This is a genomic window from Micromonospora sp. NPDC007208, assembly GCF_042869175.1.
GTDB classification, from domain to species: domain Bacteria; phylum Actinomycetota; class Actinomycetes; order Mycobacteriales; family Micromonosporaceae; genus Micromonospora; species Micromonospora foliorum.
Map to the genome: position 1 here is coordinate 260,911 of NZ_JBIAFG010000005.1, position 112,407 is coordinate 373,317.

Genomic DNA, 112,407 nt, shown 5'->3' on the forward strand with positions numbered 1-112,407 from the left:
CACCCAGCCGAGACGGCGTGTTGCCCGCTCGAGAGTCGGCGAGTGGCGTGTTGAAGGGCGGCGCGGCGCCGAGGTCGGCGGCATCAGCAGCGCAGGTGGTAGAGGTTGCGACGTGGGGTGCGCAGCGGGTCGAGCCAGCTGGGTGGGAGGAAGTCGGGTTTGCCGTCCGCTGCGATACGGACTGTCCAGTCGCCGCGGTGGACGAACCGGTGGTGGTAGCCGCAGAGCAGCACGCATTACTCAGCGCCGTCGTCCCACCGTCGTCCCGCCGTCGGCCCAGTGTCGGACGTGGTGACCGTCGCACCACCTCGGTGGCCGATCACAACCAGGAAAAGCGCAACCGCCGTCCCGTAGGACCAGCGCCCGCCGCAACGGGCCGGTGAAGAGCCGACGCTGACGACCGACGTCCAAGACCTGACTGTTGCCGCCCAGCACAGCCGGCAGCAGGCCTGCGTCGCAGGCCAGGCGGCGGAGCGCCCCTGGGGTGAGGCGTGTACCGGTCTCCAGTGCTCCGGCGCGTACGCCGTTGACAAGGTCGTCCAGCGACACGGTCACCACCACCTGGGGACGGTCGCCGCCGTTGTCGGGCAGCTGACCGGTGCGTAGCGCCAGTCGGCAGATCTCGCCCAACGCGTCGGCGCGGCGCTGACCAGGACTGCGGTCATCGTGCTCACCGGCTGGGGCGCAGAGCGGATCAATCGCCTCGCGTAGCAGGCTCGCGGTCTCGGTGTCGAGGTTGCCGCTGAGGCGTACCTGCCCATTTTGCTGCTCGGAGAACGTGACGTGCCGGCGGGCCTCGGCCCGCTCGGTGGCCCGCTCCAGAGCCTTCAGCTCAGCCTGGTCAGCCAGATCCGGGGCGACGTGCGTGAGGACGCGCTCGCCAAGCCGGCTCAGGCTTGTCGGGTCGAAACGGTCAGCCCAGGTGACCAGCAGTTGGGTGGCCTTGTCCGCCACTTCGGGACCGGCTTCCACCGGGAGGGCGGCGATCGTCTCGGCCACCACCCGACCCTGCTCGACCGTGATGGCACCGCTGAGCAGCGCGTCGCGCACCGCTGGCGGCGCGGCGTCGATGGTGGCGGCGAGCTGCACCAGTTGGCGCGCACTGCGACCGGAGAGCCGGAGCCGCTCCCGCAGCCAGACTGCCGTGGACGAGGCGCCCTGGGCGACCGCCAGCCCGCGACCATCCAACTCGCGCACCAGACTGAGCTGGACGGTGGCCAACCGCTGCGCCAGCACCTGAGTCGCGTCGAGAGAAGCGAGCAACTCGTCATCGGAGAGCCCCCAGAGCGCGGTCTCGGCGCAGTCGTCAACCGCACCGCCCACCTGCTCCAACGCCTCCAACATGAAAACAAAATAGAACTGGCGTACGACAATTTCGGGTTCATGTTGATCAATGAGTGGAACTAATTCTCCGATCATCGGGAGCCGCCCGCGCCGCCAAGTCGGTCGCAGTGCAAACATGTGCCCGCCGTCAACTCCGCAAGCTTGCTGGCGCGGGTTGCGAGCGTGGCCGACGGGAGGTGGTCCGAGCGGGACGCGGGGGTGATGGCAGGTTGGGGTGCCTGCCGGGATCATGGGCGTATGACCGAGGCCCGCCCCGATTCGCGCCGGATGACGATCAGCGACCCGCAGGTGATGCGGGCGATGGCCCATCCGGCCCGAATTGCGATCATGGAGTACCTGAGCAGTCGTGAGAGCGGTGGGACCGCCACCGAGTGTGCCGAGATCGTTGGGCTGTCGCCGAGCGCAACCAGTTATCACCTGCGTGCGCTGGCGAAGTTCGGGCTGGTCGAGCAGGCGCCGAGCCGGGGGGACGCGCGCGAGCGGCTGTGGCGCGTACCGAGTGTGAGCGTGATGGTCGAGGCGGGTCGTGATGCCGGGCCCGAGGCGCGTGCGGCCGAGCAGGCGCTGGTGGAGGCGCATGCGGTCCGGGCCATGGAACGGACCCGGGACTGGTTGCGGCGCGCCGGGGACGAGCCGGCCGAGTGGTACGACAAGGCCCTGTTCAGCGACACGCTGTTGCTGCTCACCGCCGAGGAGTTGGCCGAGGTGAACGAGGCGGTGCTGGCGGTGCTCCGGCCGTACCACCCGCGGCGGCGGCAAGGTGATCCACCACCGGGGGCGCGCACGGTCGCTGTGCAGTATCGGACGGTGCCGCTGGCATAGCCAGGCTTGCATGAATCGGTTGTGAAGGATTATTTTCGAAGTATGTCCTTCACAACTGTCGAGTCGCGCTGGTCGGACGTCTGGCTCGCCGCCGCCGCTCGGGGCACCACGATCTGCGGCGACTTCCTTGCCGCGACCGCGTTGGCGCTGGCCCTGCAGGGTGCTGGTGCCGGCGGGCTGGCCGTGTCGGGGTTGCTGCTGGCCGCCACCCTGCCCCTGGTGGTGCTCGCCCCACTCGCGGGTCGACTCGCCGACCGGACGGACAGCCGTACCCTGCTGGTGACCATCGGGTTCGCGCAGGCCGTGATCTGCGCGCTCCTCGCCGTCGTCGAGCAACCGGTCCTGGTAGTTGGGCTCGTCGCCCTGCTGGCCTGCGGGCTCGCGGTGACGCAACCCTGCCTCGCGGCGTTGCTGCCGGCGATGGTCCGTCCGGCCGACCTGCCACGGGCCAGCGCGATCAGTCAGACCGCTGTCTCGCTCGGCGCGCTCGGCGGCCCGGTGCTGGCCGGCCTGCTGGTGGGGCAGTTCGGCACCCGCGTACCGCTGCTTCTCGACGCCGCGACCTACCTGGCGCTCGTGGTCGCGGGCCTGCTGCTGCGGACCCGACGCGGCGGCCGGCGGCCCGCCGCCAACCCGGCCGCCGCGGGCAGCGAGGCCGCCGCGGGCAGCCGGGCCGTCTTTGGCGGCGGGGCAAACCCCGGGGGTACGGAGAGCGAGTGGCGGCTGCGCCGCGACCCGCTGATGCTCGTCATGGTGGTGAGCACCGCCGTGGTAATCGCGGCGATCGGCGGTATCAACGTGATCGAGGTCTTCTTCATCAGGGAGACGCTTGGGGATTCGGCGACCACGTACGGACTGGTCAGTGCCGCCTGGATGGCCGGCATGCTGCCGGGCGGCTGGCTTGCCGTACGGCTCGCCAGGCGGCTCGACGACGACGGCGCGTTGGTACGTGGAGTGCTGGCCACGCTGGCCGTGTGCAGCCTGATGGTGTTGCTCGCGGCGACGGTGCCGACGGCGGGTGTGTTGGTGCCGCTCTGGTTGGTGGGTGGCGCGGCCAACGGCGGCGAGAACGTCTTCGCCAACCTGCTCACCGCTCGGCGGGTGCCGGAGGCGATGCGCGCCCGGGCGTACGCCAGTTACGGCGCGGCGGTGCAGGGTGGCTCGATGGCGGGCTTCCTGATCGGCGGGGCGTTGCTGGCGGCCGTTCCGCCGCGGCCGCTGATCGCCGGTGCCGGTGTGGTCGGGCTGCTGGTGGTGCTGGTCTTCGTTCCGGTCGTGACCCGGGCGGTACGACGGTCGTCAAATGCGGGCTTGGCCACTCCGGGCCGGCCCGCCGAGCCGGAGCCAGCCGCCGGGGATACGGTCGGGCCATGGCTGAGCGCATCGCACGCCCGCGGGTCGGGCACATCCAGTTCCTGAACTGCCTGCCGATCTACTGGGGTCTGATGCGCTCCGGTGCCCTGCTCGACGTCGACCTGCACAAGGACTCACCGGACCGGTTGAGCGCGGCGCTGGTCGCCGGCGACCTCGACATCGGCCCGATCACGCTGCTGGAGTACCTGAAGCACGCCGACGAACTGCTGCTCCTACCGGACCTCGCGGTCGGCAGCGACGGGCCGGTGCTCTCGGTCAACATGGTCTCCACCCGACCCCTCACCGAACTGGACGGTGCCCGGGTGGCGCTCGGCTCGACCTCGCGGACCGGGGTCATGCTGGCTCAGCTGCTGCTCGCCGAGCAGTACAACGTGCGGCCCGAGTACTTCCGCTGCCCGCCGGATCTGACCCAGATGCTGCTGGAGGCCGACGCCGCCGTGCTGATCGGGGACGTGGCGCTGCGGGCGTACTACGAGGCACCGCGGAAGGGCCTCACGGTCACCGACCTCGGGCAGGCGTGGCGGGAGTGGACCGGCCTGCCGATGGTCTTCGCCGTCTGGGCGGTCCGCCGTGACTTCGCCGCCGCCCACCCGGGTCTGGTCAAGGAGGTGCACGAGGCTTTCCTGCGCTCGCGGGACCTCTGCCTGGCGGAGCTGGACCAGGTCGCCGAGGCGGCGGCCCGTTGGGAGACGTTCGACGCGGAGACGCTTGCCACGTACTTCCGGACCCTCGACTTTTCCCTTGGCGACCGGCAGGTCGCCGGGCTGCGCGAGTGGGCCCGGCGGGCCGCCGCCATCGGCGAGGCCCCGGCGCTGCCGGACGGCGGCCCGGAGTTCTTCGCCGGCTGACCGCCACCCGCCGGGCCCGTCAGAACGCCGGGCCCGGCGCAAATCAGGCCCGCAGGCCAGAGCGGCCGGCGTCAGCTGAGCGACTCAGGTGCCGGGGCGGAGCAGTGCCTCGGTGATCTTCTCGCAGTTCTTCATGCCGTAGTCGTAGCCCATGTTGATCGGGTACTTGACCATCACGCCCATCGTCCAGGTGTCACCGATGGCCAGGCAGTTGATGTGCATCTCCTGCTCCCTGGTCCGGTCGATCCACCCGTTCTTGATGGCGATCGTCTTCTGCTCGGCGGCCGGGAAGGCCTTGCGGATACCGAAGTCGCCAGCGCCGCGAACCAGTTTCATCTCGTTGAGCAGCCACTTGGTCCACTTCGGCCCGGCGGCGGTGCCGGTGGCGATGCAGTTGCCCAGTCGGGCGGTGTCCCGGGGGGAGAGCGCCGTCCGGCTCCAGCCGCCGTCGGGGGCAACGCTGCTGTCGGTCAGCTTGCACATGGAGATCAGCCGCTTGATCGAGTCGTCCCGGCCGACCAGGTTGTAGAACTGCTCGGCCCGGGTGTTGTCGCTGTCCCGGATGATCCGCGTCGCGTCGGCCAGCTTCGCGTCGCTCGGGGTCTGGCCGGCGTCGGCCGCGCGACGCAGGTAGTCGGCGACGATCCAGGACTTGATCATCGAGGCGGTCGTGCTGGTCTCGCCCATGTTCTTCGAACCGATGATCTTTCCGGTCCGGCGGTCGAGGACGCTCCAGGAGTACCAGCCCTCGATGTCGAGATCGAGGTCCTTGGCCACGAAGGGCAGCGGCTCCAGCGACGGGCTGGGGCTCGGCGACGGCGAGGACGGCTGGCGGGCGCTGCGGTCGGTGCCGGCGCCGGTGGGGCGGTCGCTCGTGCCGGAGCCGGCGTCGCCCCACTTGGCGGCGGCGGACGACTCGAACGGCGACCCGGGCAGCAGCCGCAGCGACACCAGCACCAGCCCGATCAGGATGACCGCGACGGCGATCAGCCGAATCGGGGAGGCCTCGCCGCCGTCGCGCCGGTCGACCCGCCGGTTGCCGGCCATCAGAGCTTCCCGACCGGCTGCTGCGGCACCTTGAGCGCGGCGCCCGGCTGCGGAGTGACCAGTTGGGTGGCCACACTGGCGCAGACCTTCGCGCCGTAGTCCAGACCGGTCTTGATCGGGTAGCGCAGCATCACTGCGAGGCTCCACTTGCTGGTGACGGCGAGGCAGTTGACGTGCCAGTCGCCGTCGCCGTAGATGGGGGTCCAGCCGTTCTTGATGCTGACCGGGCCTTGAGCGGTGATCGACTTCGGCAGACCGTCGATGATCCCCCAGCGACCACCACCGGACGAGGGTCGCTGGTCCTTGGCCGCGGTGGTGCCCCTGACCTTGCTCATCTGGTCCAACACCCACTTGGTCCACTTCGGGCCGGCGGCCTTACCGTCGGCGATGCAGTCGCCGACCCGGGCCGCGTCGCGGGGAGACATCCGGGTGAAGCTCCAGTAGCCGGTGTACGGCTTGACGTTGCCGCGCTTGGTGTCGGTCAGCCCGCAGAGCTTGATCGCCCGCTGGATCACCGGATCGGGGATGCTGCTGGACGAGGCCTTGTAGGAGCCACCAGCAGCGGCGTAGACCTTGTTGGCCGCCCCGTCGTTGCTGTCGATGATGGCGAGTCGAGCCGCCTCCTTCATCGCTGCGGGCGGCTCCTTGTCACCGAGCTGCCGCAGGTAGTCGGAGACGATCCACGCCTTGATCATCGATTCGGTGGAGCTGGTCGCGGTCATGTTCGGCGACCCGGAGATCTTGCCCGTCTTCCGGTCCAGCAGAGCCCACGAGAAGAACTCACCCTTGAAGCTCACCGACACCGGACCGGCCGCCAGGGTGGGCGGCGGCGGTGGGCTGGGCGGGGGCGCGGCGACGCTGGACGTGCCGCCTCCGCCGCCACCGCCGCTGTCGTCGCTGGCGAGTCGGGCGTACGCGGTGGGGACCAGCAGGACGCCGCCGAGCACGACTGCCGTGATGGCGAGCACCAGGGTCACGCGAGATCGCATGAGTGGGTGAACTCCAGGTGTCAGGGCCGGGGGACCGGCTTGTCGTCGGGACGAATCGGGTGCGATCGCCGAGGCCGGGGGACGAGGCCTCTGTGGAGATGTCGATGCGCGGCAGCCGATCGGTTGTCCGGCAGAAGTCTACGTCCGGACCGGCCGACCGCCAGGGTTCGACACTAGGCAACCTGGGATAAAGGCGGGATATGGGGTCGGTATGAGGTTTTTGCAGTGCTTCACGTTCGTTTCGTGGCCTACGTCACGGCGGCGCGGCGGCGTCGAGGTAGCGCAAAGCACTCATCTGCTTACAGATGGGATGCTCGGATTCCTGTTACACCCCCTGGTGCAACGGGGCGCAAGCTGTAACACTTAGCCTCATGTATGGCAACGACTTCTCCGCCCCGAACGGCGCACCGGACGAGGCGCCCGGCGGCCTGCTGGGCGAGGTCGAGGCCGCCGAGGCCGAGCTGCGGGCAGCGGCGGCGCGTGGGCGGCGTGGCGGGCCGGCGCCGGACGAGGACCTGGCGGCCTACTTCGCCGAGGTGGTCGACGCCGAGCAGAAGATCGAGCCGCGCGACTGGATGCCCGACGCCTACCGGCGGACGCTGATCCGGCAGATCGCCCAGCACGCCCACTCCGAGATCATCGGCATGCAGCCGGAGGGCAACTGGATCAGTCGGGCGCCGTCGCTCAAGCGCAAGGCGATCCTGCTGGCCAAGGTGCAGGACGAGGCGGGTCACGGCCTCTACCTCTACGCCGCCGCCGAGACCCTCGGCATCAGCCGCGACGAGCTGGTCCAGCTGCTGCTCGACGGCCGCCAGAAGTACAGCTCGATCTTCAACTACCCCACCCTCAGCTGGGCCGACGTGGGCGCCATCGGGTGGCTGGTGGACGGCGCGGCGATCGTCAACCAGGTGCCGCTCTGCCGCTGCTCCTACGGCCCGTACGCCCGCGCCATGATCCGGGTCTGCAAGGAGGAGTCGTTCCACCAGCGGCAGGGCTACGAGATCCTGCACACCCTGGCGCACGGCACCCCCGAGCAGCAGGCGATGGCCCAGGAGGCGGTGGACCGTTGGTGGTACCCGTCGCTGGCCATGTTCGGCCCGCCGGACGGCGACTCCACGCACTCCGCCCAGTCGATGGCCTGGAAGATCAAGCGCTTCTCCAACGACGATCTGCGGCAACGCTTCGTCGACATGTGCGTCCAGCAGGCCGAGATCCTCGGGCTGCGCATCCCCGACGCGGACCTGCGCTGGAACGACGAGCGGCAGGCGTACGACTACACCCAGCCGGACTACGACGAGCTGATGCAGGTGATCTCCGGCAACGGGCCGTGCAACCGCGAGCGGATGGCCCACCGCCGGGCCGCGCACGCCGACGGCAGTTGGGTACGCGAGGCCGCCGCGGCGTACGCCGCGAAGCGGGCGGGACAGAAGGAGACGGTCGCAGCATGACGCAGAACACCCCGCTCTGGGAGGTCTTCGTGCGGGCCCGGCGCGGGCTGTCGCACACGCACGTCGGCAGCCTGCACGCGCCCGACGCCGAGCTCGCCCTGCGTAACGCCCGCGACCTCTACACCCGCCGCCAGGAGGGCGTGTCGATCTGGGTGGTGCCGGCCGGCGCGATCACCGCGTCCAGCCCGGACGAGAAGGACTCCTTCTTCGACCCGGCCGCCGACAAGGTCTACCGCCACCCCACCTTCTACGAGGTGCCAGACGGGGTGGCCCACCTGTGAACGGGCCCTTCGACTTCACCCTCGCTCTCGCCGACGACGCGTTGATCGCGGCCCAGCGGTTGGCCGAGTGGACCACCCGCGCACCGGAGATGGAAGAGGACATCGCGCTGGCCAACATCGCCCTCGACCAGCTCGGCGCGGCGCGCCTGCTGCTGTCGTACGCGGGCGAGTTGGAGGGCGCCGGGCGCGACGAGGACGCGCTGGCGTACCTGCGCGACGACCGCGAGTTCCGCAACGCGCTCCTGGTCGAGCTGCCCAACGGCGACTTCGCGGTGACGATGGCGAAGCTGTTCTTCCTGGCGGCGTACCAACTGCCGCTGTACACGGCGCTGGCCTCCTGTGCCGACGAGCGGTTGGCCGCGATCGGCGCGAAGGCGCGCAAGGAGTCGGCGTACCACCTGGACCACGGCGCGCTGTGGGTGAAGCGGCTCGGTGACGGCACCGAGGAGTCGCACCGTCGGATGCAGGCGGCCGTCGACCACGTGTTGCCGTACATCCATGAGCTGTTCGCCGCTGACCCGGCGGCGCCGGTCGACCCGGCCACCCTGCGGCCGGCGTTCGACGAGGTGGTCGGCCCGGTGCTGGCCGAGGCGACGCTCATCCAGCCGGACAGCGCCTGGGCCCCGGCCGGCGGGCGGGCCGGCGTGCACACCGAGCACCTGGCCTACCTGCTCGCCGAGATGCAGGTGCTGCACCGCGCCCACCCCGGAGCGCGGTGGTGAGCGCGAGGAGTGCAGCGCAGCGGAGCCCCGCAGTCGCGAACGAAGAGGGCACGGTGAGCGCGAGGAGTGCAGCGCAGCGGAGCCCCGCAGTCGCGAACGAAGACGGCACGGTGAGCGCGAGGAGCGCTGTCGCGTCGGTGGTGGACCCGGAGATCCGGGTCATCACCATCGACGAGCTGGGCATCCTGCGCGCGGTCGAGGAGGATCCGGCCAGCGGCCGGGTCACCGTCACCATCACCCCGACCTACACCGGCTGCCCGGCCATGGACGTGATCCGGGCCGACATCCGCCGCGCGCTCGCGGCCGCCGGCCACCCGGACTCCGAGGTCCGGACCGTCTACAGCCCACCGTGGAGCACCGACTGGATCTCCGAGGGTGGGCGGGCCAAGCTCGCCGCCGCCGGGATCGCCCCGCCGGCCCCGGTGCGCCCCGCCGGCGTCGTGTCGCTGACGCTCGCGGTGCGCTGCCCGCAGTGCGGCTCGCCGGAGACCGAGCAGGTCAGCCGGTTCGGCTCCACCGCGTGCAAGGCGTTGTGGCGGTGCCGTTCCTGCTCCGAACCCTTCGACCACCTGAAGGCGCTGTGACTGTCACCATCACCCGCCCGGTTCGCCGCCGGCCGGTCTTCCACAGGTTGTCCGTCGCCGCCGTCGACCGGCTCACCGACGACTCCGTGGCGGTGACCTTCGCCGTACCCGAGGAACTGCGCGATACCTTCGCGTTCCGTGCGGGCCAGCACCTCACCGTGCGGCGGGCCGCGGAGGACGGCGCGGACGTGCGCCGGTCGTACTCGATCTGCTCCACCCCCGACGACCTGGCCCGGCACGGCCGGTTGCGGATCGGGGTGCGGGAGATCCCCGGCGGCGCCTTCTCGGCGTTCGCCTGCGGGGCGCTGCGCGGTGGCGACACCGTCGAGGTGCTGCCGCCGCTGGGCACCTTCACCACGGCGTTCGCGCCGGACCGCGCGCGGCACTACGGCGCGGTCGTCGCCGGCTCCGGCATCACCCCGGTGCTCGCGCTGGTCGCGACCGCCCTGGCCGTCGAGCCGGCCAGCACCTTCACCCTGGTGTACGGCAACCGCACGGCGAACACGGTGATGTTCGCCGAGGAGTTGGCCGACCTGAAGGACCGTTACCCCACCCGGCTGCACCTGGTGCACGTCCTCTCCCGGGAACAGGGCGAGTCGCCGCTGCTCTCCGGTCGGATCGACGCCGAGCGGCTGAGCCGGCTGCTGGGCACCATCGTGCCGGGCGACCTGATCGAGGAGTGGTTCCTCTGCGGCCCGTACGGCATGGTGGTCGACGTCCGGGACGTGCTGACCGCACGCGGGCTGCCCGAGTCGGCGGTGCACACCGAGCTGTTCCACGTCGACACGCCACCGGAGCCGGTCCGCCGTCCCGTCGACCAGGTGGGCGCCGGGGCCGAGGTGACAATCGTGCTGGACGGCCGGTCGTCGAGCTTCACCATGGGCCGCGAGGAACGGGTGCTGGACGCTGCGCTGAAGGTGCGGGGCGAGCTGCCGTACGCCTGCAAGGGTGGCGTCTGCTCGACCTGCAAGGCGAAGGTCGTCGACGGGGCGGTCACGATGGCCCGCAACTACGCGCTGGAGCCCGACGAGCTTGCCGCCGGCTACGTGCTGACGTGCCAGTCCAGCCCCACCACCGACAAGCTCACCATCGACTACGACGCGTGACGACGCCGAACGACAGGGAGTTCGTCGAGCGGTTCGCCGAGGTCACCGGGGGACGACGGCCGTGCCGGCGCGGGTGGGGCCGGAACTCGCGGCCGAGCTGCGGAACACCTACGGCATCCACGTCGAGGTACGCGAGAGCTGAGTAGACCCGGCAGGTGCCCGGACGGTGCGCGGCCCTAATTTCGTTGAGGCCGTGCCTGGTAGGGGCGCCGATCTTGCAGTTTCGGTCGCCGAGATGCGCGCAATGCCCCCTATGTCGCGACAGTAAGTGCAAGATCGCGGAAGGGTCCAGCTCGACCTCGTCGAGATCCTGGTTCCAGCCGGATCAAGGGTGTGCGGAGCGAATCACAGCCATGAACACCCCGCCCGGAAGGGGCGCGTCGTCGGCGTAGGCTCGGGGCGTGACGGTGAGCCGGGAGATCGACGACATCCTGCAGCGCGGCGCGGACGGCGGGCGGATCACGCCCGAGGAGGCGCTGCTGCTCTACACCGAGGCGCCCTTCCACGCGTTGGGCGAGGCGGCGGACGCGGTGCGTCGGCGACGCTACCCGGACAACATCGTCACGTACCTGATCGACCGCAACATCAACTACACGAACGTCTGCGTGACGGCGTGCAAGTTCTGCGCGTTCTACCGCGCGCCCAAGCACAAGGAAGGGTGGACCCACCCGACCGAGGAGATCCTGCGCCGCTGCGGCGAGGCGGTCGAGCTGGGCGCCACCCAGGTGATGCTCCAGGGCGGGCACCACCCGGACTACGGCGTGGAGTACTACGAGGAGCTGTTCTCCTCGGTCAAGCAGGCGTACCCGCAGCTGGTCATCCACTCGATCGGCCCCAGCGAGATCCTGCACATGGCCAAGGTCTCCGGGGTGAGCCTGGACGAGGCCATCGCCCGGATCAAGACCGCCGGCCTGGACTCGATCGCCGGCGCCGGCGCGGAGATGCTGCCCGAGCGGCCCCGCAAGGCCATCGCGCCCCTCAAGGAGTCGGGCGAGCGCTGGCTGGAGGTCATGGAGCTGGCCCACCGGCAGGGCATCGAGTCGACCGCCACCATGATGATGGGCACCGGCGAGACGCACGCCGAGCGGATCGAGCACCTGCGCATGATCCGGGACGTGCAGGACCGCACCCGCGGGTTCCGGTCCTTCATCCCGTGGACGTACCAGCCGGAGAACAACCACCTGAAGGGCCGCACTCAGGCGACCACCCTGGAGTACCTGCGGCTGGTCGCGGTGGCCCGGCTCTTCTTCGAGACCGTGCCGCACCTGCAGGCGTCCTGGCTGACCACCGGCAAGGACGTCGGGCAGCTCGCCCTGCACATGGGCGTGGACGACCTGGGCTCGATCATGCTGGAGGAGAACGTCATCTCCTCCGCCGGTGCGCGGCACCGCTCCAACCTGCACGAGCTGATCGGCATGATCCGCTCGGCGGACCGGATCCCCGCGCAGCGCGACACCCTCTACAACCGGCTCGCCGTGCACCACACGCCGGCCGACGACCCGACCGACGAGCGGGTGGTCTCGCACTTCTCCTCGATCGCGCTGCCCGGCGGTGGTGCGGGGAAGTCTTTGCCACTGGTGGACGTCAGCTGACCCGGCCGTTCGGCTGATCGACGCTCATGCTCCCGCCGGATCACCCCGGCGGTACGGGTGGTCCCCGCCGCCGCAGCGTCAGGCTGTCCGGTGCGGGGCTGGTGGAGATGATCGTCGGCGGCTAGCGTCCCGGCTCATATCCGTCACCGTCGACAGACGGGGCTGTCCTCCATCGGCCCGCTGCGGGTCGTTCATATAACGCACGGCAGTACGGGCGGGATGGGTGACCATCCCGCCCGTACTGTCTGCCCAGCTCGGACCGGACGGCTGAAAACGGGCCCGCCTGCTGGCGTGGAAGATCGGCCTCCGATAGCGTCCGCTCGTTCCGCAACCATTCTTTCTTCCCTACCCCCGGGGGACTGATGACAGCGTTCCACCGCTCGACGCTGGTGCGCGCCAGTGTCGTGGCGCTGCTCGCGGCCGGCGGCATCGCCGCCGTGGCCGCCCCAGTGCTGGCGGCCGAGCAGGCCGACCTGGCCCTGGTGCCGCTCAGCTACAACCTGGCCAAGGGTGTCACGGAGGCCAAGAGCAAGCCGTTCAAGTTCACGGTCGACAACACCCGGAGCGAGGAGGACGCCGAGGGTGTCAGCTACACCGTGGACACCAGCAGGCTGAAGACGAACAAGGTCCGGGTCGTGGTGCCCGACGGCTGCCGGGTGAACGGCAAGAAGTTCACCTGTCCCCTCGGCGACCTGGCCGCCGGAACCAGCGAGGACTTCGGCATTCCGATCTTCTCCACCGGTGGTAGGGGCGCCGCCGGCACGCTGGTGGTCACCATCCGCTCGGCCACCGAGGACCCCAACAAGGAAGACAACAAGGTCGAGCACGACATCACCGTCACCGAGCCCGGGTACGACCTGACCAGCTGGGTGCAGGACGTCAACGCGAACGTCGTGGTGAACGGCGTCAACGGCGACGACCCCGACCTCCGTCCGGTGCGGCCGGGCGAGACGGTGCCGGTCGACTGGGCGGTCTACAACGACGGCAGCCGCAAGGCCACCGGTCTCGCCTACGTGCTCACCCTCCCGGCGGGCGTCACCTTCGACACCCTGCCGGACACCTGCACCTTGCAGACCTTCGGTGTCGCCCAGGCGCTCTGTCAGGACGACGGCGCGGTGATCCGGCCCGGTGACTACTACACGGCGGACATCAAGGTGACCGTCGGCAAGGACGTCACCGAGCCGGTGCTGCGGGTCGGCGAGCTGGTGGCGCACGGTCTGGACGCGGCAGCCGGCAAGCCCGAGGAGCAGCCGCAGCGGGCCAGCACCGCTCAGCGGAAGACCTTCACCGAGGTCGACGAGGGTGACAACCAGGCGATCTTCGACGTCTTCGTCGACCAGGCCGTGGACCCGACCCCGACCCCGACGCCGACGGTTACTCCGACGCAGACCCCGACTCCGACGCCGACGGCCACTCCGACCGAGTCGCCCACTCCGACGCCGACGGTCACCCCGACCGGAACGCCGACCCCGACGCCGACGGCCACTCCGACGGAGACGCCGACGCCGACGCCGACGGTCACCCCGACCGAGTCGCCGACGCCGACGCCGACGGTCACCCCGACCGTGACGCCGACGCCGACGGCTACTCCGACGGAGACGCCGACGCCGACTCCGACGGTCACCCCGACGGAGAGGCCGACCCCGACGCCGACCCCGACGGCTACTCCGACGAAGACGCCGACGGTCACGCCGACGCCGACCGCGACGGCCACTCCCACCGAGACGCCGACCGCGACGGCCACCCCCACTGCGACGGCCACTCCGACGGCGGTCCCGAGCGGTACGACGACGCCGGGCACGACCGTCTCGCCGGGTGGCGGCTCCGGCGGTGGCGGCTCGGGCGGCGGTGGCCTGCCGGTGACCGGTGTGCAGGTCGGCCTGATCGGCGGCATCGGTGTGATCATCCTGCTCGTGGGCGGAGCGCTGCTGGTGCTCACCCGTCGCCGCAAGGTGGTCCTGGTCTCGCCGGCCGACGAGAAGTCGACCGACTGACACCGACGCCCTGACCAACGGCGCGCTGGAGAGGCGCGACCGCGACGGGCGTGAAGGCGACGCGCGTTCTGACCGAGGCGTCACGGACGTGGGCACGACGGAAGGGCGGGGTGGGCGACCACCCCGCCCTTTCGCGTACGAAGGCGTGCCGCGCCACCCAGCGAGCGTCGGTTGGCGGGCGGCTGGCAGAGTGGAGGGGTGAGCCGTACCCCGCAGGGCCAGCGCGCCAGTCTGGACAAGCAGCCGCACGAGGTCGCCGCGATGTTCGACGGCGTGGCAGAGCGTTACGACCTGACCAACACGGTGATCTCGTTGGGCCAGGACCGTTCCTGGCGCCGGGCCACCCGTGCGGCGCTCGGGCTGCGGCCGGGCGAGCGGGTGCTGGACGTGGGCGCGGGCACCGGCGTCTCGACGCGTGAGCTGGCCCAGTCCGGGGCGTACGCGGTCGGGGCCGACCTGTCGCTGGGCATGCTGTACACCGGCAAGCGGGCCCGGCCCGAGGTGCCGTTGCTGGCCGGAGACGCGTTGCGGCTGCCGTTCGCCGACGCCAGCTTCGACGCGGTGACCATCTCCTTCGCGCTGCGCAACGTCAACGACACCGACGCGGCGCTGCGTGAGCTGGCCCGGGTGACCCGGCCGGGCGGCCGGCTGGTGGTATGCGAGTTCAGCACCCCGGTCAACCCGGTCTTCCGGACGGTCTACCTGTCGTACCTGATGCGGTCGTTGCCGGCGGTGGCCCGCACGGTGTCGAGCAACCCCGAGGCGTACGTCTATCTCGCCGAGTCGGTCCGGGCCTGGCCGGCGCAGTCCGCGCTGGCCGGCCGGGTGGCCGCGGCCGGGTGGGGGCGCGTGGCGTGGCGCAACCTGACCGGTGGCGTGGTGGCCCTGCACCGGGGGATCCGCAAGTAGCGGGCGGACCCGCACCAACCGGCACGGATATTATTCAGGTTTCGTTAATATCGGTCTTTAGTCCACTTTGCCCCGTACGCTCGATCGCATGACCGGAGCAGAGCCGGCGGACCCGGTGGCCGCCACCGACGACGACGCCGCCGAACTCATCGCCCAGTTGCGCGAGTTGGCCGGGGCCGACCCGGTGGAGGTCCGGCAGGTGGTCGCCGAGGTGTTGGCGGCACTGGACCGGGCGGCGGGCGGGGCGCTCCGCGAGCATCTACCGGAGGCGATCCGGGTCGACGCGGGCCTGGACGCCTCCCGCCCGGCCTGACACCTGAGCGCTGTGGACGGTGGTGGGCTGTCACATCGGCGAGTTAGGTACCCCTGATCCTGCGCTGGTATGACGCCGGTCATACACTCGTCCCGTCTGGCTTGTGAAGCATTTCACGAGCGTGCGGGAGGAGGCGCGAATGACCGCGGTGGAACACGACGCCGACGTCATTGTCGTGGGCGCCGGTCCCGGTGGATCAGCGACTGCGTACCACCTGGCCCGGCACGGCGTACGGGTGCTGTTGTTGGAGAAGACCGAGTTCCCCCGGGAGAAGGTCTGCGGCGACGGGTTGACCCCGCGCGCGGTGCGCCAGCTCATCCGGATGGGTGTGGACACCTCGCCCGAGGCGGGCTGGCTGCACAACCGCGGCCTGCGGGTCATCGGCGGCGGGGTACGCCTCGAACTGGACTGGCCGGAGCTGGCCAGCTTCCCCAACTACGGTCTGGTGCGCACGCGCCTGGACTTCGACGACCTGCTCGCCCAGCGGGCGGTGGCCGCCGGCGCGAAGCTGCGGACCAGCGTCAACGTGCTGGGCCCGGTGCTCGACGACGATGGCCGCGTCACCGGCGTCGAGGCGGAGGTCGGGCCGGGCAAGGAGCCCACCACCTTCCGCGCACCGCTGGTCGTCGCGGCGGACGGCGTCTCCGGCCGGTTCCCGCTCGCGCTCGGGCTGGCCAAGCGGGAGGACCGGCCGATCGGTGTGGCCGTCCGCCGCTACTACCGCTCGCCGGCCAAGCACGAGGACAACTACCTGGAGTCCTGGCTCGAGCTGCGCAGCAAGGACAGCGGCGACAACCTGCTGCCCGGGTACGGCTGGATCTTCGGCCTCGGTGACGGGCGGGTCAACGTCGGCCTCGGCGTGCTCAACTCGTCCTCGGCATTCGGCAAGACCAACTACCGCCGGCTGCTCACCGACTGGCTCGCGAACACCCCGGAAGACTGGGGGATGACCGACGAGACCAACGCCGACGGCCCGATCCTCGGTGCCGCGCTGCCGATGGGCTTCAACCGGGTGCCCCACTACACCCGGGGCGTGCTGCTGGTCGGCGACTCGGGCGGCATGGTCAACCCGTTCAACGGTGAGGGCATCGCGTACGCGATGGAGTCCGGCGAACTGGCCGCGGAGGCCATGGTCCAGGCCCTCGCCCGGCCGGCCGGCCCGGAACGGGAGCGCGCGCTGATGGCGTACCCGAACGAGCTGAAGGCCCGGCTCGGGGGCTACTACCGGTTGGGCGGCATCTTCGTGAAACTGATCGGCCGCCCCGAGATCATGCGGATCGCCACCAAACACGGCATGCCACACCCGACGCTGATGCGTTTCGTACTCAAGCTGTTGGCCAACCTGACCGACCGGCGTGGCGGGGACGCGATGGATCGGGTCATCAACGCGATGACGAAGGCCGCCCCAGCCGTATAGGTAGGACGGCATCGGCGCTGGTCACGGCCCCGATGCTGACAAAGATCGACCCCCGCCGACTGCCACTGCGAGGGACGTGAATAGTGTGATTTTCGTCAAGCACCGAGGGCAGGGAAGGACGAGCAGGAGAAAACGATGTCGCTCTCGCCTTACGCACCGATCATCGGGCTGTTCGCCCTCGCCGCGGCGTTCTCGCTGTTTTCCGTTGGCGCCGCCCGCTTCGCCGGTCCCCGTCGCTACAACAAGGCCAAACTCGAGGCTTACGAGTGCGGCATCGAGCCCAGCCCGCAGCCGGTCGGCGGCGGGCGGTTCCCGATCAAGTTCTACCTGACGGCGATGCTCTTCATCGTCTTCGACATCGAGATCATCTTCCTCTACCCCTGGGCGGTCTCGTTCGACGCTCTGCCGATCTTCGGCTTCGTGGAGATGGTCCTGTTCATCGTCGCGGTCTTCGTTGCGTACGCCTACGTGTGGCGGCGCGGCGGCCTGGACTGGGACTGAGGAAGGAACGTCAGATGGGCATCGAGGAGAAGCTTCCCGCCGGCGTCCTGCTCACCTCGGTGGAGAAGCTGGTCAACTGGTCTCGGAAGTCGTCCGTGTGGGGCGCCACCTTCGGCCTGGCCTGCTGCGCCATCGAGATGATGGCCGCCGGTGGTCCGCACTACGACATGGGCCGCTGGGGCATGGAGGTCTTCCGGGCGTCGCCCCGGCAGGCCGACCTGATGATCGTGGCCGGCCGGGTGAGTCAGAAGATGGCCCCGGTGCTGCGCCAGATCTACGACCAGATGGCCGAGCCGCGCTGGGTGCTCTCGATGGGCGTCTGCGCCAGCAGCGGCGGCATGTTCAACAACTACGCGATCGTGCAGGGCGTCGACCACGTGGTGCCGGTCGACATGTACCTCCCCGGCTGCCCGCCCCGGCCGGAGATGCTCATCGACGCGATCCTCAAGCTCCGCGAGAAGATCATGTACGAGCCGCTGGGCCCCAACGGTCGCAAGATGCTCGCGGCCCGCCAGGAGCGCGGCGACGTTCCGGTCGTGCCCTACGGCTCGATGCCCTCCTCGTACCGCAGCGACAAGGCCCGGCGCGCCGAGTGGACCCGGGCGGTCCGCGAGGGCCGCGAGGAGCAGCTGCGCATCGAGAACTGGATGAACGCTCAGAACCACCTCCACCCGCAGGTAGGCCCGAAATGACGTCACCCACGGACAAGCCAAACGACGGCGGGGTGCCGGTGCCGGTCACGCCGGTCGGCGCCAGCAGCACCGCCCCCGCCGAGTACCCGCCGGCCAGCCCGGCCGGTCGCGGGATGTTCGGCAACCAGGGCACCGGCGACGTGTCCGGCTACGGCGGCCTGGTCCGCCAGCGCCAGCCCATCGAGGAGGCGTCCCGGCCGTACGGGGGCTACTTCGACGAGGTCCGCGACGCGCTGGAGGAGGCGTACCCGGCCTTCAACGACGCGATCGAGAAGGTCGTGGTCGACAGGGGTGAGCTGACCCTGCACGTACGCCCGGAGCGGATCGCCGAGGTCTGCCAGGTGATGCGGGACGACCTGGCGCTGCGGTTCGAGCTGTGCTCCTCGGTGTCCGGTGCGGACTACCTGGGCGCCGACGAGCGCCGGCTGCACGTGGTCTACCTGCTCACCTCGATGACGTACCGGCGGCGGGTCCGGCTGGAGGCCGCGGTCTCCGTCGAGGCCCCGCACCTGCCCAGCGTGACCGCCGTCTACCCGACGGCGGACTGGCAGGAACGCGAGGCGTACGACATGTTCGGCATCGTCTTCGACGGCCATCCCAACCTGACCCGGATCCTCATGCCGGACGACTGGGAGGGCCACCCGCAGCGCAAGGACTACCCGCTCGGCGGCGTCCCCGTCGAGTACAAGGGTGCGGAGATCCAGCCGCCGAACGAGCGGAGGTCGTACCAGTGACGACGTCGAACTACGCCAGCGAGCGCGAGACCGACGAGGGTCGGGTCTTCACCGTCACCGGTGGGGACTGGGACACGATCGTCGCGGGCACCGACCCGATCAACGACGAGCGGATCGTGGTCAACATGGGTCCGCAGCACCCGTCCACGCACGGGGTGCTGCGGCTGATCCTGGAGCTGGAGGGCGAGACGGTCCGCGAGGCCCGCTCGGTCGTCGGCTACCTGCACACCGGCATCGAGAAGAACCTCGAATACCGCAACTGGGTCCAGGGTTCGACGTTCGTGACCCGGATGGACTACCTCGCCCCGATCTTCAACGAGACGGCGTACGCCCTCGCGGTCGAGAAGCTGCTCGGCATCACCGACGACATCACCGAGCGGGCCACCACGATCCGCGTGCTGATGATGGAGCTCAACCGGATCTCGTCGCACCTGGTCTGGCTGGCCACCACCGGCATGGAGCTGGGCGCGATCTCGATCATGCTGTACGGCTTCCGCGAGCGGGAGTACATCCTCGACATCTTCGAGACCATCACCGGCCTGCGGATGAACCACGCGTACGTGCGGCCGGGCGGTGTGGCGCAGGACGTGCCGGACGACGCGATCGTCAAGATCCGCGAGTTCCTCAAGATGATGCCGAAGAAGCTCAAGGAGTACGAGGACCTCCTCTCCGGCCAGCCGATCTGGACCGAGCGGACGAAGAACGTCGCGGTGCTGGACGTCACCGGCTGCGTGGCGCTCGGCATCACCGGCCCGGTGCTGCGGTCCGCCGGCCTCGCCTGGGACCTGCGCAAGACCATGCCGTACTGCGGCTACGAGAACTACGAGTTCGACGTGCCGACCCACCCCGACGGTGACGTGTGGGGCCGCTACCAGGTCCGGCTCGCCGAGATCCGGGAGTCGATGAAGCTGGTCGAGCAGGCACTGGACCGGCTCCGCCCGGGCCCGGTGATGGTCGCCGACCGCAAGATCGCCTGGCCGGCGCAGCTGGCCATCGGCGTGGACGGCATGGGCAACTCGCTCGAACACGTCGCGAAGATCATGGGTCAGTCGATGGAGTCGCTGATCCACCACTTCAAGCTGGTGACCGAGGGCTTCCGGGTCCCGCCCGGCCAGGTGTACGTCGCCATCGAGGCGCCCCGCGGCGAGCTGGGCGTCCACGCGGTCTCCGACGGTGGCACCCGGCCCTACCGGGTGCACTACCGGGAGCCGAGCTTCGTCAACCTGCAGGCCCTCCCGGCGATGGCCGAGGGCGGTCTGATCGCCGACGTGATCGCCGGCGGCGCCTCGTTGGACCCGGTCATGGGGGGTTGTGACCGGTGAGCGCGAGGAGTGAGCCTGCGAGCCCCGCAGTCGCGAACGGAAGGCGGCTCTGATGACGACGACGACTTTCACTGACGAGACCCGGGAGCGGGCGCGCGAGATCATCGCCCGTTACCCGGCGGACCGGTCCCGCTCGGCGTTGCTGCCGCTGCTGCACCTGGTGCAGGCCGAAGAGGGCTACGTCTCCCCGGCCGGGGTCGCGTTCTGCGCCGAGGTGCTGGGGCTGAACAAGGCCCAGGTCGGCGCGGTGGCCACCTTCTACACGATGTACAAGCGCAAGCCGACCGGTGACTTCCTGGTCAGCGTCTGCACCAACACGATGTGCAACGTGCTCGGTGGCCAGGAGGTCTACGACACCCTCGCCGAGCACCTGGGCGTCGGGCACGACGAGACCACCGCCGACGGCACGATCACGCTGGAGCACGCCGAGTGCCTGGCGGCGTGCGACTACGGCCCGGTGATGACCGTCAACTACGACTTCTTCGACGGCGTGGACCCCTCCACCGCGGTCGGTGTGGTCGACGAGCTGCGGGCCGGCGGCCGGCCGATGCCTACCCGGGGCGCCCGGCTCTGCACCCTCAAGGAAATGGCGGTGCAGCTCGCCGGTTTCGCCGACGAGCGCGACGGTGCGGTCGCCGACGGCGGGCCGGGCGAGCCCACCCTGCGCGGGTTGCGGCTGGCCCAGCAGCACGGTGTCTCGGTGCCGGGCTTCGACCCGAACACCCCGATCCGCAGCAAGGCCGAGGCCGACAAGGCCGCCGCCGAGGCGAAGGCGAAGGCGGAGGCCGCCAAGCCGGCGCCCGTCGAGGCCAGCGCGGCGCCGGTCAAGGGTGGCGACGGGGCTTCCGCCCCGACGGGGGCGGTCGCGGTCGCCGAGCCGGCGAAGCCGGCGGACGCCACCGAGCCGGCGAAGCCGGCGGAGGCATCCGGCAGCACCACCCGGGACGTCAAGGCACCGGACGACAAGTCGCCGCAGGTGCGTACCGCCGAGACCCGGCAGCCGGACGCGGACACCGCAGTGCCGGACGCCCCTGGCACGAAGGTCCCCACCGACGGCACCGGCACCGCGCCCGAGGCTGGCGACGCGCGGTCGGCCGAGGCCGCAGGCGTGGCGGCGAACGCGCCGGCCGGCGACGGCAAGCCCGCCGGCGACGAGGCCGCGGCGCAGGAGCGCAACCTCACCGAAGCGAAGGCTGGGACGGACGCCGACGGCGCCGGACCGTCGGACGCGAACGAAACGGGGGCCCAGAAGTGACCACTCCCCGCCCGGAGACGCTGGCCAAGCTGACGCCGGTGCTGACCAAGCGCTGGCTGTCGCCGGACGCCTGGCGCATCGGCACGTACGAGCAGCTGGACGGCTACGCCGCGCTGCGCAAGGCGCTCAAGGCCCACCCGGACGACCTGATCCAGCTGATCAAGGACTCCGGGTTGCGCGGCCGAGGCGGCGCCGGCTTCCCCACCGGTCTCAAGTGGGGCTTCATTCCGCAGGGTGACGGTAAGCCGCACTACCTGGTGGTCAACGCCGATGAGGGCGAGCCGGGCACCTGCAAGGACCTGCCGCTGATGACCCACGACCCGCACGCGCTGGTCGAGGGCGTCATCATCGCGTCGTACGCGATCCGGGCCGCCCGCGCCTACATCTACATCCGGGGCGAGGCGGTGCACGCCGCGCGTCGGCTGCGCAACGCCGTCCAGGAGGCGTACGACAAGGGTTACCTGGGCCGGAACATCCTGCGCAGCGGCTACGACCTGGAGCTGGTGGTGCACTCCGGCGCCGGGGCGTACATCTGCGGCGAGGAGACGGCGCTGCTGGACTCGCTGGAGGGGTTCCGGGGTCAGCCCCGGCTGCGCCCGCCGTTCCCGGCCACCCACGGCCTCTACGCGAGCCCGACGGTGGTGAACAACGTCGGCACCATCGCCAGCGTGCCGCCGATCGTGCTCGGTGGGGCCGACTGGTGGAAGAGCATGGGCACCGAGAAGTCCTCCGGGCCGATGATCTACTCGCTCTCCGGTCGGATCGCCAACCCGGGCCAGTACGAGTGCTCGATGGGCGTCACGCTGCGCGAGCTGCTGGAGCTGGCCGGTGGCATGCAGCCTGGCCACAACCTGCGGTTCTGGACCCCGGGCGGCTCGTCCACCCCGCTGCTCGCCGCCGAGCACCTGGACGTGCCACTGGACTTCGAGGGGGTGGCGGCGGCCGGCTCGATCCTGGGCACCACGGCCACGCAGATCTTCTCCGACCAGGACTGCCCGGTCTACGCGACGTACCGGTGGCTGGAGTTCTACCACCACGAGTCGTGCGGCAAGTGCACCCCGTGCCGCGAGGGCAACTACTGGATGGTTCGGGTCTACCGGCGCATCCTCGCCGGTCAGGGCACCCACGAAGACCTGGACACCCTGCTGGACACCTGCGACAACATCCTCGGCCGCTCGTTCTGCGGCCTGGGTGACGGTGCGACCAGCTCGGTGACCTCCTCGCTGCAGTACTTCAAGCAGGACTACCTCGACTACATCGAGGGTCGGACCGCACCCAAGCTGTCGGAGAAGACCCTGGTAGGGGCGCACTGATGACCGACGTAGCCAAGCAGACCGAGACCGTCACCCTCACCATCGACGGCGTCGAGGTCACCGCCCCCAAGGGGACGCTGCTGATCCGGGTCGCCGAGCAGATGGGCACCGAGATCCCCCGGTTCTGCGACCACCCGCTGCTGGCCCCGGCCGGCGCGTGCCGGCAGTGCCTGGTCGAGGTGGAGGGGCAGCGCAAGCCGGTCGCCTCCTGCACCCAGACCGTCGCCGACGGCATGGTCGTGCGTACCCAGATCACCTCCCCGGTGGCCAAGAAGGCGCAGGAGGGGGTGATGGAGCTGCTGCTGCTCAACCACCCACTGGACTGCCCGATGTGTGACAAGGGCGGCGAGTGCCCGCTCCAGAACCAGGCCATGTCCACCGGCCGCACCGACTCGCGCTTCCACGAGCACAAGCGGGAGTACGAGAAGCCGATGGCGATCAGCAGCCAGGTGCTGCTGGACCGCGAACGGTGCGTGCTCTGCCAGCGCTGCACCCGGTTCTCCGAGGAGATCGCCGGCGACAAGTTCATCGACCTGATGGGCCGGTCGTCCGCCGAGGAGATCAACATCTACCGGGACGACGCGTACGGCGAGGAGGGCGACGCCGGAGACGTTCCGTTCAACTCCTACTTCTCCGGCAACACCGTGCAGATCTGCCCGGTGGGTGCGCTGACCGGTGCCCAGTACCGGTTCCGCGCCCGCCCCTTCGACCTGGTCTCCAGCCCGAGCGTCTGCGAGCACTGCTCGGCCGGCTGCGGGCAGCGCACCGACTGGCGGCGCGGCAAGGTGCTGCGCCGGCTGGCCGGCGACGAGCCGCAGGTAAACGAGGAGTGGAACTGCGACAAGGGCCGGTGGGGCTTCCAGTACACCCGGGCCGCCGACCGGCTGACCACTCCGCTGGTCCGCGACGAGCACACCGGTGAGCTGCGCGAGGCCTCCTGGAGTGAGGCGCTCACCGTCGCCGCCGAGGGGCTGCACACGGCTCGGGAGAGCGGGCAGGGCACGGCGGTGCTCACCGGCGGTCGGCTGACCGTCGAGGACGCGTACGCGTACGCCAAGTTCGCCCGGGTCGCGTTGAACACCAACGACATCGACTTCCGGGCCCGGCCGGTCTCCCGCGAGGAGGCCGACTTCCTGGCCAGCTCGGTCGCCGGGGTCACCGACGTCACCTACACCGACGTGGAGAACGCGCCGGCGGTGGTGCTGGTCGGCCTGGAGCCCGAGGAGGAGTGCCCGATCCTCTTCCTGCGGCTGCGCAAGGCGTACCTGAAGAAGACCCTGACGGTGTACGCGCTGGCGCCCTTCGCCACCCGCGGCCTGGAGAAGCTCGGTGCCAAGCTGGCCCGGGTGGTGCCGGGCGAGGAGGCCAGCGTGCTCGCCGAGCACGCCACGGTCAGCGAGGCGCTGAGCGCACCGGGCGCGATCCTGATCGTCGGTGAGCGGTTGGCCTCCGTGCCGGGTGGGCTCTCCGCCGCGGCCGACGTGGCCCGGCGTACCGGCGCGAAGCTGGCCTGGGTGCCGCGGCGCGCGGGTGACCGCGGCGCGGTCGACGCGGGCTGCCTGCCCAACCTGCTCCCCGGTGGACGCCTGGTCACCGAGCCGGCCGCCCGGGCCGAGCTGGGTGAGGCGTGGGACATCCCGGCCGGGGTGATCCCGAGCCAGGCCGGCCGGGACACCGACGGCATCCTGAGCGCGGCCGCCAACGGTCAGCTCGGCGCGCTTGTCGTCGGCGGTGTCGACCCGGCCGACCTGGCCGACCCGCGACTGGCCGAGTCCGCCCTGGACGCGGTGCCGTTCCTGGTCAGCCTCGAACTGCGCGCCAGCGCGGTGACCCGGCGGGCGAACGTGGTGCTGCCGGTCGCCCCGGTGGCCGAGAAGGCCGGCAGCTTCCTGGACTGGGAGGGTCGGCTGCGCCCGTTCGAGGCGGTGCTGAACACCGCCGCGATGACCGACGGCCGGGTGCTCGACGCGCTGGCCGCGCTGCTCGACGTGCGCCTCGGCACGGCCGACGTGCTGAGCGTGCGTCGCGAGCTGGCCACCCTGCCGGCGACGCGTCTGTCCCGACCGGCGGCGCCGTCGGTCGCGCCGGGCCCGGTGCCGGAGCCGAAGGCCGGGGAGGCCGTGCTGGCCACCTGGCACCAGCTGGTGGACCTCGGCACCCTGACCGAGGGCGACGAGAACCTCGCCGGAACCGCCCGTCCGCCGGTCGTCCGGCTGGGTAAGGGCACCGCCGAGGCGCTCGGTGTGGTCGACGGTGACGCGGTCACGGTCGGCACCGACCGGGGGGCGCTGACCCTGCCGGCGGAACTCACCGAGATGCCGGACGGCGTGGTCTGGCTGCCGACCAACTCACCCGGCTCGACCGTGCGGCGCAGCCTCGGGGCGACGTCCGGCGCGGTCGTCCGGATCTCCGTCCCCGCCTCGGGTACGGCCATCCCGGCCGGACGCGTGGCGGCCGACGAGACCGGTCTCCCGGGTCCGCTCCTCAACTCCGGGGGTAACCAGTGAGTGCGAGGAGTGAACGAGCGCAGCGAGTGAGCCCCGCAGTCGCGAACGAAAGGTGGGCACAGTGAGTCCCTCCTACCTCGCCCAGGATCCGACGTTGGCCGACTTCGGCCGGGATCCGTGGTGGCTGGTTCTCGGCAAGATTGTCTTCGCGTTCGCCTTCGGTCTGCTGGCCACCCTGCTCGGCGTCTGGTTCGAACGGCGCGTGGTCGGTTACATGCAGGTGCGGCCCGGCCCCAACCAGGTCGGCCCGTTCGGCCTGCTGCAGACCCTCGCCGACGGCCTGAAGATGGCCTTCAAGGAGGACATCCTGCCGAAGGCGGCCGACAAGGTCGTCTACTTCTTCGCCCCGACCATCTCGGTGATCTGCGCGGTCACCGCCCTGTCGGTGGTGCCGTTCGGCCCGATGGTGAGCATCTTCGGTCACCACACGCCGTTGCAGGTCACCGATGTGCCGGTGGCGGTGCTGCTGCTGCTCGCCTGCTCCTCGATGGGCGTCTACGGCATCGTGCTGGGTGGCTGGGCCTCCGGCTCCACGTACCCGCTGCTCGGCGGTCTGCGGTCGAGTGCCCAGATGATCTCCTACGAGGTCGCCATGGGGCTCAGCATCGTGGCGGTCTTCATGACCGCCGGCACGATGAGCACCAGCGGGATCGTCGCCAAGCAGGCGCACGGGACGCAGCTGAGCATCGGCGGTTTCGACCTACCCGCCCCCGGTTGGTACGCGATCCTGCTGCTGCCGAGCTTCATCATCTTCTTCATCGCCACGGTGGGTGAGACCAACCGGGCACCGTTCGACCTGCCCGAGGCCGAGTCCGAGCTGGTCGCCGGCTTCATGACCGAGTACAGCTCGCTGAAGTTCGCGCTCTTCATGCTCAGCGAGTACGTCGCGATGGTGACCATGTCCGCGGTCACCACCACGCTGTTCCTGGGCGGTTGGCGGGCGCCCTGGCCGATCACCATCTGGGACGGCGCCAACTCCGGTTGGTGGCCGATGCTCTGGTTCTTCGGCAAGGTGATCGCGCTGGTCTTCGTCTTCGTGTGGCTGCGTGGCACGCTGCCCCGGCTGCGCTACGACCAGTTCATGCGGCTCGGCTGGAAGGTGCTGCTGCCGATCAACCTGGTCTGGATCCTGGTCCTGTCGGGCCTGCGCTCCATCGAGGACTGGGACACCCGCGGCAAGGTGATCGCCGTTGGGATTCCGGCCGGCATCCTGCTGATCGCCACGATCTTCTGGCCCAGCCGGAAGCCGAAGCCGCAGCCGACGACGCAGGAACAGGTCGACAACCGGCCGCACGGGAGTTTCCCGCTGCCGCCGATGGATCTTCAGGTACCACCGAGCCCGCGTATCACGCGCGTGGTCGCCGAGCGGGAGCCGGCCAACATCGTTGCCGGCTCGGACTCCAGGGAGGTGTGACGTGGGCGCGATCACCGGAACGTTCAAGGGATTCGGTGTCACCTTCTCGCACATGTTCAGGAAGGTCGTCACCACCGACTACCCGTTCAAGCCGCCGGTGTCGGCGCCGCGCTACCACGGGCGGCACATCCTCAACCGGCACCCGGACGGCCTGGAGAAGTGCATCGGCTGCGAGCTGTGCGCCTGGGCCTGCCCGGCGGACGCGATCTACGTCGAGGGTGGCGACAACACCGACGAGCAGCGCTTCTCGCCGGGTGAGCGGTACGCCAGCATCTACCAGATCAACTACGCCCGGTGCATCTTCTGCGGGCTGTGCATCGAGGCCTGCCCGACCCGGTCGCTCACCATGAGCAACGAGTACGAGCTGGCCCGGGACAACCGGCAGGACCTGATCTTCACCAAGGAGCAGCTGCTCGCGCCGTTGCTCGAGGGCATGGAGCAGCCGCCGCACCCGATGCGACTGGGTGAGAGCGAGAAGGACTACTACGTCGGGGCGCTGGACAACCCGGGCACCTCCGCCGGTGCGGAGACGTCCCCGATGGGCCCCGGCCGCTACCAGGTCGAGGAGCACCCCGGCGTGACGTTCCCGGGCGCCGAGCAGGCCGCCCAGCGCGTCGCGGCCGGCAAGGGAGAGAAAGCATGAACGCGTCTACGGTGCTGGCCGCGGCGGGTGGGGTGTCCGGCGGCGAGGAGGTCACCTTCTGGATCCTCGGGCCGCTCGCGCTCATCGGCGCGATCGGGATGGTGGCCGCGCGCAACGCGGTGCACTCCGCGCTCTGGCTGGTGCTCACCATGCTCTGTCTGGGCGTGTTCTACGTGCTCCAGGCCGGGCCGTTCATCGGCATGGTGCAGATCATCGTCTACACCGGCGCGATCATGATGCTCTTCCTCTTCGTGCTGATGCTCGTCGGTCGGGACTCCACCGACTCGCTGATCGAGACGTTGCGCGGCCAGCGGGTCGCCGCGATCGTCCTGGGGCTGGGCTTCGCCGGTCTGGTCGGCGGCGCGCTCTACCGGGCGCTGCAGGGGACCACCGCGGTCGGCTTGGAGCAGGCCAACGCGGAGGGCAACGTGCAGGGCATCGCCCGACTGCTCTTCACCAAGTACGTGTTCGCGTTCGAGCTGACCTCGGCACTGCTGATCACCGCGGCGGTCGGTGCCATGGTGCTCGCGCACATCGAGCGCCGCAAGCAGGACAAGGTCGACCAGGTGTCGACGATGCGGGCCCGTTTCGCGCCAGGCAACTACCCCGGCCCCAAGCCGGGCCCCGGCGTCTTCGCGACCTCGTCCTCGGTGGCCACCCCGGCCCGACTGCCGGACGGCCGCCTCTCCGACCGGAGCACGCCGGACATCCTGCCGGTGCGGGAGCTGACCGCGCAGGAGACCACGCTGAAGGGGACGGACCAACGGTGAGCGCGAGGAGTGCAGCGAAGCGGAGCCCCGCAGTCGCGAACGAAAGCGAGTCCAGCCATGACGCCTGACTACTACCTGGTGCTCGCGGCGGTGCTGTTCACCATCGGCGCCGCCGGGGTGCTCGTCCGGCGCAACGCGATCGTGCTGTTCATGTGCGTGGAGCTGATGCTCAACGCGGCCAACCTGACGCTGGTCACCTTCAGCCGGATCAACGGTGACCTCAACGGTCAGATCATGGCGTTCTTCGTGATGGTGGTGGCGGCGGCCGAGGTCGTGGTCGGGCTCGCGATCATCATGTCCATCTTCCGGACGCGACGCTCGGCGAGTGTCGACGACGCCAACCTGCTCAAGTACTAGAGGGGTCCACCGGTGGAAGAGACTGTGGAATACGCCCAGGCCACGGGGCTGCTCGGGGGCGTCTGGCTGCTGGTGGCGATCCCGCTGGTCAGCGCGGCCATCCTGCTGCTGCTCGGCCGCCGGGCCGACCGCTGGGGGCACTGGTTGGGCGTCGCCGCCATCGGCGCCGCGTTCGTGCTCGGCCTGAGCTTCTTCTTCCAGCTGCGTGGCCTGGAGAACAAGTCGGTCGAGCTGAGCCTCTGGGACTTCATCGCGGTCGGTGATCTGCGCGTCGACTTCGGCCTGCTCTTCGACCCGCTGGCCGCGGTCTTCGTACTGCTGATCACCGGGGTGGGTTTCCTGATCCACCTGTACGCGGTCGAGTACATGTCGCACGACGCGGGCCGTCGTCGGTTCTTCGCGTACTTCAACCTGTTCGTCGCGGCGATGCTGCTGCTGGTGCTCGGCAACAACTACGTGATGCTCTACTTCGGCTGGGAGGGCGTCGGTCTTGCGTCGTACCTGCTGATCTCCTTCTGGACCGAGCGGCCGAGCGCGGCCACCGCCGGCAAGAAGGCGTTCCTGATGAACCGGGTCGGCGACGCCGGCCTGGCGATCGGCATCTTCATCATGTTCGCCACCCTGGGCACCACCCAGTACGACGAGGTGTTCAACGGTGTCGGTGCGCTGACCGGGACCACCGTGCTGGTCCTCGGCCTGTTGCTGCTGCTCGGCGCGGCCGGTAAGTCCGGTCAGTTCCCGCTCCAGGCGTGGTTGCCGGACGCGATGGAGGGCCCGACCCCGGTGTCGGCGCTCATCCACGCCGCCACCATGGTCACCGCGGGCGTCTACCTGATCGCCCGGTCCAACCCGATCTTCTCCGCCAACTCGACGCTGCAACTCGTGGTGGTCAGCGTCGGCGCGCTCACCCTGCTGATCGGCTGCATCATCGGTGTCGCCAAGGACGACATCAAGCGGGTGCTCGCCTGGTCGACCGTGAGCCAGATCGGCTACATGTTCCTCGGTGTCGGCCTCGGCGGCGCGGCGTACGCGCTGGCCATCGTGCACCTGCTGGCGCACGGCTTCTTCAAGGCCAACATGTTCCTGGGCGCCGGCTCGGTCATGCACGGAATGAAGGACCAGGTGGACATCCGCCGCTTCGGTGGGCTGTCCAAGTACATGAAGATCACCTGGCTGACCTTCATGATGGGCTGGCTGGCCATCATCGGCATGTTCCCCTTCTCTGGCTTCTTCTCCAAGGAGCCGATCATCGTGGCCGCCTTCGAGCGGGACGACTGGACCGCCTGGCTCTTCGGCGGGGCCGCGCTGCTCGGCGCCGGGTTGACCGCGTTCTACATGACGCGGCTGTTCGTGCTCACCTTCCACGGTCCGCAGCGGTGGACCGAGGACATCGAGCACCCGCACGAGTCGCCGAAGCTGATGACCATCCCGCTGATCCTCCTGGCGGTCGGGTCGGTCGGCGCCGGCTTCCTGCTCGCCACGTCCGTTCCGGACTGGCTGACGGAGACCGCCGGGCTGGGCGGCGAGCACGCCGAGCACGAGGCGGTCCTCTCGCACGCCGTGATCACCACGCTGTCGCTGCTGGTCACCGTGCTCGGCGCCGGGCTCGCCTGGTTCCTGTTCCGGGCCGGTACGGCCACCGCACCGCAGCCGGCCGGGGTGCTGGTCACCGCCGCCCGGCGCAACCTCTACACCGACACGGTCAACGAGGCGGTCTTCGAGAAGCCGGGCATCTTCCTCACCCGGGCGCTGGTGTACCTCGACAACCGGGGCATCGACGGGCTCGTCAACGGGCTCGCCGCCGCGGTCGGCGGAGGCTCGGGCCGCCTCCGCCGGATGCAGACCGGCTTTGTCCGCTCGTACGCCACCTCGATCCTGGCCGGTGCGCTGCTGGTGATGGCGGCGTTCCTGGCGGTGCAGGCGGGGTGGTTGGCGTGATCGACCTCAATACGCCCGCCCCCGCCGGCGGACCACGCAGTGACGACGGAGGTAAGGCCGCATAATGTCCAACTTCCCGTTCCTCTCGGTGCTCACCGTGGCGCCGCTGGTGGGCGCCCTGGTGGTGGCCTTCCTGCCGCGCCACCGCCCGGAGCTGGCCAAGCAGGTGGCGTTCGCCTGGTCGCTGCTCGTGCTGGTGCTCTCGGTGGTGATGTGGGTCAGCTTCAACGCCGGCGGTGACCGGTTCCAGTTCCGCGAGTCGTACTCGTGGATCCCGAACTGGGGGGTCAGCTTCACCTTCGCGGCCGACGGCATCGCGTTGGTGATGCTGATGCTGATCGCGGTGCTGGTGCCGCTGGTGATCCTGGCGTCCTGGCACGACGCCGAGTCGTCGAAGCGGTCGGTCCCCGTCTACTTCGCGCTGCTGCTGGTCCTCGAGTGCACGATGATCGGCGTCTTCGCGGCCGCCGACGTCTTCCTGTTCTACGTGTTCTTCGAGGTCATGCTGGTGCCGATGTACTTCCTCATCGGCAGCTACGGCGGGCACCAGCGGCAGTACGCGGCGGTGAAGTTCTTCCTCTACTCGCTCGTCGGCGGTCTGTTCATGCTGGCCGCGGTGATCGGCCTGTGGGTGGTCGGCGGCAAGACCTTCGACTGGCAGGCGCTGTCGCAGGTCGACATCAGCACCGGCACCGAGCGTTGGCTGTTCCTCGGCTTCTTCCTCGCGTTCGCCATCAAGGCGCCGTTCTTCCCGTTCCACACCTGGCTGCCCGACGCCGGTGGCGCCGCCCCGGCGGGCGCGGCGGCGCTGCTCGTCGGCGTGCTGGACAAGGTCGGCACCTTCGGCATCCTGCGCTACTGCCTGCCGCTGTTCCCCGAGGCGTCGAAGTGGTTCGCGCCGTGGGCGCTGGCCCTGGGCGTGATCGGCATCGTCTACGCCGCGCTGCTGGCGGTCGGCCAGAACGACCTCAAGCGGCTGGTGTCGTACACCTCGATCGCGCACTTCGGCTTCATCGGGGTGGGCATCTTCGCCTTCACCACCCAGGCCGGCACCGGCGCGGTGCTCTACATGCTCAACCACGGGCTGGCCACCGGCCTGCTCTTCCTGGTGGTGGGCATGCTGATCTCCCGGCGCGGCTCGTCGCTGATCAGCGACTTCGGTGGTGCCGGCAAGCTGGTCCCGGTGCTCGCCGGGGTGCTCTTCTTCGCCGGTCTCGCCTCGCTCGCGCTGCCCGGCACGGCGCCGTTCATCTCCGAGTTCCTGGTGCTGATCGGCACCTTCACGGTGAACAAGCCGGTCGCGGTCATCGCCACGCTCGGCATCATCCTGGCCGCCGCGTACGTGCTGTGGATGGTGCAGCGCACCACCCAGGGCACCCTCAACCCGGCGCTGACCGAGGTCGACGGCATGCGCCGGGACCTCAACCTGCGCGAGAAGGTCGTGGTCGCCCCCCTGATCGCGCTGATCGTGCTGCTCGGCTTCTTCCCGAAGCCGGTCACTGACGTGATCAACCCCGCCGTCCAGGCGACCATGGACGACATCGGCAGAACCGACCCGGCCCCGTCGGTGGGCACCGTCCAGGAGGCAGGCCGGTGAGCGCGAGGAGTGAGCTTGCGAGCCCCGCAGTCGCGAACGAAAGGTCGGCACTGTGACCGAGCTGAACCTGCCGTCGATCAACTACTCGGCGATCTCTCCGATCCTGATCATGCTGGGCACCGCGCTGCTCGGTGTGCTGGTCGAGGCCCTGGTGCCCCGACGCTGGCGGCACGTGGTGCAGTTGACGCTGGCGCTGCTCGCGGTGCTCGCGGCACTGACCATGGTGGTCCTCAACTCCAACGAGCGGATCATCACCGCCGGTCAGGCTCTCGCGATCGACGGGCCGACGCTCTTCCTCCAGGGCGCGATCCTGGTGCTGGCCGCGATGGCGCTGCTGCTGATCGGTGACCGCTCGGTCGAGCGGGGCGGGGCGTTCGTCGCCCAGGCCGCGGTGACCGCCGAGTCGGCCGACGACCGGCGGCAGGCCGAGGGGCGCAACGGTCTCACCGAGGTCTACCCGCTGACCACGTTCGCGATCGGCGGCATGCTGATCTTCGTGGCGGCGAACGACCTGCTGACCATGTTCATCGCGCTGGAGGTCTTCTCCCTGCCGCTCTACCTGCTCTGCGCGCTGGCCCGTCGCCGGCGGCTGCTGAGCCAGGAGGCGGCGATGAAGTACTTCCTGCTCGGCGCGTACGCCTCGGCGTTCTTCCTGTTCGGTGTGGCCCTGATCTACGGTTTCACCTCCGGCATCCCGGGCCGGACGGCCGGCGTCGACTTCGCCACCATCCACGCGGCGGTGGGCGAGTCGCCGGCCAGCCCGGTGCTGCTCTTCGCCGGGATGGCGCTGCTCGCCATCGGTCTGCTCTTCAAGGCCGCGGCGGCCCCGTTCCACGTCTGGACCCCGGACGTCTACCAGGGCGCTCCGACCCCGGTCACCGGCTTCATGGCGGCCTGCACCAAGGTCGCCGCGTTCGGTGCCCTGCTGCGCGTCTTCCAGGTGGCGTTCGCGAACGCCAGTTGGGACTTCACGCCGGTCCTGGGCGCGGTGGCGGTGCTGACCATGCTGATCGGTGCGGTGCTCGCGGTCACCCAGACCGACATCAAGCGGCTGCTCGCGTACTCCTCGATCGCCAACGCCGGCTACCTGCTGGTCGGTGTGTTGGCACCGAGCCGCGACGGGCTCGCCGGCACGATGTTCTACCTGGTCGCGTACGGCTTCTCGGTGCTGGCCGCGTTCGCCGTGGTGACGCTGGTACGCGACGACGACGGCGAGGCCACCCACCTGTCCCGCTGGGCCGGGCTGGGCCGGCGGTCGCCGTTCTTCGCCGCGCTGTTCACGTTCATCCTGCTCGCCTTCGCCGGTATCCCGCTGACCAGTGGGTTCACCAGCAAGTTCGCCATCTTCGGCCCGGCGCTGGAGGGTGGCCAGGCCTGGCTGGTGATCGCCGGTGTGCTGACCAGTATGGTGCTCGCGTTCCCGTACCTGCGGGTCGTGGTGATGATGTGGCTCTCCGAGCCGGGCGAGTCCACCCCGACCGTCACCGTGCCCGGTGGGCTCACCTCCGCCGCGCTGATGATCGGTGTGCTGGCGACTCTGGTGTTGGGCGTCGCCCCGGCGCCGCTGCTCGATCTGGCCGCCGGAGCCGCCGAATTCGTCAGGTGACCGAAGGATCGATCACCGGGGGTCGGCACGTGTTCACGTGCCGGCCCCCGGTGCGTATCCCCGGGCCGTAGCAGGTCGAACGCGTGTGGCATGGTTGATAGCGTGGTGAATCCGGCGGGCGAGCGTTCAGGTGCCTCCGGCTCCGGCGGTCGGCGGGGTCGGGCGAGCACGAGTCAGTTCGGCGCGCTTGGCCTCAACCTCGCCGATAGCCGTGTCGAGGCGTCCGTGCTGGGTCTGCTGGACACGGTCGAGGTCGAGTTGCGGGCCAGCGTGTCCAGCGCCGACCCGTTCGTTACCGAGGCTGCCCGGCACCTCGTCGAGGCCGGCGGGAAGCGTTTCCGGCCGTTGCTGGTGGCGCTGGGCGCCCAGTTCGGTGACCCGACCGGTGCTCAGGTGGTCCCGGCCGCCGTGGTGATGGAGCTCACTCACCTCGCCACCCTCTACCACGACGACGTGATGGACGAGGCCCTCGTCCGTCGGGGCGCGCCGAGCGCGAACTCCCGGTGGACCAACTCGGTCGCCATCCTGGTCGGCGACTACCTCTTCGCCCGCGCGGCGGACATCGCCGCCGACCTGGGCCCCGAGGCGGTCCGGTTGCAGGCGCGCACCTTCGCCCGGCTGGTGCACGGCCAGATCGCGGAGACCGTGGGGCCGCGCGCCGACGACGACCCGGTGGCCCACTACCTGCACGTGATCGCCGAGAAGACCGGCTCGCTGATCGCCACGTCGGCCCGGTTCGGCGGCATGTTCGGTGGCGCCGCCCCGGAGCACGTGGAGGCCCTCGCCGGGTACGGCGAGACGATCGGCGTGGCCTTCCAGCTCTCCGACGACCTGCTGGACATCGCCTCCGAGTCGGTGCAGTCGGGCAAGACCCCCGGCACGGACCTGCGCGAGGGTGTCCCGACGCTGCCGGTGCTCTACGCCCGCGAGGCGGACGACTCCGACGCGTCGTCGGTGCGACTACGGGAGATCCTGGCGACCGGCCCGTTGACCGACGACGCGTTGCACGCCGAGGCGTTGGGGCTGCTCCGGGAGAGCCCGGCGCTCAAGCGGGCCCGGGAGACCGTGCGCAGCTACGCCGAGGAGGCCCGCGCGCAGCTCGCCCCGCTGCCGCACGGCCCGTCCCGCAGCGCGCTCGAGTCGCTCTGCGACTACATCGCCGACCGCACCAGCTGATCCACGCCCCGGCCCGCTGCGGCGGCGGCGCGGGTCAACAGTCGGCTGCCGACGAGCATGAGGGCGGCGGCGAGCAGCATCGCCACGGCGGCGATGGTCCACATCGCCGGATAGCCGAGGTGGGCGGCGAGCGGGCCCAGGCTCAGCGGGCCGAGACAGCCGCCCGCGTACACCCCGGTCTGGGTGATCGAGGTGGCGGCGGCCGGTGACTGTGGGTGCAGCCGGACCACCGCGAAGTTCATCAGGCCGGGCCAGGCCCAGCCCAGGCCGAAGCCGAGCACCACGCCGACCACCAACGGCACCGAGCCGGTCAGCGCGAGCAGGCCCAGCCCGACCGCGCCGACGACCAGCATCGCGGCGATGAGGGCGACGTGACCGGTCTCGCGGCGGTCGGCAAACCAACCGGCGCCCACCCGAGCAACCACACAGACCGCGCTGCCCAGGGTGAGGGTGAGGCCGGCGAGGCCCGGCGACAGGCCCCGCGCCGCGGCGGAGTCCACCAGGAAGGTGCCCAGCGAGTTGGCCGCGCCCGAGGCCAACGTCGCCGCCGCGCCGATCACCACCAGCGCCGCCGTCGCCCGCCCGGCCCGCGTGCCACTGGCCCGGCGGGCCAGGCCGGGCAACTGCCGGGGTACGGCGGCCAGCGTCGTCAACGCGGCCACGGCGGCGGCCACGAACGCCCAGCGCCAGCCGGCGGTGAGCGCGATGGTGGGCACCGCCACCCCGGCCAGCAGGGTGGAGACCGGGATGGCGGCCTGCTTGACACCGAACGACAGCCCCTGCCGTCGGGCCGGCACGTGCTGGGCGAGCGCGGCGTTGCTGGCCAACTGGCCGAGCGCGTTCGCGGCGGCGCTGAGCGCCAGCAGGCCGACCAGCACCGGGTACGACCGGGCGAAGGCGGCCACGGCCAGCATCGACCCGGCGGCCAGCAGGATGCCGCAACGGGCGACCACTGCCGGTCCGTACCGCTCGACCAGGCGCCCGGAGGGCACCGAGGCCAGCGCGCTGACCCCGAAGTAGACGGAGACGGCCAGGCCCAGACCGGCCGGCGAGAAGCCGAGGTCGGCGCCCATCTGCACGGCGAGACCGCCGAGCAGGAAGACGGGCAGTACGCAGGCCACTGTGGTGACGACTGCGCCGGCGCTCGCCCGGACCGGGCGGGGCTGGGCGAGCGTCGAATCGGGGGTGGTGGAGGTGTCGGTCATCGTTCGGCAAACCTACGCGAGCCCCGCTCAGAGCACTCCTGGTGACCGGCGGGGCACAAGCTGTGGATAGTGATCTGGCATCCTCGACCCGAACAGGCATTTCGCACCGGGCCTGTTTTTCATATGGTGTAAGTCCCCGGCGGCGGAGGTGGTTGTGCGCGACCCCTTGGCAGAACCTTCGGACCTGATTCGCAGCGTGTCCCGAGCGCTACGGGTGCTGGAGTCGGTCGGTCGCGCCCCGAAGGGCCTGACCGTCAAGCAGATCGCCCGGCGCTGCGAGCTGACCGTGGCCACCACCTACCACCTGGTCCGCACCCTCGCCTACGAGGGCTACGTGATCCGTCGCGAGGACGGCACGTACATCGTGGGGTTGGAGGTGGCCGACCGGTACCGGGAGCTGGTCACGGCGTTCCGGGGCCCGCCGGCGGTCGGTGAGACGCTGCGGCGGGCCGCCCTGGACACCGGCTACAGCCACTACCTCGGTCGGTTCGTCGGCGGCCAGGTGGCCCTCACCGCAGTCGCCGAGGGGCACCGCTCGCCCTACCTGGAGGATCTGGTCCCCGGCTTCGACGAGGGGGCGCACGCGACAGCTCTCGGCAAGTCGCTGCTCGCCACCCTCACGACCGACCAGCGCAACCGCTATCTGCGTGAGTACGGCATGCGCCCGTTCACCACCGCCACGCTGACCACCACCGAGAGTTTCGAGGCCGACCTGGCCGCCGGCGACCGGCGCGGCATGCAACTGGAGATGGGGCAGTTCCGGCAGGGGGTGGCCTGCGCCGCGGTGCTCGTCGCTCCGGACAAGGACATGGAACGCCGCGTCGTGCTGGCCTGCGCGTTGCCGGCTAGCGAGATGATGACCTCCGCCCGGGTGGTACGCGCCAAGCTGCTCACCGTGGCCCGCAGCGTGGCCGACGGCATCGCCTCCGACAACTGACCGCCGAGAGGCCCTCTCCCGGGCTGGGAGAGGGCCTCTCGGGGCGGTCCAGCGCCGAACCGCCAGAGCAACGTCAGCGGCCTCTCGGCCGCGGGAACGGCGTCAGCTACCCACCGGGCCGCCGTCGAGGCGCCAGGTGACCACCACGCCCGGCTTGGCGTAGTCACCGTCCGGCCAGTTCGAGGCCGGGTTCTCCACCGAGGCGCCGGTGATCTCGCCCGGGTGCTGCACCGCGACGAAGACCGAGCGGTTGTCGCCGGTGATGAACGGGCCGCAGGTCTCCGCGCCGAGCGGCACGGTCAGGAACTGCTTGAGGTGACCCCGTTCCGGACCCTCCACGGCGGTGGCGAACAGGCCGTCGTTGCTGCCCAGCGCGTTGCCGTCGGTGGAGATCCAGAGGTTGCCGGTGGCGTCGAAGGCGACGTTGTCCGGGCAGGAGATCGGGGAGACCTTGCTCTTGTCGTACCCGGCGAAGAAGGTCGACGGGTCGGTCGGGTCACCGCAGACGATCGGCAGCGACCAGGCGAAGGTCTCCGAGGTGTTGTCGTTGCGGTCCTCGACCAGCTCCAGGATCTGCCCGTGCTTGTTGGCGTTGCGCGGGTTGGCCTCGTCCGCCTTCGGGTTGCTGCCGACGCCCCGGTTGGTGTTGTTGGTCAGGGCCACGTACACCTTGCCGGTGAGCAGGCTCGGCTCGACGTCCTCGGGGCGGTCCATCTTGGTCGCGCCGACCTTGTCACCGGCGAGCCGGGTGAAGGTGAGCACGTCCGCAGCGGTCATCCCGTCGACGAACGACCGGTTGCCGCTGACCAGCTTGATCCAACGACCCCGGCCGTTGAACGCGCCGTCGGTGGGGAGCTTGCCCGAGCCGTCGATCTCGGCGGCGCTGGTCTGGTCGAGCTTCGCCACGTAGAGCGTGCCGGACTCCAGCAGCGTCAGGTTGTGCTTGCGGGCAGCCCAGGAGTTGCCCTTCATGAACTTCTTGTCCGAGACGAACTTGTAGAGGTAGTCGAACCGCTCGTCGTCGCCCATGTACGCGACCACGTGGCCGTCCTTCGCGACGATCACGTTGGCGCCCTCGTGCTTGAACCGGCCCATCGCGGTGTGCTTGCGCGGGCGGCTCTCCGGGTCGAACGGGTCGATCTCGACGACCCAACCGAACCGGTGTGCCTCGTTGGGGTGCTTCGCCAGGTCGAAGCGCTCGTCCGCGCGCTCCCACTTGCGGCTGCCGCTGGGGTAGCGGCTGGCGGTGCTGATGCCGTAGCGGTCCAGCTTCGGCTTCAGCTCGGCCGGTGCGGCGTCGGCGCCCACGAAGTACTGGTTGAAGTTCTCCTCGCCGGAGAGCACCGTGCCCCACGGGGTCACGCCACCGGCGCAGTTGTTGAGCGTGCCGACGACCGTGCGGCCCTTGGGGTCGGCGGCGGTCTTCAGCCAGGCCGAGCCGGCGGCCGGGCCGGTCAGGTCGAACTTGGTGCTCAGCGCGGTGACCCGCCGGTTGTACGCCCGGGGGCCCTTGTCGACCGGCTTCCACTGCCCGGTGCCGGCGACCCGCTCCAGTTCCACCACGGACATGCCGTGCGCGGCCATGGCGGTGCGCAGCTGCTCCACGGAGAGCCCGTCCAGGCCGGGGAAGCCCGGGAACATCAGGTCCTCGTTGGTGTACTCGTGGTTGACCACCAGCAGCGCCCGCTTGCCCTGCTTGTCCAGCGGCAACACACCCACGAAGTCGTTGTTGTAACCGAACTGCTTGGACTGCGCGGCGGCGGTCTGGTGGTGCAGGTTGAACTCCGGCGCGCCCGGCAGCACCGGGTCACCCCACTTGATCACCACGGCGTGGTCGTAGCCGTTCGGCACGACCAGGGTGTCCAGCTTGTTCGGGGGGATCGGCTTGAACGTCAGCGCGCCGCTGCCGACTCCGGTGCCGGGACGACCGAAACCGAAGGCCTCCGGGACGTCCGGGGTGGTCGGTGCCGCCATGGCCGGGGCCGCACCGGCGAGAGCACCGGCCGCCGTGCCGCCGAAACCGAGCACCAGCGCGCCGACCGCGCCGGCCCGGACCACGCCACGCCGCGACACCTCGGCGTTCACCACGTCACCGAAGTACGCGTTGTCGGAGGTGTTCGGGACCGGGTGGTCGCAGGCGTTTCCGCACCGGTACAGACAGGTCATGGCGTCACGGGTGCCATGGCGGTTGCCGGTCAACAGGGGGAGCAGCCGGGGACGGTCGCTCATGGGAGAGGCCTCCAGAGAAGTCGGTGGCACGACAGGCGGCGTACCAGCCGGACGCTAGGAGGACGTGGTGAGCGCTCGTCGGCCACGATGTGAACCCGGCATGAACACCTTCGTGGATGGCATCCGCCAGACAACCGGTCTGACCTCGGGCTGAACCGATCGGCGTGACCGCACGTATTTCCGAGCGGACGCACCGCCGGACGCGCGCCGGAAGCGAGGAGACCGCCATCAGCGACCACGACGCCCAACTGCTGCGCGCGCTGCACGACGAGCACGCGGAGGCGCTGTACGCCCACGCCCTGCGGCTGGTCAACGGGGACCGGCAGCGGGCCGAGGACCTGGTGCAGGAGACGCTGCTGCGGGCCTGGCGACATCCGGAGTCACTCGACCCGACGCGCGGGTCGGTGCGGTCCTGGCTGTTCACCACCGCCCGCAACCTGGCCATCGACGCCTGGCGGCGACGATCCACCCGGGTCGGCGAGGTGTTCACCGACGATCTGCCCGAACCGCCCGAGGTGATCGACGAGGCTGAACGGGCGGTCGAGGCGTGGACCGTCGCCGAGGCGCTGAACCGGCTCAGCCCGACCCACCGGGAGGTGCTGGTCGAGTGCTTCTACCAGGGGCGGTCGGTCGCCGAGGCGGCGTCCCGCCTGGGCGTACCGCCGGGCACCGTGAAATCCCGCACCCACTACGCGCTGCGGTCTCTACGGTTGGTCCTGGCCGAGATGGGGGTGACGGGATGACCCGGTGCGAGTTCGCGTACGACGACGGCGCGTACGTGCTGGGTGCCCTGGCCCCCGCCGAACGGGCGGCCTACGAACGGCACCTCGGCGGCTGCGCGTCGTGCCGGGAGGCGGTCGCCGAGATCGCCGTCCTGCCCGGGTTGCTGGGACGCCTCGACCCGGCGGGGTTGGAGCAGATCCTGCCGCCGCCGGCCCCGCCCCGAGTGCCCGCGCTGCTCGACGAGGCCCGCAAGCGCCGTCGTCGGGAGCGCGCCGCGGACCGGCGACGGTACGCACTGACCACACTGGCCGCCGCCGGGCTGGCGCTGCTGGTGGGGGTGGGCGCCGCCGTGGTGCTGCCCCGACCGGTCAGCCCCTCCGGGCCGCCCGGCACGCAGGGCACCCCGGCCCCGCAGGTGTCGATGGTCGCCATGCGACCGGTGGCCGCCGCCGGGCCGGTGCACGCCGACCTCGGGCTCACCGGCACCAAGTGGGGCACCGAGGTGACCATGCGCTGCGGGTACGACGCCCGGACGAGCTACGGCAAGGCGTACCCGTTCCGGCTGGTGGCGCGCGGCCCGAACGGCGCCAGCGAGCAGATCGGCTCCTGGCTGGCGGCCCCCGGCGACGACCTCAGCTTCACCGGCGCGACCAGGTTCACCGACGCCGAGTTGGTCAGCGTGGAGCTGCAGAAGGCCGACGGCACCCCGCTCCTCACCTACGCGGTCCCGTAGCCAGCCGTCGCCCGCCCCGCCCATCCGCGTCGATCAAGGAGTTGTGGTGGGTGGCAAATCGCCCACACTAGTGCTGGGCGGGCACCACAACTCCATGATCGACCGCGGGTGGGGGTGAGGGTGGGGTCCGGCGGGACTGGCGGGTGCGGCGGGAGGTGCGGACGGCGTCGGCGGTGAAGACGATCAGGGCCAGCCAGACCAGCGCGAAGCCGGCCAGGCGGGCTGGCGGCATCGGCTCGTGGAAGATCAGCACACCACAGCCGAGCTGAAGGATCGGCGCCAGGTACTGGATCATGCCGAGGCTGCTCAGGGGCAGTCGGTTGGCCGCGCCGGCGAACAGCAGCAGCGGGATCGCCGTGGCCGCGCCGGCCAACACCAGCAGCGCGGTGTGTCCGGCCGACACGTGCCCGAACGTCAGGTCGGCCTTCGCCGTCAGCCAGGCCAGGTAGCCCAGAGCCGGCAACGCCAGCACCGCCGACTCGACGAAGAGCCCCTCCGCCGCGGGCAACCCGAGCCGCTTCTTGACCAGGCCGTAGCCGGCGAAGCTGAACGCCAGGGTCAACGCCAGCCAGGGCAGCCGGCCGTAGTCCACGGTGAGCACCGCGACCGCCGACGCGCCGATCCCCAGGGCCACCCACTGCGCCGGGCGTAGCCGCTCCCGCAGCACCGTCACTCCGAGCAGCACCACGACCAGCGGGTTGATGAAGTAGCCGAGCGCGGTCTCCACCACCCGGTCGGAGTTGACCCCGTAGATGTAGGTGCCCCAGTTGACCGCGATCAGCGCGGCGGCGGCGACGATCCCCGCCACCGCCCAGGGGCGGCGCAGCAGCGCCCGCAGGAAGCCGATGTTGCGCAGCGCCGCCAGCAGCAGGGCCACGAAGACAACCGACCAGACGATCCGGTGGGCCAGGATCTCCAGCGGGCCGGCGGGCCGCAGCAGCTTCAGGTAGAGCGGAAAGAAACCCCAGAGCAGGTACGCGCCGAGGCCGTAGAGGTATCCCAGACGGAGTGGCGTCACGCCTCCACCGTAAGGGGCGTAGTGCTGCTTTGTTCCTTTCCGGTGATCGGGGTCACCGGGGGTCGCCGGTCGAGCTGCATCCACCGCTGCGGTACGTCCAGCGGGGTGAAGCCCACCCGCGCGTACACCTGGTGCGCGTCGTTGGTGCAGAGCAGGATCCGGCGTACGCCCAGCTCGGCCAGGTGGTCGCGGACCGCGCCGGCCAGCCATCCGCCCAGCCCGCGACCCCGGGCGGCGCGGTCGACGTACACGTCGCAGAGCCAGGCGAAGGTGACGCGGTCCGTGACGACCCGGGCCACCGCCACCTGGCGGCCGTCCTCCGGCCGGTAGATGCCGAACGGCAGTGAGCCGGCGAACGCCCGCTCGGTGGTCTCCCGGTCCCGTCCGAGCGCCCAGTACGCGTCGGTGGACAACCAGTGGTGCACCAGGTCCAGATCGATCCGCGCCGGATCGGTGCTGAGCAGGTGCCCGTCGGAGTAGGTCAGCGAGAACATGCCGCGACGCTAACCGTCGAGGTGGGCACTCCGGCCGGCCAATTCCCGAACTCTGGTCATCGGCCCGCCGGAGCCCCGGCCGAGGTCGGAGCCCCGGGCGGGCCGGGTCGGTGCTGGCTGTCGCCGGTCAGTCCCGGTCGAGGACGGCGCCGAGGATCCAGGTCACGATGCTCACGAAGAGGGCGCCGAGCACGGCTGCCGGCCAGAAACCGTCCACCGAGAACGGCAGACCGGCCTGGTCGGCGATCCAGCTGGTGAGCAGGAACAGCAGCCCGTTCACCACGAGGGCGATGAGACCCAGGGTCAGCAGGTAGAAGCCACAGCCGACGGTCTTGATGATCGGCTGGAGAACGGCGTTGACCACGCCGAAGATCACCGCCACCAGGAGCAGCGTGGTCACCGTCTCGGTGGCCGAGTTCGAATCCAGGGAGATGCCCGGGATGAGGAGCGTGGCCAGCCAGAAAGCCAGAGCTGTGCTGGCCAGCCGAATCAGCAGACCTTTGAGAAAACCCATGGCGGGGATCGTGCCACGGACACCGCACCGGCGTAACCCGCCAGCTGACCAACCCGGAGGATCAGCCGCGCGTGGGCGGCCCGATCAGTTGCGCCTCGATGGGGGTGGGGGAGAGCAGCGCCCAGCGCAGTGCCCGGCGGTTGACCACGGCCACCATGTCCTCCCGGATCCGGGTCAGCCACTCGGCCGAGCCGCCCAACCCCAGCGCCGCCCCGGCGAGGGTGGCCTCGGCGGAGGTCAGTGGCTGGAGCAACGCCAGGTCGGCGCGGCTCAACGAGTCCACATCGGCCGGGGTCAGCTCGTCGCGTACCACCAGGGTGGCCCGCCACGGCGGGCCCGGCGCGGCCTCGGCCGCCACCGGCCCGGCGTCGACGATCAGCAGCAGCGGACGCAGCGCGGTGCCCACCCCGTCGGCGACCGCCCGACCGGGCGGGAGCAACGGGATGGTGCCACCCGGCGCGCCGACCCCCCGGACGAACGGCTCCCAGGCGCGCGGCCGGACGGTCTGCACCACCACCAGGGCACCGAGTGCCAGCGCGCGCAGGGCCAGCAGCTGGGCTGCGCGCACCCCGCCGACCAGCAGCACGCGGGTGCTCTCCGGCCGGAACAGTCGCACGGTGACGGCCCGGCCGTGCCGGTTGGTGCCGACCATCAGCCCCGCCTCGCCCAGCGACAGCGCCCAGTCGTCCAGCGCTGGGCCGGGCTGCGCCCCGAACGTCGTTGGGCGGGGCTGCGCTCCGGGCGCCGTCAGCGCCAACGGCAGCGTGACGGCCAGCCCGCTCAGGTGGGCGCCGTCGAGTCGGCGCAGCTTTCCGCCCAGGTCGGTCACCAGGCGGATCAGCGCCTCGGTGGCCGCCGCCAACTCGGTCGCCGTTCCGGCGGCCAGGCGTACGGTCAGCTCGGTCGGCGCCCCGGCGGGCGTCGGCGGACCCGACGAGGCCGTCATCGTCGGTGCCGGACCTGAGCACATCGACACCGTCGTCGCCGTCGCCGGCAGCGCGAGCAGGCGGGGCACCAGCCGGCGCCCGGCCGCACCGCCCGCGTCGGGCCACTGGATCAGTCGGAAGGTGGCCTGGACCAGGGTGCCGGACCGGATCGCCGGCCAGGACTCGCGGACCGGTTCGCCGTCGTGGTGGGCCAGCTCGCCCAGGACCCGCAGGGCCGCGGGCACCCCGAGCGGCCGCGCGGCCAGCGGCCCGAGCCGGCGGACGATCCGGCGGACCGTGCCGGCGAGGACGCGGCGCAGGTCCTCCTCGGACCAACCGTGCACCCGCAGCACCCGGACCGCCACCACCGCCCGTTCGCGCCCGGCGAGCCGCCCGTCGGTGAGCTGCCGGTACGACGTGCCGACCGTGCCACCGGCGCTCGGCACCGGCGCCGGTGCACCGGCGAGCAGCAGTTGGACCAGCAGCGGGGGCTGGTCCGGCCCGGCCGGGGGGAGCAACGCGGCCGGGGTGGGGATCGCCTGGGACGCGTCACCCAGCAGGTCGCCGGGGTCACCGAGCTCCAGGAGCGCGACCATGCCGGTGGTGTCCTCCAGGACGGCCGCCGGCCCGCCGGTCAGCTCGGTCGAGCGGACGACGGTGCCCGGGGCGACCAGGTCGAGCAGTTCGGCCGCTCCGGCCGGCCCGGTCAGCGCCCGTCGGCGGGTGAGGTGCCCGATGGCGGTGCCCAGCCACTCGAAGAGCCACCGCCCCCGAAGCGGCACCCAGGCGGCCACCACCAGCAGCGCGGCCACCAGTACGGCCACCGCGACGACCGGTGCGGGTCGGCCGAGAGCGACGAGGACGAGCGCCGCCGCGACCTGTGCGGTGACCAGTTGGCCGGCTCGCGTTCCGGCGCCCACCCGACGGCCGAGTGCGATCCAGCGGTCGACCGGCGATCGGCGACGGGGGGCGCGCTGATCGGCCGACCCCGGGCGGTGGTCGGTGAGGCGGCCCGGCCCGACCGCCCGTGCGGACGCGCCGGTCTCGGACCCGACCGGGGTCGGTGGGTGCGGCCCTCCGGTGGTGATCGCCGGCACCGTGCCTCCTCGACCAGTGGGGACCGGGTCGGGCGGCCGGCCGCCCTCCGGCGGCCCGTCACGCGCCGCGACGTGGCTGCGGCACATCGTAAGCGACCGATGGCCGCCCCGGTTGTCCACAGGGGAAGCCGGTGGGGTAGCAGAACGGCTACGAGGTCGCTACCGTCAGCCACGAAGTCCTTCGCTGACCCGTGTCTCAGTGCTCGACGACCGGGCCAAGCGACGACGCGTCGGCCAGGGTGGGCGCGTCGACGGCCAGGTGCGATCCGAGAGACGAGGTGACGTCCAGGTGTCCCAAACCAAGGCAGAAGCCGCGGTGATGCAGCAGACCGCCGCGAAGTTCGAGCAGGTTGACCAGTCGTTGCAGTCCATGCTGACCGGCCTGCTGGCCGAGTTGGAGGTGCTGCAGCAGGCCTGGCGTGGCGCTGGTGGCCGGTCGTTCGAGCAGGTCAAGCAGCAGTGGTCCCAGGACCAGGCCGCGCTGCACCGCGCGCTGCGCGAGACCGCCGGTGCGATCCGCACGGCCGGTCGGCAGTACGACGTGTCCGACGACGAGGTGGCCAGCCGGGTGGCCGGCACCAACCGCGGCGGCATCCAGCTGCCGCTCTGATCCCGCTGGGGAGGGAATCCGATGGACCATGGTGTGCTGGTCGTCAACTTCGCCGCGCTGCAGCAGGCCGGCGCTGACATTCAGAAGGCGTTGAACACCCTCGACGCGCAACTCGGCCAACTCGAACGCGACGCCGCCCCGCTGGTGGCGAGCTGGACGGGCGAGGCGCGGCAGGCCTACGAGCAGCGGCAGGCGCGGTGGCGCTCGGCCTCGCAGGACCTGCAGGGGATGTTGCGTGACATCAGGTTGGCGGTGAACGACTCCGCCACCGACTACCTCGACACCGAGAAGAAGAACACCGGGCTGTTCCAGTGAGCGATGTGGGCCGGGAGCGCTGACCGTGTCCGGGCCAGCGCCCCGCCCGCAGCCGGTCGGAGGTGAGGGCCGTGCGCGGGCGGGTTCTGACCGTGCGCGGGTGGGCTCAGGCCGTGCGCGGGTGGGCTCAGGCCGGACCGGCCGAGCGCCAACGGCGGCGGACGCCCCGGGGCACCACCAGGGCGAGCAGCGCCACGGTGACCGCCGTCAGGCCGGCCACCGCGCCGACCAGCAGGGCTCGGTCCCGCGCGGTGGCCCGGCGGGCCTGGCGGGCGAGCTGCGCCGGGTCGGCCCGGTCGTCGGCGAGCGCGGCGACTGGCCGCGCACCGGCCGCACGGCCGCCGCTGGTCTCGGTGACCGCCCGGTAGGGGTTCAGCACCCCGGCGCCGTACCCGCCGCCGTGGCCCACGCCCGGAGCTGGATCGGCGGTCGCGATGATCCGCTCCGCCACCTGGGCGGCGGTCAGCTCCGGCCGGTACTCCCGCAGCAACGCGGCGGTGGCGGCCACGAAGGGCGCCGCGTAACTGGTGCCTTCGACCCGATGGTGGCCGGCACCGGGTGCGGCGGTCAGCACCTCGCTGCCCGGCGCCACCAGGTCGACGTACGGGCCGGTCTGCGAGAAGGTCGCCCGCCCGCCGTCCGCCCCGATCGCGCCCACGCCGAGCACCCCGTCGTAGCCGGCGGGGAACGGTCGCGGGTCCCCGCTGTCGTGCAGGTTGCCGGCGGCGGCCACCAGCACCACGTTCCGGTCGACCGCGTACCGCACGGCCGAACGCACCTCCGGGTCGTCCGCGTACAGCACCACGGACAGGTTCACCACGTCGGCGTCATGGTCGACGGCCCACCGGATGGCCCGGGCGAACTCGTCGGCGCTGATCGTCCGCCCCGACTCCCGGCCCTGCACCACCTGCTGCTCACTCACCCGCACCGGCAGGATTCGGGCACCCGGTGCCAGGCCGCGGAAGGCGACGTCGGGGCGGGGTGCCGCGGCGATGATGCTCGCCACACCGGTGCCGTGCCCGGCGCAGTCCCGACCGCCGTCCCCGCCGGGGTCGAGCAGGTCGGCGCCGGCCAGCACCCGCCCAGCCAGCTGCGGATGCACCCGGTCGACCCCGGAGTCGACCACCGCGACGGTCACCCCGAGGCCGGTGGCCAGCGGCGCGAGCCGCGCCGGGTCGTACCGTTGCTGTGGCCAGGGCGTGGCCACGACCGGCCGGACGGGGGCGAGTGGGGTCGCACAGGCCGGTGCCGCCCGGAGCCCGGCGGTGACGGCGACGGTCGGAAGGGCCGGTACGGTCAACAGGCTGGCGGCCAGACCTGCGAGGACCGGGCGCGTGATCGATCGGGACATCGACACCCTCCGTATCGTGTCGGCTCCGGAACGGGATGTTATCGCCTCCTCCGCGCCCTGGCAGGCCGCCGCCGGCCAGCCATTGTGATCTTGGTACCACCTTGTAGGTTGTACGCGATACCTGTGGCCTGTTCTCGGAAGGGGAGGTGGCCGTGACCGAATGGGAGCCGGCCACGGAGGCCGAGGTGGCGATGCGCGACGCGCTGCGCGCCAACGACCAGGAGCTCTACTTCCGGCTTCTGTCCCGCACCGACGTGCTGCTACCGGTCTCGGCGCCGGCGCAACCCGGCCAGCCACCCGCCGGATGGGGCACCTGGACCACCGGCGGTCGGACCCACGTCCTGGCCTTCACCTCCGCCGCCGCGCTGAAGGCCTGCCTCGGCGACCACGCCGGCAGCAACCGACGCATCCCCTTCGCCGATCTCGCGGCCAGTTGGCCCAACCACGAGTGGTGGCTCGCCGTCAATCCGGGTCTGCCGGTCGAGGGTTACCTGCCGGCCTGGTTCGTGTCGCAGCTGTCCCGCGGCGACGTGCGACTGCCCGGCCGTGCCATGGGTGCCCGCGCTCGCCTGGAACGGGCCGAGACGTTGGCCCGCACCCGGCCCGGCATGCCAGCTCGGGACTCCGCGCCGGCTGCCGGATCGCGTCCGGCGACGGGGGCGGCCCCGTCCGGGCCCGAGTCGGGCCCGGCTGCTCCGCTCGCGCCCCGAAGGGCACCCCGGATGGGCGCTCCGTCGGTGCCGGGCCCGGCGCCCCGGCCACCCGTCCCCGCTGAGCCACCGCGCCGATCCGGCGAGGAGGGTCTGCCCGCCGCCGGTCAGCGGCACCCGAGCGAGCCGCCCCGGCCCGCGCCGGGCACCGGAGCCCTGCCCCGCACCGGCCGGCCGTCCCGGTTCACCCCGTTGGCGACCGCCGGCCCCACCACCGACCAGCCCGGGCCGAGTATGGGCTGGCCGGCGGCGACCCGGCCGGGCGACGTCGACGGCCCCGCCTCGGGCAACGGCAACGGTGGCCCCCAGGCGACACCTCGGCGTTCCTTCTTCGACCCCAGCCCGACTCGTGACCCGGCCCCGACCGGGGGTCGTCCCGGTGACCGGGCGGCCCCGCCAACCCGGTTCGGGCGAGGCAGTCAGCCCTTCCCCCGCCGCCGCCCAGCCGATGCGCCGGCCGACGACACCGCGACGCGGGCCTTTCCGATGGCGGCGGACCCGGCAGTCACCCAGCCGACGCGCCGGCCGGCAGACGGCCTCGGCGCGTCCCGTGGGGTGGGCGCACCGCCCTTCGACGAGGAGATCACCCAGCCGCTGCCGCCGCGTCGGCACAACCCGCTGGCCGAGGAGCCCACCCGCGCGTTCCGGATGACAGGTGAGCCTCCACTGGCCGGCGCACCTGGGCGGCCCGGTCCGTCGGCGGAGGAGACGCAGGCGATCCCCCGGGACCGGCCGGGCCGGTTCGCGCCGGCGGAGGATCTGCCGGCGTCCGTCGCGGAACCGGTCTCCGGGCCGCCCGCGCCGCGCCGTGGCTTCACGCCCATCGTCATCGAGGGCACCATCATCGAGTCCCGCGACCTCACCGACCCGGTCGAGAGCAGTGCGCCGGTCGAGGCGCCCCGGCGGCCCAGCTCCACCGAGGCCGTCCCGCCGCCGTTCGGCTCGGCGCCCCCCGGTCCGGGCCTGTTCGGTCCTTCGTCGCCCAGTCCCAGCCCTGCCGAGGCCGCGCCGCCGCCGTTCGGTTCGACGCCCTCGGACCCGGGCCTGTTCGGTGCGTCGTCCTTCGGTCCCAGCCCATCCGGGCCCTCGTCGTTCAGCCCCGGCCAGCCCGCTCCGGGCCCGTCCGTCCCGCACCCCGTGGTTCCGGCAGAGGCCGGCGCTGCCGGCATTGGCCTGGGCGACCCGGGTATCGACGATCCGGTCTACGCCCCGGTCAGTGACGACAGCGGTTCGTCGGCCGGCCTGACCGGTACCGACCGGGCCGGCGGCGAGAGCCTGATCGCGGGCGACGGTCCCCACCCGCCGGCCGACGAGCCGCCGCCGATCGAGTTCGAACCGGCCAACACGGTCGAGGAGGACCTGCTCAACGCCGCCGGCTCCGGCAGCACCGACACGTTCCTGTCCACCCTGCTGCTGGCCCGGGTGCTGCTGCCGGCGGCACCGGAGTCGGTGCCGGGAAGCCGCCCCGGGGACCCCGGCTTCGTCTGGCGTACGGGGCAGCTCGACGGCGAGACGTACGTGGTGGTCTACACCTCGGCGGAGCGCCTCGCCGACCATGTCGAGAGCGACGTCGACACGGTCCGGGTGAAGTTCGCCCAACTGATCCGGCGCTGGCCCGACGAGGACTGGTCGTTCGCCGTCAACCCGGGCACCCCGGTCGGCGCCAAGTTGCCCGGCGAGCAGATCGTCGCGTTGGCCAACTGGGCCGCCGAGGTGGGGCTCGGCGACGACCTGGAAGTGGACCAGGTGGAGGCGCCGGCCGTGGCGGAACCCGCCGCCCGCCCCCGGTACGCCCCCGCGGCGGTCGACCCGACCCGGCCGACGGTCATGCAGAAGGCCATCGCGCCCAGCCAGCTCGCGTATTACCTGGATCGTGGGTACGACCGGGTGTCCGGGTTCGTGCACCGGGCCGGGGAGCTGTCCCACCTGACCACACCGGCCCAGCTGCACGAGGCGCTCGGCCTCAGCTACCCCGGGTCGCCGTTCGCCCCGGACGCCGAGGAGATCTACGTGTTGCGCTGGCCGGCGCACCGGCCGAGCCTCTACCGCATACCGTACGGCGGTCAGAACGAGCCGGCGATGCGGGCCATGGAGGGCTGGGTCATCGAACGCCCGCCGTTCCGGGGCAACGGCTTCGCCCCGGGCGAGAGCAGCGACGTGGTGGCGGAGTTCAAGGTGGACAGCGCCCGCCTGCCGCACGGCGCCCAACTCTGGCGGATCGGCGCGGACGGCACCGAGCGGGTGGTCGCGGAACTGGACACCGACTCGGTCACCTGGCGACGCGTCGGGGAGGCGTGATGCGCGACGGTTACGTGGCCCGTTGGCAGGGCCGGGAATACCAGGCCAGCCCCGACGGCGACGACATCCGCCTCTACCAGCCCGAACCGGGCGAGGGCTTCGAGGAGGTCCGCGCGGGCCGCTACGTCCGGGTGCTGCCGGCGAGCGAGATCGAGGACTTGGCGTACGTGCGGACCACCTGCACCTGGCAGGGGCAGCCGTTCATCGTGCTCGGTGAGCACGACGCCTGGCTGCGGGTGGAGTACACGGGTGGTCGCTGGCCGGTGGCCGAGGCGATGCGGCTGGAGGTCTTCGACTTCGGCGTCTACCAGGGGTGGGCGCCGGCCGCCGAGGTCACCGACCTGCGGGAGCAGCGGGTCTGACCGGTCAGGTCTTCGCCCACCGCAGGATCTCGCCGAGCACCAGCTCCGGTGCCTCCAGGTGCGGGAAGTGCCCCACCCCGTCGAGCAGTCGCCACTCGTACGGGGCGACGACGTACCGGCCGGAGCCCAGAGCGGTGCGGGGCAGGGAGGCGGTGTCCAGGGCGCCGTGCAGTTGCAGGGTCGGGGTGGACAGCGGCTTCTGCATCAGGCGTACGAACCGGTAGCCGTGCAGCCGCAGCAGCGAGCGGAACGCCCAGCGGTACCCCTCCAGCGCGCAGAACGCGGCCTGCGGGATGCACATCGCCTCCCGGCACCGCTCGGCGTACGCCTCGAAGTCCGGCCCGGCCACCCACTGTGGGCCGCCCCAGCGGCGCATGATCTCGCCGACGGCCGCCGCGCCATCGCGGGTCAGCACGTGCTCGTAGCGGGGTAGCTGGAACTTCAGCGCCGGGGTGGAGGCGGTGAACTGCCCCCGCGGGTCGGCGAAGATGGCGGCGCGCAGTCGCAGCGGGTGCGGTGCCCCCAGCACGACGAGCCGGCGGACCAGCGACGGGTGGAACGAGGCCACCGTCCAGGCCACCATGCCACCGAGGCCGCTGCCGACGATCGTCGTGGATCGTTCGCCGAGTGCGCGGATCAGGCCGGCGATGTCGGCGGCGAGGGTGTAGCCGTCGTACCCCCGGGGTGGTTTGTCGCTGGCGCCGTAGCCGCGCAGGTCGACGGCGACCGCCCGGAAGCCGGCGTCGGCGACCGCCGGCAGCATCTGGTGCCAGGCCCACCAGTGCTCCGGGAAGCCGTGCAGGAAGAGCACCATCGGCCCGGTGCCGGCCTCGACCACGTGGAACCGGCTGCCGTTGGCGCCGACGAAACGGTGTGTCCACGGCCCCTCGGTGAGGACACGGGACTCGTCGACGGCTCCGTCGCGCTGGTCGGTCATGGCAGACAGCCTAGGACCCGGTTGCCGCAAGTGGCCTTGGTGGTCGCGTTGAACAGGGGAAAGCCCCGGGTTGTCCCGGACCGGGGCCAGGGGAGCTGGCTCGACAAAGGGGCGACGCCCGGGCAGATGAACCTGCCCGGGCGTCGCTGGTTGGTGCGGGATCAGTGGTCAGCTGACCCGGATCTTCATCGAGGTGCCGTCCTGCTCCACAACCTTGATCTTGACACCGGCTGCGGGGAGCTTGACGCCGTGGTTCGGCAGCTCCTCGTAGAAGTACTTCTTGGTGTCGTCGAACAGCGGCTCAGCGGCCTGGCCACGGATGTACTGCGGCTGGCTGTTGAGGTGCAGCGTGAACGAGTCGGCCTTCTTCAGGCTGAACGGTGCGTCGTACACCTGGACGCGGGCCCGCCACGGAGCCCCGGTCAGGTTGTAGATCGGGCGCGGGTGCGCGTCGATGTACAGGTTGCGGCCCTCACCCGGGTGACCACCCGGATTGGACTCCGACGCCGGGGCGGTGTTGTTGTCCGACCAGCGGGTGTTCCAGTACGAGATGAGCAGGCCCTCCTGGTACGCGTAGTGGTCCACCCAGTCCGGGCGGGTGTTCGCGTAGCCGAAGAAGTACGGGCCGGTCTTCAGGTACTTGTCGTACGAGACGTACGACCGGTTGCCGGCGATGTAGTAGTTGTCGAACAGCCGGGTGTAGGTCGCCCCGACCACCTGGAAGTCCTCCAACGCCCAGCCGGCGTCGGTCTCGGCGCCGTCGCTGAACACGGTCTGGCCGTCGGCGGTCACGGTGATCGCGTCGGCGAAGAAGCCGCCCTCGGAGACTCCGAGGTCGGTGACGTAGTGCAGGCGGACCTGCGCCACCTTCCCGGCGACCGAGGTCAGCGGGATGTTGATGTCCGTCCAGGCGCCCTCGCTGCTGCCGGAGAGGGCCGGGCGGCCATTGCCGTCCTCTCCGATCGGCGAACCGTTGACAGTGCCGTCCAGGTCGGTCCAGGTCTCGCCGCCGTCAGTGGACGCCTCGAAGTAGAGGTAGTCGTAACCGGCCTCGATGCTGTACTTGCCCTTGAGCGACAGTGCCGCCGAGGACTTCCCTGTGAGGTCGAACGTCCTCGTCATCTTGCTGTCGAGGTTGTCCTCGTTACCGGAGAAGTACTGCTTGGAGCCCTCGATCGGCGCGCCGTAGTCGAAGGTGTACTCCCGCTGGGGCAGCACGACCACCGCGGCCTGCGCCTTGTCCGAGTTGTACTCCTGCGGGCCGAGTTCCAGCGTTCGCTTCTGACCCGCCACGATGACCTCGTAGTCGAGCCAGCCGAGCTGGAGCTTGTTCCAGGCGCCAAGGTCGCCGCCCCGGTCGCCGATGCCGACGTCGTTCTTGGCGGCGAGCCGGCTCTGGGCCATCAGGGTCCAGTGCTCGTTGTTGTTGTCCGCCGGGCCGTAGTCGTCCGGCAGGCCCAGGTCGTGGCCGTACTCGTGGTAAAACACGCTGCGGCCACCGTTTTCCGGCTGGATCGTGTAGTCGCGGATCCAGACGCCGGTGTTGCCGATCTGGGTGCCACCGATCGGAAGGTTCGGCGGGCCGACGGGCGAGCTGTTGTAGGCCGACCAGCGGTGACTCCAGATGGCGTCCTCGCCCTGCTGCGGGTCACCGTCGGCCTGGTCGCCGCCGGAGTGGACGATCTGGAAGTGGTCGATGTAACCGTCCGACTCGTTGAAGTCGCCGTCACCGTCGTAGTCGAACCGGTCCCACTGGTCGAAGGACTTCATCTCGGTGGCGATCTGCGCGTCCGTCCGGCCCTTGGCCTTCTGGTCGGCGACCCACTGGTTGGCGGCGTCGCGGACCAGCGCCCAGGTGTTCGAGCAGACATTGTCGGGGCAGACGGCCAGGTCGTCGCGCGGGTCGGCCGGCTGGCCGGGCTTCGGGTCCGGGATCGGGTCGTCGGAGCGACCGTAGCGGGCCTCGTTGTACTTGACCTTGACCCAGTCGGTCACCTCACCGTCGACGGTGTACCGACCCGAGGACTGTGCCTCGTAGTACTGCTTGAGCGACTCGTCGCCCGGGTTGGTGCCGAAGTAGACCTGGCGGAAGTGCTCCGGGCTGAAGTCCGGCTGCCAGATGGTGGAGTTGTCCACGGCCCGGTTGGGCTCGGGGATCTTGTTGTGCAGCGGCCCCTGGAACGTCGTCGGCCCGGCGATGTCCGGGTTCATGTCCTTGTCCGGGTAGGACGGGTGCCGCTCGTCACCGAACTCGGCCAGGATCACGAAGATCTTGTCGGTCCGCTCACGCTTGAGCTCGACGTACTGGTCCTTGGTCTTCTTCGCGCCAGCACCGGAGCGGGTGCTGAAGCCCGACCCGCTCGTCTCGCCGACCTTGACAACGGTGCTTCCGTTGCGCTCGATCGGCTTGCTGCGACCGCTCAGCACGTCGCTGAGCCCCTGCTCACGCAGTGCGCGGCGCTTGTCCTCGAGCTTGTCGGGGAGCTCATCCTTCAGCGCCTGTGGTTCGGCAGCGGCCGGTGCTGCGGCCGGCAGTTTGGGCTGAGGCGCCGCCGAGGCGGACGGGCCGAAAGCCAGGCCTGTCGCCGTCAGTGAGAGCCCGAGCAGACCCACTGCGACTTTGCGCACGTGGTACCTCCGGTGTGAGGGAACCGGCCCAACGGGGGTACGGGCCGGTGGGAGATCGATCCCACTAGTGGGACCATTGGTGAACATAGTTACTGGCGGGACGGGTGGGAAGAACCTCGCGTCGATTTGTTGCAAGATTTTGTTGGGAATGCTTTCCACCGTCACACCCCGCCGGTTCATCAGCCACGCTGACCAGCGCGGACCGGGACGCGAACGTATACAACGACATTTTTCGATCAAGCCGATCGCGGGTACGACGGTGGGGCCGGCAGCGTCTCCGCCACCGGCCCCACAGTTAGTTGTCGAGCCGCGAAACCGTTACTTCTTCGCCGGCGTCACGTAGATCATGGCGGACGAGTTGTCCCCGGCCGCCTTCTTGATCGTCAGCGAGACGCCGTAGTTCACGCCCTGGTCGCCGGGGTTGCCGGTGCCCAGCACGATCGCGCCACCGCCCAGGGTCACGCCGTAGAACTCCGGCGCGGGGCTGCCGTCCGGGTGGGTGACCCGGGTGGTGTACGGCGCGTTGTTGCGCGACGGCAGGACCACCGACGCGTCGTTGTCCCGCGCGTAGGCAGCGCCGTCGCGCATCTCGATGCCCGGGTACCAGCCCTTGGCGTCGGTGAAGGCCTTCACCGGCGCCTGACCCTTGAACTTCGTGCAGTACGCGCTGTACGGCTCGTCCGCCGCCTCCAGGCACTCGGTGAACGGGTACGTCCGCTGCAGCGTGAAGGCCGCGTTCGACGACTGCGGCCGGCTGGGCAGGTTGTCCGTCACCGACGGGTCCTTCACGGCCGCCTCGCCCGTACGCCGCAACGGGTCGAAGTGCGAGTCGACGATGAGCAGGCCGCCCTTCGCGCCGTAGCTGGGCAGCGCGGTCATCTGCCCGGTGACGTGGTTGACGTCGCCGAGCGCGGTGTCCCGGTACCAGACCAGCATGCCCGGCGCGTTGTAGGAGATCCGGTCGACCTTCCACGCGTCGTGCGAGTAGATGGTGTCGTAGGCGTACTTCAGGCCCTTGTCGAAGCCGTCGAAGTTGCGCCACTCCGCCAGGTAGTACTGGGCGTGCACCTCGGTGCCGCTGGAGATCGTCCAGCCCTCACCGGTGGTGTCGACGAAGGTGCCGCCGGTGGCCGTCCAGCCGTTGGCGCCGCCCTCGACGTCGTCACTCCAGGTGGTGGCGCCGCCGCCGGTGACCGAGAAGTCGTCGACGAACCAGTTGCGCTCCTCGAACGCCTCGTCGGTGGCGAGACGCAGCCGCACCTGCACGGTCGTACCGGCGTACGCCGACAGGTCGACGTAGTCGTGCCGCCAGCCGTCGGTGCTGCCGGTCAGGCCGTACTTCTTGCCGCCGAAGTCGTTCATCCGGCCGTTCGGGTCCGGGTAGCCGTCCGGCGTGGTGACGACCGCGCCACCCTCGTCGTACACCTTCTGCTCGGTCCAGGTCGTACCGCCGTCGGTGGAGAGCTCGACGAAGCCGTAGTCCCAGTCCTCCTCGATGATGTAGTTGTTCCACATCCAGAACTTCGAGTCGGCCGCAGCCGGCACGTCGACCGAGCGGCTCAGCTTGACGTCGGCCCACTCCTGGTCGTTGTTGCTGTGCCACATCTTGGTGCCGCTGTGCGGGGTCGCCAGGGTCGTGACCTTGTCCGGCAGGTCGACCTTGATGCCGTCCTCGGAGTCGATCGGGGTCCGCGACGTCTGGCCGAGCTTCACCTCGCGCGGGTTCGACCCGGGGCGGATGGTCAGCGGGTCGGCCCAACCGAGCACCCACTTGTCCCAGATGCCCATGTGCGTCGGCAGCGCCTGGAAGATCTCACCCGAGTGCGAGCCCGAGGCCATCAGGTCCCAGAAGTCCACGTCGGAGTCGGCGTTGCCGGACGTGTCGTACAGGTCCGGCAGGCCCAGGTCGTGGCCGAACTCGTGGGCGAAGACGCCGACACCGGCGTCCTCCGGCTGCACGATGTAGTTCGACGCCTTCAGGTTGGTGCCCGGGATGGTGTAGCCACCGGCGACCGTGGAGGAGTGCGCCCACACGGCGTACACGCCCTCGGCGCCGCCACCACGGGACTTGCCCTGGCCGGCGTGCACCAGCACGAGGTGGTCGATCACGCCGTCCGGCTCGAAGACGTTGCCGTCACCGTCGCGGTCGGCCTGGTCCTCGATGTCGTAGTCGGCCCACGGGAAGTTCGGGTCCTTGGCGACGAGCGCGTCGATCGCGTCGGTCGCCAGGCGGCCCGCGCCGGCCGGGTTGTCCGGGTGACCGTTCATCGACTGCTCACGGCCGGGAACCCACGCGCCGGTCTCGTCCTGGAAGCAGCGGTTGGCCGCGTACCAGCCCTCCGAGTGCGGCACGGTGATCCACGGGCTGGCCTGCCCGTCAACCGTGTACGCGTTCTTGGACATCTCCAGGTACATGTTGTGCATGGTGCGACCGGACAGGTCGATGCCCTTCTTGCCGTCCGGGCCCTTCAGGTCCGTGCGGACCCGCTCGGTGATGCCCTTCTTGCTGTAGAGCATCTTGTTGTAGTGCTGCGGCGAGAAGTCCGGGACCCACATCGAGTTGTTGTCCTCGTGGGGCAGGCGCGCCGGGTCCGGGATCTTGTTGTGCTTCGGGCCGTTCTGGACCGTGCCGGGGACGCAGGTGCGGTCCTCGAACACCGTCTTCGGGACCATCACGCCGGTGAAGTCGTCGTTGGCCTTGTCGTTGAACTCGACCAGCAGCGTCAGCAGCTTCGCCGTCTGGGTGGTCGGTGCCTTCTTGAACTTGCGGGGGTTCTGACCCGTCCGCAGCGACTTGGCCTCGTCCTTGGCCAACTGCCGTGCGGTCACCGGGTTGCCCCGGGCGTGCTTCTGGTCGAACGCACGCGCGGACTCCGCGGCGGGGGTGTAGATGCCACCCTTGCCCTTCACCTCGCGGCCGGTGGTGTCCGGCTGCACCTCGGGCTCGGCGTAGTTGATGTAGTGCTCGTCGGCGCCGATCACCGCCAGAGGGGTGCCGGACGGCGACTGGGCAGCCGCGCTGCCACTCACGGTCAGTGACGTGGCGGCGAGGGCGATGGCGGGCAGCGCGACGAGTAGTCGTCGCCGCGCCCTGGACTGCGGTTTGTGGTTCATGCCGCTCCGTTTCTCGGGCATGGGGAGGAGGACGTTGGCGTGGCCGACCATCGAAGCGATGTGTGTCGAACTCTTCCAACCTGCGTGAACCTAAAGCACAACCGGCCGAAAGGACAGAGGTGATCTACGCCTGTGCCCGTTCAGCTTCTCCCGACTCCCCCGACCGACCGATGTGACAGTGGCGAGGCGGCGCGAACCGTACCCGTAAGACGTGACGGAGGGTGGCGGTCCGCACGGACCGCCACCCTCCAATTGGTACGCCTACCGTCAGTCCTCGTCGGACTTCGTGCCGCTCATCCCCGAGGAGATCAGGTCCATCACCGAGGAGTCCTGCAACGTGGTCACGTCGCCCAGCGACCGGTTCTCCGCCACGTCCCGCAGCAGCCGGCGCATGATCTTGCCGGAGCGGGTCTTCGGCAGCTCCGGCACCAGCATGATCTGCCGCGGCTTGGCGATCGGGCCGAGCGTCTTCGACACGTGGTTGCGCAGGTCGGCAATGAGCTGCTCGCCCGCGTCACCGACGATGTCCGTGCTGCCCCGGGGAATGGCGAACGCGACGATCGCCTGACCAGTGGTCGGGTCGGTCGCGCCGACGACCGCCGCCTCGGCCACCGACGGGTGCGACACCAACGCCGACTCCACCTCGGTCGTCGAGATGTTGTGCCCGGACACCAACATCACGTCGTCCACCCGGCCGAGCAGCCAGATGTGCCCGTCGTCGTCCTTCTTCGCACCGTCGCCAGCGAAGTACATGCCCTGGAAACGTGACCAGTACGTCTCGATGAACCGGTCGTCGTCACCCCAGATGGTGCGCAGCATCGACGGCCACGGCTCGCGCAGCACCAGGTAGCCGCCCCCACCGTTCGGCACCGACTGGCCCTGGTCGTCCACCACGTCGGCCACGATGCCCGGCAGCGGCGTCATCGCCGAACCCGGCTTGGCTGCGGTCACCCCCGGCAGCGGCGAGATCATGATGGCGCCCGTCTCGGTCTGCCACCAGGTGTCCACCACGGGCAGCTCGCCCCGGCCGATGTGCTCCCGGTACCACATCCAGGCTTCCGGGTTGATCGGCTCGCCGACGCTGCCCAGCAGGCGCAGCGAGGACAGGTCGAAGCCGGCCGGGATGTCGTCGCCCCACTTCATCATCGTCCGGATCAGGGTGGGCGCGGTGTACAGGATGCTCACCCCGTACCTGTCGATGATCTCCCAGAACCGGCCCTTGTGCGGCGTGTCCGGGGTGCCCTCGTACATCACCTGGGTGGCGCCGTTGGAGAGTGGGCCGTACACGATGTAGGAGTGGCCGGTGACCCAGCCGATGTCGGCCGTGCACCAGTAGACGTCCGTCTCCGGCTTCAGGTCGAACACCGCGTGCGTCGTGTACGACGCCTGGGTGAGGTAGCCGCCGGTGGTGTGCAGGATGCCCTTCGGGCGGGCCGTGGTGCCGCTGGTGTACAGGATGAACAGCGGGTGCTCGGCGTCGAACGGCTGCGCGGTGTGCTCGGCCGACGCGGTCTCCACCGTCTCGTGCCACCAGTGGTCCTTCTCCGACCACGCCACGTCCTCGCCGGTGCGGCGGACCACGAGCACGTGCTCCACCGACGGGGAGTTCGCCACCGCCTCGTCCACAGTGGGCTTCAACGCCGACGGCTTGCCCCGCCGGTAACCACCATCAGCGGTGATCACGACCTTGGCGCTGGCGTCCTGGATCCGGTTGCTCAACGAGTCCGCGGAGAAGCCACCGAAGACCACGCTGTGCGCGGCGCCGATCCGGGCGCACGCCAACATGGCCACCGCCGCCTCCGGGATCATCGGCAGGTAGATCGCCACCCGGTCGCCGGCGGTCACCCCCAGCTCGGTGAGCGCGTTCGCGGCCCGGCAGGTCAGTTCGTGCAGGTCGGCGTACGTGATGGTGCGGGTGTCGCCCGGCTCGCCCTCCCAGTGGATCGCCACCTTGTCGCCCCGGCCCGCCTCGACGTGCCGGTCCAGGCAGTTGTACGCCACGTTGAGCTGCCCGCCCACGAACCACTTCGCGAACGGCGGGTTCGACCAGTCGAGCACCTCATCCCACTTCTTCGACCAGGCCAGCCGATCGGCCTGCTTCGCCCAGAAGGCCAGCCGGTCGGCCTCAGCCTCGGCGTACGCGTCGACGGTGACGTTGGCGTGCGCGGCGAGTTCGGCCGGCGGGGGGAACTGGCGCGTCTCGTTCAGCAGATTGGCCAATGCCTCGCTCATGCCGTGACTCCTCATCCTCGGGGTGACCTGCGTCTCGATGGCACGAGGGTAGTCGCGGGGCCTGCGACCGGCCACGGCTGCCCACTCCGTCGCGCCGAGTGGCCCCCGCCGCGCGCCCGACGGCCCGTCCCCGCCGGTGCGCCCCGGGTCGGGTGGTCCGGGTCGCGTTGCGGGCGGGTGCGGCCCGCCGCGCCGGATCGGGTCGTTAGCGTGGCGGGGTGACCACCGACCCGCTCGCGCCCCTGCTCGCGCTCGCCGACATCGCCGCCGCCGTCGAACAGGCCCGCGAGCGGTTCGACCAGGCGCTCGGGCACCGGGCGCTGCGCCGGCACGGTGGACAGGTCGCCGCCGAGGTCAGCCTGCGCTCCGCGGTGGCCAGCGCGGCTCTTGAGGGGGCCGGGCACGAGCGCGAGGCGGTCCGGGCCGGCACCGTCACCGACCCGGTGCTCCAGGGGGCACTGCGGGTCGCCGGGGCGCTACCGGGCCTGAGTGAGCTGTGGCCGAAGGCGCCCCGCCAGGCGCTCGCCAAGCTGCACGTGCTCGCCGCTCGGGACGTCGTGTCGGAGGCCGAGCTGGGCCGCCCGGTGGCCGACCCCGTGGTCGCCACCCGGCTGGACGGGCTGGCCGCCCTCGTGGCCGGCGGCACGAAGGTCTCCCCGTTGGTGCTCGCCGCCGTCGTACACGGGGAGTTGTTGAACCTGCGCCCGTTCGCCGGGCCGTCCGGCGTGGTGGCCCGCGGGGCCGCCCGGCTGGTGCTGCTCGCCAGCGGCCTCGACCCGCGCGGCCTGCTCGCCGTCGACGTCGGGCACCGCGAGCGGGAGCCCGAGTACGTCGGCGCGGCCGGTGCCTTCGCCACCGGCACCCCGGACGGGCTGCGCTCCTGGCTACGCCACTACATGGCCGCCGTCGAGGTCGGCGCCGACCAGCTCACCGCCATCGGAGACGAGATCCTCGCCGCCGCCTGAGCGGCGATCAGCCCCGCCGCCCCGGAGCGGCCCGCCCTCCCCGACGTCGATCTTGGAGTTGTGGTGCCTCGCAAAAGGTGCCAATGCGCCGAAGGCGCCCACCACAAGTCCAAGATCGACGTGAGAGTGGACGGGACGGGACGGCGTGGGGTGGGGTGGGGTGGGGGGTTAGGCGGTGGTGGCGGCTCGGGTGCGGCGGTGCCGGCCGTACCAGGCGATGCCGATGGCCACGCCCACCCCGACCCCCAGGGCCGCCGCGGCCACCGGGACCGCCGGCCGCTCCCGCAGGCGCCGGCCCAGCGGAATCGGGTGCCGGAACTCCAGCACCGGCCACGCGTTCTCCGAGGCCAGCTTGCGCAGCTGCCGGTCCGGGTTGACCACACTCGGGTGGCCGACGCACTCCAGCAAAGGGCGATCGCTGTACGAGTCGGAGTAGGCGTACGAATCAGCCAGGTCATAGTCCCGGGCGGCGGCCAACTCGCTGACCGCCTCGACCTTGCTCGGACCGGCCGCGTAGAACTCGACCTCGCCGCTGTACCGGCCGTCCCGCACCGTCATCCGGGTGGCGATCACGTCGGTCACCCCGAGCAGCTCGCCGATCGGCCGGACCATCTCCTCGCCGGACGCCGACACCAGCACCACGTCCCGCCCCGCCGCCTGGTGCTCCTCGATCAGGGCGGCGGCTTCGGCGTACACGTAGGGGTTGATCAGCTCGTGCAGCGTCTCCGCGACGATCTGGCGGACCTGCTCCACCTGCCAGCCCTTGCAGAGCGCGGCCAGGTAGTCCCGTGTTCGGGCCATGGTCTGCTCGTCGGTGCCGCCCAGCCGGAACATCAGCTGCGCGTACGCCGACTTGACCACATCACGCCGGGTGATCAGCCCATCCCGGTAGAACGGCCGACCGAACGCCAGGGCGCTCGACTTGGCGATGACGGTCTTGTCCAGATCGAAGAAAGCGGCACTTCGGCCCACGGCGCGAAAGTCTAGCCGGATGGTCTATCGTCGGCGGGTGCCCGGGGTCATGCCACCCCTCAGACCTGCGGGCTGGCAGCATCATCTCCGCTCCGCGTGATCACGCTCACACTCTGCGAGGAGATTTTCGCAGTGAGTGGAGTCGGCACCACTCGACGTGACGGGCCCGCTCAGGCAGACTTGTCCGTACGACGAGCTTTCACATCCTCGAAACAGGCAGACCCTCAGCGGTTGCACCCCCCGTGACCGCTGAGTGGTTCGGCTCGACCCCCCCGGAGCCGAACCTCCGACGACCCCCGTCTCCCCCCGACGGGGGTCGTCCCTTTCTGCTGGAAGCGCTCCACCACAGCTCACAAGTCGTCCTCCGGCCCGTCCAGACCGTCCAGGGACGGCGTTTCTACGGCCAGAGGCAGCAGAGAGGCAGCAGAGCCGTCAAACGCCTCCAGGACGCGAGCGGCATAGTCGTCCGGGGTGTGGGTGTACCGGTTGAGCGTCGTGGATGCCTGCTCGTGGCCCATGACCCGCTGCACCAGGTTGATCGGAACGCCGTCGGTGACCAGCCAGGTGGCGTAGGCGTGCCGCAGATCGTGGAACCGCATCCCGCCGACAGCCTTGGCCGCGACGCACGCCACTGCCTCCCGTTCGGTGGTGAACTCGGCCGACCACTCGACACCGTCCCGATCGGGCCACGTAGCGCGGTACCGGTGCGGACCGGTGTTGGCGACCTGGCCGAGCAGGCCAGCGCGGACGAGCGATGGCAGCCAGATCCGACGCCGGAAGTTCGACCGGCGCAGCGGGCGCCCTACCCGGTCACGGAAGACCAGCGTGCGTGAGTCCGGATCGTCGGCGGCGGCGTGCAGCTCACGGAGCGCGGCCAGGAGGAAGCCGGGCAGCGGCACGGTCCGCACCCCTGCTCGACTCTTCGGGTACGGGCGCAACACGATCCCGCCGTGCGTCTCCTCGGCCACCTGGACCACGCGTAGCGATGCCCGGTCGAGGTCAACCGAGGCCCACGTCAGCCCGGCACACTCTCCCCAGCGCAGACCGGCCCCGGCGGCGGTGGAGACGATTGCCCGATGCCGGGGTGGGACGGCAGGCAGGAGCCGACCGAAGAAGTCCTCCCGGCTGATCGTGACTGGCTTGACGTCGCGGGACCGATCGCGGGGCAGCTTCACCCCTTCGGCGGGGTTGGTCGCGATCAGCCGTGCCTGAACCGCCGTCCGGAGGATCATCGACAGCAGTTGATAGCACTTGCCCACGGTGGCGGGGGCGAGATCCCGCCCCAGGCCGGTCACCCACTCCTGCACCGACATGAAATCGACCTTCCCGAGCGGCCAGTCACCCCACTTCGGCAGGACGTGCGTACGGAGCATGGAGGCGGTCCGCTCGCTCGTGCGCGCCTCGACGGTCCGAGTGGCGAGCCACTGCTGGGCGAACTCACCGAAGCGAGTACGACCAGCGTGCGGGTTGACGTAGGTGCCCCGGTTCAGGCCGCTCTCGACCTCCGTCAGGAAGGCGTTGGCCTCTCGTTTGGTGCGGAAGCTCTTGGACTTCTGCCCACCGGCAGGGTCACGCCAGCAAGCGCGGAAGGTGCCAGCCGGGGTCTTGCGGACGAAGCCCATCAGCGCCTCCGCCCATGCTCGGTACCGGTGGCGGCGGGTTGCTCGGTGACGCCGTCGAGCCAGGCGTGGAAGCGGGTGCGTGGGATGAGCCAGCGACCGCCGAGGCGGGTTGCGGGGATCGTTCCGTCCCGGACGAGGGCGTAGGTGCTCCCGAGCGAGAGGCCGAGCAGCTTGGCGACTTCCCGGACGGTGTAGGTGACCGGCTCGACGACGACTGCCCCGTTGCGAGGGACGAGCCGGACAACCGGGCTGGGTCGGGCGGTGGTGCTCATGACGGGTGACCTCCTCAGGTCTGTCGGGGTCAGGCAGCGGCCGGCGCGGTGCCGGCGGGGGTGGTGCCGAGTTCGTGGGCGAGTTCTTCGCGGCCGGTGGCTCGTCGCTCGCGTGCCATGGCGGCGGCGGTGTTGGCGAGGAGTGCGTCTCCGGTGGTGTGCCAGCCGACGCCGGCGAAGGTGAGGGTGCCGACGATGAGCGTCGTGTCGTCCTCGTCGAGGTGGTCGACAGCGCGGAGGGTGCCGGGTTGTTCGTCGGCCTGGTGCTCGTGCTCGTGGCGTCGGAAGCTGACGCGGGTGTCGCGCAGGAGTTGGAAGGTGACGGAGTAGCGGCGGGCTTTGGTGAGGAAGTGGCCGCCGAAGCCGAGCATGTGCGCCCAGCGCCGCAGCCGGGCGTAAGGGTTGCCGGTCACTGGTTTCGCCGGTTGGGTGTCAAGGGAGGCTTGACGCGCGGCGACGCAGACGGGGCAGGCGGCGTAGCGGATGTGGGTGCCGCAGTCGGGGCACTCCCAGCGGTCGACGAAGCCGGGCCGTGGCCGGTGGTCCCGGGGCCTTTCCGAGAGCGGCACGGGTGTTCCGGTGGGTCGGCCGGTGTGCCAGCAGGCGTCGATGAGGCGGGCGGTGTGGTCGCCGTCGGGGTCGGCGTAGTCGCCGATCGAGTCGGCGTCGAGCCTGACGGAGCGGTGCCCGGTTACCTCGGTGCTTTTGGTGGCGTACTTGGCAAGGTAGCCCGCGACCATGCTGTCAGTGACCTCACCGTCTCCGGTGAGGCTGATGGGCCGGATGTCGAGGCCCTTGCCCGGGTCACCCCACGCGATCGACCAGCCGCCCGGCTGGTCGGGATGAGTCGGGGTGGTGAAGGCGACCTGTTCCACGGCAGCCCGGATCGCGTCGTCGAGGTCCGCGACGGTGAAGGCGGCCGGTGGTGGGACGACGGCGGTGGGATCGTCGGGGTGGACGCCGTCGAGGCGCACCAGGGCGTGGAAGTGCACCGCCCCGCGAGCCTGGAACTCGGCCACCTTCCCGTGTGACAGCCGAACCGGGGGGACCGTGCGGATGTTGCCAGAGGCGGTGACAACGTGGACGCGGGGTATTCCCCGACGGCGAGCCAGTTTGGCGAGCCAGCGTTCCGCGGCTTGCTTGGTGCGGTGCCACAGCTCCCCGGAGAACAGGTTCCACACGACTTGGTGGGTGTGGTCGTAGCAGTCCAGACACAACGGCTGCCCGAGCACCGCATCACCCGGCTCGTGCCTGGCCCAGCAGACGGCCGGTCGACCGTGAGGGCAGAGCCCGGCGGCGGGGTCGGTGGCGCGGCGGGCATGGCACGGTTCAGCCCGGCAGTCGCAACGCTTCCGGTTGCCGCAGGTGTGCCGCTTGACCGCTCGGGTGTGCACGGTGCCGAAGGACGGCGCGGTGAACGTGGCGAACACCGCCGGGTGCTGCGCGACCGATTCGGGGACGCCTTTGCCGCCGATGAGGCCGGCGCGCAGGAGTTGATAGGCGTCGCGTTGGTAGGTGTGGGCGCAGGCGGGGCAGACGGTGGCGCGGCGGTTACCGCAAGCGGTGTAGATGGCGGCGTCGGGCATGGCGTCGGTGTGCCGCTGGTCGAGGACGCGGCCGGTGGACTGTTCGACGGTGAGGAGTTGGCCGGCGAGGCGGATGGGGCGGGTGCAGCCGGCGGCGGCGCGGACGTGTTCCAGCCATCCGAAGTAGTCGGGTTGGGCGGCGCGGGTGAAGGCCGAACCAGTGGCGGTGTAGTCGTGGACGGGGATGGTGTCGGCGTTCGAGCCCACACCCCGGGCCGAGACTCGGGGTGTGAGGTCCAGCGTCGAGGCCATCAGCCGCGAACCTCAGTGGTGAGGTGGCGGGTGGTGATGGTGCGTTCGGTGACGATGACCCGGCAGGCACCGCACTGGCGCTTGACCGGTTCGTGCCTGCGGCACGGGATCAGGGCGGTGGTGTCGCCGCAGCGGATGGTGACCGGTGCCCGGCAGGGACCACCCGGGATGACGTCGACCAGGGTTCGGCGAATGTCGAACGGGTGCGCGTCGGGGAAGGCGGGGCAGGTGTGGGTGACCTGCTCGATATCGACCAGAACGATGGTCATCGGACACCACCGATGGTGGCCAGGAGCTGCCCGGCGACGGCCGGGCTGATGTCGAGGCGGTCGGCCAGCTCGGTGGGCGTGATTGGTGCTCCGGTGGCCTGTTGGTGCTGCACGGCTGCGAACCGGGCGGTAGGCAGCAGGTGGGCGGGGACGTCGACCGGCTCCGAGGCCGGCACGGTGACGGGGTCCGGCTCGACGGCCGGGGTCTGCTCGGGAGCCAGGGTGATGGCGGCCGGTGGTGCCGGCTCGGTGGTGACCTGCTCGGCCACCTGAACGCGGATCGGCTGCCCCGGCTCGGCGGGAGCCGTCATGGGTTGGGCGGTGGGTGCGGGGGCGAGGACGAGTTTGACCAGGGCCATGAACGCCAGCGCGGGAACCGCCGAGAGGAGCCACCCGGACGGTCCGGGCTTGGCGACCGCGAGTTGGGCGGCGAGGGAGAGGCCGGCGGCAGCGATGAGCAGGACCATCGGGTAGCCGATGGGAGCGCCGGTGCGGCGGCGTCGGCGGATGGTGAGCAGGGCGGCGATGGGGACGAGTTCGGAGATGACGGCGTTGGCCCAGCCGAACCATCCCGGGGTGTTGTCGGGACTGTTGGCCATGGTCCAGTCGTGAACGTGGGTGAACGAGGCGGCCCCGGCGGAGCCGCCGACGACGATGAGGATGAGGACCAGGACCAGGCCCTCCAAGCGGGTGCCGGCGCTGGCCGGCGCGGTGGTGGTCATTAGTGGCCTCCGTGGCAGTCGAGGCAGCAGCCGTAGCGGCGGGGGATGTAGTAGGGCTTCACCTGTGCGCAGACGCGGCAGGTGCGGCGGGCACGAAGTGCCTTGGCGATGGCCTCTCGCTGAGCGGGTGTGGCAGCGCGTTTCGGCGCGGCCAGGTCGAGGCGGTAGAGGTAGGCGACTCGCCGGTTGTTGCGGTGCCGCCAATAGATCTGCGCGATGGGGTTTTGGCCGTTGGGGCGAAGGCCGGCGGCGCGGAGTTGCCGCAGGGTGGCCAGGCCGGTGGGGGCGCAGTGGTAGGGGAAGGTGGGGAACCCGTAGTGGGTGCCGAGCGGGTCGTAGAACTCGACCTGGATGCCCGTGCGCTCGGCCAGGTTGTCTAGGTCGACGCTGCGTAGGTCGGTCATGGCTTGTCACCGCCCCAGCGCTGTTGGGCGGCTTGGCGGGAGATGCCGAGGCGGGAGCCGATCTCGGCCCAGGAGTAGCCGAAGGCCCGCAGGCCGATCACGGCTTCACCGATGGCGTCATCAATGACGGAGGACAGGGCGATGAGGTCGCGGAGTGCTTCGACGTCTCCGGTGGCGACGCGACGGCCGTGGGCGCGGATGATGCGCCGAGCGAACGAGGCGAAGGCGTCGTTCTCGACGACGTCCCGACGCCGCTGGCGCGGAACGGACGTCAAGGGCTTCTTGACGGTGTTCATCGCGTTTCCCCTTCCGCCTTGCGGAGGGAGTCCCAGTCGGTGGCGGCAGCCTCTAGGGCGGTGATGACCTGCTCGGCGGTGCGAGCGGGGTCGTCGTTCCACGAGTAGGGGGAGGTGTGCTCGTCGAGCAGGTAGCCGTCCTCGTCGACGAAGAACAGGGGCGCGGTGGTGTCGAGGTAGTCGACGAACACGCCCAGGGCGGCGAGGTAGTCGGCGAGGGCGTCGGGGTCGAGCTGGGAGAAGTGCTCGACAGTGTGTCCGGCACAGGCGATGCCGATAGCCCCGGCGGCGCAGGCCGGCGGGGTGAGGGTGTCGGGGTTCTTGGCGTAGTAGGTGCCCTGGTGCCAGCCGTGCCGGCGCAGGTAGAGGGCAGCCATCCGCAGCAGATCAGCAGGCGTGACCTGGATCTGCGCGGGTGGGTTTTGGGTAGCCTTCATGGCAACCACGTCCTTTCGAGGCTGTTGGTGGAGGTCGGCAGGACCAGCGGTTGCTGGCAGGCGTTGACTGGTCCTGTCGACCGGCTATCGGGCGCGTAGCCGCAGGTAGCGGCGGTGCCGGTTGTCGTCACCCGGCATCTGGGTGGGTGCGGAGAGGTAGACGAGTCGCCCGCTGCGGGCGACGGCCTGGACCAGGGCGGCGATGTCCTCGGGACTGCCGGTGATCCACAGCTCGGTGAACTGGGCGGCCCGCTGGTTGTTGGCGCGGGCGTAGGCCCGCTCGCGGGTGGTCATGCCGCCATCTCCCACTCGGTGGGGTTGACCGCCGGGGTGCTGGTGCCGTTGGGGCGGCGGGTCCAAGCGGCGTAGTCGGCGATGTTGTAGATGTCGGTGTCGGTGAGGTAGGCGGCTTTGATGCGGCGGGGTACGCCGCCTTCGGCCAGGAGGTAGGCCGCGCCCTGGTTGGTGGGCGCAATGTCGGAGGCGGTGTAGCCCTGCTCGGCCCAGCCCTGTCCGAGGATGATGTTCGAGCTGTTCAGCGAGGTGCACCGGAACGCGGCCCGGTAGCCGAACAGGTCCCTCAGCGAGGCGGGGATGATGTCCCACGATGGGCGCTGAGTCGCGGCGACGACGGGCATGCCGCAGGCCCGGCCGAGGGAGACGAGCCCTCGCAGGAGGGTGGAGAACTCTTCCTGCTGTGTCTTGGTGCCGAGGACGGTGGAGAACATGGCGAGTTCGTCGATGATGGTGACGATGACGGACATGCCGTCGCCGTCGGCGAGCTTGCGGCGCCGGTTCGCGAGGAGCCAGGCGTAGCGGTTGGTGGCGACGACCAGGAGGCGACGGAGGACGTCGATGCCCTGGTCGATGTCGGGGCCGATGAACGCGTCGGCGAGGTCGCGCCAGGGGCCGAGTTCGACGAGTTTGGCGTCGAAGAGCACGAGGCGGGTGTTGTCGCACAGGGCGGCGTGGCCGCAGATGTTGTTGATGAGGCCGGATTTGCCGCCGCCGGGTTCTCCTGCGGTGAGCAGGTTGCGGTAGATGACGTCCAGGTAGACGGGTTGGCCGAACTCGTCGATCCCGATGAAGATCGGGTCGAACATCGACAGGCCAGGACCCACCGGAACCGCCTCAGCAGTGGTGGGAATCGTGGTGGTCATGAGGTGCCCTCCTGGGCGTTGTGGGCGCGAGGAGCCACACGAACGAGCCGCCATGGCTCCTCGCGTCCTGGTTGGGTTGGGTCAGATCCAGTCGGAGACGTCGTCCGCTTCGGTCGACGCGGAAGAAGCCGCGGGCTTGCTGCCGTTGGCCGTCGTTGCGGCCGGCTTCTTGCCGGCGGGCTTGCCCTGAGCCGGAAGGGTGATCGTCGGAGCGGTCACGTCCGGCAGATCCAGCGCGGTGGGGACCGTCAGCGGCGACGCCGAGACCGGTGCCGCAGGGTCGATCACGTCGACCAGCGGAGAACCGACGTGGGCGGTCAGCACCTCACGGCGTTTGATGTCGAACCGCAGGTAGGCGGCGTTGTTCTCCGAGGCACGCTCGATGAGCACGGTGGAGGCGTGGCAGGTAACCGCGATCTTGTCGAGGCGGCTCTCCAGGTCCTTTTCGGAGAGGCCGGGGCGCAGGTAGACCCAGACGCGTTCGCCGACCGGGGTGGGCTTGGCCCAGAGGATCAGCGGGAGGCTGCCGGACTGGTTGGCGATGATGAACTGCGCGAAGCAGACGCGCAGCCGGTGGCGCACCACGAGGCACCAGGTCCAGGCGATGACCTGTCGGCGGACCGGGCGGATGGCGGCGGGGACGCCGACGACCAGGGCGACCACGATCAGGGTCACCAGGGTTGGGGTGTGGTTGGCGAGCTGCACCCACGCGGTGAGCAGCAGGACGGCGAGGGTGGTTTCCGGGGTCCACCACCACAGCAGCCGGATCACTGGCCAGATGCGGACGAGCAGCCAGACGAGGCCGCCGGTCGGTACGCCGATCAGCGCGCCGACGATCACGGCGAGGATCGGGTGGATGGAGGAAGCGGCCACCACGGCCGACAGGAGGCCGACGATGACCGCCGTGAGGATGAACGCCATGCGGGCGTTGCGTGCGGAGGAACGGTGGACCTTGGCCTCGATGACCGTCACCGTTCCGGTTGATCTGCCACCGAAGCGGCGAGGGCTAGACTTGGACATGACACGTCCTCCCAAGAGACTGGGTTGGATGGGTTGGAGAGAGCGGGGTCGGCAGGTTGCGAGCCAGTACCGGCCCCGCGCTCGTTTCCTAGGACTGACCGAGGTCAGTCGTTGCGCAGCTTCTTGCCGAGCAGGCCGAAGCGGATGCGGTCGTCCTCGTCGAGGACGGTCGGGGTGCGCCCAGCGGCGCGCTCCTCGCGGAGCTGCTTGTCCAGGTGCTTCGGGTCGACCTTGACTTCACGGACACGACCGTTGGTGTCCTCGCTGAACAGGTACTTCTTGCCCATGACGGGGATCTCCCTTGCTCAGAGTGAGGGGTTTTAGAGGCAGGCGATGAGCAGCGCGGACGCCCAGAGGCACGCCGCGTGTAGGGACTGATCGGCCAGGTACATCCCGCAGATCGGGGCCTGACGGTCGGCGAAGTCGCCGCTTCCCGTGTGAGTGAGCAGCCAGCGCACCGGCCACCGCCGGTCAAGAAACGCGTGCGAGACGGCGGAGAAGCCGAGCCCAGCGGCAAGCCCGAGGGCGGTGACGGGCAGGTCCAGGGCGGCGATGGTGATGGCCAGCATGACCACTACCACGAGGTGATAGGCCATCACGTGGCCCAACAGATGACGCCAGCCGTCCCAACCCGGGGCGGCCTTGTGCGCGGCCTGCTTGTCGGACTGGCCAAGAACGTGATCGGCCACCTGGTGACCGGCGTAGAGGGTCGCCGCGACAACGGCGAATACGATGGCGGAAACGAGCATGAGACAACCACTCCCTATGACGAGGGCAGACAGGTTGGAAAGGCAGACGGGGTCGGCAGGTATGCGAGCCAGTACCGACCCCGTGCCTTGAGGGATGTGACCACCTGACGTGATCACCGGCCGGAAACGTGCGAACCAGAACCGCTTCCGGACGAATCAGAGATGGATCAGCGGACCATCAGGCCGCTTTCGTGCGTTCAGACACCAGGGCTCACACAGCGCGGTGAGCAAGGACCTACTTCGCCGCCGAGTTACCAGCCTTCGGCTTCAGCGTGATCGCACGGAACGCGACGCCGTTACGCCCGTTGGTCGCCCACGGAATAGCCTCCAACTGCTCGACAGCGACGAGCTGTCCCACCGTCACGCCCGGCTTCTCACCCGCCGTGGTGATGGTGATGATCTCGCCGCCAGTCTCGTCGAGCACGAAGACCTGGGTCGACCACATGAGCCGGCCAGTGTTCTTCTCCGACCGCTGATTGCCGTTCTGGTCGTTCTTCGGCTCCGGGTCCTTCGTCACCTGGACCTGCTTGCTCTGGGTGTCCACGTACAGCTTCACAACAAACCTCCTGGGTCTCGGGCCAGGTAATGAGCTAGTCCCCGGTGGACTGTTGCTCGTGGCCTCTGCGGATAAGGCTCCCGAAAAGCCAGGGACAACCCATCCGATGGGCTGGACGACTATGGGACGTCTTGGTTACGATGAATGCGTCCCTAGTCGTCCCTTGAGGAGAAACGATGCCAAACGACCGGCTCCGCGATGCCATCCTGCGCAACGGCCTGACGCCGGTCACTGTGGCCGAGAAAATCGGGGTTGACGCGAAGACCGTAGAACGGTGGATCACGCAGGACCGGACGCCGTACCCGCGTCACCGACACGCAATCGCAGCAATGGTGCGGGAAGACGTGCCGTACCTGTGGCCAGAAGCGGTGACCCCCGAGAAGGCGTCGAGGATTGGGCAGAGCGAGTTGGTGCAGCTCTACACCCGGCGCTCTGCCGTGCCGTACGACCTATGGCGTCGACTGATCGAACGCGCGGAGAAGCGAATAGACGTGCTGGCCTACGCCGGTCTGTTCCTCGTAGAGCAGGACCGCAGGCTGATCGACACACTGCGTCAAAAGGCTGTTGACGGCATCACGGTGACAATCCTGCTCGGCGACCCGAATAGCGAGGCGATCGAGCGCAAGAGCATCGAGGAAGGTTCGCCGGGTGTGATGGCGGCGAAGATTCGCCAAGTTCAGCAGTACTACAACCGGCTTGACGATGCGCCCGGGGTGAAGGTCCGTTACCACGACACGACGTTGTACAACTCGATCTATCGCTTCGATGACGAGATGTTGGTGAACATGCACGTGCTCGGGTTTCCGGCGCCACATGCGCCCGTGATGCATTTGCGCAGGCTCAACGGCGGCGATCTGTTCGGCACGTACGCCGACAGCTTCGACCGGGTCCTAGCTGCCTCGACGACTCAGCCACGCGGCGAGATGGCAGCCTAAGAGCATGACAAGAACCGAGCACTACCAAGACCCGAGCGCGCCGAAGGCCAACAGCATCGTCGTCGCCGTCTCCGTCTTCGCACGAGACGATCGCGGACGGGTGCTGCTCATCCAGCGGACCGACAATGGCCTGTGGTCCCTGCCCGGCGGCGGACAGGAAGTTGGCGAGTCGGTCGCAGAGACGGCAGTCCGGGAAACCCACGAGGAAACCGGCATCCGCGTCGAAGTGTTCGGGATGGTCGGCGTCTACTCGGACCCCGGTCACGTCATCGAGTACTCAGACGGCGAGGTACGACAGCAGTTCTCGCTCTGCTTCCGCGCCGTACCGGTCAGCGGCACACCGACGCCGAGCGAAGAGTCACATGACGTCCGGTGGGTGGCCCGCGACGAGCTGGCCGCGCTCGACATCCATCCGTCGACCCTGCTCCGCATCACCCACGGCTACGAGGAACGTCCCGAGCCCTACATCGGCTGATGGACGCCTGCGAGCCGGCGCTGAGTCCGCCGCACAGCAGCGACCATCTCCGGTTCCGCCCGACCGATGAACCGGGTAACCAGGTGCTCCGGCCCGTACCGCGACCGAATCTCCGCTAGCCGGTCCAACACCTCGAAATCCTGGCCATCCGGTCCGGTCGTCATGTCTGCGCAGCAGATGGCGTCGGTCACCGCGGTTTCCTCCCGAGGGAACTCGGCGGCCAGGGCCTCACCGAGCCCACGCTCGTCGGCTTCCAGCCAGGCACAGGAGTGATGAGCGACCAAGGCGGCAATCCGCTCATTGAAGTGCTCACGGCGTAGCCAGCGGCCACCGTCGAGCGAGTGGAAGCCGGTGTCGACCAGGTCAGGGCTGTAACCGACGTCGTGTAGCCAGGCCGACGCTACGAGCACCTCACGATCCTCGCTCGGGACTGCTCCGCTAATCCGGTCCGCCTTGGCAGCGACCGCCTGGACGTGACTCCATCGACGGGGCAACGGTGTCTCCAGCAGGCGTCGTGCAAGTTCCCGAGCGGTGTCGACGAGGTCGGCCATATCGCCAGGGTACGGAGGCACCCGGTCCGCTCGCCATCCCGTGTTCGGGGTGCCGGCCGAGCTGCCGGCGAAGTGGTTCAAAGTTTCTGTACGTCTTCAAGGCGGCCCTGAACGGGCCGCACGCGCCGCCGCCTGGGCGCGCGCCCGTCGCTCCGCTGGCGCTCCGACTCCGGACACGCAGAACGCCCGGCGGCTGGCGCGGAAGCGGGGAGCCCAAGGGGCCGCCGCAGAACGACAGGACGTTGATGAGTGAGGTGGTGGGCCGGCAGCCGGCCGGGCCGCGCGGCCACGTGCCCGCGCGGCGTAGGGAGGGCGCGCTGGCCGCGTCGGCGAGCTGGCGGCGGTCGCGCGGTTGCGGTTACTGCGCCTCCGGCGGGGGCGCTCCGGCTCCAGGATGGCCGGGGCTCCGCCGGCGGGTCACGGTCCGCGGGTGGTTGCGGTAGGCCATCCCGTCTGCCACCGACCCGGGCAAAGCCGAGCAGACCCCCGCCCGACCCGCCAGGGTTCGAACGTGCGTCAAGGTGCGCTTGACGTGGCGGGCCGGGCGGCGGCCTGCTCCCCAGGAGGGCGGGTCGACGGCAGACGGGATGGCTTCAGCGATGGATCAGTGATCCAGCCACTTGGCAATGGCTGCGACCGCCACCACAACACGTGCGATTAGGCCCACCGCCTTCAGGATCATCTTCACCTTCTCGCGGAAACCCCACCGGGGGCATCTTCCAGCCTTTTCCTGCTGATCAACGGCTTGCACTACCATTCGACTGTCCCTTCTGAGGTCTCTGACCAGGCATTACTCGGGACACCGGGGTGAGCGGTCCGCGCAGACCGCTCACCCTTCTTCGTGATCTTGGTGCCCGGGGATGGTTGTGGGTGATCAAGGCACCCGCTTGTCCTGCAACCGATGATCCGGATCGCATAACGCCAGGTCAAGTGGCATACAATCGCCTTCCTGGAGGGGATACAGCGACTTCTCAAAGGCGTCTGCACCCAATACCCAGCGGGGTGACCCCGCCTGTTTCACCGGCGATACACCCAGGTTGTGGCGGCAAGTTATAAGGTAAGTACCCCTGGTACCCCATGAACCCCATGAACCCCTGCTACCCCTGGTTTCCCCTTCAGGAAGGCATGGCAATGCCAGCTATATCGACAAACGCGCCCACGACGGAGGGTCGCTACCTGCTCAACCGGGCGGTCCAGAGGTCGCGTAGGACCACGGTTCAATTCCCGCCTGAGTTCTTGCGGGACGACAGTCTGAGTTCCGTCCCGCCCCTGGCGTCCATGCTGCAGGGCGGCCGCGGCGGCGAGGTCAGGTTGAAGCTCTACTTGACCATGACCATGTTGGCGGTTCGCTCCCCGCACGACATCAAAGGCATGCCGGCAATCAAATGGGCTCAGATGCTGGCCCTGCCTGACCCGGCAGGCAACGGCGCGCGGAGGGTGGCAGATGCACACAGTTGGCTCGACGAGGCTAAGCTGATCAAGTTGAAGCGCAGCCCGGGCCTTCCGCCCGATGTAACTCTTCGCAGTCCTTCCGGTAGCGGAAAGTCCTATTCGTGGCGGGGCTCTTGGTGGATCAATATGCCTGTCGGCTTTTGGAGCAACGAGTGGATCTATCGCCTATCCGGAATCGCTACTGCCTTTTTGCTGGTTTTCAGAGACATGAGAAGCAATAGGCAGGAGGTGAACCCGCCGTGGTTGCGTGGCGATCAGAAGGCAAGATATGGCTTCTCGCCAGACAGTTGGACGAGGGCCCGTGCAGAACTTGAGCAGCACTCGTTGCTGACTGTTCGTCGCGCTCCGCAAGGCAAGGACTTCGACTTCACCCGCCTGCGGAACACTTATTGGGTCCACACTGAGAGACTGGGCTGATAGCTGTCAGCCCAGTCTCATCACTGTTGCAGGAGCACTGCAGGTGTGGAGAACGGCGATGGGAATAGAGCTTCAAGCCCCGCCGCCGATTCAACAGCCGGCGGGGCTTGGCTTGAAGGGGACCCGACCTTACACCGCTTCAATCCTCGTTGACGTCTGTCGGTTCTCCTGGCCGAGCCTTAACCTGATCTAGCTCGACAAGTCGCTGATACGTAAGCCACTCCAAGCGTTGCGTTTGAAGATGGAGCGTGCGGCGAAGACCTCCGCCTCGGAGTTCCCGCTCACTTACTAGCTGGGCCAGTCTTCCAACGTGCGCCGCTCTGCGAGCAATTCGTACGTCGGGGTGATTGCGGTCTTCCCAGAGCTCTTCGGGAATGATTAATCCCCTCACGCTCTTCGGTAGCTTTACGGGCCTGGCCCCTTTTGGCGCTTCCTCATTGAGGACGGCACCAAACTTTGACTCGTCTCTCAGTTTGTAATAAACCATCGCCTCATAAGGCTGGATGGCCTTCGCTCTTACAGTTGCGTCAGACGATATCTCGGCAATTTTCGGCGTCGTCCACACCTCGACTTCGGCCACCTCGAAAGGATCCAGCACAAATTTCCCTACAGGGTCGGATCGCTGCCCTGTTAGGTGCCGACCTACTCGATCGCTGATCCCGGCGACGGTCCGTCCGACATAAATTGGCTCTTTGTCGAAGTCGTAGAACGCGTAGACCCCTGCTGTCGCTTCGCCAATAGTCGACCCGGGTTTATTCGGATCGGGGGAACGCATGAATTCATTGTATTTGGCTCGGATGAGCCTCGTGGCCCGCGGAGGGACAGCGCTGGCAGATCTTCTGGGCAATTCAGATCCTAATGTGACTCAGGAATAGTAGTCGAATTGAGGGCTGCTGTGATCGCGGCTGCGGATTCATGTACTGGGGCGTGCTCCCAAACCCTAACTACAGTCCAGCCGGCAGCCCGGAGCGCTTGGTTCACGGCCGTGTCTCGGGCCTTGTTCCTCTCAAGCTTCTCGTGCCAATAACCAGAGGGGTCGGATGGCATCCGGCCATGCTGGAGGCAGCCGTGCCAGAAACAGCCATCCACAAAGACGGCCACTTTGCGGCGCGTGAAGACGATGTCAGGACGCACGTTTTTTCCAGGAACTGTGAGACGCATACCGACGCGGTAGCGCAGGCCTTGGGCAAAAAGAGCTCTTCGTAATGCAAGCTCTGGCTTTGTGTCTCGGCTGCGGTTTGCCTTCATGGTGGCCGTAGCGGATGAAGGTGGCGGTGCCGGCGGCAATCTATTGGGGTGCGATGAAGGCATGTTAGCGGGCCTAGAACAGTCCGTCAGGTTCCTCCACCACGCCCTCTGGTCCCTCATCCTCTATCGTGCCCGATAGAGCAAAGAAGCGCCCTTCCGCTAGCGCGTGAAGCCGCTCGGTTTGGGTAACAAGGGTTCGTCTTAGACCCGCTGATACCTTGCGCTCACTGATATTCTTTGCCAGTAGTGAGATGGTTTGCGCGCGCCGCGCAATCCGTACGTCCGGGTGGCTGCGATCAGGGAATATGTGATCAGGGATAATTACGCATTCCACTGGATCGGGTAACTCCTGCAGCGGGCCTGGCGGGATGTCTCCCTCGTTTAAGACCGCTCCATAGGCGCTGTGGGTGACTAAATGCTGATACACGGTGTACTCGTAGGGGTCCAGCGCTGCCTTCCGCTCTCTCGTCGGCATGTCTCCGATGTGCGGAAGTGACCACATGGAAATGGCGTGAACCTCGAACGGGTCTAAGACATACTTGGCCACCGCGTCCGACCGCTGGCCAGTCAAATGCCGCCCGAGCCGCACTCCGAACCCTTCTGCCGTCTGGCCGACGTAGATCGGTTCGCCATCGTAGTCATAGAAGGCGTAGATTCCGGCTTTTGCTTGCCCGATGGTTTGGCGTGGCCGCTGAGGGTCCGGCACCCGCAGGGCTTCGGTGATGGCCTTCCGGATCGCTTGCACCTCGCGCGGAAGGTCCGTCGTGTCGAGGTCAAGATGGTGTGGCAAGATGCTGCCTCCGAGTCAACGTAGTGCGATGACTCGGTGAGGCTACTCCGCGATCGCCCTTCTGTCTGGCCTCAGAACCGGCACCAGGTAGTGGTTACCGATCCACTCGATGACGTCCACAACGACGGCGTCGCCGAACCCGAACAGTTGTTGGTTCGGCGTACCTGCTACAAGCTTGTAGTCGTGAGCACCCATGAGGTTGGCGTACTCGCGCGGCGTCATCCACCGGACAGCCGTGCTGCCTCTCCCTAGGCGTACTAGGGCTTGCCTGCTCGATCCACCACCCGTGGTCCGGAGGCAACCAGCAATGCCATCCTTGCGGAGCTCCCACATCGAGACGCCCTGCCGAGTGCGCCGGTAGGCGGTCCGGTAAGAGACCGTGTCAGCTGTCAGAAGAGCCTGGAAGCGTGCCTTCTGCACGTCGCTGAGGGACTTGACAAAGGCTTCTACCCGATCATCCCCCCACCAGAGGCCGGGGCTGACCTCTTCCTCCACGAAGCCATCGAGGTCCTTCGGACCCTCCGGCAAGCCCGGAAGTTTGATGTAGTGCATGCTCAGCGTCTCGCGGTGCTTCTCGTGGATGGCTCGCACCCAAGCAGGTCGCACGTCACTGATCGGCGGGACGTCGAATCGAGCGTTACCTGGTAGATCGCCCTTCTGAATGCCGACGATGAACATTCGCGGGCGGGATTGCGGCACGAAGTGCCGGGCATCGACCGCGAAGACGTCCAATGAGTAACCCAGGTCCGACAGGCTGCGGAGCGCAGCCGCCAGGTCGTCGCCGTTGTGGCTGGTGGCGAACCCGTGGACGTTCTCGAGCAGCACGACGGAGGGCCGCGGGGACATCCCGCCAAGGATCTTCGCAAACTCCCAGAACATGCCCGACTGCTCGCCGCCCAAGCCTCGCCTGTTCCCAGCTAGCGAGAGATCGATGCAGGGAAAGCTGCTGGTGGCTAGCTCGATGCCTGTTGGCAGGTGCGGTGCCCTGACCTCCCGGATGTCGCGAACGAGGAAGTGATCTTCGCCGTCCGGGAAGTTGGCGACGTAGGCATCACACTTAGCTTGCTTGATGTCGTTGGCCCACACGACCTGAACTTGGGCGCCCTTCACCCGCTCAAGGGCGGTACGAACGAGTCCGATGCCAGCAAAGAACTCTGCTGCCCGGATGGGCGCACTCTCCACGCTTGCCCCCTCGCCCATCATCGCCGCAGCCTATAGCGGCTGAGGTGGGACTCCCTATGCATGACACTCATCTGTGATGATTCGATCATCCGTTCGACTTGCTGTAGCGGCTCCGAAGCTGATAGCCACCCGTGTCGGTCGTCGACAGCAACGCTGACAGCAACGATCCGAGAGGCCAGCGAGACGGCAGGCAGCAAGGCAGCGAGAAGGCAGCGTGAGCGTCGGTACGGGTCCACCCCGAACACGAACCGACGACGTCGGGCACCTGCTCGTCGGCGCGGGCCGCCACTAGTTGGCACCGGCCGACAACTTGAGACCGCATCCCCCCGACGGGGGTCGTCCCTTTCTGCTGGAAGCGCTCCACCACAGGAAGCGGTGGTGAAGCCCGCCCGCAGCCGGCACGCGGTACTCGATCTCCTACGGGTCGAGGAGCGGCCGGCCCGTGAGCCGCAGGGCCCGACGTCGAGCGCTACTCGGACGGGGTTTCCTGCTCACCTTGTCGCGGACGATGCGACCGCCGCCTGCCGTGTAATTTGCCAAACGGGACGAGCTGAGGAGGAAACACGTGGCCGCTGGTGGCTTCTCGTCGAAGCGGCTGGCCCGGGTTCGGGGGTTGCTTGAGCGCCACGTCGAGTCCGGCTTCGTTCCGGGCATGGTGGCCGTCCTCGCCCGACACGGCGAGGTGCACATCGAGGCGACGGGTCAGCTCGCGTTCGAGGGCCCAGGGTCGCAGACGTCGATGGCGGCCGACACGATCTGTCGCCTGGGCTCGATGACGAAGCCGATCGTCGCCGCGTGTGCGATGGCCCTCGTCGAGGACTGCACCCTCCGCCTCGACGAGCCGGTCGACGATCTCCTTCCAGAGCTGGCGGACATGACCGTGCTCGCCGATCCCGACGGCCCGCTGGACGACACCGTCCCGGCGAACCGCCCGATAACGCTGCGGGACGTCCTGGACGGCACCCTTGGCACCGGCATGGTCCCAGCCGAGCCGGGAACGGTCCCGATCGCCGACGCGCTGAACGCATTCGAATATCAGTCGCCGGACGAGTGGATCCGCCAGCTCGGTGACCTTCCGCTCGTCCACCAGCCGGGTGAGCGCTGGATGTACGACACCGCCGCCAACGTGACAGGCGTGCTCATCGCCCGGGCCACCGGCATGTCCTTCGGGGATGCCATCCGTGAGCGGGTCTGCAAGCCACTGGGGATGGCCGACACCGCCTTCAGCGTGGGTAGCGAGAGCCTCGGCCGGTTCGCGACGGCGTACGAGCAGGACAACGCCGCCACCGGCGAGCCGGTCGTCGAGGACGCTCCCGACGGGCGGTTCAGTCGACCGCGGGCATTCGAGTCCGGTGGCGGCGGGCTCGTCTCGACGGCGCAGGACTACCTGGCCTTCGCCTCGGCGCTGCTCGCCGGCGGCGCCCACGGGGGTGAGCGGGTGCTGTCGCGGCCGGCGGTGACGCTGATGACGAGCGACCACCTGACCCCAACGCAGAAGGCCGTCTCCGGGTTCTGGCCCGGATACTTCGACGCCATCGGCTGGGGTTTCGGAATGTCGGTCCGGACCCGCCGTACGCACCTCGGGCCCTCGGTCGGCAGCTACGGGTGGCCCGGCTTCTACGGCACCGCCTGGTACAACGACCCCGCCGAGGACCTGACGACGATCGTGTTCATGCAGCGGGCGCACGCGGGCGACCAGCGGTTGCCGATGTGGCACGACTTCTGGACCACCGTCTACCAGGCGATCGACGACTGACTGGCCATGCATGACGGCTGACTTCGGGGTCGCTCCTTCCGGGAGCGGCCCCGCTGGTTTTTGGGCAGCGGCAGTAGCTGCGGACTTGCCCGCGCTCGTAGCAGATCAACTGTCTTGGCGGGGGTTTTCCACAGCCCGCCCGGTTGTCCACAGGCGACGACATCGGGGCGGCTCGTGGGGCGGATTCCGAGCAGGGTCGGCGGCATACCAGAGTCCGACCGCTGGAGGCCGCGATGCCACCCCGTACCACGGTTCCGCCGATCCGCCGGCTCCCGCTGGTCGTCACCGGCGACGACGATCTGCTCGATGATGTGCTCCGGCTCGCCGCCGTCGGCGGGACCGAGGTGGAGCTCGCCCGCGACCCGGCGGCTGCCCGTACCCGTTGGCTTCCCGCGCCCCTGGTGCTGCTCGGCGCCGATCAGGCGCAGGCGTGTCTGCGCGCCCGGTTGCCGCAGCGACCCCGGCTGGTGCTGCTCGGCCGGGCCGGTCAGCTCGACCCCGGCTGGCAGATCGCCGAGCTGATCGGGGCCGAGCACGTCGCCACGCTGCCGGCCGCGGAGCCGTGGCTGGTGGATCGGTTCGCCGAGCATGACCCGGACCGTCCGGCCGGCGTCGGCGCCCGGGTCGTCGCGGTCCTCGGTGGCCGGGGTGGTGCGGGCGCGAGTGTGCTCGCCGGTGGTCTTGCGGTGACCGCCGCGCGCGCCCGGCTGCGCACCCTCCTGGTCGACGCCGACCCGCTCGGTGGTGGCCTCGACCTCGTGCTGGGCTGGGAGCAGTTGGAAGGCCTGCGCTGGCCGTCGCTCACCAGCGCCGACGGGCGGGTGGACGCCCCGGCGCTGGTGCAGGCTCTGCCCAGCAGGGGCGATCTCGTGGTGCTCTCCTGGGACCGCGGCGAGATGCTGGCGTTGCCGGCGACGGCGATGGCGGCGACCGTCGACGCGGCCCGGCGTGGGCGGGACTTCGTGGTGATCGACCTGCCCCGACAGTTGGACGACGCGGCCGTGGTGGCGTTGCAGGCCGCCGACCAGACGTTCGTCGTCGTGCCGGCCGAGTTGCGGGCCACCGCGGCGGCCACTCGGGTGGTGGCCGCGGCAGCCCCGCACTGTGCTGCACTTTCGGTGGTGGTGCGCGGGCCTGCCCCGGGGCGGCTGCGGGCGACCGAGGTGGCACGCGCCCTGGGCCTTCCCCTGGCCGGCACGCTGCGCCCCGAGCCGGGGCTCTGCCGTGGGCTGGAGCGGGGCGAGGCGCCGGCCGCCGGGGGCAAGGGCCCGCTGGCCGCACTGTGCCAACGGATCGTCACCGACCTCACCGGCGTGCCGGCTACGGGTGCGGCATGACCGCCGGGCCGGAGGACGGCACGCTCGCCGCCCGGGTACGGCAGCGGATCGCCGCCGCCACCACCCCGGTCACCGCGGCGGCGATCGTCTCCGCGGTACGGGCCGAGCCCACCGCCGCGGTGCTCGGTGACACGGCCATGCTGCGGATCGCCGACCGGGTGCGCGACGACCTCGTCGGCGCCGGGCCGCTGGCGCCGCTGCTCGCCGACCCGGAGGTCACCGACGTCCTCGTCAACGGCGTTCGGGTCTGGGTCGACCGCGGATCGGGGCTGCACCAGGTCCCGGTGCCGATGGGCTCGGTGGAGGATGTCCGCCGGTTGGCGCAGCGGCTGATCGCCAGCGCGGGACGGCGACTCGACGACGGTTCCCCGTACGCGGACGCACGTCTTCCCGACGGCACCCGACTGCACGCCGTGCTGCCGCCGGTGGCGACCGAAGGCCCCTATCTGTCGCTGCGGACCTTCCGACACCGGCCGTTCACCCTCGACGAGTTGGTGCGCCAGGGGACCGTGCCACGACCGCTGGCGCCACTGCTCGCCGCCGTCGTCGCGGCCCGACTGGCGTACCTGGTGACCGGGGGCACGGGGTCGGGCAAGACGACCCTGCTCAACACACTGCTGGGGATGGTGCCGGCCACCGAGCGGATCGTGCTGGTGGAGGACGCCGCCGAGCTGCGTCCGGGGCATCCGCACGTGGTGGGGCTCCAGGCGCGTACCGCCAATGTGGAGGGCACGGGCGTGGTCAGTCTGGCGGACCTGGTCCGGCAGGCGTTGCGGATGCGCCCGGACCGGCTGGTGGTCGGGGAGTGCCGGGGCGGTGAGGTGGTTGACCTGCTGGCCGCGCTCAACACCGGCCACGACGGGGGCGCCGGCACGCTGCACGCCAACACACCGTCGGACGTGCCAGCCCGGTTGGAGGCCCTGGGCATGTTGGGTGGGCTGCCGCGCGCCGCGCTGCACGCCCAGGTGGCCGCCGCGTTGCAGGTGCTGTTCCAGGTGCGACGTGGCGACCGGGGCCGCGTGCTGGAGTCGGTCTGCCTGCTGCTGCCTGAGGGGCCCGAACGGATGGTGACCGTGGTGCCCGCCTGGGTGCGCGGCAGTGGGCTCGGGCTCGCCGCCCGTGCCCTCGGGGCGCTGCTGCGGGAGCGTGGGGTGGCGGTGCCACCCATCCTCAGCGAGCCGTGGCCCGGATCGGCGGGTCCGGCATGACTGGCGAGACGCTGCTGGTGGCGGCGCTGCTCCTGGCCGCCGCCGCCCTGGTGGCCTGGCCCGTGCAAAGCATGCGGGCCCGTCGACGTCGCGTCCTGACGCCGGGACGCAGGGGCGGCGGCGTCGATCCGGATGACGCCCTGGTGCAGTGGATCAGGGAACTCGGTCGCACGCCGGACGGACCGGTCGACGGCACCGGCGTTGCCCCGACCTCGGGTCATCCGGTCGGCATCGCCCATGAGCCGGGTACCACCGCGGGTTCCAACGGAACGCGGACGGCGCTTGGCTGGCCCGACCGGGATGTCACCCGCAGCCCGAGGTGGCTCGGAACGGCAGGCGGGTTCAGGCGTCCGGAGGGCCCGACGCGCCCGCCGGCTCGTCGGGATCCCCGACGCCCGACCGCCGCCGCCCCGCTGGAGGTGGCCATTACCTCGCTCGGAGCGGGCCAACGGGCTGCCGCGTCGGCGGCCACGACCACGATCGGTGTCAGCGGTGTGGAAGTGGCCGGTCGGAACGACGGCTCCGGCACGGCAACCGCCGATGGGCACGGCGACCTGGACATCGGCTGTCGGGGCGACGCGTCCGGTGTGCCGGCAGCCGCCGGGTGTGCGAATGCCGATTGCCGGGACCACGAGCGTGTCGGCCTGACCGACCGAACGCCTCCGTCGTGGCGCACCTCGCGATCGACGACCCGACTGTTGCCGCTGGTCGGTCTGTTCGGCGGCGGTGTGGGTGCCGTGGTCGGCGGTCCGGTGGCCGCCGTCGCGGTAGCCGGGTACGGCACGCTGGCTGTGCGCGCCGTGCTGCGGTGGCGAGTGAACCGAAGCGCCGAGCGGAGCCGTCGACGTGGGCTGGACCAGCTCTGCGGCCTCGCGGCGGACCTACGGGCCGGCCTGCCCGTCCTACACGCGCTGGAGGTCGCGGCCGTCGAGCGTGACGGGGCAGGCCGCCTATCTCAGCTGACCTCGGCGGCGGTGCGGTTGGCCGACCGGACCGGCGCGCCGCTGGCGGAACTCGTCGAGCGGATCGAGGCGGACGCTCGGGCGACCGACCGAGGGCTGGCCGCAGCGGCGGCCCAGGCGGCCGGTGCCCGGGCCACGGCGTGGCTACTGGCGGCGCTGCCGATCGGCGGAATCGCGCTCGGGTACGGGATCGGCGTCGACCCCATGGCGGTGCTGCTGCACAGCGCGGTCGGCGGAGCCTGCGCGGTCGTCGCGGTTGCCCTACAGGTCGTGGGCCTCCTCTGGGCAGAACGGCTGGGCGCGACACCGGGACGGGCCGAATGACGCTCCGGAACCGAGCCGGCCAGCCCAGCTCGGCCGGCCAGCCCAACTACGCCGGCCGGACCAACTCGGCGAGCCAGCTCAGCTCGGCGAGCCAGCCCACTTACGCCGGCCAGCTCAGTTCGGCGAGCCAGCACGGCTCAGCCAGCCAGCACGGCTCAGCCAGCCAGTCCGGCTCGGCGAGCCAGCCCAACTCCAGTCTGCGGCGGCGGCCGGACGTGATCCGGCTCGCGGCGGTGCTGGGTGGGCTCGCCGTGGCCATCGGCGTCGAGGGCTGGTTCGGGCTGCTCGCCGCTCTTCCGGCCGCATTCCTGCTTGATGTCCTGCTGCGCCGGATCGAGTCGCCCGCTGTTCGCAAGCGGCGGCAGCAGGAGGCCGCTGACCTGCCGCTCGCCGCCGACCTCCTGGCCGCGGCGATGCGGGCGGGCGCCCCGGTGGATCGCTCGGTGTTGGCCGTCGCCGAGGCACTGGACGGGCCGCTCGCCAGCCGGTTGGCCCGGGTTGGCCGCACGCTGCTGCTCGGTGGTGGCCCAGCGGAGGCATGGTCCGCGCTGGACGGCGTGCCCGGCGCGGAGCGGCTGACCGCGGCGGCGTTGCGCTCGGCCAACAGTGGTGCCGCCCTGGCCGGCGCACTGACCCGGCTCGCCGACGACCTGCGTGCCGACCGGGCCACCGCCGCCGAGGCATCGGCCCGCCGGGCGGGGGTGCTCATCGTCTTGCCGCTGGGGCTGTGCTTCCTGCCGGCGTTCATTCTCGCCGGACTCGTGCCGGTGATCGTCGCCGTTCTCGGCGATGTGCTCTGACCCATCGAGAAGGGAAACAGTCATGCGCAAACTCATCGGTCGCCTACGCGGCGATGCCGGAATGAACACGGCCGAGTACGCCGTCGGCACTCTCGCCGCGGTCGCCTTCGCCGGGATCCTGTTGAAGGTGCTGACCTCCGCCAACGTCCAGTCGGCGCTGACCGCCGTCATCGACCGGGCACTGAAGTGATCGAGCGCCGGCGGGCCGGCCGCGATTCAGGGTCGAGCGTTTTCGAGCTGGCAGCACGCGGCGGGCGGAGACATCGCGTCCTCGTACGGGCGGCCTGCGGGGACCGGGGATCCTTCACCGCCGAACTGGCGGCCGGCCTGCCGGCGCTGCTCCTGCTCCTGCTGGCCGGCCTGACCGCGGTCAACGCCGTCAGCGCTCAGGCGGGCTGCCTGCACGCGGCCCGGGAGGCGGCGCTCGCCGCCGCCCGGGGCGCGGACGGCAGCGCGGAGGGCGGTCGGGCGGCGCCGCCGGGGGCGGCGGTGTCGGTGTCCGTCGACGGTGACCGGGTGCAGGCGACGGTACGGGCGCCCGTCCGGACGTTGGGCGGCCGGCTACCGCGCATCACCGTGGTCGCCACCGCAGTCGCCGCCGTCGAACCGGGCGCTCAGGAGGGGAGTTGGTAGTGCCACGAACTGGTGACCCGTCACACCGCGCCGGTCACCCGCCGGCTGCCGGAGGGCTCGTTGATGGTCGGCCAGACCGGCAGCGAGGTGGCGCGACGGTTCTGCTGCTGGCGATGGGGATCGTCTTCGTGGTGTTCGGGACGTTCGGCGCCGCCATCGTCGCCACCGGTATGGCGAGGCAGCGGGCGGCCGTAGCAGCCGACCTCGGCGCGCTGGCCGGGGCAGCCCGGGCACTAGACGGCGACGCCGTGGCTTGCGCGTCCGCGTCCGACCTCGCCGCTCGTAACGATGGCCGGCTGGTCGGCTGTCACCTCGACGGGTTGGACGTGCTGGTGACGGTCGAGGTGGCGTTCACGCCACTACCCGGCCTGACCCGGGTGGCCGCGGCGAGCGCCCGTGCGGGCCCGGTGCGGGGCTGACCCACGACGGCGTGCTGGGAGCGGTGCCGACGGCTTACCGGCCGGGACTGGTCGAGGTCCAGGTCCCGGCCGGCAGCCGAGGAGTGGGTGGCCGCGACGGCGACCGCGAAGGGCCACCGCGCCGCCCTGGTCCGGGCCGGGTGTGTCAGCGGGCCTGGAGCGCGTCGAGGGCGACGGCCATCGCGATGACCAGGCGGCGGTCGATCTGCGGGTTCTGCACCTCGACGATGTACTTGTCGCGCAGGCCCCACTTCTTGACCACGGTGAAGACCGGCTGGCCACCTGCGGTGAAGTCGAAGTGGTACGGCAGCCAGGACAGCGAGTCGACGAACCGACGCAGCAGTGCCACCGGCATGCTGCGCTCCTGGCCCGTCACCTGCGGCAGGCCGGCCTGCTCGACGTGCCAGGTGGACCGCAGCAGCGACTGGGCGAAGTCCTTGCGGAACAGGCCGATCGGGTTGCCGGCCGCGTCGGTGACGTCGTACGTGGCACCGAGGTCGATGCGCTGGCGGGCCTTGAAGCCGAGCAGCGGCTGCTGCTTGGAGTCATCCGTGTAGATGGTCACCTGCTCCTTGAAGGCGAGCCGCTTCTGCTGCGCGAACGCCAGCAGCTCACCCTCGGTGCCGTCCGGGGAGACCGCCCGGACCTCGTACTGGTTGACCATCATGCGCAGTCGCTGGCGGATGTGGAACTGGTGCTGGCCCTGCAAGTTGTCGAGCTGCATGTGAACTCCTCTGGGGTTGGTGCGCCGGAGTCTCGCACAGCCCGACAAGCGTCGCGCCCCTGCCACCCGCGACCAGTTGCTGCTGGGTAGCCGTCGAGGCCCGCCGGACGACTACCCAGCACGGAGTGATCACTGGTGCCCTAGCAGGATCACTCCAGGAAACCTCAGCGACTGTCGGCGGACGTCGCGGCTCGCAGCGCCCAGGTGTTCAGAACCTGGTGGATGCCGCGCAGCCGCTCGTTGATCTGTTCCAGCCGTTCCGCCTGGGCCAGGGCGGCCAGTGCCGACCCCAGCGCGATCTGCTGGTCGAGGGTGAGATTGTCCTGGTCGATGGTGTAGAGCAGGTCGACGGTCTCGGCGATGGTGTCGGCCACAGCTTCTCCTCGGGCACGCGGGGCGATCAGCAACATAGGCATCGATGGAAGCGCTCCCAAACCATTGTGCCCCGTGCCATGCCGATTCATGCAAGCTGTTCAGGCCGGCAGGTTCGTCAGCACCACGTCGAGGACCCGGATCGCGTCCGGCTTGGAGAGAGGGTTGTTGCCGTTGCCGCATTTCGGTGACTGCACGCAGGACGGGCAGCCGGTCTCGCAGCCGCACTCCGCGATCGCGTCCCGGGTGGCCCGCAGCCACGCCGCCGCCGTCCCGTACGCCCGCTCGGCGAACCCGGCGCCGCCCGGATGCCCGTCGTAGACGAAGACGGTCGGCGCCTCGGTGTCCGGGTGCAGCGCGGTGGAGAGCCCGCCGATGTCCCACCGGTCGCAGGTGGCCATCAGCGGCAGCAGGCCGATCGCGGCGTGTTCGGCGGCGTGCAGCGCACCCGGCACATCGGCGGGCTGGACCCCGGCGAGGGCCAACGACTGCGGTGACAGCGTGAACCAGACCGCCACCGTGCGCAGCTCCCGGGTGGGCAGGTCCAGCGGCCGGGTGTCGATCACCTCGCCGGTGGCGATCCGCCGCCGCTGGTACGACACCACCTGGCTGGTCACATCCACCTCACCGAGGAACATGCCGACCGGCCCGGCGTCCACGTAGGAGCGCACCGACACCACGGACAGGTCGGTGACGTCCCGGGCGTGGGTGGACCAGTCCGGCTCCTCGGCGCGCACCAGCGCGCAACCGTCGGCGAGGTCCAGTTGGTCGACCACGTACGAGACGCCCTGGTGCAGATAGACCGCGCCGGAGTGCAGCAGGAAGTGCGACGAGCCGCCGTCGACAGTGCCGAGCAGCCGGCCGGTCGACGACTCCACCACGGCGACCGGGGCGCCGCCCTCGCCGCGCAGGTCCACCTCGGGCCGTTCCCGGTGCCGCCAGTACCAACCGGTGGGCCGTTGCCGCAGCGCCCCCGCCGCGACCAGCTCGTCGACAGCCTCCTTCGCCCCCTCGCCGAAGAGCGCCAGGTCGGCCGGGGTGAGCGGCGCCTCCACCGCGGCGCAGGCGAGCTGCGGTGCCAGCACGTACGGGTTGGCCGGGTCGAGCACCGTCGCCTCCACCGGCGCGCCGAAGATGGCCTCCGGGTGGTGTACGAGGTAGGTGTCCAGGGGGTCGTCCCGGGCCACCAGCACCGCGAGGGCCTCCTGGCCGGAACGCCCGGCGCGGCCGGCCTGCTGCCACAGCGACGCCCGGGTGCCGGGGTAGCCGCAGATCAGTACCGCGTCGAGCCCGACCAGGTCCACGCCCAGCTCCAGCGCGTTGGTCGAGGCCAGGCCGAGCAGGTCGCCGTGCAGCAGGGCCCGTTCCAACTCGCGCCGCTCCTCCCGCAGGTAACCGCCCCGGTAGGCGGCCACCCGGTCGCCGAGCCCCGGCACCGCGTCGTCCAGCGCTCGACGCGCGTTGGCGGCCACCACCTCGGCGCCCTTGCGGGAGCGGACGAACGCGAGTGTGCGTACCCCCTCGGCGACCGTGTCGGCGAGCAGGTCCGCGGTCTCGCGCAGCGCCGACCGGCGGACCTGGCGAAGCTCGTCGTGGTCGCCCGTCGCCTGCGAGGGCGCCGGAGGTGAGGAGCCGTCGCCCGTCGCCTGCGGCGGCACCGGGGAGGACGAACTCGACTCGGGTGGCAGCAGCGGCGGCTCCCAGAGCGCGAAGGTCACCCCGCCGCGGGGGGAGGCGTCCTCGGTGACCGCCGTCACCGGCAGGCCGGTCAGCCGTCCGGCGGCGGTGGCCGGGTCGCCGGAGGTCGCCGAGGCGAGCACGAACACCGGGGTGGCCCCGAACCGGGCGCACTGCCGTCGCAGCCGACGCAGCACGTGCGCGACGTGCGAGCCGAACACGCCCCGGTAGGTGTGGCACTCGTCGATCACCACGTACGCGAGTCGGCGCAGGAAGCCGGACCACTGGGCGTGCCCGGGCAGGATGCCGTGGTGCAGCATGTCGGGGTTGGTCAGCACGAACCGGGAGTGCCGGCGGATCCACTCCCGTTCGGTGCGCGGAGTGTCCCCGTCGTAGCAGGCGGGGCGTACCCCCTCCAGCTCCAGCGTGGCGACGGCGCGTAACTGGTCCGCGGCGAGCGCTTTGGTCGGCGCCAGGTAGAGCACTGTGGCCCGGGGGTCGGCGAGCAGGGTGGCCAGGGCCGGTAGCTGGTACGCCAGTGACTTGCCGGACGCGGTGCCGGTGGCGACGACGACGTGCTGGCCCTCGTACGCCAGGGTGGCCGCCTCGGCCTGGTGCTGCCAGGGCGCGACCACGCCGCGCCGGGCGAACGCCGCGCGTAGTTCCGTCGGTGCCCACGACGGCCACGGCGCGGGCACCCCGGCGCGGGCCGGTACCCGCTCGACGTGGGTGACCGGGTCGGCGGCGCCCCGGGCGCGTAGCCGGCGCAGCAGGTCGACCGGCGCTGGCCCGGGGCCGGGACCAGCGGATACGGTGGCCGCGGACGACGACTCCAGGTCGTGACGCGGCGTACCGCGCGCTGAGCTGAAGTCGTTGGAGGTCACGCCCTGCACTCTCGCACTGGTGTTCGGAGATGAAAAGTCGGACACCGGGGTAAGGGGTAGCCTCCGCTGGCGTCCGCAGGCCGTCCCGGCGGTAGTGGTTAGATGCCCACGAGAGTTTACGGCTCTGGCGAGGAGGACCGATGGAGCTGTCACTGGCGACCCGCACCGTGGGCGAGCACACGGTGCTCGAGGTCGGTGGTGAGGTGGACGTCTACACCGCGCCCCGGCTCCGTGAACGACTCCTCGAACTGATCGACGGTGGTGCTCGTCACGTGGTGGTCGACCTCGGTCGGGTGGATTTCCTCGACTCCACCGGGTTGGGCGTGCTGGTCGGCGCGCTCAAGCGGCTCCGCTCGGCCGGCGGTTCGTTCGCCCTGGTCTGCGACAAGGAGCCGCTGCTCAAGATCTTCCGGATCACCGCACTGGACCAGGTGTTTCCGCTGCACCCGACGGTCGACGCGGCGATCAGCGCCGACTCGGCGGGCGCCGGCGCGTGATGGCGACAGTCAAGCTCTCGTTCTCGCCCGCCCCGGTGCACGTGCGCACCGCCCGCCTGGTCGGCGTCGCCGTCGCCCGTCGGGCCGGGGTCCGGGAGGACCTGCTGGACGAGGTGCGCCTGGCCATCGGTGAGGCGTGCACGCGCGCGGTGGCCCTGCACCGGCAGTACGGCCTGGCCGACCCGGTGCTGGTGGAGATGTCCGACGGTGGCTCGTACGCCGTGCGGGTGGTGGACCGGGCGCCGATCGAGGCGGGTATCGGTCTGACCGCGCTGCCGCCGGACGAGCTGGCCAACGAGTCGCTCACCGACGAGGCGCTGACCACCGGCGTCGGCTTCGCGCTGCTCGCCGGCTTCGTCGAGGACCTGCAGGTGCGCCCGGTCGACGAGGGCATCGGCACCGAGGTACGGATGGTGTGGCCGGTCGGCCGCTGATCAGATCCGCTGCGTAGGCCGCGTCCCCTGCCGGGGATGCGGCCTTCTTTGCATGGATCGGGCCCTATATCAGATTTCGTTTCATAACACAGCGACGAAGATCATCGCGACACGGTGCCACCTGGATGTGACCTCCAACACTGCGGAGGGCTACAGTACCCGGGTTGTCAGCAAGTGACCCATCCCGCAGCCAGCGGGTATGGGTGTTCATCGCTGGTCCGCTGGTGGGTTGGCGCGCGCTTGCGAGTCCGCATCCAGGCGTCGGTCAGTGCGTCTCCACTCACCGGCGCGATTGTTCGGTAACAGGAGGACACAGATGTCCGAGACCTTGGCCGCCGACGGCGGCGGGCTTTCCCTTACCGGAAGCAATGTCACCTACGTCGTCATCGCCGCGGTTGTCGCGCTGGTGGCGCTCGGTTTCGCTGCCGCCCTGACAAAAACGGTGCTGGCCGCTGGTAAGGGCACCGAGAAAATGCAGGAGATCTCGGGGGCGGTCCAGGAGGGCGCCTCGGCCTACCTGCTCCGTCAATTCCGCACCCTGGCGATCTTCGTCGTCGTCGCCGTGGTGCTGCTCTTCCTGCTCCCGGTGCACGACACCGGTGGCAGTGAGCTCGCGGTGAAGCTCGGCCGCTCGCTCTTCTTCGTGGTGGGCGCCCTGTTCAGCGCGTTCATCGGCGGAGCGGGCATGTGGCTGGCCACCCGGGCCAACCTGCGCGTGGCCGCCGCCGCGAGGGAGCGGGCAGGTGGCCGCGAGGCGGCCATGAAGATCGCCTTCCGGACCGGCGGCGTCGTCGGCTTCCTCACCGTCGGCCTCGGCCTCTTCGGTGCGGCGCTTGTCGTCCTCGTCTACCGGGGTGACGCGCCCACCGTGCTGGAGGGCTTCGGCTTCGGCGCCGCGCTGCTCGCGATGTTCATGCGGGTGGGCGGCGGCATCTTCACCAAGGCCGCCGACGTCGGCGCCGACCTGGTCGGCAAGGTCGAGCAGGGCATCCCCGAGGACGACCCGCGCAACGCCGCCACCATCGCCGACAACGTGGGCGACAACGTCGGTGACTGCGCCGGCATGGCCGCCGACCTGTTCGAGTCGTACGCCGTCACGCTTGTCGCCGCGCTGATCCTCGGCCGCGCCGCCTTCGGCGAGCAGGGCCTGGTCTTCCCGCTGATCATCTCCACCATCGGCGTGCTGATCGCGATCGTCGGCGTATTCATCACCCGGCTGCGCGCGTCCGACCGTAACGGCCTGACCGCGATCAACCGGGCCTTCTACCTGTCGGCGGTGCTCTCCGCGGTGCTGGTGGCGATCGCCGCCTACGCGTACCTGCCGGCGACCTTCGGCGAGTTCGACAGTGGCCTCACCGACGCCTCTGGCAACCCGCGACTGGTGGCCATCGGCGCGGTCGTGATCGGCATCGTGCTGGCCGCCGCGATCCAGGCGCTGACCGGCTACTTCACCGAGACCAACCGGCGACCGGTGCAGGACATCGGCAAGAGCTCGCAGACCGGTGCGGCGACCGTGATCCTGGCCGGCATCAGCATCGGTCTGGAGTCGGCGGTCTACTCGGCGCTGCTGATCGGCGCCGGCGTCTTCGGCGCGTTCCTCCTCGGCGGCAGCTCCATCACGCTCTCGCTGTTCGCGGTGGCGCTGGCCGGCACCGGCCTGCTCACCACGGTCGGCGTGATTGTCGCCATGGACACCTTCGGGCCGATCTCCGACAACGCCCAGGGCATCGCCGAGATGTCCGGCGACATCGACGAGCACGGCGCTCGGGTGCTGACCGAGCTGGACGCGGTCGGCAACACCACCAAGGCGATCACCAAGGGCATCGCGATCGCCACCGCGGTGCTGGCCGCGACCGCGCTGTTCGGCTCGTACACCGACACGCTCAGCAGCGCGTACGCGACGGCTGGCGTGGGCGACGTCGGCAACGAGATCCTCAACGCGCTGAACGTGGCGAACCCGCGCAACCTGGTCGGCCTGATCATCGGTGCGGCGGTGGTCTTCCTCTTCTCCGGACTGGCCATCAACGCGGTGTCCCGCTCGGCGGGTGCCGTGGTGATGGAGGTCCGCCGGCAGTTCCGTGAGCTGCCCGGCATCATGGACGGCACCCAGCGCCCGGAGTACGGCAAGGTCGTCGACATCTGCACCCGGGACGCGCAGCGCGAGCTGATGACCCCCGGCCTGCTCGCCATCCTGGCGCCGATCGCGGTCGGCTTCGGCCTCGGGCCCGGCGCGCTCGCGGCGTACCTGGCCGGTGCGATCGGTGCCGGCACCCTGATGGCGGTGTTCCTGTCCAACTCCGGTGGGGCCTGGGACAACGCCAAGAAGCTGGTCGAGGACGGCGCGTACGGCGGCAAGGGCTCCGAGGCGCACGCCGCCACGGTCATCGGCGACACCGTCGGTGACCCGTTCAAGGACACCGCCGGCCCGGCGATCAACCCGCTGATCAAGGTGATGAACCTGGTCTCGCTGCTGATCGCTCCCGCCGTGGTGGCCTGGAGCGTCGGCGACGAGCGCAACGTCGGCCTGCGGGTCGGCATCGCCCTGGTCGCGACGCTGATCATCGTGGCGTCGGTGGTGTTCAGCAAGCGCAAGGGCATCGCGATGTCCGACTCGGACGCCGATGGCAACACCGGCGCGGGCAGCACCGATCACCGCCCGGAGACGGTAAACGCCTGACCCAGGAACGGTCCCGGGGTCCCCGGTCGACGTAGCCCGTCGACCGGGGACCCCGGCCGTCCGGCCCGGTGCCACACCTGGCCAAAGGCCGTACGCTGCAACGCATGCGTACGTGCCGGGCGTCTGCCGCCGGAAAGCTCACGGTGGTCCTGGCCACGATCGTCGTCCTGGCCGGCTGCGGCGGGGGTCCCAGCCCACGGGCCTGGGCGGCCTCGGTCTGCGGCGCCCTCACCCCCTGGCGCTCCGAGATCAACAAGCTGACCAGCAGCACCGATGAGCAGATGACCGCGCAGACCACGCCGGCGCAGGCCAAGGAGAACCTGGTGCGGCTCTTCGACGGGGCGGAGCAGGCCAGCGAGGCCGCGCGCCGCAAGGTGGAGAAGGCGGGCGTCCCGGAGGCCGACAACGGCGAGGCCATCTCCGCGGGTTTCCGCAGCTCGCTGGGGAAGATGCGGGACGCGTACGGTCGGGCCCGGGACACCATCGACGGCCTGGGCACCGGCGAGCCGACCGCCTTCTACGACGGCGTGCGGGCCGCCGTGGAGACCCTCAACAAGGAGTACGACGCCAGCGCGCTGGACACCAGCAAGCTCAACTCCGAGGAGTTGAAACAGGCATTCGACGAGGTGCCGGAGTGTCGCTGAGCGGGCTCGGTGACACCGGGAAGGCGCAGCCGCCCCCGGCGCTGTTTCCCGCGCCTGAGTCCGACACGCCCACTTCCGGGCGACGCCGCGGCGGCGCGCCGCAGAACGGCTCGTCGCAAGGCGGCCCGTCCCACGACGGCCCGCTGCAGAACGGCTCGGCTCAGACCGGCCCGCCCCAGACTGGCGACGCGGCCCGGCAACTTGTCTTCTTCGGCGCGGATGCGGCCGAACCGACCGTCGCCGACCTGGCCGGGCTGCTCGCCGGGCCGGGTGAGGTGGTCCGGATGGGCGGCACCGCCCGTCTCTCGGTGCAGGTGGACGCCGCCTGGCGGGTGCACGTGCTCGTCGCCGAACTGGCGTCGCGCGGGCTGGCGGCCACCTGGGAGCCGACCGAGGGCGAGCGACACGCCGTCCGTACGTCGTACACCCGGGTCTTGAAGCCGCTCGCTGCGGCCTGGCTGCACGGTACGACGAAGCGCCCGCCGGCTGCGTTCCACCTGACCGGCCGGCGGTTGCGGCTGTGGCTCGCCGCCGCCGGGACGCCGGAGCCTCCCGACTGCTTTCTGTTCCGGCTGGGCGCCGACGACCAGGAGTGTTGGGAGTCGATCGGCGTGGCGCTCGGCGCGGCGGGGCTGGCGGGGACGCTGCTCGGCCCGGGTGAGGGCGGCCCGGCGTACCGGATCACCGGCCGCCGCCGGTTGGCCCGGCTCGCCGAGTTGGTCGGCGGACCGCCCCGCGCGGCACCGGCCCACGCCTGGCCAACCTGATCCACCCACCCTTCACCGGGGTCGATCATGGAGTTGTGGTGGGGGACGTACCGCGTGTCCGGGCTTAAAACGCCCACCACAAGTCCATGATCGACGGGGTTGGGCGGCGGCCCGGGGGTGGGGCGGCCGGGTGTCCGGTGCCGGACAGCCGGCGGGTCGAACCAGGCCGAAAACGGGCGGGTCGGACCTCGGTCGTGGGCCCGCCATCGTCACAGTGACCCGCTTCGAGCTCTACTCACGGTGTACGGTGGCGCCGTCCGGCAGTGCCGAGCGCGGTGGGGCGGCGTCGACCGCCGCGCCGAAGCGGTTTGCGGCCCGCGAAACCCGAAACGCGGGCGGCGCGTTACGTTGGACATCCGGACCGCCGGTGCGACGGCGGGGTCGAAAGCGGTCGCTGTCCGGGCGCCGGCAGACCACGAGCAGGAGTGAGGTCGGGGAGAGACGTGCCAAGCAACGCTGGAACCACCCGTCTGGTCATCGTCGAGTCACCGGCGAAGGCCAAGACGATCTCGGGCTACCTTGGCCCGGGGTACGTCGTGGAGGCCAGCTTCGGTCACGTCCGCGACCTGCCGCGCAACGCTGCCGACGTGCCGGCCAAATACAAGAAGGAGCCCTGGGCCCGGCTCGGGGTGGACGTCGACAACGGCTTCCAGGCGCTCTACGTCGTCTCCGCCGACCGTAGGCAGCAGATCAGCAAGCTGGTGAAGCTGGCCAAGGAGGTCGACGAGATCTTCCTGGCGACGGATGAGGACCGCGAGGGCGAGGCGATCGCCTGGCACCTGGTCGAGACGCTCAAGCCCAAGGTGCCGGTCAAGCGGATGGTCTTCCACGAGATCACCAAGCCGGCGATCCAGGCGGCGGTGGCCAACCCCCGGGAGATCGACCGCGATCTGGTCGACGCCCAGGAGGCCCGCCGGATCCTCGACCGCCTGTACGGCTACGAGGTCTCCCCGGTGCTGTGGAAGAAGGTCATGCCGCGGCTCTCGGCAGGCCGGGTGCAGTCCGTGGCGACCCGCATCGTGGTCGAGCGGGAACGGCAGCGGATGGCCTTCCGCACCGCCGAATACTGGGACATCCTGGCCACCCTCGCGGTGGCCAACGCCGGTGAGGGTCCGCGCGCGTTCAACGCCACCCTGATCGCCCTGAACGGTGACCGGATCGCCACCGGTAAGGACTTCGAGCCGACCACCGGTCGCGTCCGGGCCGGTGCTGGCGTCGTGCACCTCGACGAGAGTGGCGCCCGGGGTCTCGCGGCCCGGCTGGAGGGGCGTCCGTTCACCGTTACCCGGGTCGAGGAGAAGCCCTACCGCCGTCGCCCCTACGCGCCGTTCATCACCTCGACCCTGCAGCAGGAGGCGGCCCGCAAGCTGCGCCTGTCCTCGCAGCAGACGATGCGCACCGCGCAGCGCCTGTACGAGAACGGCTACATCACCTATATGCGTACCGACTCGGTCAACCTGTCGGAGACCGCCATCTCGGCGGCCCGCCGACAGATCGTCGAGCTGTACGGCGAGCGCAGCGTTCCGCCGGAGCCGCGTCGCTACACCGGCAAGGTGAAGAACGCGCAGGAGGCGCACGAGGCGATCCGCCCGGCGGGGGACAACTTCCGTACCCCGGGCGAGGTGGCCAAGGAGCTGTCCGCCGAGGAGTTCAAGCTCTACGAGCTGATCTGGCGGCGCACCATCGCCTCGCAGATGACCGACGCGGTCGGCTCCAGCGTGTCGGTGCGCATCCGGGCGGTCTCCACCTCGCAGGAGGAAGCCGACTTCGGCGCGACCGGCAAGACCATCACCGACCCGGGCTTCCTGCGGGCGTACGTCGAGTCGAGCGACGACGAGAACGCCGAGGCCGAGGACGCCGAGCGCCGGCTGCCCACCCTGGTCAAGGACCAGCCGCTGACCGCCGACGAGCTGGCCGCGCAGGGCCACCACACCCAGCCGCCGTCGCGCTACACCGAGGCGTCGCTGGTCAAGGCCCTGGAAGAGCTGGGCATCGGCCGCCCGTCCACCTACGCGTCGATCATGCAGACGATCCAGGACCGGGGGTACGTCACCAAGCGCGGCCAGGCGATGATCCCGACCTTCCTGGCCTTCGCGGTGATCGGGCTGATGGAGCGGCACTACCCGCGCCTGATCGACTACGACTTCACCGCCACCATGGAGAACGAGCTGGACGAGATCGCCGGCGGTGACCACGCGGCGGTCGACTTCCTCACGGCGTTCTACTTCGGCAGCTCCAACGGTGCCGGTGACCAGGACATCGCCCGTTCCGGCGGGCTCAAGAAGCTGGTCACCGAGAACCTCAGTGACATCGACGCCCGCAGCGTCAACTCCATCCCGCTCTTCACCGACGACGACGGCCGCGAGGTCGTCGTGCGGGTTGGCCGGTACGGGCCGTACCTGCAACGGGAGCTGCCCGGCGGCGAGCAGCCGGCACCGGCTGCGGCTTCGGGTGAGGGCGAGGAGGGCGGCACCCAGGGTGACCGGGCGCCGATCCCCGAGGGCCTGGCCCCGGACGAGCTGACCCCGGAGAAGGTGCACGAGCTGTTCCTCGGCGGCAGCGGCGAGCGCAAGCTCGGCGACGACCCCGCCACCGGCGAGCCGATCGTGCTCAAGTCCGGCCGGTTCGGCCCGTACGTGTCCAGCGGCGAGCGGAAGTCGTCGCTGCTGCGTACGCAGACCCCGGACTCGCTGACCCTGGAGGAGGCGCTCAAGCTGCTCAGCCTTCCCCGGTTGATCGGTGTCGCGCCGGACGGCGTCGAGGTCTTCGCGAACAACGGCCGCTACGGCCCGTACGTCAAGCGGGGCGAGGAGTTCCGTTCGCTGGAGTCCGAGGACCAGATGTTCACTGTCGGCCTGGACGAGGCGCTGGCTCTGCTGGCCGCCCCGAAGGCCCGTGGACGGCGAGCGGCGGCACCGCCGCTGCGCGAGATGGGCGTGGACCCGGCGACCGAGAAGCCGTTGGTGATCAAGGACGGCCGGTTCGGCCCGTACGTGACCGACGGGGAGTTCAACGCGTCCCTGCGGCGTGGGCAGACGCCGGAGGCGCTGACCATCGAGGAAGCATCCGAGATGCTGGCCGAGAAGCGGGCGAAGGGTCCGGCGCCGCGCAAGAAGGCGGCGGCGAAGAAGGCGCCCGCCAAGAAGGCCACGGCCACCAAGAAGACGGCGGCCGCCAGCAAGTCCACGGCCGCGAAGAAGACCACCACGGCCAAGGCGACGACGGCGAAGAAGGCTCCGGCGAAGAAGGCCGCCCCGCGCAAGGCCGCCACCAGCACGGAGTAGCCCCCCGCGCCGGGTGGCGCCTGTTCCTCCAGATCTTGGACAGTTTCCGTCTTGCCTGAACGGAAACTGTCCAAGATCTACTTTTTGGTGTTCCGGGTCACGCGAGAGGCTGAGGCCTTCGCGGTTTCGCCGGTACCGCCGTACCGTATGGCCATGCCGATGAGTCGTGAGCCGTGCCCGCCGGGGTCGAGATGATCCGCAAGAGGCGCGCGGGCGGGGAGAAGCGGGACGCCGTTCTCGACGCCGTGGCCGGCGTGCTGGCCACCCGTGGGTACGAGAACACCCGCTTCGCGGACGTGTCGGCGGCCGGCGGTGTCGCGATCAGCACCCTGCAGACCTACTTCGGCTCCCGCGAAGACATGATCATCGAGGCCATGCAGGTGTTCACCGACCGGGAGGTGGAGGCCCTGCGGGCCGTCTCCGCCGGCGAGGACGATCCGTGGCGACGACTCGTCGCGATGGTCGACCGCAGCCTGCACAACTCGGAGCAGACCCGGCAGGTGCTGGTGGAGTTCTGGCGCTCCGCGATGCGCGACGACGAACTCCGCGACTACAGCGCCACCGTGCAGGAGCGGTACCGGGCGCCCTTCCTGGCCGCCGTCCGGGAAGGCGCCGCCCGGGGTGCGTTCACGCTGGCCCACGACGCCGAGGCGGTGACGGACCTCCTGCTCTCGGCGCTGGCCGGCCTGATCATCTTTCGCGTCCAGCACGACCCCACGCCGGCGCCCGTGGACTTCCGCGATGTCCTCCTGACCCAGCTTCGGCTGATGCTGGGCGTCAACGGCTCCCAACCCGAACGGATCGAGGCACGATGACCACCGTCGAGATCACCCGTTTCCGCGTCCCCGCCGAGCGCGCGGACGCCCTGCTGGCCGCGCGGCCGGCGATGCTGCGCGACTTCCAGGCCGACCGTGCCGGCTTCCTCGACGCGCGACTGATCCGGCTGGCGGCCGACGAATGGCTGGACATCGTCTTCTGGGCCTCCTCCGAGGACTACGCCGAGTCCCGCCGCCGGGGCGCCAACCGGCCCGGCATCCAGACGTTCTTCTCCCTGATCGACTCGGTGATCAGCAGCGAGGAGGGCACCACTACCGACCTGGACCAGCCATGATCTGGACCGCCGGTTTCCGTACCGGGTTGCTCAGTCCGTACGAGCAGCTGCAGTTCAGCGAGCCCCGTGGCTTCGCCGACCAGACCGTTCGTCAGGTGCTGCACCTGGCCGGCGGCGGGGAGGCCTTCCGGGTACGGCTGACGAACCGCTACGGCCGTACTCCACTGACCATCGGGGCCGCCACGGTCGCCGTCGGTGGGCAGCGGGCCGCGCTCACCGTCGACGGCGTCGAACGCCACGTCATCCCGGCGGGCGAGGAGGCCGTCACCGACCCGGTGGACATCCCCGTCGCGGCCGGCACGGACCTGGTGGTGAGTCTCTACCTTCCGGAGCGGACCGGTCTGGCCACCCATTCCCACAAGCCTGCGGAGCTCGCCCGGATCGTCGACGGCAATCACGTCACGTCGTCCCTGCTGGTGGGGGCCGAGCAGGTCGAGGCCAGGTTCTACCTCGCGGGCGTCGACGTGCTGGCCTCACGGGACACCGCCGTCGCCGTGGCCTTCGGCGACTCCTGGTTCGAAGGGGTCGGCACCACGACGAGCGCGAATCGTCGCTCGGTCGACGTCCTCAACCGGCGTCTGCAGCGTGGGTGGGTGGTCAACCAGGGCATCGCCGGAAACCGACTCCTGCGGGACGGCGTCGGCGAACACGCGCTGAAGCGCTTCGACCGCGACGTTCTCTCCATCCCGGCCCTGACCCACGTCCTGGTCCACTTCGGTATCAACGACCTCGGTCTTCCGGCCATGCTGGGCGAGCCGCCCGTCACCGCCGACGCCCTCGTCGCGGGCTTCCGCGCGCTGGCCGACCGTGCCCACGCCGCCGGCCTGCGGATCGCCGCCGCCACCATCGGCCCGTTCGCGGGCGCCGGCCCGGAGATCAGCACCCCGGCGGGCCTCGCCACCCGACGCGAGGTGAACGACTGGATCCGAACCACGGACGCCTTCGACGGCGTCTTCGATGTGGCGCGCGCTGTCGCCGACCCGGACGCCCCCGACCACATCCACCCCGCGCTGGACAGCGGCGACGGTATGCACCTGAACGACCGGGGCGCCGAGGCCATGGCCGAGGCCGTGAACCTGGACGACCTCGCGCTGTAGCGCTGGGCACCGCGCTGGCGCGTACCGACGGGAGCCCTCAGACCCCGAGGACGTGGGTCAGGTGGTCGTTGGTGAAGACGCGGTCGGGGTCGAGCCGGTCGCGGACGGCCTGGAAGTCCGCGAAGCGGGGGTACGCCGTGGCCAGCGATGCGGCGTCGCGGTAGTGCAGCTTGCCCCAGTGTGGGCGACCGCCCAGCCCGGCGGCGACCTCCTCGAAGGCCCGGAAGTACGGCTCGTACGGCATGCCGACGTACTGGTGCACGGCGATGTAGGCGTTGTCCCGGCCGTAGCCGTGCGACAGCCAGATGTCGTCGGCGGCGGTGAACCGCACCTCCACCGGGAAGAGCACCTTGAACGGCAGGCCGTCCACGATCCGCTGGAGCGCGGCGAGCGCCTCGGGCAACGCCTCGCGGGGCAGGCCGTACTCCATCTCCACGAAGCGGACCCGGCGCGGGGTGCAGAAGACCCGGTCGGAGCGGCCGGTGTACTGGCGTTCGGTGAGGGCGCGGGCGGAGACGGCGCTGATGCCCGGGGCCAGTGCGGGCACGGCCCGGCCGAGTCGGCAGGCGCCGGCGAAGACCCGGTTGGACAGGAAGTCGTCGTCCATCCAGCCGCGCCAGCGGGACAGCGGCCGGTCGTTGGCGGGCACCCGGTCGTTGGTCTTGACCTGGACCCGGGACGTGTACGGGAACCAGTAGAACTCGACGTGGTCGTGCCGGCCGATCAGCTCGGGCAGTTCGCCGAGCACGTCGGCCAGCTCGGCCGGGCGTTCGTGGGCGCGTAGGACGAAGGCGTCCACGCAGCGCAGGGTCACCTCGACCAGGACGCCGAGCGCGCCGAGTGACACCCGGGCGGCGGCGAGGACGTCGGGATGCTCGTCGGCGGAGCAGCGCAGCACCTCGCCGGTGCCGGTGACCAGGGTGATCGCCTCGACGAAGGTGGAGAGGCAGCCGTAGCCGGCGCCGGTGCCGTGGGTGCCGGTGGAGATCGCCCCGGCCACGGTCTGCGCGTCGATGTCGCCGAGGTTGGGCAGCGCGAGGCCGTGTCGGGCGAGCAGTCCGTTGAGCGCGTGCAGGGTCATTCCCGCCGGTACGGTGACCAGTCGATGCGCGACGTCCACGCTGACCGTGGTGTCCAGGTCGGACAGGTCCATCCGACGGTCGTCGGCGAGCGCGACGGCGGTGAACGAGTGGCCGCTGCCCGTCACCCGGATCCGACCACCGTCGGCGGCGGCGGATCGGACGGCTTCTGCGACGTCGGTCGGCGAGCCGGGGCGCAGGATCGCGCTGGCGCTGCCACGCTGGTTCCCGGCCCAGTTGGACCATCCAACCCCGAGCGGTGCGGTGCGGACCATGCGCGCTCCTCATTCATGAATATGAACTGACTTCATATCAGGAACGTTCTAGCTGGTAAATACCGCAATTGCGATCCGCTCGTTGTACCGGTAGTCACGGACTCGTGACGTGGAGATATGTTCATCCGTCGAAGGGGGGTGGCGCAGAGTGTCCACACCAGCCGCCACGACCGGGCCGCTGCGCCGCGTACCGGTGCAAGGTCGAAGTGTCGCGCGGGTACAGCGCATGTTGGATGCCTGCGCCGAACTCGTCGACGAGGTGGGGTACGAGGGACTGACCACCACCCTGCTCGCCGAACGGGCCGAGGTGGCGATCGGGTCGGTCTACCAGTTCTTTCCGGACAAGCGGGCGATCGTGCAGGCGTTGACCCTGCGGACCATGGAGTCCTACCTCCAGCGCCTCGACGAGCGGTTCGCGTCCGACGAGATGACCCACTGGTGGGACGGCGTCGACGCGGGCATCGACGAGTACATCACGATGCACCGCACCGTCCCCGGCTTCCGTACCCTGCACTTCGGCGACGTGGTCGACCTGCACCTGCTCGACGAGCAGCGGGACAACAACGGCGTGATCGCCGACCAGTTGGCCCGGGTGCTCACCGAGCGTTTCGGGCTCACCGACGTGCCCAAGCTGCGCTTCGTGCTGGAGATCGCGGTCGAGGCGGCGGACGCGCTGATCAAGCTCGCGTTCCGCCGGAAGTCCGACGGCGACGAGCGCGTGCTGCTGGAGGCGAAGGCACTGATCCGGGAGTACCTGCACCGCCAGGTCGACGGCCCGGACAACGGCCGGTCCACCGCGGGAAAGCAGGCCGAGGCGGCCCAGCCCGCCTGAGTCGGCGCGAGGCGCGGGCCTCCTCTGGCGGCGGTGGGGGCGGCTCTCCGGTCTCAGAGGAAGGCCTGCCCCTCACCCCGGTAGGTGGGGACGGTCGCCACGACCGCGTCCCCCTCGACCAGGTGCAGCTCGTTGACCCGTTCACACAGCTCACCAGCCTTGGCGTGCCGGAACCACACCCGGTCGCCGACGCGCAGCTCGGCCGCCGCCGCTCCGGACAGCGGAGTCTGCACCTCGCCGGCGCCCTCGGTGCCGACCAGCTTCAGCCCCGCCGGTAGCCACGGCCGGGGCAGCCGGCTGTCGGCGGCCGGGCCGGAGGCGATCCAGCCGCCGCCGAGCACCGTCGCCAACTCCGGCGTCGGTCGGCGGACCACCGCGCAGGCGAAGAACGCCGCCGGGGTGGGCCGCCAGGCGCGGTACGCGTCGAACAGCGTCGGCCCGTACAGGCCCGATCCCGCGGTGATCTCGGTGACCGCGGGATCGGCGCTGGTCGCGGCCACGCTGCCGGTGCCGCCGCCGTTGACGAACTCCAGGTCGGCGTGCTCGCGTACCGCGGCGACCGCCGCACCACGGCGGGCCAGCAACTCGCGGTACGAGCTGCGCTGGGCCAGCCTGATCGCGCCGGCCAGCAGCGTCTTGCCCGGCGGCGCGTCGCCCAGGCCGGCGATCTGCGCCTCGTACGACATGAGCCCGACCAGCCGGAAGCCGGGCCGACCGGCGACGGCGGCGGCGAGCGCGCCGGCTGCCCGCGCGCTGTGCACAGGTGAGCGGCGGACGCCGACGTGCACCCGGCCGCGCAGCGGTCGCCAGGAGGCGTCCAGATCCAGGCAGAGTCGCAGTTCGGCGCGCTGCCCCGGGGCCACGACGGCGTCGATGAGGTCGAGTTGGCCGGTGCCGTCGATCATCAGGGTGATCGCGGCGGCGAGCGTCGGGTCGGCGCCCAGCTCGGCGAGGGCGGCCCGGTCCGCGCTCGGATACGCGACCAACACGTCGTCGCTGACGCCGGCGCGGACCAGCCAGATCGCCTCGGGCAGGGTGAACGCCATCACGCCCTGCCAGCCGGGCCGCGCGAGGGCCCGGCTGATCAACTCCCGGCTGCGGACCGACTTGCTGGCGAGGCGGACCGGCTTTCCGGCGGCGCGATCGGCCAGGGCGACCGAATTGGCGTCGAAGGCGGTGAGATCGACCACCGCGTACGGGGGGTCGAGGTGGGCAGTCGCCCGATCCAGGCGCTCGCGAAGTTTGTCGCTTTCGATGGCCACGTGTGCACGCTAACTGTCCGACGGAGAATGCGAAATACCCTCGCGTACGTCCGGGCTGCGGTCGGTAGCTCCGGCGGCCTAGGCTCAGCGAGCAGGAGAATGTCGCCCGGGGGGTGACCCCCACCGGGTCTAGAGTGTTGCACCGGAGGTGCCCAGCGATGGGCCGGCACGTGGAGGTACGGCCATCGAAAGCCAGAACAGCGGCGAGTCGCCCGGCGTGTCGCGCTCGAGCGACCAGTCGGGCAACGCCGCCCAGCAGCCCAACGGCGGTCAGGTAGATCCGTCCGGTTATGCCGCGATCCGCTCCGTGCTGCGCATCCGGCCGTTCCGCCGGCTCTGGATCGTGCTCGGCGCGGCCTCCTTCGGTGACTGGCTCGGCCTGCTGGCCACCGCCCTCTTCGCCGCCTCGCAGGTGCAGGGCAGCACCGCCCAGGGCGCCGCGTTCGGCGGGGTCACCGCGATCCGGCTGCTGCCCGCGCTGGTGCTCGGCCCGGTGGCCGGCGTCTTCGCCGACCGGTTCGACAGGCGCTGGACGATGGTCATCTGCGACCTGCTGCGCTTCGTGCTCTTCGCCTCCATTCCGCTCTACGCCCTCAGCGGCGCCCCGGGCGGCCTGGTGGTCAGCTGGGCGCTGATCGCCACCTTCCTGATCGAGTCGATCACCCTGCTGTGGATCCCGGCCAAGGAGGCCGCGGTCCCCAACCTCATCCCGCGGGCCCGGCTGGAGGCGGCCAACCAGCTCACCCTGATCACCACGTACGGCCTCACCCCGATCGCCGCCGCCGTCGGCCTGGCCGTGCTCGACCGTGGCGTCCGTGGTGCCGTCGGCGGCGACCTGCCCTCCTGGGCCGAGCCGGCCCAGCTCGCGCTCTGGATCAACTCGTTCTCCCGGCTCGCCACCGCGCTGGTGGTGGCATTCGGGATCAAGGAGATCAGCGAGGCGCAACGCGGTGAGGCCGGGCGTGCCGAGCAGAGCATGTTCCGGCAGTTCTCCGAGGGTTGGAAGTACATCGGCAAGACCCCGCTGGTGCGTGGCCTGGTGCTGGGCATCTTCGGCGCGTTCGCCGGTGGCGGCATCGTGGTCGGCACCGCCAAGTTCTTCGCCAACTCGCTGGGTGCGGGCGACGCGGCGTTCTCGCTGCTCTTCGGCGCCATGTTCGCCGGCCTGGCGCTCGGCATCGGGCTCGGTCCGATGATCGTCAAGGACATGTCCCGGCGCCGCTGGTTCGGCATGAGCATCGTGCTGGCCAGCGCCGCCGTGATGACCCTCGCCTTCGCCATCCACCTGTCCATGGCGATCGTCGGCGCGGTGCTGGTCGGCGCCGGCGCCGGGATGGCCTTCCTGGCCGGCACCACGCTGCTCGGCGGCGAGGTGGCCGACGAGGTGCGCGGCCGGGTCTTCGCGGTGGTGCAGATCGGCACCCGGCTGGTGTTGATCCTGGCCATCGGGCTCAGCAGCGTGTTGGTCGGTGTCGGCGGCTCCCGCAAACTGACAATCGCCGACCTCGGCATCTCCGTCTCCTCCACCCGACTGCTGCTGCTCGCCGCCGGGGCCGCCGGCATCTTCGCCGGGATCAGCGCGTTCGGCCAGATGGACGACAAGAAGGGCGTCCCGGTCCTCGCCGACCTCTGGGGCTCCATCCGGGGCCGTCCGCTGATGCCCTCCGAGCCGTTCGCTTCCGCCGGGCTCTTCGTGGTCTTCGAGGGCGGCGAGGGCGCGGGGAAGTCCACCCAGCTCACCGCGCTCTCCGAGCGGTTGCGCGGCCACGGCCGCGAGGTGGTGGTCACCCGCGAGCCGGGGGCCACCGGCGTCGGTCGGCGAATCCGGTCGCTGGTGCTGGACACCTCCGGCGACGACGCGCCGTCCCCGCGCGCCGAGGCGCTGCTCTACGCCGCCGACCGGGCGCACCACGTGGCCACCGTCGTCCGGCCCGCGCTGGTCCGGGGCGGCGTGGTGATCAGTGACCGGTACGTCGACTCGTCCCTGGCGTACCAGGGCGCCGGGCGGACACTCCCGGTCGACGAGGTCTCCTGGCTCTCCTCCTGGGCCACCGGTGGGCTCAAGCCCGACCTGGTGGTGCTGCTGGACGTCGAGCCGCGCACCGGCCTGTCCCGGGTGACCTCGCGCAACACCGGCACCGACCGGCTGGAGGCCGAGTCGGTCGCCTTCCACGAGCGCGTCCGGTACGCGTTCCTCGACCTCGCCGCCGCCGACCCGAAGCGCTACCTGGTGCTCGACGCGTCCCGGCCGGCCGAGGAGATCACCCGACTGGTGGTCCGGCGGGTCGAGGAGATGCTCGGCAAGCCGGGCGGCATCGTGCACCCGCGGCCGGCGCAGGGCCCGGACACCTCGGTGCAGCCTGAGTTATCCGACGCGGAGCTGGTGACGATGGAGCACAAGACCTGATGCCGGACGTCTTCGGCGACCTGGTCGGTCAGGACGAGGCGGTGGTCGAGCTGCGTCGCGCCGCCGCCGCGGCAGCCGCCGTGCTGCGTGCTGGCGCGGCCGACCGGGCACCCGCCTTGGTCGCCGCCGTCCCGGCCAGCGGTGACGCGGTCGCGACCGACGACGCCGCGACCGGCGGGCTGGACCCGTCCGCCGGGATGACGCACGCGTGGATCTTCACCGGGCCGCCCGGCTCAGGCCGCTCGGTCGCCGCCCGGGCGTTCGCCGCCGCACTCCAGTGCGTGCACGGCACCGGGTGTGGTGAGTGCCCCGGCTGCCACACCACGATGGGCGGCACCCACGCCGACGTGCGGATGGTGGTGCCGGAAGGGCTCTCCATCGGCGTCGGCGAAATGCGCGCGCTGGTGCTCCGCGCCGCCAGCACCCCGTCCGGCGGGCGCTGGCAGGTGGTGGTCATCGAGGACGCCGACCGGCTCACCGAGGCCGCCGGCAACGCCTTGCTCAAGGCGATCGAGGAGCCCCCGCCGCGGACGGTCTTCCTGCTCTGCGCGCCGTCCACCCACCCGGACGACATCTCGGTGACCATCCGGTCGCGCTGTCGGGTCGTACCCCTGCGGCAGCCGCCGGCCACCGCGGTGGCCGAGGTGCTGGTTCGTCGGGACGGCGTCGCGCCCGACGTGGCGCAGTGGGCGGCGGCCGCCGCGCAGGGTCACGTGGGTCGGGCCCGCCGGCTGGCCCGCGACCCGGAGGCCCGCAAACGGCGCGAGGCGGTGCTCGCGGTGCCCCGCCGGTTGACAGGTGTCGGCGCGGCGTTCGACGCGGCGTCCGCGCTGATCGAGGCCGCCGAGGCGGAGGCCGAGGCGTCGGTCACCGAGGCCGACACGACCGAGCGGGCGGCGCTGGAGACCGCGCTCGGCGCGGGCGGCACCGGCCGGGGTGCGGCCGGCGCCATGCGGGGTGCTGCCGGCCAGCTCAAGGAGCTGGAGAAGCGGCAGAAGTCCCGGGCCACCCGGGCCCAACGGGACGCACTGGACCGGGCGCTTGTCGACCTGGCGGGCTTCTACCGGGACGCGCTCACCATGGCGCTGCGCGCACCCGTCGCGCCGGTGCACACCGACACGGCCGCGCTGGCCGGTGCCGGCGCGCAGAAGTGGGACGCCGAGGGGTCGCTGCGCCGGCTGGAGGCGGTGCTCGCCTGCCGCGCGGCGATCGAGGCGAACGTCAAGCCGCGGATCGCGGTGGAGGCGATGATGCTCGCCCTCTGGAAGGGCTGACCCGCACTTCTCGGCGTTGTCCACAGGCATCGACAGGTCCGATTGCTGTGCGGTACGGTCCGTGTGCCGTGGTGACGGTGGCAGCACACTGAGTGATGGATCACCCGGGAGGAGTCGGCCGATGCCGCGGGGGGAGATCGACGAAGCCTGGATCGAGGAGGCGGTGCGACGCTACCGCCGGATCGAGTCCCTTCAGGCCGAGTTCGACCAGGCGGTGTCGACCGTCGAGGTGACCGTCCGCTCGCCGGACGGCCTGGTCGAGGTGGTGGTCACCGCCGGCGGACGGATCACCGACGTCCGGTTCCTCGGCCCGCTGCACACCCGCAGCCCGCGCGACGTGGCCGGTTCCGTGCAGGCCGCGGTCACCGCGGCGGCCGACGCCGCCGAGTGGGCCCGGGAAAAGCTGCACAACGAGACGTTCGCCGCCTACCGACCGCTCGCGGGGGCCTGAGATGGACACACTGCGCGCGCTCTCCGCCCGACTGGACGAGGCGAGCGCCACCCTCACCCTCGTTTCGCACACCGTCACCGCCAGCGATCCGGCCCAGGCCGCGTTCGGCGCCGACGCGCCGGGCCGCCCGGGCGAGATCGGTCGGGCGCTGCACCGGCAGTGGACCACCGCCACCGACGACCGGGCCCGGGAGGCCCGCGCCGCCGCCGGCCGACTGGCCGCCGCCGCGGCGGCGGTGCGGGAGGCCGCCGACCGCTACGCCGAGGTCGACCGGGCGGCCCGCCGCCGGCTCGCCGGGGAACCGTGATGGACGCGCTGGACCGGCTCGCCGAGCCCGGCCTCGACCTGCTCCGCCGGGTGGACACACTGATCGCGGCCGGCGTCCCCGAAGGGCACCGGGTCTGGCCGCTGCTGCGCCGCATGCAGGTGCTGCCGGGCGACGCGGTCCGCAGCTTCCTCGACCTGCACCCGGTGCCGCTCGCCAGCGCCGGCCACGCGGTGCGCCGGCTCGTCCGGGGGTACGACGAGGTCTCCACCGCACTCACCGACTCGGTGCTCTGGTCCGGCCCGGCCGCCACGGCGTACGGGCAACAGCGGGCGGCGCTGCTACGCCACCTCGACGAGGGGCCGGACAGCCTGGTCGGGCGCCTCGAATCCACCGCCGGTTACGCCGACGCCCTCGCCGACTGGGTGGAGGGCAGCCGTCTCGCGCTGGCCCGCACGTTGGCCGACGTGCTCCGCTCGGCCGAAGCGGTCGCCGTGGTCGCCGCCACCGGCACCGGCGCGTCGACGCGCCCCGGGCCGGTCGGGCCCGGTGTGGCCGACGCGGCCGAGATCGCCGCACGGGTGCTGGCGGTGCTCTGCGTCGCGTACGACGGCGCCGAGACGCTGCTGCGACAGTGGGCGCCGAGCCTGGCCGAGACCGCGTGGCGTCCGCCCACGGACGGGCGACCCCGCTACGACCAGCCCACCCGGGTCGGCTGGTAACCCGGGCCTCGTTCCGCCGGCCGTGGCCGCGTCGCCCCGGCCCTCGGTCCCCTGACCGTGGCGGCGCTGCCCTGGATCGCCGTCCTCCGGCCGTGGCCGCGTTGCCTCGGACAGGCCACGGCGTCGCTCGCGGGCGCCTGGCCGGAGCCGGCGCCCACGGCGACGCCGTGGTCTTCCCCCTGCACCCCCCGCAGGTCTGCCTCCACTCAACGCCGCCGAGGCACGTCTTGTCTCCTGCCCGGCACCGGATTCAACCGTCCGGGCGAGGAGCAACGGCACGACGGGACGCCCGGCAATCGGTCAAGTCGACGGTCATGAATGGCAGCGGGGCGTAGCCGGCCGCTGCGCCGTACGCCGTGACCCGTCGTAGGGTGGGGGGATGGGCATGCTCTGCGCGGTCAGCTTCAACCGGTACGGGCGCCTCTACTACCTCGACCCCGGTGAGTTGCGCCCGCAGGTGGGCGACCGGGTGCTGGTGCCCACCGATGACGGGCCCGAGGTGGCGGAGTGCGTATGGGCCGCGCAGTGGGTGACCGAGGACACCGACGGTTTCCCCCGCCTGGTCGGCCTGGCCGGCGACGACGACCTACGCCGGGATGAGGCGTTGCGTCGGCGTAAGGCCGAGGCGAAGGTGGCCGCGAAACGGCTGATCCGATCGCACGGCCTGCCGATGAAGGTGGTGGCGGTCGACCATGTGCTCGGCTCCGCCGAGAGCGGCGGTGAGCGCAGCACGGTGTACTTCACCGCCCCGCACCGGGTGGACTTCCGCTCCCTGGTCCGCGACCTGGGCGCGACCCTGCACTGTCGGGTGGAGCTGCGCCAGCTCTCCGCACGCGACTCCGCAAGGGTGCAGGGCGGCATCGGCTCCTGCGGTCGGGACCTGTGCTGCGCCACCTTCCTCACCGACTTCGAGCCGGTGACCATCCGGATGGCGAAGGACCAGGACCTGCCGCTCAACCCGCTGCGCATCTCTGGCGCGTGCGGCCGGCTGATGTGCTGCCTCAAGTACGAGCACCCGCTGTACCAGCGTTTTCAGGAGACCGCCCCGGCGGTCGGCAGTCGGGTCTCCACCCCCGAGGGTGACGGCCGGGTCGTCGGCCACAGCGTCCCGAGAGACGCGGTGACCGTACGCCTGGACGCGGACGGCTCCCGCTGCTCCTGCTCCCGAGCCTCCGTCTGCGCCCCACGCCAAGCCCACGACCAGCACTACACCCCCTAACCCCGCCCCACCCCGGCCTTCCTCCCACCGCCCGGCGCCCGGCGCACGGCGCCCGGCGCCCGGCGCCCGCCTCCCAGCCCAGTTGATCAAGAAGTTTGCGTCAGGAATCGCGTCCAACGTGACGCAAACTTCTTGATCAACTGGGTTCTGTGGGTGGGTGGGTGGGATGGGATGGGGTGGGGTTAGTGCAGGACTGTGGGGGGTTCGGTTAGGTGGGGGGTCAGGGGGGATTTGGGGATCAGCCAGCTTTGGGTGGGGGATTGGTCGGGGTTCACCTGCCAGTCGCGGGAGACCCGGTCCACCCCCAGCGGGTAGATGGTCAACGTGCCGTCCGGGTCGATGCGCAGCCGCAGGAACGACTTGGAGTCCTCGATGCCCTGGCCGGCGAAGAGTTCGTTGACGTTCACCCCAAACGAGCTCGCCACCAGCAGGTACGCCGCCACCAGCTGGCTGGCGACCAGACCGATCACCGGGCCGTAGAGCACCGCCGCGGCGGCTGCCGGCAGCGGCCACGGCCAGTCGTAGAACGGCAGCGCCAACCAGACCCAGGTGCCCGCCGCCGCCAGGGCCACCTGCGCCACGCCGTGGCCGACGCCGAGGATCCAGTGCCGTGCGTGGCGCTTGCCGCTCGCGCTCGGCGGCTTGGCGAACAGGGCCGCCGCGATCACCGTCACGAGCACCATCAGCACCAACGGGACGCTGAACAGCCGCTGGTTGGTGCTGTCGGCCCAGTTCGCCGTCGCACCCGCCATGGCAAGCATCAGCAGGGTGTGCAGGGTGCCGAGCAACGTGGTGAAGCCGGGATTGCGGAACGGCAACCGGGGAAAGATGCCCCAGCCGTAGCGGCGGGACCGCGCGGCGTCCGGGTAACGGGCCACCAGGTCGTACGGCTGGGCGGAGCTGGCCTTGCGGGCCAGCGTGTCCCGCGGTGGCACCTCGATCCGCTCCGGCAGCTTGTGCGTGGGGTAGAGGTACGCTCCGCCACCACCGCACGTGATCAGCTGCCGGTCCGGCCCGGAGTAGCGGGCGTAGTGGTGCAGGTCGCCGGAGAGCAGCAGCCGCACCCGCGCCCCGGTCGGGTCGATGATCGTACGGATGAAGTAGTCGATCGAGTCGTACGCCGTGGGGTTGTCGGCGGCCTTGACCCAGGTCGGCGCCGGCGCGGCGATGATCACCTTCGACTCCGGGCCGAGCCGCCGGGCCACCTCGTCGAAGTAGGCCAGCTGCGGGTCGTCGAGGTACGAGCCGGACTGGTCGTCCACGCCGAGCAACCACCAGCCGGCCGGCAACTCCACCGCGAAGTACGACCGGGACTGCCCGGTGCCCCAGCCCGCGAAGTTCCGGTCCCGGGAACGGACGAACAAGCGTAGGAACGCGGTGAGGCCGTCGTACCAGTCGTGGTTGCCCGGCACCGCGAAGAGCGTGGGCTTCTCGACCGGCGCCACCGGCAAGGCGGCCTGGTAGGGGCCCTTGCACCGGTCCTCGTACGCGGCGTAGGCCGCCGACGGGTACACCTGGTCGCCGCCCATCACCAGGGTCTGCGCCCGGGGCAGGCGGTGCCCGTCGACGGTCAGCTCGGGCTGCGCCAGCAGGTACGCCACCGAGTAGGTGGCGTTGAAGCCGTCACCCAGGTCGGCCACGTAGTCGAGCCACAGCCCGCCGTCCGCCCCGACCTGGCGAAAGACGCCGTCGCCGAACGCGTTCTGCAACTCGCGCTTGTCGAGGTACGCCCCGAACAGCACCGCGAGTAGCGTCCGGATGCCGGTGCTGATCAGCAGGAACGGTGCCAGCCACGGCACCGGCTTGCGCGGCGTGAAGCCCAACTCCAGAGGATCGGTGCTGCGCGGCCGGTGGGCGGCGCGTTCACCGGCCGGAGCGCGGTCAGGGCGTTCGGTGGGCTCGTCCGGACGGTCGGGGTGGTCGCGTTCGTCGCTCACCCGCCGCAGCGTAGTCCCGGACCCGATCATCCGCTGTCCGGTAAGCGTCCAGATGGCGGCCGATGTCCGGTTGGTGCTGGCCGGGGCGACGGGGGTATCCCGTTCGGTCGGTGCCGCCAGGGTGCCGTACACTTGCTGATCGTTGCCGCCTTAGCTCAGTCGGCTAGAGCGACGCACTCGTAATGCGTAGGTCGACGGTTCGATTCCGTCAGGCGGCTCGGTACGGAAGCCCAGGTCATCGGCCTGGGCTTCTGCCGTTCCCAAGGTCGACAGGCACGCACCACCTGCCTGACTGATCCGTCCCAGCGCACGCACGACAGTCGGCCTTGGTTCCTCGGTCGTCCTGGTTGCGGCCGGTGACATCTGAGTGCCTGGGGGCCCACTCAAACTCAGGCAGGGAACGAACCATCGCTGCCAAGACGCCATGCACGAGGGGAAGGCCGCCCAACTCGCTGATCCCGACCCAGGCGATGTCGTCATGCTCGTCAGGTGCACGGTTGGTCGGAGTGCCGACCCAGTCGCCAATGTGCCAGACGCCGACGTGAAGGGCGTCCTCGCCACTGCCGGCATGCAAGACGCCCAACCGTGAAGCGGACTCCGCCGCAATCTGAACCCCGAGCTCCTCGTGCATCTCCCGCGCGAGGGCTTGCAGCTCCGACTCACCCGCTTCGACTTGCCCACCGGGCAGATCCCAGACATCCGGGTAGGCCCGTTTGGTCGGCAGGCGGTGTACCAGCAGGACTGCGCCGTTTTCCACGAGTGCGCCCGTAACGACGACATGCATGACGGGATTGGAGCACAGGGATAGGACAAGCTGGCTCCGCCAGAGGGGACGAGATGCCCCGTTTTGCTGGGGATCTCACACACTTCCTCCGCCGCGTAGCGGCGGTCCGCATCAGCTGCCTCTTACCGCAGCATGTCGGCGTCGCCCGTCTCCTGATCGACCGCCACCCGCAGCGGCCATCCGAAACTCACGACGTGGCAACGCCGCGCACCGGTCACGGTCATCACCTGCTCGACGGTCACCCCCTGCACGCTCGGCGGTTCGCGCAGATCCTGACGCTCGGCGAGGCGGCCGGCCAGGAATCGCATCGCGATCTGGACCGCCTGATCAGTGTCAACCACGAGACGACGGTACGGAGTGGAGGTCCAACCTGGCCATCCACGGGCCGTCGCCCCGTCCCCTCCGTCACGGTCGTGGGTTCGTTGGGGCTCGGCCACCGCGGGTGACCCGAGGGTCAAATGTTCAGTAGGCCGCCGTTGCGCAGGGCGTCGTCCTTGATTGCGATGAGATTCGCGGAGACGTACGGAATGTTGTGTGCCTGGTGCCATTCGCTGGGGAAGTAGGTGACCAACCGAGACGTCTGAAATCGGCACTTGATTTCAGGTACGAACCGAGAATATTTGGCGTCCGTGAAGTACCAGAAAGAGTTTTCGTTGTAGAACGCCATGTGGGTCGGATCCTGGTAGGCACCTCGGCCGTCGGTGCTGGGGGTCAGCGACAACAACATCCCGTTCGGTGCGAGCAGTCGGTACAGCTCGTTGAACAGAGCGATCTTGTCCGGGATGTGTTCCAGGAAGTCCACCGCCCGGATGACCCCGACGCTGGCACCGCATGGCGAGGCCTGAGGTCAGCCGCGCGCTTCCCGCCCCGGCGTTGTCTCTGAGAGTGCGGCAACCACCCGGGGCGCCTCGCG

The 112,407-nt window shown here is 70.5% G+C and carries 107 protein-coding genes, 1 tRNA gene and 1 pseudogene (1 of these 109 only partly in view); 64 read left to right on the forward strand and 45 right to left on the reverse strand.

From position 1 onward, the window contains the following. Positions 1 to 83: 83 nt before the first annotated feature. Entirely contained in the window at positions 84 to 233 is a 150-nt protein-coding gene (locus ACFYL6_RS13040) for a hypothetical protein (protein ID WP_387170782.1), read from the reverse strand. A gap of 7 nt (positions 234 to 240) precedes the next feature. Further along, positions 241 to 1,344: a DUF222 domain-containing protein gene (locus tag ACFYL6_RS13045; RefSeq protein WP_387170783.1), complete on the reverse strand. Its 1,104-nt coding sequence runs from the start codon at positions 1,342 to 1,344 to the stop codon at positions 241 to 243. A gap of 237 nt (positions 1,345 to 1,581) precedes the next feature. Between ACFYL6_RS13045 and ACFYL6_RS13050 the strand changes: the two genes are divergently transcribed. Genes ACFYL6_RS13050 through ACFYL6_RS13060 form a run of 3 tightly spaced genes read left to right on the forward strand, consistent with a single transcriptional unit; the run spans position 1,582 to position 4,388 of the window. Continuing rightward, positions 1,582 to 2,166: an ArsR/SmtB family transcription factor gene (locus ACFYL6_RS13050; RefSeq protein ID WP_387170785.1), complete on the forward strand. Its 585-nt coding sequence runs from the start codon at positions 1,582 to 1,584 to the stop codon at positions 2,164 to 2,166. Positions 2,167 to 2,208: 42 nt separating this feature from the next. After that, on the forward strand, positions 2,209 to 3,585 hold the full coding sequence (locus ACFYL6_RS13055) for an MFS transporter (protein ID WP_387170787.1): 1,377 nt from the start codon (positions 2,209 to 2,211) through the stop codon (positions 3,583 to 3,585). Beyond that, positions 3,537 to 4,388, forward strand: a complete 852-nt coding sequence (locus ACFYL6_RS13060; RefSeq protein WP_387170789.1) for a menaquinone biosynthetic enzyme MqnA/MqnD family protein — start codon at positions 3,537 to 3,539, stop codon at positions 4,386 to 4,388. Before ACFYL6_RS13055 ends, ACFYL6_RS13060 begins: the two co-directional genes overlap by 49 nt. Before the next feature lie 84 nt (positions 4,389 to 4,472). Here ACFYL6_RS13060 and ACFYL6_RS13065 read toward each other — a convergent pair whose 3' ends face one another. Together ACFYL6_RS13065 and ACFYL6_RS13070 are read right to left on the reverse strand one after the other, a co-directional pair. Continuing rightward, positions 4,473 to 5,435, reverse strand: a complete 963-nt coding sequence (locus ACFYL6_RS13065; RefSeq protein WP_387170791.1) for a hypothetical protein — start codon at positions 5,433 to 5,435, stop codon at positions 4,473 to 4,475. Further along, positions 5,435 to 6,424: a hypothetical protein gene (locus ACFYL6_RS13070; RefSeq protein WP_387170793.1), complete on the reverse strand. Its 990-nt coding sequence runs from the start codon at positions 6,422 to 6,424 to the stop codon at positions 5,435 to 5,437. The genes ACFYL6_RS13065 and ACFYL6_RS13070 overlap by 1 nt, the downstream gene beginning before the upstream one ends. A gap of 371 nt (positions 6,425 to 6,795) precedes the next feature. Here ACFYL6_RS13070 and paaA point away from each other — a divergent pair, with 371 nt between their 5' ends. The 25 genes and pseudogenes from paaA (at position 6,796) to ACFYL6_RS13195 (ending at position 34,615) form a co-directional block, all read left to right on the forward strand. Further along, on the forward strand, positions 6,796 to 7,872 hold the full coding sequence (gene paaA, locus ACFYL6_RS13075) for a 1,2-phenylacetyl-CoA epoxidase subunit PaaA (protein WP_387170795.1): 1,077 nt from the start codon (positions 6,796 to 6,798) through the stop codon (positions 7,870 to 7,872). Beyond that, the gene (gene paaB, locus ACFYL6_RS13080) at positions 7,869 to 8,153 is read left to right on the forward strand and encodes a 1,2-phenylacetyl-CoA epoxidase subunit PaaB (RefSeq protein WP_387170797.1); all 285 of its coding nucleotides are present in this window, start codon (positions 7,869 to 7,871) and stop codon (positions 8,151 to 8,153) included. The genes paaA and paaB overlap by 4 nt, the downstream gene beginning before the upstream one ends. After that, the gene (paaC, locus tag ACFYL6_RS13085; protein ID WP_387170799.1) at positions 8,150 to 8,875 is read left to right on the forward strand and encodes a 1,2-phenylacetyl-CoA epoxidase subunit PaaC; all 726 of its coding nucleotides are present in this window, start codon (positions 8,150 to 8,152) and stop codon (positions 8,873 to 8,875) included. The genes paaB and paaC overlap by 4 nt, the downstream gene beginning before the upstream one ends. A gap of 110 nt (positions 8,876 to 8,985) precedes the next feature. After that, positions 8,986 to 9,459 carry a 1,2-phenylacetyl-CoA epoxidase subunit PaaD gene (gene paaD, locus ACFYL6_RS13090; RefSeq protein ID WP_387170801.1) on the forward strand — a complete coding sequence of 158 codons (474 nt, stop codon included), beginning with the start codon at positions 8,986 to 8,988 and terminating at the stop codon, positions 9,457 to 9,459. Further along, positions 9,456 to 10,565, forward strand: a complete 1,110-nt coding sequence (gene paaE / locus ACFYL6_RS13095; RefSeq protein WP_387170803.1) for a 1,2-phenylacetyl-CoA epoxidase subunit PaaE — start codon at positions 9,456 to 9,458, stop codon at positions 10,563 to 10,565. The genes paaD and paaE overlap by 4 nt, the downstream gene beginning before the upstream one ends. A 401-nt stretch (positions 10,566 to 10,966) precedes the next feature. Then, a complete protein-coding gene (mqnC, locus tag ACFYL6_RS13100; protein ID WP_358086495.1) occupies positions 10,967 to 12,157 on the forward strand; it encodes a cyclic dehypoxanthinyl futalosine synthase in 1,191 nt (396 codons plus the stop codon). Between the two features lie 362 nt (positions 12,158 to 12,519). After that, positions 12,520 to 13,575 (forward strand): annotated as a pseudogene (locus tag ACFYL6_RS13105) (cell wall anchor protein); the annotation flags it as partial. Between the two features lie 774 nt (positions 13,576 to 14,349). Next, complete coding sequence (locus ACFYL6_RS13110) at positions 14,350 to 15,060, forward strand: demethylmenaquinone methyltransferase (RefSeq protein WP_387170805.1); 711 nt, start codon at positions 14,350 to 14,352, stop codon at positions 15,058 to 15,060. 88 nt (positions 15,061 to 15,148) lie between these two features. Then, positions 15,149 to 15,373, forward strand: coding sequence for a hypothetical protein (locus ACFYL6_RS13115; RefSeq protein ID WP_387170807.1), 225 nt, complete (start codon positions 15,149 to 15,151; stop codon positions 15,371 to 15,373). 139 nt (positions 15,374 to 15,512) lie between these two features. After that, positions 15,513 to 16,790, forward strand: coding sequence for a geranylgeranyl reductase family protein (locus tag ACFYL6_RS13120; RefSeq protein ID WP_387170809.1), 1,278 nt, complete (start codon positions 15,513 to 15,515; stop codon positions 16,788 to 16,790). 135 nt (positions 16,791 to 16,925) lie between these two features. After that, positions 16,926 to 17,291: an NADH-quinone oxidoreductase subunit A gene (locus tag ACFYL6_RS13125; protein WP_007454588.1), complete on the forward strand. Its 366-nt coding sequence runs from the start codon at positions 16,926 to 16,928 to the stop codon at positions 17,289 to 17,291. Positions 17,292 to 17,305: 14 nt separating this feature from the next. Further along, the gene (locus ACFYL6_RS13130; RefSeq protein WP_088986765.1) at positions 17,306 to 17,983 is read left to right on the forward strand and encodes an NADH-quinone oxidoreductase subunit B family protein; all 678 of its coding nucleotides are present in this window, start codon (positions 17,306 to 17,308) and stop codon (positions 17,981 to 17,983) included. Beyond that, a complete protein-coding gene (locus tag ACFYL6_RS13135) occupies positions 17,980 to 18,717 on the forward strand; it encodes an NADH-quinone oxidoreductase subunit C (protein WP_238658399.1) in 738 nt (245 codons plus the stop codon). The genes ACFYL6_RS13130 and ACFYL6_RS13135 overlap by 4 nt, the downstream gene beginning before the upstream one ends. After that, positions 18,714 to 20,039 (forward strand): NADH-quinone oxidoreductase subunit D, encoded by a 1,326-nt coding sequence (locus ACFYL6_RS13140; protein ID WP_387170811.1) that lies wholly within the window; start codon positions 18,714 to 18,716, stop codon positions 20,037 to 20,039. Before ACFYL6_RS13135 ends, ACFYL6_RS13140 begins: the two co-directional genes overlap by 4 nt. Before the next feature lie 52 nt (positions 20,040 to 20,091). Next, complete coding sequence (gene nuoE / locus ACFYL6_RS13145; RefSeq protein WP_387170813.1) at positions 20,092 to 21,294, forward strand: NADH-quinone oxidoreductase subunit NuoE; 1,203 nt, start codon at positions 20,092 to 20,094, stop codon at positions 21,292 to 21,294. Continuing rightward, positions 21,291 to 22,607 (forward strand): NADH-quinone oxidoreductase subunit NuoF, encoded by a 1,317-nt coding sequence (gene nuoF / locus ACFYL6_RS13150; protein WP_387170815.1) that lies wholly within the window; start codon positions 21,291 to 21,293, stop codon positions 22,605 to 22,607. Before nuoE ends, nuoF begins: the two co-directional genes overlap by 4 nt. Beyond that, positions 22,607 to 25,114: an NADH-quinone oxidoreductase subunit G gene (locus tag ACFYL6_RS13155; RefSeq protein ID WP_387170817.1), complete on the forward strand. Its 2,508-nt coding sequence runs from the start codon at positions 22,607 to 22,609 to the stop codon at positions 25,112 to 25,114. Before nuoF ends, ACFYL6_RS13155 begins: the two co-directional genes overlap by 1 nt. Before the next feature lie 61 nt (positions 25,115 to 25,175). Beyond that, positions 25,176 to 26,528, forward strand: a complete 1,353-nt coding sequence (gene nuoH / locus ACFYL6_RS13160) for an NADH-quinone oxidoreductase subunit NuoH (RefSeq protein WP_387170819.1) — start codon at positions 25,176 to 25,178, stop codon at positions 26,526 to 26,528. Between the two features lies 1 nt (position 26,529). Beyond that, the gene (nuoI, locus tag ACFYL6_RS13165) at positions 26,530 to 27,171 is read left to right on the forward strand and encodes an NADH-quinone oxidoreductase subunit NuoI (RefSeq protein ID WP_387170820.1); all 642 of its coding nucleotides are present in this window, start codon (positions 26,530 to 26,532) and stop codon (positions 27,169 to 27,171) included. After that, positions 27,168 to 27,941, forward strand: a complete 774-nt coding sequence (locus ACFYL6_RS13170; protein WP_387170822.1) for an NADH-quinone oxidoreductase subunit J — start codon at positions 27,168 to 27,170, stop codon at positions 27,939 to 27,941. The genes nuoI and ACFYL6_RS13170 overlap by 4 nt, the downstream gene beginning before the upstream one ends. A 57-nt stretch (positions 27,942 to 27,998) precedes the next feature. Further along, a complete protein-coding gene (nuoK, locus tag ACFYL6_RS13175) occupies positions 27,999 to 28,298 on the forward strand; it encodes an NADH-quinone oxidoreductase subunit NuoK (RefSeq protein ID WP_030486270.1) in 300 nt (99 codons plus the stop codon). A 12-nt stretch (positions 28,299 to 28,310) separates the two neighbouring features. Then, complete coding sequence (gene nuoL / locus ACFYL6_RS13180) at positions 28,311 to 30,236, forward strand: NADH-quinone oxidoreductase subunit L (RefSeq protein ID WP_387170823.1); 1,926 nt, start codon at positions 28,311 to 28,313, stop codon at positions 30,234 to 30,236. Positions 30,237 to 30,300: 64 nt separating this feature from the next. Next, positions 30,301 to 31,833: an NADH-quinone oxidoreductase subunit M gene (locus ACFYL6_RS13185; protein ID WP_124821335.1), complete on the forward strand. Its 1,533-nt coding sequence runs from the start codon at positions 30,301 to 30,303 to the stop codon at positions 31,831 to 31,833. A 52-nt stretch (positions 31,834 to 31,885) separates the two neighbouring features. Continuing rightward, entirely contained in the window at positions 31,886 to 33,439 is a 1,554-nt protein-coding gene (gene nuoN, locus ACFYL6_RS13190) for an NADH-quinone oxidoreductase subunit NuoN (RefSeq protein WP_387170825.1), read from the forward strand. Between the two features lie 90 nt (positions 33,440 to 33,529). Next, on the forward strand, positions 33,530 to 34,615 hold the full coding sequence (locus ACFYL6_RS13195; RefSeq protein ID WP_387170827.1) for a polyprenyl synthetase family protein: 1,086 nt from the start codon (positions 33,530 to 33,532) through the stop codon (positions 34,613 to 34,615). Here ACFYL6_RS13195 and ACFYL6_RS13200 read toward each other — a convergent pair. Then, entirely contained in the window at positions 34,591 to 35,820 is a 1,230-nt protein-coding gene (locus ACFYL6_RS13200; RefSeq protein WP_387170829.1) for an MFS transporter, read from the reverse strand. The genes ACFYL6_RS13195 and ACFYL6_RS13200 overlap by 25 nt on opposite strands. 154 nt (positions 35,821 to 35,974) lie before the next feature. On the opposite strand from ACFYL6_RS13200, the gene ACFYL6_RS13205 reads away from it, so the two are divergent. Continuing rightward, entirely contained in the window at positions 35,975 to 36,757 is a 783-nt protein-coding gene (locus tag ACFYL6_RS13205) for an IclR family transcriptional regulator (RefSeq protein ID WP_387170831.1), read from the forward strand. A gap of 102 nt (positions 36,758 to 36,859) precedes the next feature. On the opposite strand, the gene ACFYL6_RS13210 is transcribed toward ACFYL6_RS13205, so the two are convergent. Further along, entirely contained in the window at positions 36,860 to 38,986 is a 2,127-nt protein-coding gene (locus tag ACFYL6_RS13210; protein ID WP_387170833.1) for a PhoX family protein, read from the reverse strand. A 227-nt stretch (positions 38,987 to 39,213) separates the two neighbouring features. Here ACFYL6_RS13210 and ACFYL6_RS13215 point away from each other — a divergent pair, with 227 nt between their 5' ends. Together ACFYL6_RS13215 and ACFYL6_RS13220 are read left to right on the forward strand one after the other, a co-directional pair. Beyond that, entirely contained in the window at positions 39,214 to 39,729 is a 516-nt protein-coding gene (locus ACFYL6_RS13215) for a sigma-70 family RNA polymerase sigma factor (protein WP_328655430.1), read from the forward strand. Then, positions 39,726 to 40,442: an anti-sigma factor family protein gene (locus ACFYL6_RS13220; protein WP_387170835.1), complete on the forward strand. Its 717-nt coding sequence runs from the start codon at positions 39,726 to 39,728 to the stop codon at positions 40,440 to 40,442. Before ACFYL6_RS13215 ends, ACFYL6_RS13220 begins: the two co-directional genes overlap by 4 nt. 67 nt (positions 40,443 to 40,509) lie before the next feature. Here the strand turns inward: ACFYL6_RS13220 and rarD are convergent, their stop codons facing one another. From rarD to eccE, 4 genes are all read right to left on the reverse strand, one after another. Beyond that, complete coding sequence (rarD, locus tag ACFYL6_RS13225; RefSeq protein WP_387170837.1) at positions 40,510 to 41,460, reverse strand: EamA family transporter RarD; 951 nt, start codon at positions 41,458 to 41,460, stop codon at positions 40,510 to 40,512. Then, positions 41,457 to 41,954 carry a GNAT family N-acetyltransferase gene (locus tag ACFYL6_RS13230; RefSeq protein WP_387170839.1) on the reverse strand — a complete coding sequence of 166 codons (498 nt, stop codon included), beginning with the start codon at positions 41,952 to 41,954 and terminating at the stop codon, positions 41,457 to 41,459. Before ACFYL6_RS13230 ends, rarD begins: the two co-directional genes overlap by 4 nt. A 127-nt stretch (positions 41,955 to 42,081) precedes the next feature. Beyond that, entirely contained in the window at positions 42,082 to 42,468 is a 387-nt protein-coding gene (locus ACFYL6_RS13235; RefSeq protein ID WP_091395522.1) for a phage holin family protein, read from the reverse strand. 61 nt (positions 42,469 to 42,529) lie between these two features. Beyond that, entirely contained in the window at positions 42,530 to 44,491 is a 1,962-nt protein-coding gene (gene eccE, locus ACFYL6_RS13240) for a type VII secretion protein EccE (RefSeq protein WP_387170841.1), read from the reverse strand. A gap of 289 nt (positions 44,492 to 44,780) precedes the next feature. On the opposite strand from eccE, the gene ACFYL6_RS13245 reads away from it, so the two are divergent. Both ACFYL6_RS13245 and ACFYL6_RS13250 read left to right on the forward strand, forming a co-directional pair. Continuing rightward, the gene (locus tag ACFYL6_RS13245; protein ID WP_030334170.1) at positions 44,781 to 45,101 is read left to right on the forward strand and encodes a WXG100 family type VII secretion target; all 321 of its coding nucleotides are present in this window, start codon (positions 44,781 to 44,783) and stop codon (positions 45,099 to 45,101) included. A 21-nt stretch (positions 45,102 to 45,122) separates the two neighbouring features. Then, positions 45,123 to 45,416, forward strand: a complete 294-nt coding sequence (locus ACFYL6_RS13250) for a WXG100 family type VII secretion target (protein WP_112585712.1) — start codon at positions 45,123 to 45,125, stop codon at positions 45,414 to 45,416. A 127-nt stretch (positions 45,417 to 45,543) separates the two neighbouring features. On the opposite strand, the gene mycP is transcribed toward ACFYL6_RS13250, so the two are convergent. Next, a complete protein-coding gene (gene mycP / locus ACFYL6_RS13255) occupies positions 45,544 to 46,767 on the reverse strand; it encodes a type VII secretion-associated serine protease mycosin (protein ID WP_387170844.1) in 1,224 nt (407 codons plus the stop codon). Positions 46,768 to 46,919: 152 nt separating this feature from the next. On the opposite strand from mycP, the gene ACFYL6_RS13260 reads away from it, so the two are divergent. Together ACFYL6_RS13260 and ACFYL6_RS13265 are read left to right on the forward strand one after the other, a co-directional pair. Next, positions 46,920 to 49,775: an SseB family protein gene (locus ACFYL6_RS13260; protein ID WP_387170846.1), complete on the forward strand. Its 2,856-nt coding sequence runs from the start codon at positions 46,920 to 46,922 to the stop codon at positions 49,773 to 49,775. Continuing rightward, positions 49,772 to 50,137: a hypothetical protein gene (locus tag ACFYL6_RS13265; RefSeq protein ID WP_030486287.1), complete on the forward strand. Its 366-nt coding sequence runs from the start codon at positions 49,772 to 49,774 to the stop codon at positions 50,135 to 50,137. Before ACFYL6_RS13260 ends, ACFYL6_RS13265 begins: the two co-directional genes overlap by 4 nt. Positions 50,138 to 50,141: 4 nt before the next feature. On the opposite strand, the gene ACFYL6_RS13270 is transcribed toward ACFYL6_RS13265, so the two are convergent. The 4 genes from ACFYL6_RS13270 to acs all read right to left on the reverse strand — a co-directional run bounded on the left by ACFYL6_RS13270 (position 50,142) and on the right by acs (position 59,048). Then, positions 50,142 to 51,074 carry an alpha/beta fold hydrolase gene (locus ACFYL6_RS13270; protein WP_387170848.1) on the reverse strand — a complete coding sequence of 311 codons (933 nt, stop codon included), beginning with the start codon at positions 51,072 to 51,074 and terminating at the stop codon, positions 50,142 to 50,144. Positions 51,075 to 51,242: 168 nt separating this feature from the next. Beyond that, positions 51,243 to 53,687: an immune inhibitor A domain-containing protein gene (locus ACFYL6_RS13275; RefSeq protein WP_387171173.1), complete on the reverse strand. Its 2,445-nt coding sequence runs from the start codon at positions 53,685 to 53,687 to the stop codon at positions 51,243 to 51,245. A gap of 333 nt (positions 53,688 to 54,020) precedes the next feature. Then, a complete protein-coding gene (locus tag ACFYL6_RS13280; protein ID WP_387170850.1) occupies positions 54,021 to 56,816 on the reverse strand; it encodes an immune inhibitor A domain-containing protein in 2,796 nt (931 codons plus the stop codon). Between the two features lie 267 nt (positions 56,817 to 57,083). Further along, a complete protein-coding gene (acs, locus tag ACFYL6_RS13285; RefSeq protein ID WP_387170852.1) occupies positions 57,084 to 59,048 on the reverse strand; it encodes an acetate--CoA ligase in 1,965 nt (654 codons plus the stop codon). A 218-nt stretch (positions 59,049 to 59,266) separates the two neighbouring features. Here acs and ACFYL6_RS13290 point away from each other — a divergent pair, with 218 nt between their 5' ends. Continuing rightward, positions 59,267 to 60,013, forward strand: coding sequence for an oxidoreductase (locus ACFYL6_RS13290; protein WP_387170854.1), 747 nt, complete (start codon positions 59,267 to 59,269; stop codon positions 60,011 to 60,013). Between the two features lie 168 nt (positions 60,014 to 60,181). Here ACFYL6_RS13290 and ACFYL6_RS13295 read toward each other — a convergent pair whose 3' ends face one another. The 15 genes from ACFYL6_RS13295 to ACFYL6_RS13365 form a co-directional block, all read right to left on the reverse strand. Continuing rightward, complete coding sequence (locus ACFYL6_RS13295) at positions 60,182 to 60,985, reverse strand: HAD family phosphatase (protein ID WP_030486293.1); 804 nt, start codon at positions 60,983 to 60,985, stop codon at positions 60,182 to 60,184. A gap of 350 nt (positions 60,986 to 61,335) precedes the next feature. After that, positions 61,336 to 62,607: a tyrosine-type recombinase/integrase gene (locus ACFYL6_RS13300; RefSeq protein ID WP_387170856.1), complete on the reverse strand. Its 1,272-nt coding sequence runs from the start codon at positions 62,605 to 62,607 to the stop codon at positions 61,336 to 61,338. Further along, positions 62,607 to 62,879 carry a helix-turn-helix domain-containing protein gene (locus ACFYL6_RS13305; RefSeq protein WP_387170858.1) on the reverse strand — a complete coding sequence of 91 codons (273 nt, stop codon included), beginning with the start codon at positions 62,877 to 62,879 and terminating at the stop codon, positions 62,607 to 62,609. The genes ACFYL6_RS13300 and ACFYL6_RS13305 overlap by 1 nt, the downstream gene beginning before the upstream one ends. A gap of 29 nt (positions 62,880 to 62,908) precedes the next feature. After that, positions 62,909 to 64,717, reverse strand: a complete 1,809-nt coding sequence (locus tag ACFYL6_RS13310) for a replication initiator (RefSeq protein ID WP_387170860.1) — start codon at positions 64,715 to 64,717, stop codon at positions 62,909 to 62,911. Further along, positions 64,717 to 64,986: a hypothetical protein gene (locus ACFYL6_RS13315; protein WP_387170862.1), complete on the reverse strand. Its 270-nt coding sequence runs from the start codon at positions 64,984 to 64,986 to the stop codon at positions 64,717 to 64,719. Before ACFYL6_RS13315 ends, ACFYL6_RS13310 begins: the two co-directional genes overlap by 1 nt. After that, entirely contained in the window at positions 64,983 to 65,708 is a 726-nt protein-coding gene (locus tag ACFYL6_RS13320; protein ID WP_387170864.1) for a hypothetical protein, read from the reverse strand. The genes ACFYL6_RS13315 and ACFYL6_RS13320 overlap by 4 nt, the downstream gene beginning before the upstream one ends. After that, positions 65,708 to 66,112 carry an RRQRL motif-containing zinc-binding protein gene (locus ACFYL6_RS13325; RefSeq protein WP_387170866.1) on the reverse strand — a complete coding sequence of 135 codons (405 nt, stop codon included), beginning with the start codon at positions 66,110 to 66,112 and terminating at the stop codon, positions 65,708 to 65,710. Before ACFYL6_RS13325 ends, ACFYL6_RS13320 begins: the two co-directional genes overlap by 1 nt. After that, positions 66,109 to 66,408 (reverse strand): hypothetical protein, encoded by a 300-nt coding sequence (locus ACFYL6_RS13330; protein ID WP_387170868.1) that lies wholly within the window; start codon positions 66,406 to 66,408, stop codon positions 66,109 to 66,111. The genes ACFYL6_RS13325 and ACFYL6_RS13330 overlap by 4 nt, the downstream gene beginning before the upstream one ends. Then, positions 66,405 to 66,845: a hypothetical protein gene (locus tag ACFYL6_RS13335; protein ID WP_387170870.1), complete on the reverse strand. Its 441-nt coding sequence runs from the start codon at positions 66,843 to 66,845 to the stop codon at positions 66,405 to 66,407. Before ACFYL6_RS13335 ends, ACFYL6_RS13330 begins: the two co-directional genes overlap by 4 nt. 84 nt (positions 66,846 to 66,929) lie before the next feature. Next, positions 66,930 to 67,139, reverse strand: a complete 210-nt coding sequence (locus tag ACFYL6_RS13340) for a hypothetical protein (protein ID WP_145789894.1) — start codon at positions 67,137 to 67,139, stop codon at positions 66,930 to 66,932. After that, positions 67,136 to 68,005, reverse strand: a complete 870-nt coding sequence (locus ACFYL6_RS13345) for an FtsK/SpoIIIE domain-containing protein (protein WP_387170872.1) — start codon at positions 68,003 to 68,005, stop codon at positions 67,136 to 67,138. Before ACFYL6_RS13345 ends, ACFYL6_RS13340 begins: the two co-directional genes overlap by 4 nt. 81 nt (positions 68,006 to 68,086) lie before the next feature. Next, entirely contained in the window at positions 68,087 to 69,025 is a 939-nt protein-coding gene (locus ACFYL6_RS13350) for a hypothetical protein (protein ID WP_387170874.1), read from the reverse strand. Between the two features lie 104 nt (positions 69,026 to 69,129). Next, on the reverse strand, positions 69,130 to 69,312 hold the full coding sequence (locus ACFYL6_RS13355) for a hypothetical protein (RefSeq protein ID WP_387170876.1): 183 nt from the start codon (positions 69,310 to 69,312) through the stop codon (positions 69,130 to 69,132). Between the two features lie 33 nt (positions 69,313 to 69,345). Continuing rightward, complete coding sequence (locus ACFYL6_RS13360; protein WP_328533118.1) at positions 69,346 to 69,774, reverse strand: DUF3307 domain-containing protein; 429 nt, start codon at positions 69,772 to 69,774, stop codon at positions 69,346 to 69,348. A 235-nt stretch (positions 69,775 to 70,009) separates the two neighbouring features. Further along, a complete protein-coding gene (locus ACFYL6_RS13365) occupies positions 70,010 to 70,330 on the reverse strand; it encodes a hypothetical protein (RefSeq protein ID WP_112681382.1) in 321 nt (106 codons plus the stop codon). A 176-nt stretch (positions 70,331 to 70,506) separates the two neighbouring features. On the opposite strand from ACFYL6_RS13365, the gene ACFYL6_RS13370 reads away from it, so the two are divergent. Together ACFYL6_RS13370 and ACFYL6_RS13375 are read left to right on the forward strand one after the other, a co-directional pair. Further along, complete coding sequence (locus ACFYL6_RS13370; RefSeq protein WP_387170878.1) at positions 70,507 to 71,265, forward strand: XRE family transcriptional regulator; 759 nt, start codon at positions 70,507 to 70,509, stop codon at positions 71,263 to 71,265. A 4-nt stretch (positions 71,266 to 71,269) separates the two neighbouring features. Continuing rightward, complete coding sequence (locus ACFYL6_RS13375; RefSeq protein ID WP_387170880.1) at positions 71,270 to 71,740, forward strand: NUDIX domain-containing protein; 471 nt, start codon at positions 71,270 to 71,272, stop codon at positions 71,738 to 71,740. On the opposite strand, the gene ACFYL6_RS13380 is transcribed toward ACFYL6_RS13375, so the two are convergent. Beyond that, complete coding sequence (locus tag ACFYL6_RS13380) at positions 71,728 to 72,291, reverse strand: HD domain-containing protein (protein ID WP_387170882.1); 564 nt, start codon at positions 72,289 to 72,291, stop codon at positions 71,728 to 71,730. The genes ACFYL6_RS13375 and ACFYL6_RS13380 overlap by 13 nt on opposite strands. 1,278 nt (positions 72,292 to 73,569) lie before the next feature. On the opposite strand from ACFYL6_RS13380, the gene ACFYL6_RS13385 reads away from it, so the two are divergent. Beyond that, complete coding sequence (locus tag ACFYL6_RS13385) at positions 73,570 to 74,160, forward strand: hypothetical protein (protein WP_387170883.1); 591 nt, start codon at positions 73,570 to 73,572, stop codon at positions 74,158 to 74,160. 139 nt (positions 74,161 to 74,299) lie between these two features. Here the strand turns inward: ACFYL6_RS13385 and ACFYL6_RS13390 are convergent, their stop codons facing one another. From ACFYL6_RS13390 to ACFYL6_RS13405, 4 genes are all read right to left on the reverse strand, one after another. Next, on the reverse strand, positions 74,300 to 74,935 hold the full coding sequence (locus ACFYL6_RS13390; protein WP_387170885.1) for a GIY-YIG nuclease family protein: 636 nt from the start codon (positions 74,933 to 74,935) through the stop codon (positions 74,300 to 74,302). Between the two features lie 80 nt (positions 74,936 to 75,015). Then, positions 75,016 to 75,528, reverse strand: coding sequence for a very short patch repair endonuclease (locus ACFYL6_RS13395; RefSeq protein ID WP_387170887.1), 513 nt, complete (start codon positions 75,526 to 75,528; stop codon positions 75,016 to 75,018). Further along, entirely contained in the window at positions 75,482 to 76,153 is a 672-nt protein-coding gene (locus ACFYL6_RS13400; protein ID WP_387170889.1) for a GIY-YIG nuclease family protein, read from the reverse strand. The genes ACFYL6_RS13395 and ACFYL6_RS13400 overlap by 47 nt, the downstream gene beginning before the upstream one ends. An 87-nt stretch (positions 76,154 to 76,240) precedes the next feature. Beyond that, positions 76,241 to 77,401: a DNA cytosine methyltransferase gene (locus ACFYL6_RS13405; RefSeq protein ID WP_387170891.1), complete on the reverse strand. Its 1,161-nt coding sequence runs from the start codon at positions 77,399 to 77,401 to the stop codon at positions 76,241 to 76,243. Positions 77,402 to 77,945: 544 nt separating this feature from the next. Here ACFYL6_RS13405 and ACFYL6_RS13410 point away from each other — a divergent pair. The 8 genes from ACFYL6_RS13410 to ACFYL6_RS13445 all read left to right on the forward strand — a co-directional run bounded on the left by ACFYL6_RS13410 (position 77,946) and on the right by ACFYL6_RS13445 (position 84,819). Continuing rightward, entirely contained in the window at positions 77,946 to 79,136 is a 1,191-nt protein-coding gene (locus ACFYL6_RS13410; protein WP_387170893.1) for a serine hydrolase domain-containing protein, read from the forward strand. Positions 79,137 to 79,369: 233 nt separating this feature from the next. Further along, a complete protein-coding gene (gene ssd / locus ACFYL6_RS13415; RefSeq protein WP_387170895.1) occupies positions 79,370 to 80,473 on the forward strand; it encodes a septum site-determining protein Ssd in 1,104 nt (367 codons plus the stop codon). Next, complete coding sequence (locus ACFYL6_RS13420) at positions 80,470 to 81,681, forward strand: TadA family conjugal transfer-associated ATPase (protein WP_387170897.1); 1,212 nt, start codon at positions 80,470 to 80,472, stop codon at positions 81,679 to 81,681. The genes ssd and ACFYL6_RS13420 overlap by 4 nt, the downstream gene beginning before the upstream one ends. Continuing rightward, the gene (locus tag ACFYL6_RS13425) at positions 81,678 to 82,967 is read left to right on the forward strand and encodes a type II secretion system F family protein (protein ID WP_387170899.1); all 1,290 of its coding nucleotides are present in this window, start codon (positions 81,678 to 81,680) and stop codon (positions 82,965 to 82,967) included. The genes ACFYL6_RS13420 and ACFYL6_RS13425 overlap by 4 nt, the downstream gene beginning before the upstream one ends. Before the next feature lie 197 nt (positions 82,968 to 83,164). After that, positions 83,165 to 83,767, forward strand: coding sequence for a type II secretion system F family protein (locus ACFYL6_RS13430; protein WP_387171175.1), 603 nt, complete (start codon positions 83,165 to 83,167; stop codon positions 83,765 to 83,767). Between the two features lie 22 nt (positions 83,768 to 83,789). Continuing rightward, on the forward strand, positions 83,790 to 83,957 hold the full coding sequence (locus ACFYL6_RS13435; RefSeq protein WP_387170901.1) for a DUF4244 domain-containing protein: 168 nt from the start codon (positions 83,790 to 83,792) through the stop codon (positions 83,955 to 83,957). 47 nt (positions 83,958 to 84,004) lie between these two features. Then, positions 84,005 to 84,400, forward strand: coding sequence for a TadE family type IV pilus minor pilin (locus tag ACFYL6_RS13440; protein ID WP_387171177.1), 396 nt, complete (start codon positions 84,005 to 84,007; stop codon positions 84,398 to 84,400). Beyond that, positions 84,394 to 84,819 carry an Rv3654c family TadE-like protein gene (locus ACFYL6_RS13445; RefSeq protein ID WP_387170903.1) on the forward strand — a complete coding sequence of 142 codons (426 nt, stop codon included), beginning with the start codon at positions 84,394 to 84,396 and terminating at the stop codon, positions 84,817 to 84,819. Before ACFYL6_RS13440 ends, ACFYL6_RS13445 begins: the two co-directional genes overlap by 7 nt. Before the next feature lie 145 nt (positions 84,820 to 84,964). On the opposite strand, the gene ACFYL6_RS13450 is transcribed toward ACFYL6_RS13445, so the two are convergent. The 3 genes from ACFYL6_RS13450 to ACFYL6_RS13460 all read right to left on the reverse strand — a co-directional run bounded on the left by ACFYL6_RS13450 (position 84,965) and on the right by ACFYL6_RS13460 (position 88,428). After that, positions 84,965 to 85,543 carry a hypothetical protein gene (locus ACFYL6_RS13450; RefSeq protein WP_196920693.1) on the reverse strand — a complete coding sequence of 193 codons (579 nt, stop codon included), beginning with the start codon at positions 85,541 to 85,543 and terminating at the stop codon, positions 84,965 to 84,967. A gap of 164 nt (positions 85,544 to 85,707) precedes the next feature. Further along, positions 85,708 to 85,917, reverse strand: a complete 210-nt coding sequence (locus ACFYL6_RS13455; protein WP_091395467.1) for a hypothetical protein — start codon at positions 85,915 to 85,917, stop codon at positions 85,708 to 85,710. Positions 85,918 to 86,016: 99 nt separating this feature from the next. After that, positions 86,017 to 88,428: a DEAD/DEAH box helicase gene (locus tag ACFYL6_RS13460; protein ID WP_387171179.1), complete on the reverse strand. Its 2,412-nt coding sequence runs from the start codon at positions 88,426 to 88,428 to the stop codon at positions 86,017 to 86,019. Positions 88,429 to 88,616: 188 nt separating this feature from the next. On the opposite strand from ACFYL6_RS13460, the gene ACFYL6_RS13465 reads away from it, so the two are divergent. The 9 genes from ACFYL6_RS13465 to ACFYL6_RS13505 all read left to right on the forward strand — a co-directional run bounded on the left by ACFYL6_RS13465 (position 88,617) and on the right by ACFYL6_RS13505 (position 98,987). Beyond that, a complete protein-coding gene (locus ACFYL6_RS13465) occupies positions 88,617 to 88,973 on the forward strand; it encodes an STAS domain-containing protein (protein ID WP_179781807.1) in 357 nt (118 codons plus the stop codon). Next, positions 88,970 to 89,407, forward strand: a complete 438-nt coding sequence (locus tag ACFYL6_RS13470; RefSeq protein WP_030334228.1) for an ATP-binding protein — start codon at positions 88,970 to 88,972, stop codon at positions 89,405 to 89,407. Before ACFYL6_RS13465 ends, ACFYL6_RS13470 begins: the two co-directional genes overlap by 4 nt. A gap of 316 nt (positions 89,408 to 89,723) precedes the next feature. Then, positions 89,724 to 92,084, forward strand: coding sequence for a sodium-translocating pyrophosphatase (locus tag ACFYL6_RS13475; RefSeq protein ID WP_387170906.1), 2,361 nt, complete (start codon positions 89,724 to 89,726; stop codon positions 92,082 to 92,084). 104 nt (positions 92,085 to 92,188) lie between these two features. Continuing rightward, the gene (locus ACFYL6_RS13480; protein WP_387170908.1) at positions 92,189 to 92,728 is read left to right on the forward strand and encodes a hypothetical protein; all 540 of its coding nucleotides are present in this window, start codon (positions 92,189 to 92,191) and stop codon (positions 92,726 to 92,728) included. Continuing rightward, complete coding sequence (locus ACFYL6_RS13485) at positions 92,719 to 93,495, forward strand: hypothetical protein (protein ID WP_387170910.1); 777 nt, start codon at positions 92,719 to 92,721, stop codon at positions 93,493 to 93,495. Before ACFYL6_RS13480 ends, ACFYL6_RS13485 begins: the two co-directional genes overlap by 10 nt. Before the next feature lie 443 nt (positions 93,496 to 93,938). Further along, complete coding sequence (gene topA / locus ACFYL6_RS13490; protein ID WP_387170912.1) at positions 93,939 to 96,779, forward strand: type I DNA topoisomerase; 2,841 nt, start codon at positions 93,939 to 93,941, stop codon at positions 96,777 to 96,779. 173 nt (positions 96,780 to 96,952) lie between these two features. Beyond that, a complete protein-coding gene (locus ACFYL6_RS13495; RefSeq protein WP_387170914.1) occupies positions 96,953 to 97,594 on the forward strand; it encodes a TetR/AcrR family transcriptional regulator in 642 nt (213 codons plus the stop codon). Continuing rightward, entirely contained in the window at positions 97,591 to 97,890 is a 300-nt protein-coding gene (locus ACFYL6_RS13500; protein WP_387170915.1) for an antibiotic biosynthesis monooxygenase, read from the forward strand. Before ACFYL6_RS13495 ends, ACFYL6_RS13500 begins: the two co-directional genes overlap by 4 nt. Next, complete coding sequence (locus ACFYL6_RS13505) at positions 97,887 to 98,987, forward strand: SGNH/GDSL hydrolase family protein (RefSeq protein ID WP_387170917.1); 1,101 nt, start codon at positions 97,887 to 97,889, stop codon at positions 98,985 to 98,987. The genes ACFYL6_RS13500 and ACFYL6_RS13505 overlap by 4 nt, the downstream gene beginning before the upstream one ends. A 37-nt stretch (positions 98,988 to 99,024) precedes the next feature. Here the strand turns inward: ACFYL6_RS13505 and ACFYL6_RS13510 are convergent, their stop codons facing one another. Beyond that, entirely contained in the window at positions 99,025 to 100,341 is a 1,317-nt protein-coding gene (locus ACFYL6_RS13510) for a D-arabinono-1,4-lactone oxidase (RefSeq protein WP_387170919.1), read from the reverse strand. A gap of 226 nt (positions 100,342 to 100,567) precedes the next feature. Here ACFYL6_RS13510 and ACFYL6_RS13515 point away from each other — a divergent pair, with 226 nt between their 5' ends. After that, positions 100,568 to 101,173 (forward strand): TetR family transcriptional regulator, encoded by a 606-nt coding sequence (locus tag ACFYL6_RS13515; protein ID WP_366630458.1) that lies wholly within the window; start codon positions 100,568 to 100,570, stop codon positions 101,171 to 101,173. Between the two features lie 53 nt (positions 101,174 to 101,226). Here the strand turns inward: ACFYL6_RS13515 and ACFYL6_RS13520 are convergent, their stop codons facing one another. Beyond that, positions 101,227 to 102,435, reverse strand: coding sequence for an amino acid deaminase/aldolase (locus ACFYL6_RS13520; RefSeq protein ID WP_387170921.1), 1,209 nt, complete (start codon positions 102,433 to 102,435; stop codon positions 101,227 to 101,229). A 307-nt stretch (positions 102,436 to 102,742) separates the two neighbouring features. Between ACFYL6_RS13520 and tmk the strand changes: the two genes are divergently transcribed. The 6 genes from tmk (at position 102,743) to ACFYL6_RS13550 (ending at position 108,773) form a co-directional block, all read left to right on the forward strand. After that, a complete protein-coding gene (tmk, locus tag ACFYL6_RS13525) occupies positions 102,743 to 104,842 on the forward strand; it encodes a dTMP kinase (RefSeq protein ID WP_387171181.1) in 2,100 nt (699 codons plus the stop codon). Further along, entirely contained in the window at positions 104,842 to 106,116 is a 1,275-nt protein-coding gene (locus ACFYL6_RS13530) for a DNA polymerase III subunit delta' (RefSeq protein WP_387170923.1), read from the forward strand. The genes tmk and ACFYL6_RS13530 overlap by 1 nt, the downstream gene beginning before the upstream one ends. A 121-nt stretch (positions 106,117 to 106,237) precedes the next feature. After that, on the forward strand, positions 106,238 to 106,567 hold the full coding sequence (locus tag ACFYL6_RS13535) for a YbaB/EbfC family nucleoid-associated protein (protein WP_007454690.1): 330 nt from the start codon (positions 106,238 to 106,240) through the stop codon (positions 106,565 to 106,567). 1 nt (position 106,568) lies between these two features. Continuing rightward, entirely contained in the window at positions 106,569 to 106,874 is a 306-nt protein-coding gene (locus ACFYL6_RS13540) for a hypothetical protein (RefSeq protein WP_358135510.1), read from the forward strand. Next, positions 106,874 to 107,554: a hypothetical protein gene (locus ACFYL6_RS13545; protein WP_387170925.1), complete on the forward strand. Its 681-nt coding sequence runs from the start codon at positions 106,874 to 106,876 to the stop codon at positions 107,552 to 107,554. Before ACFYL6_RS13540 ends, ACFYL6_RS13545 begins: the two co-directional genes overlap by 1 nt. Before the next feature lie 379 nt (positions 107,555 to 107,933). Further along, entirely contained in the window at positions 107,934 to 108,773 is an 840-nt protein-coding gene (locus ACFYL6_RS13550; RefSeq protein WP_363609146.1) for a regulatory iron-sulfur-containing complex subunit RicT, read from the forward strand. Between the two features lie 182 nt (positions 108,774 to 108,955). Here ACFYL6_RS13550 and ACFYL6_RS13555 read toward each other — a convergent pair whose 3' ends face one another. Further along, positions 108,956 to 110,740, reverse strand: coding sequence for a metallophosphoesterase family protein (locus ACFYL6_RS13555; RefSeq protein ID WP_387171183.1), 1,785 nt, complete (start codon positions 110,738 to 110,740; stop codon positions 108,956 to 108,958). Between the two features lie 114 nt (positions 110,741 to 110,854). On the opposite strand from ACFYL6_RS13555, the gene ACFYL6_RS13560 reads away from it, so the two are divergent. Beyond that, positions 110,855 to 110,928, forward strand: a tRNA-Thr gene (locus ACFYL6_RS13560). Between the two features lie 17 nt (positions 110,929 to 110,945). Here the strand turns inward: ACFYL6_RS13560 and ACFYL6_RS13565 are convergent. The 4 genes from ACFYL6_RS13565 to ACFYL6_RS13580 form a co-directional block, all read right to left on the reverse strand. Further along, the gene (locus ACFYL6_RS13565) at positions 110,946 to 111,494 is read right to left on the reverse strand and encodes an NUDIX domain-containing protein (RefSeq protein ID WP_387170927.1); all 549 of its coding nucleotides are present in this window, start codon (positions 111,492 to 111,494) and stop codon (positions 110,946 to 110,948) included. A gap of 122 nt (positions 111,495 to 111,616) precedes the next feature. Continuing rightward, complete coding sequence (locus tag ACFYL6_RS13570; RefSeq protein ID WP_387170929.1) at positions 111,617 to 111,835, reverse strand: hypothetical protein; 219 nt, start codon at positions 111,833 to 111,835, stop codon at positions 111,617 to 111,619. 113 nt (positions 111,836 to 111,948) lie between these two features. Then, a complete protein-coding gene (locus tag ACFYL6_RS13575; protein ID WP_387171185.1) occupies positions 111,949 to 112,305 on the reverse strand; it encodes a hypothetical protein in 357 nt (118 codons plus the stop codon). A gap of 36 nt (positions 112,306 to 112,341) precedes the next feature. After that, positions 112,342 to 112,407, reverse strand: partial view of a patatin-like phospholipase family protein gene (locus tag ACFYL6_RS13580; protein ID WP_387170931.1) — the 3' portion only. 810 nt of this gene lie beyond the right edge of the window; 66 of the gene's 876 nt are visible here — the last part of the coding sequence; the start codon falls outside the window, past its right edge — the gene reads right to left on this strand; it ends in the stop codon at positions 112,342 to 112,344.

Excerpts from the sequence above, each read along its gene's own strand:
- ACFYL6_RS13465 (WP_179781807.1), top strand. The coding sequence starts at position 88,617 with ATGGAGCTGTCACTGGCGACCCGCACCGTGGGCGAGCACACGGTGCTC.
- ACFYL6_RS13235 (WP_091395522.1), bottom strand. The coding sequence starts at position 42,468 with ATGGGTTTTCTCAAAGGTCTGCTGATTCGGCTGGCCAGCACAGCTCTG.
- ACFYL6_RS13565 (WP_387170927.1), bottom strand. The coding sequence starts at position 111,494 with ATGCATGTCGTCGTTACGGGCGCACTCGTGGAAAACGGCGCAGTCCTG.
- ACFYL6_RS13325 (WP_387170866.1), bottom strand. The coding sequence starts at position 66,112 with ATGACCGACCTACGCAGCGTCGACCTAGACAACCTGGCCGAGCGCACG.
- ACFYL6_RS13475 (WP_387170906.1), top strand. The coding sequence starts at position 89,724 with ATGTCCGAGACCTTGGCCGCCGACGGCGGCGGGCTTTCCCTTACCGGA.
- ACFYL6_RS13555 (WP_387171183.1), bottom strand. The coding sequence starts at position 110,740 with ATGATCGGGTCCGGGACTACGCTGCGGCGGGTGAGCGACGAACGCGAC.
- nuoE (WP_387170813.1), top strand. The coding sequence starts at position 20,092 with ATGACGACGACGACTTTCACTGACGAGACCCGGGAGCGGGCGCGCGAG.
- ACFYL6_RS13070 (WP_387170793.1), bottom strand. The coding sequence starts at position 6,424 with ATGCGATCTCGCGTGACCCTGGTGCTCGCCATCACGGCAGTCGTGCTC.
- ACFYL6_RS13060 (WP_387170789.1), top strand. The coding sequence starts at position 3,537 with ATGGCTGAGCGCATCGCACGCCCGCGGGTCGGGCACATCCAGTTCCTG.
- paaA (WP_387170795.1), top strand. The coding sequence starts at position 6,796 with ATGTATGGCAACGACTTCTCCGCCCCGAACGGCGCACCGGACGAGGCG.
- ACFYL6_RS13330 (WP_387170868.1), bottom strand. The coding sequence starts at position 66,408 with ATGAACACCGTCAAGAAGCCCTTGACGTCCGTTCCGCGCCAGCGGCGT.
- ACFYL6_RS13200 (WP_387170829.1), bottom strand. The coding sequence starts at position 35,820 with ATGACCGACACCTCCACCACCCCCGATTCGACGCTCGCCCAGCCCCGC.
- ACFYL6_RS13335 (WP_387170870.1), bottom strand. The coding sequence starts at position 66,845 with ATGAAGGCTACCCAAAACCCACCCGCGCAGATCCAGGTCACGCCTGCT.
- ACFYL6_RS13505 (WP_387170917.1), top strand. The coding sequence starts at position 97,887 with ATGATCTGGACCGCCGGTTTCCGTACCGGGTTGCTCAGTCCGTACGAG.
- ACFYL6_RS13370 (WP_387170878.1), top strand. The coding sequence starts at position 70,507 with ATGCCAAACGACCGGCTCCGCGATGCCATCCTGCGCAACGGCCTGACG.
- ACFYL6_RS13390 (WP_387170885.1), bottom strand. The coding sequence starts at position 74,935 with ATGCGTTCCCCCGATCCGAATAAACCCGGGTCGACTATTGGCGAAGCG.
- ACFYL6_RS13065 (WP_387170791.1), bottom strand. The coding sequence starts at position 5,435 with ATGGCCGGCAACCGGCGGGTCGACCGGCGCGACGGCGGCGAGGCCTCC.
- ACFYL6_RS13550 (WP_363609146.1), top strand. The coding sequence starts at position 107,934 with ATGGGCATGCTCTGCGCGGTCAGCTTCAACCGGTACGGGCGCCTCTAC.
- ACFYL6_RS13340 (WP_145789894.1), bottom strand. The coding sequence starts at position 67,139 with ATGACCACCCGCGAGCGGGCCTACGCCCGCGCCAACAACCAGCGGGCC.
- ACFYL6_RS13535 (WP_007454690.1), top strand. The coding sequence starts at position 106,238 with ATGCCGCGGGGGGAGATCGACGAAGCCTGGATCGAGGAGGCGGTGCGA.
- ACFYL6_RS13310 (WP_387170860.1), bottom strand. The coding sequence starts at position 64,717 with ATGGCCTCGACGCTGGACCTCACACCCCGAGTCTCGGCCCGGGGTGTG.
- ACFYL6_RS13270 (WP_387170848.1), bottom strand. The coding sequence starts at position 51,074 with ATGACCGACCAGCGCGACGGAGCCGTCGACGAGTCCCGTGTCCTCACC.
- nuoK (WP_030486270.1), top strand. The coding sequence starts at position 27,999 with ATGACGCCTGACTACTACCTGGTGCTCGCGGCGGTGCTGTTCACCATC.
- ACFYL6_RS13115 (WP_387170807.1), top strand. The coding sequence starts at position 15,149 with ATGACCGGAGCAGAGCCGGCGGACCCGGTGGCCGCCACCGACGACGAC.
- ACFYL6_RS13305 (WP_387170858.1), bottom strand. The coding sequence starts at position 62,879 with ATGAGCACCACCGCCCGACCCAGCCCGGTTGTCCGGCTCGTCCCTCGC.
- ACFYL6_RS13280 (WP_387170850.1), bottom strand. The coding sequence starts at position 56,816 with ATGAACCACAAACCGCAGTCCAGGGCGCGGCGACGACTACTCGTCGCG.
- ACFYL6_RS13300 (WP_387170856.1), bottom strand. The coding sequence starts at position 62,607 with ATGGGCTTCGTCCGCAAGACCCCGGCTGGCACCTTCCGCGCTTGCTGG.
- ACFYL6_RS13220 (WP_387170835.1), top strand. The coding sequence starts at position 39,726 with ATGACCCGGTGCGAGTTCGCGTACGACGACGGCGCGTACGTGCTGGGT.
- ACFYL6_RS13155 (WP_387170817.1), top strand. The coding sequence starts at position 22,607 with ATGACCGACGTAGCCAAGCAGACCGAGACCGTCACCCTCACCATCGAC.
- ACFYL6_RS13530 (WP_387170923.1), top strand. The coding sequence starts at position 104,842 with ATGCCGGACGTCTTCGGCGACCTGGTCGGTCAGGACGAGGCGGTGGTC.
- ACFYL6_RS13355 (WP_387170876.1), bottom strand. The coding sequence starts at position 69,312 with ATGGGCAAGAAGTACCTGTTCAGCGAGGACACCAACGGTCGTGTCCGT.
- ACFYL6_RS13045 (WP_387170783.1), bottom strand. The coding sequence starts at position 1,344 with ATGTTGGAGGCGTTGGAGCAGGTGGGCGGTGCGGTTGACGACTGCGCC.
- ACFYL6_RS13380 (WP_387170882.1), bottom strand. The coding sequence starts at position 72,291 with ATGGCCGACCTCGTCGACACCGCTCGGGAACTTGCACGACGCCTGCTG.
- ACFYL6_RS13210 (WP_387170833.1), bottom strand. The coding sequence starts at position 38,986 with ATGAGCGACCGTCCCCGGCTGCTCCCCCTGTTGACCGGCAACCGCCAT.
- ACFYL6_RS13055 (WP_387170787.1), top strand. The coding sequence starts at position 2,209 with ATGTCCTTCACAACTGTCGAGTCGCGCTGGTCGGACGTCTGGCTCGCC.
- ACFYL6_RS13350 (WP_387170874.1), bottom strand. The coding sequence starts at position 69,025 with ATGTCCAAGTCTAGCCCTCGCCGCTTCGGTGGCAGATCAACCGGAACG.
- ACFYL6_RS13540 (WP_358135510.1), top strand. The coding sequence starts at position 106,569 with ATGGACACACTGCGCGCGCTCTCCGCCCGACTGGACGAGGCGAGCGCC.
- ACFYL6_RS13395 (WP_387170887.1), bottom strand. The coding sequence starts at position 75,528 with ATGAGGGACCAGAGGGCGTGGTGGAGGAACCTGACGGACTGTTCTAGG.
- ACFYL6_RS13405 (WP_387170891.1), bottom strand. The coding sequence starts at position 77,401 with ATGATGGGCGAGGGGGCAAGCGTGGAGAGTGCGCCCATCCGGGCAGCA.
- ACFYL6_RS13500 (WP_387170915.1), top strand. The coding sequence starts at position 97,591 with ATGACCACCGTCGAGATCACCCGTTTCCGCGTCCCCGCCGAGCGCGCG.
- ACFYL6_RS13185 (WP_124821335.1), top strand. The coding sequence starts at position 30,301 with ATGTCCAACTTCCCGTTCCTCTCGGTGCTCACCGTGGCGCCGCTGGTG.
- ACFYL6_RS13435 (WP_387170901.1), top strand. The coding sequence starts at position 83,790 with ATGCGCAAACTCATCGGTCGCCTACGCGGCGATGCCGGAATGAACACG.
- ACFYL6_RS13425 (WP_387170899.1), top strand. The coding sequence starts at position 81,678 with ATGACTGGCGAGACGCTGCTGGTGGCGGCGCTGCTCCTGGCCGCCGCC.
- ACFYL6_RS13250 (WP_112585712.1), top strand. The coding sequence starts at position 45,123 with ATGGACCATGGTGTGCTGGTCGTCAACTTCGCCGCGCTGCAGCAGGCC.
- ACFYL6_RS13120 (WP_387170809.1), top strand. The coding sequence starts at position 15,513 with ATGACCGCGGTGGAACACGACGCCGACGTCATTGTCGTGGGCGCCGGT.
- ACFYL6_RS13345 (WP_387170872.1), bottom strand. The coding sequence starts at position 68,005 with ATGACCACCACGATTCCCACCACTGCTGAGGCGGTTCCGGTGGGTCCT.
- ACFYL6_RS13135 (WP_238658399.1), top strand. The coding sequence starts at position 17,980 with ATGACGTCACCCACGGACAAGCCAAACGACGGCGGGGTGCCGGTGCCG.
- ACFYL6_RS13545 (WP_387170925.1), top strand. The coding sequence starts at position 106,874 with ATGGACGCGCTGGACCGGCTCGCCGAGCCCGGCCTCGACCTGCTCCGC.
- ACFYL6_RS13480 (WP_387170908.1), top strand. The coding sequence starts at position 92,189 with ATGCGTACGTGCCGGGCGTCTGCCGCCGGAAAGCTCACGGTGGTCCTG.
- ACFYL6_RS13170 (WP_387170822.1), top strand. The coding sequence starts at position 27,168 with ATGAACGCGTCTACGGTGCTGGCCGCGGCGGGTGGGGTGTCCGGCGGC.
- ssd (WP_387170895.1), top strand. The coding sequence starts at position 79,370 with ATGCCACCCCGTACCACGGTTCCGCCGATCCGCCGGCTCCCGCTGGTC.
- paaB (WP_387170797.1), top strand. The coding sequence starts at position 7,869 with ATGACGCAGAACACCCCGCTCTGGGAGGTCTTCGTGCGGGCCCGGCGC.
- ACFYL6_RS13510 (WP_387170919.1), bottom strand. The coding sequence starts at position 100,341 with ATGGTCCGCACCGCACCGCTCGGGGTTGGATGGTCCAACTGGGCCGGG.
- acs (WP_387170852.1), bottom strand. The coding sequence starts at position 59,048 with ATGAGCGAGGCATTGGCCAATCTGCTGAACGAGACGCGCCAGTTCCCC.
- ACFYL6_RS13375 (WP_387170880.1), top strand. The coding sequence starts at position 71,270 with ATGACAAGAACCGAGCACTACCAAGACCCGAGCGCGCCGAAGGCCAAC.
- ACFYL6_RS13230 (WP_387170839.1), bottom strand. The coding sequence starts at position 41,954 with ATGTTCTCGCTGACCTACTCCGACGGGCACCTGCTCAGCACCGATCCG.
- ACFYL6_RS13320 (WP_387170864.1), bottom strand. The coding sequence starts at position 65,708 with ATGACCACCACCGCGCCGGCCAGCGCCGGCACCCGCTTGGAGGGCCTG.
- ACFYL6_RS13450 (WP_196920693.1), bottom strand. The coding sequence starts at position 85,543 with ATGCAGCTCGACAACTTGCAGGGCCAGCACCAGTTCCACATCCGCCAG.
- ACFYL6_RS13315 (WP_387170862.1), bottom strand. The coding sequence starts at position 64,986 with ATGACCATCGTTCTGGTCGATATCGAGCAGGTCACCCACACCTGCCCC.
- ACFYL6_RS13420 (WP_387170897.1), top strand. The coding sequence starts at position 80,470 with ATGACCGCCGGGCCGGAGGACGGCACGCTCGCCGCCCGGGTACGGCAG.
- ACFYL6_RS13515 (WP_366630458.1), top strand. The coding sequence starts at position 100,568 with ATGTTGGATGCCTGCGCCGAACTCGTCGACGAGGTGGGGTACGAGGGA.
- ACFYL6_RS13125 (WP_007454588.1), top strand. The coding sequence starts at position 16,926 with ATGTCGCTCTCGCCTTACGCACCGATCATCGGGCTGTTCGCCCTCGCC.
- ACFYL6_RS13130 (WP_088986765.1), top strand. The coding sequence starts at position 17,306 with ATGGGCATCGAGGAGAAGCTTCCCGCCGGCGTCCTGCTCACCTCGGTG.
- ACFYL6_RS13360 (WP_328533118.1), bottom strand. The coding sequence starts at position 69,774 with ATGCTCGTTTCCGCCATCGTATTCGCCGTTGTCGCGGCGACCCTCTAC.
- ACFYL6_RS13195 (WP_387170827.1), top strand. The coding sequence starts at position 33,530 with ATGGTTGATAGCGTGGTGAATCCGGCGGGCGAGCGTTCAGGTGCCTCC.
- mycP (WP_387170844.1), bottom strand. The coding sequence starts at position 46,767 with ATGTCCCGATCGATCACGCGCCCGGTCCTCGCAGGTCTGGCCGCCAGC.
- ACFYL6_RS13050 (WP_387170785.1), top strand. The coding sequence starts at position 1,582 with ATGACCGAGGCCCGCCCCGATTCGCGCCGGATGACGATCAGCGACCCG.
- ACFYL6_RS13385 (WP_387170883.1), top strand. The coding sequence starts at position 73,570 with ATGCTGCAGGGCGGCCGCGGCGGCGAGGTCAGGTTGAAGCTCTACTTG.